This is a genomic window from Glaciibacter kafniensis (assembly GCF_039538945.1).
Classification (GTDB): Bacteria; Actinomycetota; Actinomycetes; order Actinomycetales; family Microbacteriaceae; genus Cryobacterium; species Cryobacterium kafniensis.
Map to the genome: position 1 here is coordinate 230686 of NZ_BAABCN010000003.1, position 105964 is coordinate 336649.

Annotated in this window: 79 protein-coding genes, 2 tRNA genes and 1 pseudogene; 15 read left to right on the plus strand and 67 right to left on the minus strand. The window is 65.1% G+C overall.

Translation table 11 applies throughout. From position 1 onward, the window contains the following. Positions 1-16: 16 nt before the first annotated feature. From dacB to topA, 7 genes are all read right to left on the minus strand, one after another. Complete coding sequence (gene dacB / locus ABD791_RS08960) at positions 17-1681, minus strand: D-alanyl-D-alanine carboxypeptidase/D-alanyl-D-alanine endopeptidase (RefSeq protein WP_345065093.1); 1665 nt, start codon at positions 1679-1681, stop codon at positions 17-19. A 207-nt stretch (positions 1682-1888) separates the two neighbouring features. After that, entirely contained in the window at positions 1889-2872 is a 984-nt protein-coding gene (locus tag ABD791_RS08965) for a Gfo/Idh/MocA family protein (protein WP_345065096.1), read from the minus strand. A gap of 147 nt (positions 2873-3019) precedes the next feature. Next, positions 3020-3092 (minus strand) — tRNA-Thr (locus ABD791_RS08970). Between the two features lie 88 nt (positions 3093-3180). Beyond that, a complete protein-coding gene (locus ABD791_RS08975) occupies positions 3181-4713 on the minus strand; it encodes an alpha/beta hydrolase (protein ID WP_345065099.1) in 1533 nt (510 codons plus the stop codon). Between the two features lie 34 nt (positions 4714-4747). Continuing rightward, complete coding sequence (locus ABD791_RS08980; RefSeq protein ID WP_345065102.1) at positions 4748-5923, minus strand: DNA polymerase III subunit delta'; 1176 nt, start codon at positions 5921-5923, stop codon at positions 4748-4750. A 248-nt stretch (positions 5924-6171) separates the two neighbouring features. Further along, positions 6172-6795, minus strand: coding sequence for a dTMP kinase (tmk, locus tag ABD791_RS08985; RefSeq protein ID WP_345065105.1), 624 nt, complete (start codon positions 6793-6795; stop codon positions 6172-6174). Further along, entirely contained in the window at positions 6792-9812 is a 3021-nt protein-coding gene (topA, locus tag ABD791_RS08990; protein WP_345065108.1) for a type I DNA topoisomerase, read from the minus strand. Before topA ends, tmk begins: the two co-directional genes overlap by 4 nt. A 118-nt stretch (positions 9813-9930) precedes the next feature. Here topA and ABD791_RS08995 point away from each other — a divergent pair, with 118 nt between their 5' ends. Beyond that, positions 9931-10170 carry a hypothetical protein gene (locus ABD791_RS08995; RefSeq protein ID WP_345065111.1) on the plus strand — a complete coding sequence of 80 codons (240 nt, stop codon included), beginning with the start codon at positions 9931-9933 and terminating at the stop codon, positions 10168-10170. 8 nt (positions 10171-10178) lie between these two features. On the opposite strand, the gene ABD791_RS09000 is transcribed toward ABD791_RS08995, so the two are convergent. From ABD791_RS09000 to ABD791_RS09025, 6 genes are all read right to left on the minus strand, one after another. After that, complete coding sequence (locus ABD791_RS09000; protein WP_345065113.1) at positions 10179-10649, minus strand: Rv3654c family TadE-like protein; 471 nt, start codon at positions 10647-10649, stop codon at positions 10179-10181. 41 nt (positions 10650-10690) lie between these two features. Further along, complete coding sequence (locus tag ABD791_RS09005; protein ID WP_345065116.1) at positions 10691-11107, minus strand: TadE family type IV pilus minor pilin; 417 nt, start codon at positions 11105-11107, stop codon at positions 10691-10693. Then, positions 11088-11264, minus strand: a complete 177-nt coding sequence (locus tag ABD791_RS09010; protein WP_345065311.1) for a DUF4244 domain-containing protein — start codon at positions 11262-11264, stop codon at positions 11088-11090. The genes ABD791_RS09005 and ABD791_RS09010 overlap by 20 nt, the downstream gene beginning before the upstream one ends. A 298-nt stretch (positions 11265-11562) precedes the next feature. Then, positions 11563-12084: a hypothetical protein gene (locus ABD791_RS09015; protein WP_345065119.1), complete on the minus strand. Its 522-nt coding sequence runs from the start codon at positions 12082-12084 to the stop codon at positions 11563-11565. Between the two features lie 45 nt (positions 12085-12129). Then, positions 12130-13170 carry a type II secretion system F family protein gene (locus ABD791_RS09020; RefSeq protein WP_345065122.1) on the minus strand — a complete coding sequence of 347 codons (1041 nt, stop codon included), beginning with the start codon at positions 13168-13170 and terminating at the stop codon, positions 12130-12132. Continuing rightward, the gene (locus ABD791_RS09025; RefSeq protein ID WP_345065126.1) at positions 13167-14258 is read right to left on the minus strand and encodes a TadA family conjugal transfer-associated ATPase; all 1092 of its coding nucleotides are present in this window, start codon (positions 14256-14258) and stop codon (positions 13167-13169) included. The genes ABD791_RS09020 and ABD791_RS09025 overlap by 4 nt, the downstream gene beginning before the upstream one ends. A 703-nt stretch (positions 14259-14961) precedes the next feature. Here ABD791_RS09025 and acs point away from each other — a divergent pair. Beyond that, positions 14962-16908, plus strand: a complete 1947-nt coding sequence (gene acs, locus ABD791_RS09030; protein ID WP_345065129.1) for an acetate--CoA ligase — start codon at positions 14962-14964, stop codon at positions 16906-16908. A gap of 11 nt (positions 16909-16919) precedes the next feature. Here acs and ABD791_RS09035 read toward each other — a convergent pair whose 3' ends face one another. Further along, complete coding sequence (locus tag ABD791_RS09035) at positions 16920-17537, minus strand: TetR family transcriptional regulator (RefSeq protein WP_345065131.1); 618 nt, start codon at positions 17535-17537, stop codon at positions 16920-16922. Between the two features lie 210 nt (positions 17538-17747). On the opposite strand from ABD791_RS09035, the gene ABD791_RS09040 reads away from it, so the two are divergent. Further along, on the plus strand, positions 17748-19553 hold the full coding sequence (locus tag ABD791_RS09040; RefSeq protein WP_345065134.1) for a hypothetical protein: 1806 nt from the start codon (positions 17748-17750) through the stop codon (positions 19551-19553). A gap of 180 nt (positions 19554-19733) precedes the next feature. On the opposite strand, the gene ABD791_RS09045 is transcribed toward ABD791_RS09040, so the two are convergent. Together ABD791_RS09045 and sp36 are read right to left on the minus strand one after the other, a co-directional pair. Next, on the minus strand, positions 19734-20204 hold the full coding sequence (locus tag ABD791_RS09045) for a RidA family protein (protein ID WP_345065137.1): 471 nt from the start codon (positions 20202-20204) through the stop codon (positions 19734-19736). A gap of 2 nt (positions 20205-20206) precedes the next feature. Beyond that, positions 20207-20383, minus strand: a complete 177-nt coding sequence (sp36, locus tag ABD791_RS09050; RefSeq protein ID WP_345065139.1) for a Sp36 family protein — start codon at positions 20381-20383, stop codon at positions 20207-20209. Positions 20384-20434: 51 nt separating this feature from the next. Between sp36 and ABD791_RS09055 the strand changes: the two genes are divergently transcribed. From ABD791_RS09055 to ABD791_RS09065, 3 genes are all read left to right on the plus strand, one after another. Continuing rightward, a complete protein-coding gene (locus ABD791_RS09055) occupies positions 20435-23044 on the plus strand; it encodes a transglycosylase domain-containing protein (RefSeq protein WP_345065141.1) in 2610 nt (869 codons plus the stop codon). Further along, entirely contained in the window at positions 23044-24030 is a 987-nt protein-coding gene (locus tag ABD791_RS09060) for a metallophosphoesterase (protein ID WP_345065144.1), read from the plus strand. Before ABD791_RS09055 ends, ABD791_RS09060 begins: the two co-directional genes overlap by 1 nt. A gap of 54 nt (positions 24031-24084) precedes the next feature. Beyond that, positions 24085-24161: transfer RNA gene (locus ABD791_RS09065), tRNA-Pro, on the plus strand. 281 nt (positions 24162-24442) lie between these two features. Here ABD791_RS09065 and ABD791_RS09070 read toward each other — a convergent pair. The 4 genes from ABD791_RS09070 to ABD791_RS09085 all read right to left on the minus strand — a co-directional run bounded on the left by ABD791_RS09070 (position 24443) and on the right by ABD791_RS09085 (position 28842). After that, positions 24443-25735: an acyltransferase family protein gene (locus tag ABD791_RS09070; RefSeq protein ID WP_345065147.1), complete on the minus strand. Its 1293-nt coding sequence runs from the start codon at positions 25733-25735 to the stop codon at positions 24443-24445. 6 nt (positions 25736-25741) lie between these two features. Continuing rightward, positions 25742-26479: a DUF459 domain-containing protein gene (locus ABD791_RS09075; protein WP_345065314.1), complete on the minus strand. Its 738-nt coding sequence runs from the start codon at positions 26477-26479 to the stop codon at positions 25742-25744. A 286-nt stretch (positions 26480-26765) separates the two neighbouring features. Beyond that, complete coding sequence (locus tag ABD791_RS09080) at positions 26766-28196, minus strand: GntT/GntP/DsdX family permease (RefSeq protein ID WP_345065317.1); 1431 nt, start codon at positions 28194-28196, stop codon at positions 26766-26768. 70 nt (positions 28197-28266) lie between these two features. Next, positions 28267-28842: a gluconokinase gene (locus tag ABD791_RS09085; protein ID WP_345065149.1), complete on the minus strand. Its 576-nt coding sequence runs from the start codon at positions 28840-28842 to the stop codon at positions 28267-28269. A gap of 410 nt (positions 28843-29252) precedes the next feature. Here ABD791_RS09085 and ABD791_RS09090 point away from each other — a divergent pair, with 410 nt between their 5' ends. After that, positions 29253-29945: a M23 family metallopeptidase gene (locus ABD791_RS09090; protein ID WP_345065152.1), complete on the plus strand. Its 693-nt coding sequence runs from the start codon at positions 29253-29255 to the stop codon at positions 29943-29945. Between the two features lie 9 nt (positions 29946-29954). Here the strand turns inward: ABD791_RS09090 and ABD791_RS09095 are convergent, their stop codons facing one another. From ABD791_RS09095 to ABD791_RS09130, 8 genes are all read right to left on the minus strand, one after another. Continuing rightward, the gene (locus ABD791_RS09095) at positions 29955-31322 is read right to left on the minus strand and encodes an XrtP-associated glycosyltransferase (RefSeq protein ID WP_345065155.1); all 1368 of its coding nucleotides are present in this window, start codon (positions 31320-31322) and stop codon (positions 29955-29957) included. Next, positions 31322-31918: an archaeosortase/exosortase family protein gene (locus ABD791_RS09100; protein ID WP_345065158.1), complete on the minus strand. Its 597-nt coding sequence runs from the start codon at positions 31916-31918 to the stop codon at positions 31322-31324. Before ABD791_RS09100 ends, ABD791_RS09095 begins: the two co-directional genes overlap by 1 nt. Next, positions 31908-32075, minus strand: a complete 168-nt coding sequence (locus ABD791_RS09105) for a hypothetical protein (protein WP_345065161.1) — start codon at positions 32073-32075, stop codon at positions 31908-31910. The genes ABD791_RS09100 and ABD791_RS09105 overlap by 11 nt, the downstream gene beginning before the upstream one ends. 32 nt (positions 32076-32107) lie before the next feature. Then, positions 32108-32773 (minus strand): carbohydrate binding domain-containing protein, encoded by a 666-nt coding sequence (locus tag ABD791_RS09110; RefSeq protein ID WP_345065164.1) that lies wholly within the window; start codon positions 32771-32773, stop codon positions 32108-32110. 256 nt (positions 32774-33029) lie between these two features. After that, complete coding sequence (locus ABD791_RS09115) at positions 33030-33692, minus strand: DUF642 domain-containing protein (protein WP_345065167.1); 663 nt, start codon at positions 33690-33692, stop codon at positions 33030-33032. A gap of 417 nt (positions 33693-34109) precedes the next feature. Next, positions 34110-35426 (minus strand): alpha/beta fold hydrolase, encoded by a 1317-nt coding sequence (locus tag ABD791_RS09120; protein ID WP_345065320.1) that lies wholly within the window; start codon positions 35424-35426, stop codon positions 34110-34112. A gap of 256 nt (positions 35427-35682) precedes the next feature. Continuing rightward, complete coding sequence (locus ABD791_RS09125; protein ID WP_345065169.1) at positions 35683-37731, minus strand: sigma-70 family RNA polymerase sigma factor; 2049 nt, start codon at positions 37729-37731, stop codon at positions 35683-35685. 278 nt (positions 37732-38009) lie between these two features. Next, a complete protein-coding gene (locus tag ABD791_RS09130) occupies positions 38010-38708 on the minus strand; it encodes a carbohydrate binding domain-containing protein (protein WP_345065172.1) in 699 nt (232 codons plus the stop codon). Positions 38709-39065: 357 nt separating this feature from the next. Here ABD791_RS09130 and ABD791_RS09135 point away from each other — a divergent pair, with 357 nt between their 5' ends. Together ABD791_RS09135 and wecB are read left to right on the plus strand one after the other, a co-directional pair. Then, positions 39066-39887 carry a hypothetical protein gene (locus ABD791_RS09135; RefSeq protein WP_345065174.1) on the plus strand — a complete coding sequence of 274 codons (822 nt, stop codon included), beginning with the start codon at positions 39066-39068 and terminating at the stop codon, positions 39885-39887. After that, on the plus strand, positions 39884-41029 hold the full coding sequence (gene wecB, locus ABD791_RS09140; RefSeq protein WP_345065177.1) for a non-hydrolyzing UDP-N-acetylglucosamine 2-epimerase: 1146 nt from the start codon (positions 39884-39886) through the stop codon (positions 41027-41029). The genes ABD791_RS09135 and wecB overlap by 4 nt, the downstream gene beginning before the upstream one ends. Positions 41030-41162: 133 nt before the next feature. On the opposite strand, the gene ABD791_RS09145 is transcribed toward wecB, so the two are convergent. From ABD791_RS09145 to ABD791_RS09185, 9 genes and pseudogenes are all read right to left on the minus strand, one after another. Continuing rightward, positions 41163-42620, minus strand: coding sequence for a leucine-rich repeat domain-containing protein (locus ABD791_RS09145; RefSeq protein ID WP_345065179.1), 1458 nt, complete (start codon positions 42618-42620; stop codon positions 41163-41165). A 361-nt stretch (positions 42621-42981) separates the two neighbouring features. Further along, the gene (locus ABD791_RS09150) at positions 42982-43767 is read right to left on the minus strand and encodes an HAD-IIB family hydrolase (RefSeq protein ID WP_345065182.1); all 786 of its coding nucleotides are present in this window, start codon (positions 43765-43767) and stop codon (positions 42982-42984) included. 140 nt (positions 43768-43907) lie between these two features. Further along, the gene (locus ABD791_RS09155) at positions 43908-45221 is read right to left on the minus strand and encodes a UDP-glucose dehydrogenase family protein (RefSeq protein ID WP_345065185.1); all 1314 of its coding nucleotides are present in this window, start codon (positions 45219-45221) and stop codon (positions 43908-43910) included. Positions 45222-45285: 64 nt separating this feature from the next. Further along, a complete protein-coding gene (locus tag ABD791_RS09160) occupies positions 45286-47571 on the minus strand; it encodes an ATP-binding protein (protein ID WP_345065188.1) in 2286 nt (761 codons plus the stop codon). A gap of 35 nt (positions 47572-47606) precedes the next feature. Continuing rightward, positions 47607-48257, minus strand: a complete 651-nt coding sequence (locus tag ABD791_RS09165) for a response regulator (RefSeq protein ID WP_345065191.1) — start codon at positions 48255-48257, stop codon at positions 47607-47609. A gap of 206 nt (positions 48258-48463) precedes the next feature. After that, a pseudogene (locus tag ABD791_RS09170) lies at positions 48464-49069 on the minus strand (thymidine kinase); the annotation flags it as partial. A gap of 112 nt (positions 49070-49181) precedes the next feature. Beyond that, complete coding sequence (locus ABD791_RS09175; protein ID WP_345065194.1) at positions 49182-50285, minus strand: Rv2578c family radical SAM protein; 1104 nt, start codon at positions 50283-50285, stop codon at positions 49182-49184. A 94-nt stretch (positions 50286-50379) separates the two neighbouring features. Then, positions 50380-51858: a malate:quinone oxidoreductase gene (locus ABD791_RS09180; protein ID WP_345065197.1), complete on the minus strand. Its 1479-nt coding sequence runs from the start codon at positions 51856-51858 to the stop codon at positions 50380-50382. An 86-nt stretch (positions 51859-51944) separates the two neighbouring features. Beyond that, positions 51945-52430 carry a DUF1801 domain-containing protein gene (locus tag ABD791_RS09185; protein WP_345065201.1) on the minus strand — a complete coding sequence of 162 codons (486 nt, stop codon included), beginning with the start codon at positions 52428-52430 and terminating at the stop codon, positions 51945-51947. A 94-nt stretch (positions 52431-52524) separates the two neighbouring features. On the opposite strand from ABD791_RS09185, the gene ABD791_RS09190 reads away from it, so the two are divergent. Beyond that, positions 52525-53421 (plus strand): response regulator transcription factor, encoded by an 897-nt coding sequence (locus ABD791_RS09190; RefSeq protein WP_345065204.1) that lies wholly within the window; start codon positions 52525-52527, stop codon positions 53419-53421. Positions 53422-54051: 630 nt separating this feature from the next. Here the strand turns inward: ABD791_RS09190 and ABD791_RS09195 are convergent. The 13 genes from ABD791_RS09195 to ABD791_RS09255 form a co-directional block, all read right to left on the minus strand. Further along, complete coding sequence (locus tag ABD791_RS09195) at positions 54052-54441, minus strand: hypothetical protein (protein WP_345065207.1); 390 nt, start codon at positions 54439-54441, stop codon at positions 54052-54054. Between the two features lie 73 nt (positions 54442-54514). Further along, on the minus strand, positions 54515-55009 hold the full coding sequence (locus ABD791_RS09200) for a hypothetical protein (RefSeq protein ID WP_345065209.1): 495 nt from the start codon (positions 55007-55009) through the stop codon (positions 54515-54517). A 185-nt stretch (positions 55010-55194) separates the two neighbouring features. Further along, positions 55195-55902 carry a signal peptidase I gene (locus ABD791_RS09205; RefSeq protein ID WP_345065212.1) on the minus strand — a complete coding sequence of 236 codons (708 nt, stop codon included), beginning with the start codon at positions 55900-55902 and terminating at the stop codon, positions 55195-55197. 99 nt (positions 55903-56001) lie between these two features. Then, the gene (locus tag ABD791_RS09210; protein WP_345065215.1) at positions 56002-56640 is read right to left on the minus strand and encodes a SipW-dependent-type signal peptide-containing protein; all 639 of its coding nucleotides are present in this window, start codon (positions 56638-56640) and stop codon (positions 56002-56004) included. Positions 56641-56675: 35 nt separating this feature from the next. After that, entirely contained in the window at positions 56676-57296 is a 621-nt protein-coding gene (locus ABD791_RS09215) for a SipW-dependent-type signal peptide-containing protein (RefSeq protein WP_345065217.1), read from the minus strand. A gap of 261 nt (positions 57297-57557) precedes the next feature. Beyond that, on the minus strand, positions 57558-58718 hold the full coding sequence (locus ABD791_RS09220; RefSeq protein WP_345065219.1) for a GGDEF domain-containing protein: 1161 nt from the start codon (positions 58716-58718) through the stop codon (positions 57558-57560). 40 nt (positions 58719-58758) lie between these two features. Then, entirely contained in the window at positions 58759-60453 is a 1695-nt protein-coding gene (locus ABD791_RS09225) for a sensor histidine kinase (protein WP_345065222.1), read from the minus strand. 49 nt (positions 60454-60502) lie between these two features. Next, complete coding sequence (locus tag ABD791_RS09230) at positions 60503-62917, minus strand: EAL domain-containing protein (protein ID WP_345065225.1); 2415 nt, start codon at positions 62915-62917, stop codon at positions 60503-60505. 121 nt (positions 62918-63038) lie between these two features. Next, complete coding sequence (locus ABD791_RS09235; protein ID WP_345065228.1) at positions 63039-63797, minus strand: SDR family NAD(P)-dependent oxidoreductase; 759 nt, start codon at positions 63795-63797, stop codon at positions 63039-63041. Continuing rightward, positions 63788-65164: an ATP-NAD kinase family protein gene (locus ABD791_RS09240; RefSeq protein WP_345065230.1), complete on the minus strand. Its 1377-nt coding sequence runs from the start codon at positions 65162-65164 to the stop codon at positions 63788-63790. Before ABD791_RS09240 ends, ABD791_RS09235 begins: the two co-directional genes overlap by 10 nt. 190 nt (positions 65165-65354) lie before the next feature. Then, positions 65355-66917, minus strand: coding sequence for an aminomethyl-transferring glycine dehydrogenase subunit GcvPB (gene gcvPB, locus ABD791_RS09245; RefSeq protein WP_345065233.1), 1563 nt, complete (start codon positions 66915-66917; stop codon positions 65355-65357). Continuing rightward, entirely contained in the window at positions 66914-68368 is a 1455-nt protein-coding gene (gene gcvPA, locus ABD791_RS09250) for an aminomethyl-transferring glycine dehydrogenase subunit GcvPA (protein ID WP_345065236.1), read from the minus strand. Before gcvPA ends, gcvPB begins: the two co-directional genes overlap by 4 nt. A 4-nt stretch (positions 68369-68372) precedes the next feature. Further along, on the minus strand, positions 68373-70484 hold the full coding sequence (locus ABD791_RS09255) for a beta-galactosidase (RefSeq protein ID WP_345065239.1): 2112 nt from the start codon (positions 70482-70484) through the stop codon (positions 68373-68375). A 154-nt stretch (positions 70485-70638) separates the two neighbouring features. Here ABD791_RS09255 and ABD791_RS09260 point away from each other — a divergent pair, with 154 nt between their 5' ends. Continuing rightward, the gene (locus tag ABD791_RS09260; protein ID WP_345065242.1) at positions 70639-71295 is read left to right on the plus strand and encodes a GntR family transcriptional regulator; all 657 of its coding nucleotides are present in this window, start codon (positions 70639-70641) and stop codon (positions 71293-71295) included. Between the two features lie 379 nt (positions 71296-71674). Here the strand turns inward: ABD791_RS09260 and ABD791_RS09265 are convergent, their stop codons facing one another. The 13 genes from ABD791_RS09265 to ABD791_RS09325 form a co-directional block, all read right to left on the minus strand. Continuing rightward, complete coding sequence (locus tag ABD791_RS09265; protein WP_345065245.1) at positions 71675-72529, minus strand: carbohydrate ABC transporter permease; 855 nt, start codon at positions 72527-72529, stop codon at positions 71675-71677. Then, the gene (locus ABD791_RS09270) at positions 72526-73449 is read right to left on the minus strand and encodes a carbohydrate ABC transporter permease (protein ID WP_345065248.1); all 924 of its coding nucleotides are present in this window, start codon (positions 73447-73449) and stop codon (positions 72526-72528) included. The genes ABD791_RS09265 and ABD791_RS09270 overlap by 4 nt, the downstream gene beginning before the upstream one ends. Position 73450: 1 nt before the next feature. After that, positions 73451-74764 (minus strand): ABC transporter substrate-binding protein, encoded by a 1314-nt coding sequence (locus ABD791_RS09275; protein ID WP_345065250.1) that lies wholly within the window; start codon positions 74762-74764, stop codon positions 73451-73453. Between the two features lie 380 nt (positions 74765-75144). Next, on the minus strand, positions 75145-76971 hold the full coding sequence (locus ABD791_RS09280) for an amylo-alpha-1,6-glucosidase (protein WP_345065253.1): 1827 nt from the start codon (positions 76969-76971) through the stop codon (positions 75145-75147). Next, entirely contained in the window at positions 76968-77930 is a 963-nt protein-coding gene (locus ABD791_RS09285; RefSeq protein WP_345065256.1) for a carbohydrate ABC transporter permease, read from the minus strand. The genes ABD791_RS09280 and ABD791_RS09285 overlap by 4 nt, the downstream gene beginning before the upstream one ends. Beyond that, the gene (locus ABD791_RS09290) at positions 77927-78889 is read right to left on the minus strand and encodes a carbohydrate ABC transporter permease (protein ID WP_345065259.1); all 963 of its coding nucleotides are present in this window, start codon (positions 78887-78889) and stop codon (positions 77927-77929) included. The genes ABD791_RS09285 and ABD791_RS09290 overlap by 4 nt, the downstream gene beginning before the upstream one ends. An 11-nt stretch (positions 78890-78900) precedes the next feature. Further along, a complete protein-coding gene (locus tag ABD791_RS09295) occupies positions 78901-80190 on the minus strand; it encodes an ABC transporter substrate-binding protein (RefSeq protein WP_345065262.1) in 1290 nt (429 codons plus the stop codon). A gap of 219 nt (positions 80191-80409) precedes the next feature. After that, on the minus strand, positions 80410-81300 hold the full coding sequence (locus ABD791_RS09300) for an ABC transporter substrate-binding protein (RefSeq protein WP_345065265.1): 891 nt from the start codon (positions 81298-81300) through the stop codon (positions 80410-80412). 223 nt (positions 81301-81523) lie between these two features. Continuing rightward, a complete protein-coding gene (locus ABD791_RS09305) occupies positions 81524-82600 on the minus strand; it encodes an aspartate-semialdehyde dehydrogenase (RefSeq protein ID WP_345065268.1) in 1077 nt (358 codons plus the stop codon). 187 nt (positions 82601-82787) lie between these two features. Beyond that, entirely contained in the window at positions 82788-84110 is a 1323-nt protein-coding gene (locus tag ABD791_RS09310) for an aspartate kinase (protein WP_345065271.1), read from the minus strand. Positions 84111-84336: 226 nt separating this feature from the next. Then, positions 84337-85848, minus strand: coding sequence for a leucine-rich repeat domain-containing protein (locus ABD791_RS09315; RefSeq protein WP_345065274.1), 1512 nt, complete (start codon positions 85846-85848; stop codon positions 84337-84339). A 389-nt stretch (positions 85849-86237) separates the two neighbouring features. After that, complete coding sequence (gene recR / locus ABD791_RS09320) at positions 86238-86837, minus strand: recombination mediator RecR (protein ID WP_345065277.1); 600 nt, start codon at positions 86835-86837, stop codon at positions 86238-86240. A gap of 3 nt (positions 86838-86840) precedes the next feature. Further along, a complete protein-coding gene (locus ABD791_RS09325; protein WP_345065280.1) occupies positions 86841-89414 on the minus strand; it encodes a DNA polymerase III subunit gamma and tau in 2574 nt (857 codons plus the stop codon). A gap of 293 nt (positions 89415-89707) precedes the next feature. Between ABD791_RS09325 and ABD791_RS09330 the strand changes: the two genes are divergently transcribed. Then, positions 89708-93421, plus strand: coding sequence for an InlB B-repeat-containing protein (locus tag ABD791_RS09330; RefSeq protein WP_345065283.1), 3714 nt, complete (start codon positions 89708-89710; stop codon positions 93419-93421). A 261-nt stretch (positions 93422-93682) separates the two neighbouring features. Here the strand turns inward: ABD791_RS09330 and ABD791_RS09335 are convergent, their stop codons facing one another. The 4 genes from ABD791_RS09335 to ABD791_RS09350 all read right to left on the minus strand — a co-directional run bounded on the left by ABD791_RS09335 (position 93683) and on the right by ABD791_RS09350 (position 100993). Continuing rightward, on the minus strand, positions 93683-95140 hold the full coding sequence (locus ABD791_RS09335) for a phytoene desaturase family protein (RefSeq protein ID WP_345065287.1): 1458 nt from the start codon (positions 95138-95140) through the stop codon (positions 93683-93685). A gap of 347 nt (positions 95141-95487) precedes the next feature. Continuing rightward, positions 95488-98916, minus strand: a complete 3429-nt coding sequence (locus ABD791_RS09340) for a choice-of-anchor G family protein (RefSeq protein ID WP_345065290.1) — start codon at positions 98914-98916, stop codon at positions 95488-95490. A gap of 197 nt (positions 98917-99113) precedes the next feature. Further along, a complete protein-coding gene (locus ABD791_RS09345) occupies positions 99114-100235 on the minus strand; it encodes an HTTM domain-containing protein (protein WP_345065292.1) in 1122 nt (373 codons plus the stop codon). Beyond that, positions 100232-100993: a DUF5819 family protein gene (locus tag ABD791_RS09350; protein WP_345065294.1), complete on the minus strand. Its 762-nt coding sequence runs from the start codon at positions 100991-100993 to the stop codon at positions 100232-100234. Before ABD791_RS09350 ends, ABD791_RS09345 begins: the two co-directional genes overlap by 4 nt. A 237-nt stretch (positions 100994-101230) precedes the next feature. Here ABD791_RS09350 and ABD791_RS09355 point away from each other — a divergent pair, with 237 nt between their 5' ends. The 3 genes from ABD791_RS09355 (at position 101231) to ABD791_RS09365 (ending at position 105789) form a co-directional block, all read left to right on the plus strand. Continuing rightward, positions 101231-104146 carry a helix-turn-helix transcriptional regulator gene (locus ABD791_RS09355; RefSeq protein ID WP_345065296.1) on the plus strand — a complete coding sequence of 972 codons (2916 nt, stop codon included), beginning with the start codon at positions 101231-101233 and terminating at the stop codon, positions 104144-104146. Between the two features lie 147 nt (positions 104147-104293). Then, positions 104294-104701 (plus strand): hypothetical protein, encoded by a 408-nt coding sequence (locus ABD791_RS09360; protein ID WP_345065298.1) that lies wholly within the window; start codon positions 104294-104296, stop codon positions 104699-104701. Between the two features lie 221 nt (positions 104702-104922). Continuing rightward, positions 104923-105789, plus strand: coding sequence for a type IV toxin-antitoxin system AbiEi family antitoxin domain-containing protein (locus tag ABD791_RS09365; protein WP_345065300.1), 867 nt, complete (start codon positions 104923-104925; stop codon positions 105787-105789). Positions 105790-105964: the final 175 nt, after the last annotated feature.

A 105964-nucleotide genomic window follows, 5' to 3' on the forward strand; every position in this document is an offset into this window, starting at 1 on the left:
TCTCCGATTCAAACACTCAATTGTTCGACAGGTTGTCACCGCAGTTGAAGAATCCAGCGGTAATCGTGTCGATTGCGTCTTTAGCGCTGTCCCCGACGTCACCGAGCGCATAGACGGCGAAGGTGAGCGGGGTGCCGTCGGCCGCGTGGATGACGCCGGCCAGCGTGTAGCCGGTGTCGATCCAACCGGTCTTGGCGAAGACGGCGCCGTCGGCGACGGAGTTGGCGCCGGAGAACCGGTCGCTGTAGCTGAGCGATCCGGTCTCTCCGGCAATGGGGAGGCCGTCGAAGATCACACCCAGGTTGCCCTCGCGCGCGTTGATCTTGAGGAACAGCTGAGTCAGGTACGACGGCGGAACCGCGTTGTTGTCGCTGAGGCCTGAGCCGTCGGCGATGACGATGCCGGTGGTGTCGATGCCGTACGGCGCGAGCCCGGCCACCGTCGACGTGCCCATCGCCGCGAAGGTGTTTCCGGCGCCCGATTCAACGGCGACGAGGCGTCCGAGCATCTCGGCGATCGCGTTGTCCGAAACGATGAGCGTCTGCTGAATGAGCGTGGAGACCGGTGCGGACTGCACCGTGCCGAGAACTGCCGCTCCGGCCGGGGCTGTTCCGCGAGAAATGCTGACCGAGCCGGGAAGCAGCTCCGCGAAGGCTTCACCGGCACGACCGATCGGGTCCTCGCTGCGGGCCGAGGTGTTGCTGTACGGGCTGTCGCGGTCACCGTCGACCTGTAACGCGGTGATCTCAGGCATGTAGCCGTCGGTGAGCTCCTTGCGGTTCCAGCTCGGATCCCAGCCCGGGTCGCCGAAGAACGACGCGTCGAGAACGAGCGAGGTGATGGGCGTACCGGCGTTGGCCGGGTTCGCCTCCCAGGCCGCAATCGCCTGGTCGGCCAGGCTGTCGAGGTGCGCGGCGCCCGGATAGACCGATTCGTCGCCCGTGCTCGTGCGGGAGAGAGTGAGGTCTCCGCCGCCGACGAGCACGATCGAGCCGGGCTCGCTGCCGGCCACCACCGTGGTGGTTGCCCGGTAGTCGGGGCCGAGCACGCTGAGCGCCGCGGCCGAGGTGAGCACCTTGAGCACGCTCGCGGTGCGCGACGGGGTGCTGCCGCCGCGATCGAAGAGAATCTCGCCCGTGTTCGCGTTGAGAACCTGCCCCTGGAAGCTGCCGAGGCGCGAGTCGGTTGCGAGACTGGCGACGCTGCAGGTGCGAAGACGGCTGGCCACGGCGTCGGCGGCGGGAACCGACCGAGGCGGAATCGTCGCCGTTTCCGTCGGGGTTGGTGCCGACGTCGGCGTGCTGGCAGCAACAGGCGACGCCGCAGGCGTTCCGGTCGCCGCTCCGGCCATTACCGCTCCCGTGCCGAGAAGCGCGAAAACTGCGACTCCGGCGACAATGCTGGAGGCAACGCGGTGACGGCCGAGAAAGGCGAGAAATCCTGGTCGCGGCGGCTGTGTTGCCGACGCGGATGCGGCATCCGTCGTCGCTGAGGCGGCCGCTGGGTCGGTTGCCGGTGCGCTCTGAGCCGGCGCTTCAGTCGCGCTCGAATTGCCTAGGTTCGCGTCGCCGATGTTCGCGTCGCCGATGTTCGCGTCGCCGATGTTCGCGTCGCTAGGGGTCGCTTCGGCAGGGGTCTCGGAGTCGGGGCGGCCGGTCAGCTCTGGATCAGGTTCTTGCACCCCCACATTTTAGCCGCCGCGGGTTGGGAGACCGCTCCGAGCGGGCCAAGCCGACCGTGCCGACCGCTCGCACCGCAGAAACCGCAACTGTCAGCGGATGCCGCACGATCTGTGCGGTGTCCGCTGACAGTTGCGCAAAGCTTGCGGTTTCTGCTGCGCCAAGCGGCGCGCGCAGTAGCACGCAGTCGCACGCAGTCGCGCGCCGGGCTACTCGCCTGGGTAGCGCAGCCCGATCTGCTCACGCACGGCATCGAGGGTCTGCATGATCGCCACCGATTCCTCGGCCGACATGATCGTGCTCGTCGTTGCGCCCGCGCGGATCAGCTGCTCGGCCTCGGCCGCCTGGTAGTGCATCCCGCGCCCGTTCACGTCGGCACTGAACGACTCGATCACGACCTCATCGCTGTCGATCACCCGGAACGTCGTCGGCGAATACCAGACCTGATCGATGTCGATCCGGCCCTCGGTGCCGAGAATCGTCGCCGCATTCGGCCCCTTGGTGTCGCTGGCAGACAGGGTCGACGCGATCCGACCGCCGGAGTAGCGGAAGATCGTCGCCACCTGGGCGTCTGCGCCGGTGTCCTTGAACGTCGCCGAGGCCAGAATGCTCTCCGGCTGGCCGAACAGGGCGTGGGCAAACGACAGCGGGTAGATCCCGAGGTCGAGCAACGCTCCGCCGCCGAGCGCCAGCGAATTGATGCGGTTCTCCGGGTCGTCGGACAGCTTCTGGGTGTGATCGGCGATCAGGGTGTGCACGTCGCCGAGCGTGCCGGCCTCGAGAATCTCGCGAATGCGAACCATGTGCGGCAGAAATCGCGTCCACATCGCCTCAAGAACCAGAAGTCCCCTGCTCGCGGCGAGGTCGACGATCTGGCGGGCCTCGGCGGCGTTCAGCGCGATCGGCTTCTCGATCAGCACATGCTTGCCGGCGTTCAGGGCCAGCGCGGCGTTCTCGGCGTGAAACGGATGCGGCGTGGAGATGTAGACGATGTCGACATCCGGATCAGCGACGAGGGCCTCGTAGCTCGCGTGAGCCGTCGGAATGCCGAACTCAGCGGCGAACGCGTCGGCGCCGGCCTGTGACCGTGATCCGACGGCGGTGACCTGAAATCCGTTCAGGACGAGGTCGCGGGCGAAGGAGTGGGCGATGCCACCGGTGGCTAGGATTCCCCAGCGAAGTGCGTCAGTCATTCCGCGAGCATAGCGCCACTCGGAGTGCACGGGGCCCGCGCTGCGCGCCCTCGCGCTCGGCGGAGTACCGCTGCGAAACGTTGGTGGGGAACCTGCGGCAAAATGAAAACTGGCCACCAGCCGGCGAGGGCTGGTGACCAGTTGTCGGGCCGCCTATCAGAATCGAACTGATGACCTATTCATTACGAGTGAATCGCTCTACCGACTGAGCTAAGGCGGCTTGATCCACACGCTCTTCGAGAAGAACGCGGTGACACAAGAAGATAGCTTACCCGATGCGGCGAGGAGTCACGTACACGTGGCGCGCGTCAACACATCGGATCTGAGGCGGGCACCGTTCCGTTGATCAGGTAGTCGTCGACCGCATTGTTCACGCAGGAGTTCGACTTGTTGTAGGCCGTGTGCCCCTCGCCCTGGTAGGTGACGAGGTGGCCGCTGTCGAGCTGCTTGGCCAAACTCACAGCCCATGAGTACGGCGTCGCCGGGTCGTTGGTGGTTCCGACGACCAGAATCGGCGCGGCGCCTAGTGCGTGGATTTCGCCGCGCTCCACGGTGGACTTGGACGGCCAGTTCGCGCAGTCGATATCGCCGTAGCCGAAGTACGGACCGATGACGGGCGCTGCAGCCGCGATCTCTGCCGCCTGCGCGCGCATCGCGGCCGGGTCATCGTTGAAGGAATAGTCGAGGCAGTTGATTGCGGCGAAGGCCTCGGTCGAGTTGTCGGAGTACGTGCCCTCTGCGGTGCGCCCGTAGTAGGAATCCGCGAAGCTGAAGGCCGTGTCGGCGTCTCCGTGCATCACGCTGGTGAACATGTCGCTGAGTGCCGACCAGGCAGTGGGCTGGTAGAGCGGGAAGATGATGGCGGTGGCCAGCGTGTCAGCTCCGAGCTGACGCCCGTCGGTTGCAGTGATCGGACTCGCATCGACCGATTTGAGGATGGAACCGATGGTGGACATCGCGGAGTCGACTGAGCCGTCGAACGGGCAGTCCGATCCGGCGAGGCAGTCTTTCAGGTAGGCGCGCAGGGCGCTTTCGAAGCCCTGCGCTTGGGTGATGGAAACGTCGAAGTAGCTCGCCGAAGGGTCGATCGCTCCATCGAGCACGAGACGCCCGACCTTGTCGGGGTAGAGGTTGGCGAACGTCGCCCCCAGGAACGTTCCGTAGGAGTACCCCAGGTAATGCAGCTGGGTGTCGCCGAGCACGGCGCGCAGCAGGTCGAGATCGCGGGCGGCACTGACCGTGTCAACTTCGCCGAGCAGCGCACCGGTGTTCTTCGCACAGGCATCGCCGAAATCGGTGGCGACCGTCTCCTGCTCAGAGATCCAGGCATCCGTGCCGCGCTGCTCTGTCGACAGCCCGAAGAGGTACTGATCCATCTCGGCGGGGTCGTAGCATTTCACTGCCGTCGAGCGGCCGACACCGCGCGGGTCGAAGCCGACGATGTCGAAGCTCTTCTTCAGTCGGTCATCGACGGCGTAGTCAAGCGAGTCCTTGACGAAGTCATACCCTGACCCGCCGGGGCCGCCCGGGTTCACGAGAAGCGAGCCGATGCGGGAACCGTCGGTCGTGACGTGGCGCACGAGGGCGAGGTCGACGTTCCCCGCGGTCGGATCTGCCCAGTCAAGCGGCGCCTTCGCCGTCGAACACTGCAGGCCATCTCCACAATTCGACCAGGTGAGCACCTGGCTGTAGAAGGGCGCGAGAGCCGGGTCGACCTCTTCGGTGACCGGAACCGAGGTGGTCGGCGCCGGTTTCGGCAGAAACATCGACACGCACCCGCTGAGTCCGATGGTGAGCGCCAGAGCGGCGGCCAACGCCGCAAACGCACGAATTCGAGTCATTGCTGTGTCCTTTGTGTTGCGCCGAGCAGCAGGTTCACCGACGGATCGCGGTCACCAGCATTGCTTCAAGAGCAAGCGCCGGCGCCACGTTCGATTCGATTCTTTGACGCGAAATGGCAATCGCATCGAGGGTGGCGACGCTCTGTGCGGCGGTGCACGAGGTGCTCGCCGTGCGGAGTTCCGGCAGAAGCTCCCGGTTGATCACGGTGCTCTCTCGCCCGAGCTGCACCATCATCACGTCGCGATAGAGCGAGGCCAAGTCAACGAGGATGCGATCGATGCCGTCGCGCAACCCTCGCGTGGCCCGCCGCTTTTGGTCGTCTTCGAGGGCCTTCAGCTGGCCACGAAGCCCGGGTGGAATGTTGCCACCTGGCTCCACACCGAGTGAACGCAGCACGCCGGCGCGCTCCGCGGCATCCTGCTCTTCGGTGAACGCCTTGGCATCATCGCCGGCGATCGCCAGCAGTCGGGCGGCAGTCGTCACCGCTTGCGACACTCCACGGATGCCGAGGGCGGCGCGCAGCGTCTCGTCGCGGCGATCGCGGGCGTCGGCGTTGGTGGCCAGGCGCTGCGCCATTCCGATGTGGCTCTGCGCCTGTCGTGCGGCGCGTTCGGCCGTTTCAGCGTCGACCCCGTTGCGTTTGACGAGCAGCGCTGCCACATCGTCGACACTGGGCACGCGCAGTCGCACCGAACGCACGCGCGAGCGGATCGTCGGTAGCAGGTCTGCTTCGCTCGGCGCGCAGAGAATCCAAACGGTGCGCTCCGGCGGTTCTTCGAGCGCCTTGAGCAACACGTTCGAGGTGCGTTCGACCATCCGGTCGGCGTCTTCGACGACGATGACCCGATAACGCGACATCGATGGAGAGTATTGCGAACGGGCCACGACCTCTTTGACCGTGCCCATCTTGATGATGACGCCCTCGGTGCTGAGAACCGTCAGATCGGGATGCGTGCGGGCGTTGACCTGCCGGTGTGTCGCTTCGTCGCCCTCTGGCGTGCCGGGGCTGAGCAGCGCCGTCGCGAAGGCGAAAGCCAAGTTGGAGCGCCCCGATCCGGGCGGACCGGTGATCAGCCAGGCGTGAGTCATCGACGCGGATTCGGCCGAGGCGCCAGCCGACTCGGGGCTATCGATGCCGGGACGCGCGGCGGCGGCCCGAAAAATGGCAATCGCATCGGCCTGCCCTGTCAGGTCGTCCCATGCTGCCATGGTTCAAGGGTACCTTCTGGTGCTGACAGACTCGTCCCGGTGCGCGTCTGCGCCCTCGGGCGTCAGCCCTGGCCCGCGCTCATCCGCTTTGGCCCGCGCTCGTCCGCGCGCACGCTCATCCGCTCGCGGCACGCGTTTGCGAAGCCGGCACGCTTTCGACCGCGTGCCACCTTCACAACCACGTGCCGCGAGGAGCAGTGTGCCGCGAAGGCACGAAGCGCGAGCAGTGTGCCGCGAAGGCAGCGCGGCTACGCGCCGAGCAGGGCAGCCACGCGAGCGCGCACGATCGCGGCGATTGTCTCGACCGGCGCCGCGGCATCCGTCACGAGAAAACGGGTCTGCTCAGCCTCGGCCAGCTCCAGAAAAGCTGCACGAACCCGAGCGTGAAACTCGTTCTTTTCTGCTTCCAACCGGTCGAAGCGCTTGTTCGCCGCGTCGAGGCGCCCGCGAGCGACCGTCTCGTCGAGATCGAGCAGAATCGTCAGATCGGGCAGCAGCCCCTCGGCCGCCCAGAGCGACAGATCGCGCACCTCGGTCGCACCGAGCACCCGGCCGGCACCCTGATAGGCGACGGATGAATCGAGGTAGCGATCCTGGATCACGATCTCGCCACGGGCCAGCGCGGGTCGCACCTTCGTCGCAATGTGGTGCGCGCGATCTGCGGCGTAGAGCAGCGCCTCGGCCCGCGGAGCGATGTCGCCCCTGTGGTGCAGCACGATCTCGCGGATCTCGATGCCGACCTCTGTGCCGCCCGGCTCGCGGGAGCGGAGCACAGAGTGCCCCTGCTCCTGCAGCCAGTCGGTGAGCAGACGGGCCTGGGTCGATTTGCCCGACCCGTCGCCACCTTCAAATGTGATGAACAGCCCGGTCACGACGTTGCGGTCTCCGCAGCAGCGGCGGCAGCGGCTTTGTTGGCCGCGCGGGTCGCCGCGGCCTTCTGAGCCGAGGCCGAACGGGCGGCGCTGGTCGCGGCCGAAACGGTGGGCAGGCCCGTCTTCTTGACCGAGGCCTTCTTCGCTGCCGGCTTCTTGGCCGCCGGTTTCTTGGCCGCCGGTTTCTTGGCCGCAGCCGTCTTCGCCGGTGCCTTCTTGGCGGGAGCCTTCTTCACGGCCGGGCCCTTGGCGCGCTTATCGGCGAGCAGCTGCACTGCCCGGTCGAAGTCGACGTCCTCAACGGTTTCAGCCTTCGGGATGGTGGCGTTGGTGACGCCGTCGGTCACGTAGGCGCCGAACCGGCCATCCTTGATCTTGATCGCCTTGCCGCTTTCGGGGTCGGGCGCTTCGAACTCTTTCAGGGCACTCGACGCACGGCGGGCGCCGTACTTCGGCTGAGCGTACAGCTCGATCGCACCAGGCAGATCGATGTCGAAGATCTGGTCTTCGCTGGTCAACGACCGGGTGTCGACGCCCTTCTTGAGGTAAGGGCCGAACTTGCCGTTCTGCGCCAGAATCTCGGCGCCGGTTTCGGGGTCAACCCCGACGACGCGGGGCAGGTCGAGCAGACGCAATGCCGTGTCCAGGTCGATCGACGCCAGATCCATCGACTTGAAGATGGATGCCGTGCGCGGCTTGGCTGCCGCGGCAGCCTTCTTGGCCGGTGCCTTCTTCTTCGGCTTGGCCGTGGTCGTTTCAGTGACCTCGCCGGTCTTCGGGTCGACGACGCTTCCGTCGGCCAGCGTGGTGGCGGCATCCGTCGCTGCAGCAGCGGCAGCCGCGGCGGCCTCGGCCGGATCGACGACCGGCTCCGGGTCGACCTCGGTGACGTAGGGGCCGAAGCGGCCGTCTTTCGCCACGACGTTCTTGCCGCTGGCCGGGTTCACGCCGATGACGCGATCGGTGACGACAGGGGCGTTGATGAGTTCACGAGCCTTGGCGGCGGTGAGCTCGTCGGGTGCCAGGTCCGGCGGAATGTTGACGCGGCGCGGGGTGGCCTCCGGGTCGGCACCGGGCTCGATCACTTCGAGGTAGGGGCCGTACTTGCCGATGCGCAGCGTGATGTCATCGGAGATCGTGACCGAGTTGATGACGCGCGGGTCGATCTCGCCGAGGTTGTCAACGACCTGGCGCAGGCCGCGGTGCTTGTCGGAACCGAAGTAGAAGCTGGTCAGCCAGTCGACGCGGTCGGCCTCGCCGTCAGCGATGCGGTCGAGGTCGTTCTCCATTTCGGCGGTGAAGTCATATTCGACCAGGTCGCCGAAGAAGTCCTCGAGCAGGCGCACAACGGAGAAGGCGATCCAGTTGGGAATCAGTGACTGGCCACGCGGGGTGACATAGCCGCGGTCGGTGATCGTCGAGATAATCGACGCGTAGGTCGACGGGCGACCGATGCCGAGCTCTTCGAGCTTCTTGACCAGGCTGGCCTCGGTGTAGCGAGCGGGCGGCGTGGTCTCGTGGCCCTTGGCCTCGACCTCGTCGAGCGTCAGGGCCTGGCCCTCGGCCAACAGAGGCAGCTTCGACTCGGTCGGGTCGGTGGGCGCGTTGCGCTCCTCGTCACGGCCTTCTTCGTAGGCGAGCAGAAAGCCGCGGAAGGTGATGACGGTACCGCTGGCCGAGAACTCGGCGAGGGCGCCGGAGGCCGACGGGTGCTCAGAGGTGCCGGTCGGGCCGGCCTCGATGGTGACGGATGCCGTTGACCCGGTCGCGTCTGACATCTGCGAGGCGACGGTGCGCTTCCAGATCAGCTCGTACAGCTTGAAGTCGTTGCCGCGCAGGCTGCCGGCCAGCGAGGCCGGGGTGCGGAACGTGTCTCCAGACGGACGGATCGCCTCGTGCGCTTCCTGGGCGTTCTTGCTCTTGCCCTTGTAGACGCGCGGCGCATCCGGAATCGTCTCAGCACCATACAACGACGTCGCCTGAGCCCGTGCCGCCGAGATCGCCTGCTTTGAGAGCGACGGCGAGTCGGTACGCATATAGGTGATGTAGCCGTTTTCGTAGAGCGACTGGGCCACGCTCATCGTCTGACGCGCGGTGAAGCGGAGCTTGCGCGCGGCTTCCTGCTGCAGGGTCGAGGTGGTGAACGGCGCAGCGGGGCTGCGGCGGTACGGCTTCGAGGCGACCTTGCTCACGGTCACTGCGACGCCCGGCTGCTTGAGCGCGGCGGTCAGCGCAACGGCGGCCGACTCGTCGAGGGTGACGGCCTTGACCGAAGGCTTGAGTTTTCCGGAATCGTCGAAGTCGCTGCCCGAGGCGATGCGCTCGCCGTTCAGGCGCACGAGCTTGGCCGAGAATCCGGTCTCTGAGGCTGTGGATGCGGGGGTGAGCTGGGCGATCAGGTCCCAGTAGCCGGCGGCGACGAAGGCGAGGCGTTCGCGCTCACGTTCGACCACCAGGCGGGTAGCTGCCGACTGCACGCGGCCGGCCGAGAGGCCGGGGCCGACCTTGCGCCAGAGCACAGGGGAGATCTCGTAGCCGTAGATGCGATCGAGGATGCGTCGGGTTTCCTGCGCGTCGACGAGTGCGGTGTCGAGGTCGCGGGTGTTGTCTTTGGCGGCGAGGATCGCGTCTTTGGTGATCTCGTGAAAGACCATGCGCTTGACCGGAACCTTGGGCTGCAGAACCTGCAGCAGGTGCCAGGCGATGGCTTCACCTTCGCGGTCCTCATCAGTTGCGAGGAGGAGTTCGTCGGCGTTCTTCAGCGCACGTTTGAGCTCGCTGACCGTCTTCTTCTTGGCGTCGGAGACCACGTAGTACGGCTCGAAACCGTTGTCGACGTCGACGGAGAATTTGCCGAGCGGTCCCTTTTTCAGTTCGGGCGGCAAGTTCTTTGGCTCGATCAGGTCGCGGATGTGTCCAACCGAGGACAACACCTCATAGCCGTCGCCCAGATAGCCCGCAATCGACTTCATCTTGGTCGGCGACTCAACAATGACCAGCTTCTTAGTGCCTGGCACCAGACTCCTCTTATAGGTAGGGGCCCTCGTGTGGGCCAAGGCACACCATACACACAGGAAACGGGTACTCGCCGAATTGAGGGCTTGTCACTTCTCTGCCGATGAGGACAATGGAGTCATGGGCACAGCATCGGCGGCGACCTACACGGCCAAGTTAACTGACGGTCCCCTCGAGGGAAAGACGATTACTACCGAGTTCTTGGAGTCGGGTGATCCGCGTCCGCGCCTGGAGATTCCGGCCAGTTCCGGCAAGAGCTACGTCTATGCGCGCGGCTCCGGCCTGGAGTTCGAATCGAACAGCAACCCGCAGCAACCGAGCGCCGTCGACTATCGCTATGTAGAGGCTGTCTTCGAATAATCCCCGCGCTAGCCGTCCGGGCGTGGTGGCCCGGATGGTGAACCGGGTGGTGGCCCGGCCCTCGAACGCGCATCGATCGTGATCCCGACGAAAACGCGGGAGACCGTGACCGACGCGATCAGCCCGTCGATCGTGCACACCACGACGGATGCGCCGTTCACCTCGGCCGTGCGACTCGCGGCCTCGCAGGGCACGCCGGGTAGCGCTCCCGACGCCGTGTCTGCGGCGGCGAGCGCTGCCGCATCCGCGGCCCCCTGCACCTGCGCGCTCACCGACAGCGTGACGAGCACCGGAATGACGGCGGCGGTTGCCGCCATCGTGGCCCCGAGTAGCCCAACGGCCAGCACCGAGCCTGACCCGCGCTCCTGCCCGAGGGTCGTGAGCCGTCTCAGGCGCGTGAGCCCCTCAATGCACGCAAGGCGCGCGAGCCAAGAGAGCGAAGCAATCCAAGCAATCCGCTCCGGAATCCACCGTCGCATCGGCTGCCTCCTTCGAGCCTCCTTCATTCGGACGGGGTTCATCACAGTCCGCCGGCCGGGGCGCAGGAGACCGCCGTCACCGTGAGCCCGACGAGCGCGAAAGGACCGATCCCGCTGGGCGCGCTCAGCGTCGCGCAGACGAATTCGCCGCGTGATTCTGAGCTGAGTGAGACCCCCGGCACCGCTCCGCTCGCAACTGCTACGGCGTGGTCGGTGCTCTCGCCGCGGCCGAGCGCGCGGGCGGCCCCGGCAGCGGCATCCGTCATTCGCACCTGCTGACCCACCACCTGAATCGCGCCGAGGCAGCAGCCGAGCACGAGCACGACGGCAGGAATCACCAGGGCGAATTCGGCGGTGACGCTACCCGCCTCTTGCGCTCCGAAACGGCCTGGTTCACAGCCTGCGTCACCGCCCGCCCGTTCGCCGCGACGGAATCGACTACCCCACGGTGAGCGCATTGCGCACCAGGTCAGTCAGAATGGCCCGCACTTCGTCGCCGCGCAAGATGATGATGAGCAAGCCGGCAAATCCGACGGCCGCCATCGTCGCGACTGCATATTCTGCGGTCGCGGCTCCGGTATCGGAACGAAACCGCCCGGATGCCCGCCGAAACATGCGCCGAAGCTGGCGCGCGCTCCGTGCAGCCTCTCGATTGTGTTCGCTCTGCTCACTGGGGTGGGCCAGCTCGATCCCGGTTTCCCCGCTGCCCTGGTTGTTCTTTTGACTCTGCATGAGTTCCTCTCCCTGTGCGTCACTCGACGCGATCTGGCGGCGACACGAGTGATTCCAGGCTGCTCTTCCGTACGGCCGCCGCATGCGGATCGGTCAAGTCGGTGCACAAAGTCGATCTGAGTCCGCGGTGGAGGACACCACCGTCTCCCGACGGCAGGCCTCGGACGATCAGCCCCGACGTCTAGTGGATGAAGGCCTTGAGCAGGATCATCGCAACACCGAACGAGGCAGTGCCGAGACAACCGAATACCCGAATGTGCCACGGGCTTCCTCGCAGTGCGAACGCGCTGTAGCCGAGGATGCCAAGAATGAAGACTCCGACCCAGAGCGCCGCCCAGAGCGCAAACTGGTCGGGGACGATGCGAAATGCGCCGAGCAGCAGCACGACGCAGGGCGGCACCGCCGAGATGAGAAACCCGATCGAGCGGCGCAGCGAGCGCCGAAACGCGGTGGGGAGAGTCGTTTGATCGCCTTCGATAACTCCATGGCCGGCGACCGCGCCTGCATAGACGTGCGCCGCCCAAAAAACGACGACCGTTCCGACCACGGTCAGAAAAGTCTCCACGAGCGTCGCCTGATGAGAGCCCGATGCGACGATCATTCCGCTGACAAGGATTGTTCCGTAGACCGACTCTTCGGTAATCAGGCTCTCGCGAAAACTGCGCGACCGCGCCGGTGCACTGTGCGCGTGCGGCTCATCCATACGCCCATCCTTTCTTGGCGCACCGACGAACACAACGGAAAACGTTCAGAAGGTGTGAAGGGTGGAGGACAACACCGCCAGCAGAAGCGGAAGAACAGCCACGAGCATGAACGCCGGTAGAACGCAGAGCCCGAGTGGCATCATCAACGTCACGGCCAGGCTCTCGGCCCGGCGCTCCCCCGCGCTGCGTGCGTCTCGACGCAGTTCATCGGCCTCGCTCCGCAGCAGCTCCGCCGCTGGAATCCCAGCCCGGCTCGACAGTTCAAGCACGCGGTCGAGAATCTCGTTGTCGCCTCGGCCATGCAACTCGAAATCGGTCAGCACCGATTGCACGAGCGCCCGGGCACTCTCCAATGATCCGCCGCCCGTCATGGCGATGGCCATCAGATCAAGTTCAAGGCCAGGGGCAGGGTCTCGCGCCCGCGCCGTGCGCATGAGCCGGCCATTCCAAAGGTGTCCGAGCAACATCAGAGCGGCGCCGACAGCCAGACAGATCAGGCCGGGCAGGGTGAAGAACAGGGTGTGCACCGAGTCGAATCCCATCAGAGTGCCGAACAAGATGCCGACCACCGGCAGGGCCATCATCATGCGAGCCGTTGCCGTCGGGCCGGTGAGCGCGACTTCGAGGGTGCGATGCAGCTGACCGACTTCCCGAAAAGTCGTGGCCAACTGTCTCAGGCACGACGCCAGCGGCGCTCCGGCCTGCGTCGCCACCTCCCACGCTCCCGCCAACGCCAACCAGGCGTCGCCGATCTGAGCGTCAAGCTTGTGCGCTTCCCGTGCAATCGCCCCGGAGATGCTCTCTCCCTGACCGCCGGCTTCGGCCGCGGCGGTGACGATCCGCGCTGTGCTCTCGGCGTTCGATGGTCCGGCCTGAGACCGCCCAGCCCCCGGCGATGCAGCCGGTGATGGCCCGGACCGCGGCGAAGCAGCCGCGCCAGAAACGGACGCACCGGATTCCAAATAGCTCCAGGCGAAATGCGGCGACACTCCGGCAGAGAGCAGCACCGCCAGGCGCTGCGCGACGGCGGCAACTGCCTCAATCGGCGATACGGCGCGATCGGGCCGATGCCGGCGCCCCATCATGCGGCGATCACGGCCAATCGGTCGTGGTCATCGAGGGCGAAGCGCCCCACCTCAGCCAACCGGCGCACGCCCTGGTGACGTTCCAGATGCAGGATCAGGCCGATCGCGCTGACCGTCTGCCTGGCCACCGATTCGACACTCATCCCGGCGAGCGCGCCGAGCGCCTCAATGCGCGCCGGCACATCGTGGAGAGAGTTGGCATGCAGGGTGCCCGCCCCGCCGTCGTGGCCAGTGTTCAGCGCGGCCAGGAGCTCTCGAATCTCTGCTCCCCGACATTCGCCGAGCACGAGTCGATCAGGGCGCATCCGCAATGCCTCGCGCAACAGAGCGTCGGCGGCGACGCGTCCGGCGCCCTCGAGGTTGGCCTGTCGTGCCTCGAGCCCGACGACGTGCGGGTGGGAAATGCGCAGTTCTGCCACATCTTCGATCGCAATGATTCGCTCGTTGGCCGGCGCTTCGGCCAGGAGTGCCGCCAGCAGCGTGGTTTTTCCGCTGCCCGCCGCCCCGGTGATGAGCAGGTTCACCCGATCGTGCACCGCCTGGCGCAACCGGCCGACGGTCGCCTCCGCCGCACTTCCGGCCCCGCACAGTCCTGCCGCCGCGAGTGTCTCGAGCGAGAACCGCTTCGCACTCGGGAGACGGATCGAGATCAGGGTGCCCGAACTGGAGACGGGCGGCAGCACCGCGTGAACCCGGATGCCGTCGGCCAGCCTCACATCGACGCACGGGCTGGCTTCGTCGATGTGCCGCCCGCCGAGCGCAATCAACCGCACCGCCAGCTCGCGGAGAGACCGCTCGGGGCAGACCCAGTCTGGCTCGTGGATGAGGCCGTGGCCGGAATCGATCCACAGCCCTGACTCGCCGTTGATGAGCAGATCGGTCACCGCCGCTTGCGCTGCAAATCCGGCGAGTGGGCCGAGCGCCGTCGCGTCGCGGGGAACGTCGGGCGCAACATCCGGCGCAACTTCCGGCGCGAGACGAATAGCCGGCGAACGCGCGAGCTGAGCGGAGACGAGGTCGCCCCCGGCATGTCTCGGAGCGGGAGCGGTGTTCGCATACGAAGGAAACGCGACGAATGGAGTGAGCATGCGCCGACGCTACGCCGCTGCCGCGGAGCAGAACCGGCGGGCCGGGACGAGGTGCATAACTCGGGCTCCCCTGGGCTGTGGAGGGAGACTCGACGGGGCGTCAACTGTGGCGCGCTGGTTCGGCACATCCACCCGCGGAAGTCGCCACGCGGCGCCAAACGTGTCGGCAGAAACCGCACACAACAGCAGAAACCGCATGATCGGTGCGGTTTCTGACGGCAAAGCGCCAATCTGAACTGCTTCTAGGGCGCGACTCGTCTCAACGGGATCGACCGACGAGAGGAAGCAACTGCCCGACTGAAGGGCAACGGGGGTAGGCAGTTTTCCGATTGAAGAAGCAACGGGGGTAGGCAAATCTCCGATTGAAGACTCAACGGGGGTATACAAACTGACGGTTAAAAAAAGGGGGGCGGCACCTATTGGGGGGAACAGGTGCCGCCTCGGCAATGCGCAGATTGGGGGGAACCATACGCATCGCTGGTCAAAACATTACGTTCGGACGAGTCCAAGCATACGCGGGATGGCGAAAATCGCAACATCGAGGTCCCCCTAAATGAGGACACTCTTGGTTTTCTCCCAGCAAGACCCTCAATCTACGGGAATCCCGACGTTGATTTGCGGCCATTCCAAGCAGAGTAGGGTTCTTCTGTGGCTGGCCACACGCTACGGATTTCACGCATCGCGAAGGAGCGAACCAAAAACAATGAGCGTTCAAATCGACCACCTGCTCACTGAATCCCGTCGATTCGCCCCCACCCCCGAGTTCGCCGCCGCGGCAACTGCGCAGCCGCAGCTGTACACGGATGCCGCCGCAGATCGCCTCGGCTTCTGGGCGGATCAGGCCCGCGAGTTGCTGCACTGGCACAAGCCGTTCACCAAGACCCTTGACTGGTCGAACCCGCCTTTCGCGAAATGGTTCGAAGACGGCCAGCTCAACGTCGCCTACAACTGCCTCGACCGTCACGTGCTGGCCGGCAATGGCGACCGTGTTGCCCTGTACTGGGAAGGCGAGCCCGGCGATTCCCGGGCCATCACCTATTCCGAGCTGACCGCCGAGGTCAAGCGTGCGGCCAACGTGCTCACGAAGCTCGGCGTCGAGGCCGGCGACCGCGTCGCGATCTACCTGCCGATGATTCCCGAAGCAGTGATCTCGATGTTGGCCGTGGCCCGCATCGGCGCCGTGCACTCGGTCATTTTCGGCGGATTCAGTGCGGAGAGCCTGCGTTCGCGCATCGATGACGCCAACGCGGCACTCGTGATCACCGCAGACGGCGGCTACCGCAAGGGCAAGGTGTCAGCGCTCAAGCCGGCTGTCGATGCCGCCCTGGCCAGCAACGACTCGTCGGTCACCAATGTGCTCGTGGTCAAGCGCACCGGCCAAGACGTCGAATGGAACGACCGCGACCTGTGGTGGCACGACGAACTCGCCTCGGTTGACGCCGAACACGAAGCACAGCCATTTCCCGCCGAGAACCCGCTCTTCATCCTCTACACGTCTGGCACCACCGGTAAGCCCAAGGGCATCCTGCACACCAGTGGCGGCTACCTCACCCAGAGCGCATTCACCCACAAGAGCGTGTTCGATCTCAAGCCGGAGACCGACGTCTACTGGTGCACCGCGGATGTCGGCTGGATCACCGGTCACAGCTACGTCGTCTACGGCCCGCTCGCCAACGGCGCCACCCAGGTGTTGTTCGAGGGAACTCCCGACTCCCCGCACCCCGGCCGCTGGTGGGAAGTCATCGAGAAGTACAAGGTGTCGATTCTCTACACCGCGCCGACCGCCATCCGCACGTTCATGAAGCTCGGTCGCCAGATTCCGCAGGAGTTCGATCTGACCAGCCTGCGCCTGCTCGGCTCGGTCGGCGAACCGATCAACCCGGAAGCCTGGATGTGGTACCGCGAGGTCATCGGCGGAAACGTCGCCCCGGTCGTCGACACCTGGTGGCAGACCGAGACCGGCGCGATCATGGTCTCCGCACTCCCCGGCGTCACCGTCACGAAGCCGGGCTCGGCCCAGGTGGCGATCCCTGGCATCAACATCGAGATTCTCGACGACGACGGCAACGCGGTCGGCAACGGCGATGGCGGCCTGCTCGTCGTGAGCGAGCCCTGGCCGTCGATGCTCCGCGGCATCTGGGGCGACCCTGAGCGGTTCAAAGAAACCTACTGGGACAAGTTCGGTGACAAGTACTTCGCCGGCGACGGCGCCCGCCTCGATGAAGACGGCGACATCTGGCTGCTCGGCCGCGTCGACGACGTGATGAATGTGTCTGGCCACCGCCTGTCGACCGCCGAGATCGAGTCGTCGCTGGTCGCGCATCCGCTCACCGCCGAAGCGGCAGTGGTCGGAGCCGCCGATGAGACGACCGGTCAGGCCGTCGTCGCCTTCGTCATCATCAAGGCCAGCCAAGAGGATGTCGCCTCTCACGAAGACGTGTCGGCCATACTTCGGGCGCACGTCGCGCAGCAGATCGGGGCGATCGCCCGGCCGCGTCAGATCTTCATCGTGAACGAACTGCCGAAGACCCGCTCTGGCAAGATCATGCGGCGACTGCTGCGCGATGTGGCGGAGGGCCGCGAGATCGGCGACACCACGACGCTGGCCGACACCTCGGTCATGCAGATCATCACCGACAAGCTCAAGTAGTCGCTAGGCGGTCACTCTGCCAGCTTGCTGATGGCGGCCATGCGGCGTCTCGCAGCCTGGAACACCGAGGCGTCGACGGGGAACTCCCCGTCGACTTCTCGGACATGCCGAAGGGCCTCGTCGCCGAGAGCGATCGAGAGCCCCACAGTGAGACGGGCTTCGGTGGCGTGGTCCGCGTCCGCCAGTCGGGCATGCTCTGGGTGCGTGTCGAGCCACGCGGCGATCACGCCGACCAGGCGCTCACGGCTCTCGTTGCTCGCCCATGAGACAGTACTGGCGGTTCCCAAACCTCGCACGAAGAGCGCGAATCTCCGCTGAGTGACGACGTCATCGGCCTGACCTCTGACCGACTCCATCACGATCAGACTCGCTGCGACCACGAGATCACGCGAATGACGCGTGAGGATGTCCTCGGTCAGACCCGGGTCATAGACGAGCGCGGATCCGAAGATTGCTTCGTCGAGCGAGGCGAAGTAGTTGAAGAAGGTGCTGCGAGAGACCATCGCCGCCGCGCACACCCGCTCAACCGTCACGGCACGTGCACCCTCGTCATAGGCGAGCTGGACTGCCGCGCCCTCCATCGCCCGCCTGGCGGCGCGCATCTTGCGCTCTCGAAGCCCCTCAGACATGCCTTCTCCCTTGATCAACCTCTGCACCCAATTCTGAGCGGATTCTTGATTTGTGTCAAAGTTTCGACTCAGTCCATAATTGATTGGATCCCAACGACCGGAAGGCCCTCCATGCATCGCCCGCTCCACCATCGCGACTCCGTCTCTACGCGAGTCCTCAGAACAACACGAATCGGCGGCGCGTTCGCCGTCACGGCGGGCCTGGTCCTGATGTCCCTGCCTCTGGCAGCGCAGGCGGTCGAGGCGACGACGTTCCCCGTCGCCATAACGGCGAGCATCACCACCGGGTCGGATGCCGCGTTGCTCGCGGGCGTGCACGTCACTATTCGCAAGGCGGAAGGTGACGACACCGTCGTAGCGTCGGGGACCACCGGCAACGATGGCACTCTCGATCTCGCGGTCGCGGGCACCCAGACCAGCTATCTGGCGGATGCCGAGTGGCCTGGTGCCGCAGGCGATCTGACGGAGACCGGGGCACGCACGGAATTCCGACTCGGAGGCGATGACCCCGTCGAGATCGCTCTGCGGGGCTCGTTCGGCACCGTCTCCGGCACCATTGCCGCGACGGTCGACGGCAAGCCGCTGGCCGATCTCAGCGGCGCCGCCCTTCTCCTCGAGAGCGCAGGCACGGCAGTGCAGCGAGTGACGATCGCAGCCGACGGCTCGTTCGTGTCCGGCGCACTGCCCACGAGCGCCTCCATGGACTACAGCGTGTCCTTCCTGCCACCGGCCGGGTATGAGCTCGCCGACGCGCAGACCGAGGAGAACCCGCCGTTCGCGCTTCCGTCCGCTGCAACGAGCCCGTCTACGCTGACGATCCAGCGCCGGTTCGCCGTCGTGGCGGACAGCGCGACACCCACGCCCACGCCGACGCCGACCACCGAGCCCACGCCCACCACCGAACCGACACCGGCCCCCACACCCATCACCGACCCGACACCCGCACCGACGCCCGCCCCCACCGTCACCCCGGCACCGACTGCATCCCCGACACCCACCATCACCCCGGCCGCGCCGGAACTCGTCCCTTCAGTATCGTTCGGCGATGCCGCGAGCCTGGGAGCGGCCCTCGGCGGCAGCACCGAGGGTCAGCTGGATGCGCTTCTGGCGGCCGTAAGAGCCGCACCCAGTGGCCAGACTGTCCCGCTCACCAATCAATTGGGCCTGGTGCTCGGCCTGGCTTGGACGCCGGCGGCATCGCAGCAGTCAGGGCTGTCAGCGATGAGCTCTGGCACTCTGCTCGGCGCACCCGGACTCACCGTGAACGAGACCCCCGTGGCCGCGATGGACCTCACGACCGCACTCGCGGCAGTCCAGGCATCCCGCGCATCGTTGCTCAATGCTGCTCTGGCGACGCAGCTCGCCGAGGTGCAGGCACGCAATACGCAGATCGGTTTGTTGAACACTGCTGTGTCCGCTGTGTCCGCGTACGTCTCGTCCCCGTCCGAAGCTTCGTACGCAGCATCCGTCGACGCAGTGAAGGCCGCCGGCATCGACCACACCTTCCTCTCAGCCTCCGCCGAGAACCGCGCGACGGCCGCAACAGATCTGCTCCAGTCGCTGCGCACCACGATCGATGCGACGGTGAACGGCCAGCAGCTGGACATGCTTCGCTTGCAGTCCATGGTCAACTCGCGCAACGACGCCTTCACTCTGATGACGGACTTCATGAAGAAAATGAACGAGGCCCGTTCAAGCGTGATCGGCAACCTGCGATCGACTCCGATCGCGCTGGGCACGGTGCAGTGGGACAGCGGCACGGTGACCGGCAGCTTCGATCTGGCCGCCGTGCAGAATGGTGAGCATCACCTCATCCTGGACTTCGCAGACGCCGGCGTGACACTCGTCTCGAGCGTCACGGTCCAGCGCAACGAACTCGCCGCGACCGGCGCACAGCCGACTCCAGCACTGCTGGTCGGCGCGGGTCTGCTCGCGCTCGGAGGCGCGGCCTTCATCGGTGCACCGCCGCTGCTGCGACGCCGGGGCGCCCTCTTCGCCCAAGCCACTCAAAGCTGAGCGCTTTTCGTCTCGCTGCGCTTCTCACTCAACGACCGGGAATCCACTTCGTCGTTGAGCGAAAAGCGCGGCGACCAGACGAGGTGAATCGCATCCTTGTCACATCCGCTTAACCAGCAACAGGCACCCCAACCGGGGTGCCTGTTGCTCGTTAAGCATCACGACTGCACGTCGTGTTGTTTAGGCGAACGAAACGATCAGTTCGACCTCGACCGGCGAATCGAGCGGGAGCACCGCGACGCCAACGGCTGAGCGCGAGTGAACGCCGATCTCACCGAAGATCTCGCCGAGCACCTCGGAGGCGCCGTTGACGACACCGGGCTGACCGGTGAACGCGGGGTCGGATGCGACGAAGCCGGTCACCTTGACGACCTGCGTGATGCGGTCGAGTGAACCGATCACAGACTTGATTGCAGCGAGCGCGTTCAGGGCAGAGATGCGAGCGTAGTCACGCGCATCCGCTGCGGGGACGAGTCCGTGACCATCGCCCACTTTGCCGGTGGCCGGCAGGGCGCCAGACACCATCGGCAGCTGACCAGATGTGAACACCAGCGAGCCGGAGACGATGGCGGGAATGTAGCTGGCCACGGGCGGAACGACAGTCGGGAGTTCGATTCCCAGTTCGGCGAGACGCGCTTCGATCTGTGACATGCTCAGGCTCCTTCAGTGGTGTCGGCGCCGGCGACGGGGCGCTTGAGGTAGGCGACGAGTCCGCCTTCTGGTCCGTTGACAACCTGCACGAGCTCCCACCCTTCAGAGCCCCAGTTGTTCAAGATTGCGGCGGTGTTGTGAATCATCAACGGCGTTGTGAGGTATTCCCAAGCAGGCATGTCTCTCCTATTCAAGCTGATGTTCAGCTTCGTCCCTATAGTGTCAATCCTATGTCTGTCAAAAAACGAACGGCCAAAGGCGTGCTCGGCGGTGTCCTTGGTTTCGTCGGGATGAGTGCCGTTGCCGGCGTACTCGTCACGGTTGCCGTCACTCCCGCCTTGGCCCTGTCCGGTATGGCTGCGACAAATACGATCGGCGTGTTCGAGAACCTTCCTGAGTTCCTCGCGATCGACCAGCTCTCCCAGAAGAGCAACATCTATGCCACCCAGAGTGATGGCAGCCCCGTACTTCTCGCCTCCTTCTACGACCAGAACCGCGTCGAGGTGGCGTCAGATCAGATCAGCCAGTTTGCAAAGGATGCCGCGGTGGCCGGAGAAGACCCGCGCTTCTTCGAACACGGTGGCATCGACGTCGAGGGCACCGTCAAGGGCGCGGTCCAGACCGTGGCCGGCGGCGCGACCCGTGGTGGCTCGTCGATCAGCCAGCAGTACGTCAAGAACGTTCTGGTGCAGAAGTGCGAGGTCATGACGGTCGAGAAAGATCGCATGTCCTGCTACGACGATGCGACAAAGACCAGCATTGACCGCAAGCTCAAAGAGATGCGCCTCGCCATCGGCGTTGAGAAGAAGTACTCCAAGGACCAGATCCTGCAGAGCTACCTCAACATCACCGGCTTCGGCGGAACCGTCTACGGCATCGAGTCGGCAGCGAACTACTACTACTCGACGACCGCCGCGAACCTGACCCTGCCCCAGGCAGCCAGCCTCGTCGCGATCGTGAACAACCCCTCCAAGTTCCAGCTCGACCTGCCGGACAGCGAGACCAACGGCGCCGCGAACGGCTATGCCGCCAACAAGGTGCGCCGCGACTACATCCTCGGCGAGATGGCCAAGCTCAAGAAGATCACCCAGGAGGAATACGCCGCGGCAATCGCCACCCCGATCGAACCGGCGATCCAGGAGCCGAGCACGGGTTGCCAGACGGCCGGCGACAACGCCTACTTCTGCGACTATGTGACCAAGATCCTGCAGAACGATCCCACCTTCGGCGACAACGAAGACGAGCGTTTCATGAACTTCAAACGCGGCGGCTACGACGTCTATACGACCCTCGACCTTGATGTTCAGGCGACGGCAACCGCCACGCTCCGCGCGCAGGTTCCGACGACCTACGCCGGCTGGGACGAGGCCGGCGTCATCTCGAGTGTGCAGGTGGGAACCGGACGCGTGCTCGCGATGTCGCAGAGCAAGCTCTACAGCCAGGACCCCGCAGTCTTGGAGACAAGCGCCGACTACTCGAGCATCAACTACAACACCGACTCCGAATACGGCGGGTCAAACGGGTTCCAGCCCGGCTCGACATACAAGACCTTCACCCTGGCCGAGTGGCTCAAAGAAGGCCACTCGTTGAACGAGCGCGTCAACTCCGCCCGCAAGTCGGACTGGGGAACCTTCCAGGACAGCTGCCTCGGCTCGCAGACTTTCCCGGGCTTCAACCCGAAGAACGACGCGAACGAAAGCGGAACCAACTACAGCGCTCTCCAGTCGACCATCAACTCGATCAACACAGGCTTCATCGGTATGGCCAAGAAGCTCGACCTCTGTGGCATCCGCAAGACGGCCGAAGCATTCGGCGTGCACCGCGCCGACGGCAACCCGCTGGAGCAGGGGGCCGGTTCGGTTCTCGGCACCAACGAGATCGCGCCACTGACCATGGCCGCAGCGTTCGCCGGCATGGCCAACAACGGCACGACGTGCTCGCCGATCGCCATCGACAAGATCATCGGCCCGGATGACACGGAGCGCGCTGTTCCGGCCTCCACCTGCAGCCAATCCGTTGACCCCACCGTCGCCGCAGGCATGCAGTACGCGATGGGCAAGGTGATGACCGAGGGAAGCGCCACCGCCGCTCTGTACGGCACGTCACCGCGTGTTCCGATGATCGGCAAGACCGGTACCACCGACGGCAACTACGACACGTGGATGAGTGGGGCAAGCACCAAGGTTGCCACGGTCACCGGCGTCGTCTCGCTGCGCGGTGGCCCGAATGGCCTCGCCAACCAGCGCGACATCGATTTTCCTGACGGCACGGCCGCCACGGCTCGGCACCGCATGTGGGGTGCTGTCATGTCGGTCGCCAACGCCAAGTACGGTGGAGACGAGTTCCCCGAGGCATCCTCCTCGGTGCTCTACGCGGTGCAGGTGCCGGTTCCCGACTTGCGCGGAAAGTCGATGGCTGACGCCAAGTCGACCCTCGAATCGGCCGGCTTCACCTTCTCCGACGGCGGCGCTGTCAGTGACAATGCGGCCGCCGGCACCGTCGCTCGCACCGACCCGGCCGGTGGAGGGACCGCCGATCGTGGCGCAACCGTCACCGTCTATTCGAGCGACGGCAAGGCCGTTACGATTCCGGATGTCGTCGGCAAGTCTCAGAAAGACGCCCAGAGCGCGCTCAGCGGGTTCCAGGTCGAAGTCAAGATCGAGCAGACCGACGACCTCACCAAGAACGGCAAAGTCATCTCGGTTGAGCCGGGCGCCGGAACAACCGTCGCACCGGGTTCGAACGTCATGATCGTCGTCGGCAAGACCATCGGCGCCGCGAACGGCAACGGCAACGGGGCTGAGAACGGCAACGGCAATGGCAACGGCGGAAACGGCTGATGAGTCCGCTGAACGCCGGCGGCAGGGTTCTCACCACTGCCGCGGGCCTCGTGGCCGGGGCCGGACTTGCGGCGCTCGCCTGGGGCTCGCTTGTGGAGCGCAAGCGCTACACGCTGCGTCAGGTGCGGGTTCCGGTGTTGCCCGCCGGTTCTGCCCCGCTCCGAGTGCTCCACCTGTCCGACCTGCACATGGCGCCGTGGCAGCGCGACAAGCAGGAGTGGGTGCGCAGCCTCGCCACTCTCAAACCTGATCTTGTCGTCAACACCGGTGACAACCTGGGCCATGTCGACGGGGTTTCGGGTATCGAGTATGCCTTGGAGCCATTCGCCGGCATCCCCGGCGTCTTCGTCAACGGGTCAAATGACTACTTCGGCCCCCAGCTGAAGAACCCGCTCAAATACTTCGGCGGACCGTCGCTCGTGCACAACTACCCGGCACGTCTCGATATCGACAGCCTGCACCGTGTTTTCGCGGGGCTCGGCTGGAAAGATCTCAACAATGCCGCAGACGTTGTGTCAATTGGCGCAACTCGTCTCGAATTCTTCGGTGTCGACGATCCCCACATCGGCCTCGACCGATTGGACTTGATCACCGGCGCCATCGATGAGATGCGAGCCAACGACCCGCTCGCTGAGGAAACCTGGCCGGACCCCGCCCAGCCTGCCGTCGCAGACGGCATTCTGACCATCGGGGTCACACACGCCCCGTATCAGCGGGTTCTCAACTCTTTCGTGAATCACGGTGCCCAGCTGATTCTTGCCGGTCACACGCACGGTGGGCAGGTCTGCGTGCCTAAATTCGGCGCGCTCGTCACCAACTGTGACATTCCTCGCCGTCAGGTGCGTGGTCTGAGTCTGTGGAACCAGGGCCTCCGCACTGCTTTTCTCAATGTCTCGGCCGGCCTCGGAACATCCATCTATGCTCCGGTGCGTTTTGCCTGCCCACCCGAAGCAACCTTGCTCACTTTGACGGCCGTAGACGCCTAACTGTCACCGAGCACCTCTCGGAGCGTCTATACTAATAAAGGCCCACGGGGCCATCGGGGTATGGCGCAGCTTGGTAGCGCGCGTCGTTCGGGACGACGAGGTCGCAGGTTCAAATCCTGTTACCCCGACCAGAAGAGAAGGACATCCACACATCGTGTGGATGTCCTTCTCTCGTTAGCTCGCAGGCTGTCGTGAAACTCTCAGCGACGCGCACACGAGACCCCACGGAGTCGACCACCGCTGTGGCGGCACGCCAACCCTCGCTACGGTATTGAACCCGCGTGGCGGCATCCGCGGTCGGCCCGTTTCGCGTCACGAGGGTCGAAAACCGCGACGCCCCCTGAACTCATCAGGCGCAGCGGTCTTCGACCTTCGCGGCGGTGACGATGGGCCTTCGACAGCTACTGGGTGCCTAGTTCGTGACGATGATGCCGGTCGTCTGCTCGGCAGGAGCGTCAGGCTGGAAGAGCATGGCACTCAGTGCGGTGATGACCACCGCGACGACGAGCGCCCCGAGTATCCATCCGGTTCGACCGGACATGCGCCGGATTGGGCGCTCGATCAGAACGAAGGAACCAGCTGCGAGCACGAAGGATGCGGTAAACGCCACCACGATCTGGGCGACGGGCGCGGCGATGAACGGCGTCGAGGTGAGGAACACCCAGACCGGCCAGTGCCACAGGTAGAGCCCGTAGCTGATCGCGCCAACGACCCCCAAGAGACGCCAGCCGAGCGCTCGCGTGAGCAACGCGCCGCCACGGGCGAGGTGGGAGACGAGCACCGCCGCCGCAAGTCCCGCGGAGGGCAGTTGCCAGGCATAGAACTCGAGTGTGCCTCCGTCTGCGACGACCCACAAGACAGCGAGCACGACGACGGATGCCGCGCCGGCCCACCACCGTGTCACCCACGTCGAGAGATGACTGCCGACGACCAGCGCGGCGAGGGCGCCGAGAAGGAGCGCTCCCGAACGGGTGTCGGTTCCCTGATAGACGCGGTCGGTGTTGGCCGGGTCTGCGAGAACAGCCGCGAGCAGATAGGCGAGGGTGGCACCGACCGCGACGATCGCGACGCGCAGGCGGGTCGGCATCCGTCGCATGAGCACGATGAGCACGAGCGGCCAGATCAGGTAGAACTGCTCCTCGACGGCCAACGACCACAGGTGAGTCAGTGGTGCGAGCGAGCTATCGACCTGCCAGTAGCCGCCGTCGTTGAAGATCTCAAACCAGTTCGAGCCGTAGACGAGGGCAGCCAGGGTCTGTCCGTTCGCCGCCTTCTGCATCGGATAGCCGGCGCCGACGTGCATCCACAGCTGAACGGCGAGGAGCACCGTCACCAGCGCCGGAAGCAGGCGCTTGACGCGGGAGACCCAGAACTGCCCGAGCCTGACACCCCCGGGGTTCGCCCACTGGGCAAGCAGCATCCGCGTGATCACGAAGCCGGAGATGACGAAGAAGAGATCGACGCCGAGAAAACCGCCGCCGAGCGGAAGACCGAAGTGAAAGGCCATGACGCCCAGCACGGCGAGCGCGCGGAGGCCATCGATCGCGGCGATACGGCCGCGCCCACTTCCACTTCCGTTGACGTCGACGTTGATGTTCGGGCCGCGGCGGCGCGACCGATGACGAATGCTCGTTCGGATGCCGCCACCCTCTCCCGCCCACGCCTCTCGCGTCCGTGCCTCTCGCCGAGTGAGCGCCATCGTCATGTTGGCCTACTTGGACCCTTCGGTCAGGCCAGCTTTCATCTGGTTCAGGATGAAGCGGGCCAACCGGTCGCGAGATTCGCCGGCCGGGTGGCCGGTCTCATCAAGCACCTTGATGCCGTTGATCAACCACGGGCAGTCGCCGGTTGAAACGCACATCTGCCCGTACACATCGATGAGCTTCACTGTGAGGCCAGCGTCGGCGTTGCGTGTGACCGCGTCGACCTGGGCTTCGTAGTTCGTGTCGTGGGCCATGTTGTCCATGTACACGGTCGCCCCGGTGGAGGTGAGAATACTGAGCACTTGGTCGACGTTCTGGGCGTAGCGAAGGCGGAACGCGGCGTCTTCGAAGTTCTTCGGCTCGCCAGAGTCATCGATCATCTGCTTCGCTGCGTCCCAGAACGCAGTGGTCAGGTAGACGACGTCGGGCTGGTACTGCTCGAGCAGCGCGGGCCACTCAGTCGGCCACTGGTTGCACTCGGTGGCGTCGGTGAGCACGTTGTTGACCATCTGCTGCGAGGGCAGCATGATTCCGCAGCCGCCGATCGCGGCGTTGACCACGGTGACGTTGCGGTCGGACACCACTTCAGACATCCCCGAGCCGAATGCGCGGGCGAGAGAGTCGCCCACGACGAGCACGGTCATGTCTTTCACGCCAGGGTCGAGGCTCGCGGTCCCGAGCTGAGGAGCCTGAGGAGTGTGAGCGCCTTCAGGAGCGCTGCAGCCCGCAAGTGTGATGCCGAGCATCACGCACAGGGCGATCGCTGAAATCAAGGATCGACGGGAACGAGTTCGTGCCAAAATGGTGTGGCCCCCACAGCTATCAGTCCTCACCTCCGACTGAGGCGCAGCTACGACAGGTTAGGGCGCGGAGTGTCAGTCACACGAAGCGATCAAGTAACGCAGTGGCCGAGGCTTCCCGGCCGAGGGTCGCGCGCGGTCGGGGTCGGTGGTTGAGAGTTCCCGGTTCGGTGGCGTGCCGTTCCCGATGTGGTGCGCGGACCACGACGACCGTCCGAGGGGCCCCGCCGGATCACAGGAACAGCGAGAACAGCAGCGTGAACCCGAGGCCCATCACCGAAATGATGGTCTCCATGACCGACCAGGTTTTGATCGTCTGCCCGACCGTCAGTCCGAAGTACTCTTTCACCAGCCAGAATCCGGCATCATTCACGTGTGAGAAGAACAGCGATCCGGCGCCGATCGCAAGTACGACGAGGGAGAGCTGACCCGCGCCAAGACCGGCGGCGAGCGGAGCGACAATTCCGGCCGCGGTGACGGTAGCCACGGTTGCCGAACCGGTGGCCAGTCGAATGAGTACGGCCACGATCCATCCGAGGAAGAGTGCGGAGAGGCTGGCTGCGAGGGCGATCTTGGCGATAGCTGTTCCGGTGCCGCCGTCGATCAGTACCTGCTTGAACCCGCCGCCCGCGCCGACGATGAACACGACGCCAACGATAGGCAGCAGGCTCTGCCCGATCTTCGTTGCCAGAACGGATGCCGAGAAGCCCACGCTGGTTCCAAACGTCACCATGGCCAGCAGTACCGCCAGCAGCAACGCCACAACCGGGTCGCCGATGAAGTCGAGCACCGTGCGCGCCGTGGTGTCCTTCGGGAGCCAGATGTCTGAGGCCGCCTTCAGCAACATGAGCACGAGCGGCAACAGGATGGTGGTCATCGTCCAGGCGAACCTGGGGCTCCTGGTTGCCGTCGGATCCTGAGCGCCGGTCTCCTGGATTCCCTTTTCCTTGTTGGATTCTGCCGTCGTCTCGCTCACGGCCAGCCCCGCGCCAGCGGCGCCGATGGGTACCCACCTGGCGGCGAGGCGCCCAAACAGCGGCCCGGCGACAATCACCGTCGGAATCGCGATGACCAAACCAATCGCCAGGGTGAATCCGACATTCGCGCCCAGGATCCCGATCGCGGCGAGCGGGCCGGGGTGCGGGGGAACAAAGCCGTGGAGCACTGACAGGCCGGCCAGCGCGGGGATGCCGAGCCGCATCGCCGGGGTATTCGTGCGCCGAACGGCAAGCATGACGATGGGAATCAGCAGCACGAGCCCGATCTCAAAGAACATCGGGATGCCGATGATTCCGGCGATCAGGGCCATCTTCCACGGCAGTGTGGCTGGGCGACCCTTCAAAATGGTGCTCACCACGATGTCGGCGCCGCCCGAATCGGCGAGGAGTTTGCCGAGCATGGCGCCGAGCGCAATCAGGATACCGACGTAGCCCAAGACGCCGCCGACACCGAGCTCGTATGACGCGGTCACCTTGTCCAGCGGGATGCCAGAGCCGATTCCCACAAACAGGGCGCCAATCGTCAGTGCTAAGAATGCATGGAACTTCGCCCACACAATGAGTACGACCACGATGGCGATGCCGAGCGCCGCCACGATGAGGACCTGGGTGTCGTGACTGTTCCATGGTTCGTCGACGGGGTTGGTCGCAGCATGCACGCCCATCCAGTTCAGTGCAGAAGTTGCGTGCTCCAGAAGGTTCATCGCGCTCTCCATCCTGTTCAGCCGCACCTGGTCAGTCGCGCGGTTTCAACGCTCGCAGTGCGGACGTCGGCACGTCGGTGAGATGCAGCTCGGTGATGATCGATTTCGCGATCGCCTTCGGCTTTCGTCCGATCGCGACAGAGATCGCCGGTTCATCCGACCCCGGCGCCTCCAGTGTGGCGAATTGGCTGTCGAGGAGCGCCGTCGGCATGAAGTGGCCCTGCCTGGCGGCCATCCGACTCTCGATCAACTCTCGGCTGCCGGCCAAATAGACGAACAGCACCCCGGAATTCCTGCGATTCACGATCTCGCGATACGAGCGTCTCAGTGCGGAGCACGTGATGACGCCGTTCTCGCCCGCATCAAGACGCCCCTCGATCCAGTCGGCGACGAGCGCCAGCCAGGGCATCCGGTCGGCGTCAGTCAGCGGATGTCCGGCCGCCATCTTCTCGATATTGGCAGCGGGGTGCAGGGAATCACCTTCTTCGAACTCCCAGTGCAAGCGACCCGCGAGCATCGCTGCCACCGTCGATTTTCCGCATCCGGACACGCCCATCAGCACGAGGACGAGTGGCCGGTGTGCTGCGATCTTCTCCCAGTCGCTCATGTCTACATCCTTCTCCCGATGCGATCCGATGCGCAAGCAACGACTTGGTCCAATCAGCAACTGGCTCGCCCCGATTCGGCGAGAATCAATGCGCCTGCATACAGGTGAATATGATTCATCTTCCGGGTGTCTCCCAGTCGGGCCACGTACCGTCGTGCAGAGATGCGGCAGACGTGACCGATGGGAATCGGTCTGAACGGTCTGCTCGCGGCCTGAAAGCCTCTGGCGCTTCAGGAGGCACGTCCCCCGCGTGCCCCGGTATTCTCCCCGCGTGCGTGAGGATTCCGACCCTCGACGACGCCACCTCGTGGCGAGATTCGGAACTCTTTCGATGCTCCACACCTCCGTGCGCCCCGCCCGGCCCGCACCAACCGCGCCGCTTGGTTTCTTCTTCAGCAGGAGGGCAGCGAGTGCGTAAGGAGATTCTCGGAGCATCGGCCATCCTCGTCGTCGGACTGATTGCCGTGTCCACATCCACTCCCGCTCTGGCCGTCGAGTCAGCCGCTTCGGGCACAGCACCTGGCGCGTCGCAGGAGTTCGCCGTGGGCAGGGGCGCACAATCGATGGTCGTCAGTGATGCGACAGTGACGGCGGACATCGAGCGCGACGGTTTCTCGGTGACGGCACCGGCACCTGCACCTGCACCTGCGCCGGTCGTGGCTGCCGCAGCGCCCACAGCGGCAGTTCCCGTGGCGAGCGGCTGGGTGCTTCCCGTATCTGGAACCATCAGCGACTCGTTCGGTGCGCGCCCCGACCTCCCTGTCGCCGGCGTCAATTCATTCCATAGCGGTACGGACATTTCAGCCCCTACCGGCACTCAGGTGGTCGCTGCTTCAGCCGGCACCGTCGTCTTTGCCGGTGAAAATGGGACCTACGGCGAATGGGTGCTCATCGACCACGGCAATGGGATCCAGACCGGATACGCCCACAACAGCTCAATTCTTGTGAGCGTCGGCCAGAGCGTGGCGGCAGGCGAGACGATCTCCCTGGTCGGCAGCACCGGCGCAGCAACTGGCCCGCACCTTCACTTCGAAGTGCGCGTGAACGATGAAGCCATCGACGCGATTCCGTTTATGAGCGAACGCGGCATCACGCTGGGCTAAGAGCGGGGCTCAGTGGTCGAGCGCGATCGGGCCGAGTACGCCGACCTCGGAGTTGCGGCGGGTTTTAGACCAGCCGCTTCGACCCAGGAGGATCCGCCCGAAGGCCTTCCAGGTCGTGATGTAGAACCCGTAAACGTAGATGAAATAGGCCAAGCCCCACCCGAATCCCACGAGGAATGACCGCTCCGGGGTGAATCGTTTGCGGTAGATGATTCCCCACAAGGCGAAGACCCCGATACCGAATACCGCGTAGACGATCAGCAAGATCCCGATCCAGCCGTGCAACACCTGGTAGAGCATCCCATCGACGGTCACAAGCGCGTAGCCGAAGAACGCCACCGGCACCGTATAGATCAGGGTTCCGAGCAGGGTGATCCAGGGCTGAAACAAGTAGTAACCCATCTCGAGCGCCCCCAGATTGCTCACATGGGGCGAGCTCCAGAGCTTGGGCAGGTATTTGATGCACTGCATCACGCCCTGCCCCCACCGGGTGCGTTGCACGATGAAGCGACTCGGCGACGGCAGGCCCTCCTGCGCCACGTAGGTCGACGCCGTGTAGGCGTTGCGCCATCCCAGCAGAAGCAGGTGCACGCCGAGTTCGAAATCCTCCAGCAGCGACCCATGCCACGGCCGTCCGAACTGTTCTTGCAGTCCGTCCAACGCAGAGAGCCGCGCGAACTGGCCGTTGCCGCCGAGGCCGACCGTGTTGCTCTTTCGGCGAGACTGCTGCACGGCGGCGATGACGGTGCGAAACTCGATGTCTTGCATGCGCACGAGTTGTTTGCCGACGAACCGTTGAAGTCGATTGCCCGGAGGTGTGTCGTCGCAGTTTTTCATGCGAACCTCGATCTGCACTCCCCCGACATCCGCGCTCCCGAAGAGCCGGGACGAACTCACGATGTCGAGACAGTTTGCGGCGGGCGAGCCGTCGGCATCGACGACGCACACAATCGCACGATCGCGGTCTGCCCCCGGCGCGAGGCCGAGAAATACGTTCAGACTGTCGTAGGCCGCATTGAGCGCGTCGCCTTTTCCGGTGCGTGCCTCCGGCAGCTGCCGCCGCACGAGATGGACGCGGGGGTTGGCACGCGCGAAGTCTGCCGCAATCTCGGCGGTTCGATCATCCGACGCATCGTCGATGATCCAGACATGTGCGTGGGCAAAGGTGCTGGTCAGGTAGTCGAGCGTCGCGGCAATCACCGCTTCCTCGTCGCGGCACGGAACAAAGAAGTGCCAATCGAACTTTTCGGAGGAGCCCGCTTCCTCCGGCTTGCTGCGGAGGAACGGAACAACGATCACCGCGATATACATGAAGAAGGTGACGCTGAGCAAGAGACTGAGCGCTTGCGCAACGCCGAGAACCGCCTGGAGTTGCATCAGCTTGCCCGGTGGCCGACTGCGCTGTGCCGGGGAGTCTGTGTCTGGCCTCTGCTGCGCCGACGACCAGCAGTCAGCGCAATGATGAATGCCGTGAGCGCCAGTGCGACGCCGATCCCGACGACGACGGAGCCGCCCACTGTGTGCGACCACTGGTAGCCATCGGCCACACCCCATTTGGCTGTTGCCCAGGCGATGAGCACTATTCGCGCCTGGTTGGCCAGCACGAGCACTCCCGCCGAGAGCGTGGTCGCGAGGAGGGTGCGTGAGAGGCTGAAGCGCCCGCTGGCGAGGATGAGCCCCGCGAGTATCAGAAGCGGGCCGACCAGAAAGGCGACGGTGCATTCGGGCGTGATACGAAGCCCGTGCATCTCTGGTGTGGCCGACGCCCAAAAGAAGCTGAATGACCCCGGGACGACATACATCGATCCCGGGGTCACCGCGTCAGCCAACGCCGCAGCGAGCACCGTCTCCGTCTGACGCAGCAAAGCGTGATTCAACATGAGCAGCACGCCACCTGCTGCGAGGGCGACTCCGACGAGTGCCCGCACCGTGCGACGCATCCGCTGCCTGCCGACGCCTGCCTTACTGCTCATGAGCAACGCTCCGGTTTTTCATTCCCACAGTGCGAAGAGCGACCAAGCCAGCCAGAATCGCCAGGACGGCAATCATCGCAAGTCCCATCCAGTGAAAACCGGTGACCGCGAGCACGCCGACGGCGCCGGCTGCCACGGGCGGAAAGGGGTTATACAAGGTGACTCCCTAACTGTGCGAATGAAGGCGGATTATGCGGAGGCGCGCTTGTTCTTGCGACCGAGCAGGTGCACGGAACCGGCGGCGAGTGCGGCAACTCCGAGCCCACCGGCGATCGCCGGGATCATGATCGGGCTGTCGTTCTCTGGCACGAGAGTGACCGAGACGGTGTCGAGGCCGATGTAGTTCGTGACGCCGAAGAACGACAGTTCCGTCGAGGTACCGGTTGCCGTGAACACGAATGTCCGCTCGGTGTAGACCGGACTTGTGACGGTCGTGAACGTGTCAACGGTGGCGCCGTCGATCTTCGTCCCACCGGCGACGCCACCCTGCCAGCCGGGTTTAGTGACATCGAAATAGCCGGCCGCTCGGACCGAGTACGCCAGGGCATAGGTCTTTCCGACTTCGGTCTGGATGGTCTGCGCGATCGTGCCCTGCACTCCCGCGTAAGCGCCGTTGGTGTACGGGCCCGCCAGCGCCGCATCCCACCAGACCTGCATGGATCCGCCCGTCCCCCCGCTGCCGACCGTCCAGCCCCCGAACTGCGATCCCGCAAGGTACTGGCCGTTGTTCGTGACCGGTGCATCGAAGCCTCCATTAGCGACCAAATTGTCGGCCGCCATTGCGGGTGCCGCAGCGCCAGCTCCGAACATGAGCGCGCTGGCAACGAGTGCCCCCATCAGGATTCGCTTTTTCATTGTGGTGTTCCCCATGGTGGTGTTTCCCCTAATAGCTGTCAGTCCTCACCTCCCGATGAGGTGACGGCTTCGACAGGCTAAAACGCGGAGCCCCGATCGAACGAAGCCCTCGAGCAACTCGGTGGCCGAGGCTTCCCGACAGCGGGTCTCGTGCGGTCAGCTTCGGTGGTTGACGATTCCCGGTTCGGTGGTTGCCCGTTCCCGAAAGAGGCGCGCCCCGGGACGACAGGCATCGATCCCGGGGCACGACGGCAATCTATGCGGAGGCGCGCTTGTTCTTGCGACCGAGCAGGTGCACGGAACCGGCGGCGAGTGCGGCCACTCCGAGCCCACCGGCGATCGCCGGGATCATGATCGGGCTGTCGTCGACAGGGACCTCGGTCACGGAGATGCTGTCGAGTCCGACCGCCATGTAGGGGTTGGAAAAGCTGATCTTGGTCGTCGTTCCCGACGCGGTGAACGAGAACGTGGTGCCCACGGCACCAGTTGCCGGAGAGTTGACGTTCTGCACCGCATCGACCTGCGTGCCATTTGTCACACGCACCGTAAGCGGGACATTGCCGAGCGGCAGGGGATCCTGCTGTGACTTCCCTGGGAACAACGAATACAAGACGGTGTAGGTCTTCCCGACCTCGGTCGGGAATGACTGCGAAATCGCACCCATGACGTTCCCTGACTGCTCCCCGCCGGGCGCACGCTCGATATAGAGCCCGGACTGAACTTGGTAGCCGTTCGCGGTATCAACACTCCACCCGGAAATCGACGTGCCGGCGTTGTAAAGCGTCGAAACGGCGAGGGTGGGGCTGGAGAAAGATCCGTTGGTGATGAGGTTGGTTGCGGCCATGGCCGGCGCCGCGGTACCCGCTCCGAACATGAGCGCGCCGGCGATGAGCGCCCCAAACATAAGCTTCTTTTTCATAGTTGTTTCTCCCCAAGTCAGTCCTCACCTCCCCATGAGGTGACGGCTTCGACAGGCTAAAACGCGGAGCCCCGATCGAACGAAGCCCTCGAGCAACTCGGTGGTCGAGGCTTCCCGACCGCGGGTCTCGTGCGGTCAGCTTCGGTGGTTGACCCTTCGCGACCGGGGGTTTCGTTCGGTCAGCTTCGGTGGTTGACGATTCCCAGTTCGGTGGTTGGCCGTTCCCGAAGAGGGTGTGCACTCGACCCTCGCGGCGGTTGTGAACCCTCGCGGCGGCATCCGTTGTCAGCTCGTTCGTCATGACGAGGGTCGAAAACCGCAACGCCCACTGAACTCAGTGGGCGTTGCGGTTCTCGACCCTCGCTGCGCCACCGCTTCGCTGAAGCGGTGGCCCGGGGCTCGGTGCTTGCTCTCCGACTATTCGGCGGGAGCCGGAGTGGCCGTCGCCTCGGCCGGGATCGGTGACGGCGTCGGGATCGGAGTCGGTGCCGTCTGCGTGCTACCCACCGGCGCACACGTGGTCGGGGCATCGTCGCCGGCGAAGCGGTCGGCGAACCATGACATGTACTCGCCGGACGCATCCTGGGGGATGGTCTGGTGAGTGGCGCCGGAGTAGAGGGTGTACTGCACCGGCTCACCGAACCCGCAGACACGCTCGATGTACTGCGTTGTGGCGTTCGGGTTCACGACCGTGTCAGATGTGCCCTGCATGACCAAAATCGGTGCGAGCGGCGCTGTGTAGCCGGCCGTGTTTTCATCGAGTCTCTTCTGCCAGTCAGCCGGTGTGGTCGGCTGCATGAGGGTCTGGTACGGCTCAGCTACGTTCGAATTGATGACATAGGCGAGGTGGTTGACACACTGGTTCGCGGCGCCGACGAGAGCTTTCTCACCCTCTGCCGTCACCATCCCGGAGGCTTCCAATTCGGGGTAGGCGGCCATGAGACCGTTGATGACGTTCAGCTGGAGTGCGACCCCGTGCGCCGGGGACGTGGCGTTTGCCGGGCCCGGCTCCACCTGGTGGGCGAACTGAGGGCCGTTGTTCGCTGCTGGTGCGAGCCCCGCTGCGCCCACCAGATTGAGCGGTGCACCGTATGCGGTGTTCTGCGCCATCCAGGCCGCGGCCCCGCCGCCCTGCGACCAGCCGAGCACGGCCATATCGTTACCGGCCTGAGTTTCCTTGATCTGCTGAGCCGCCTTGACCGAGTCCCAGACGTTGTTCGTCTCGGTACCCATCACGGTGTACTCATGGACCCCCGGGGTGCCGAGGCCTTGGTAGTCGGTCGCGACAACTGCGTAGCCGGCGTCGAGCATCTTGCTCAAGGACGGCACACCTGGATCCTGCTGTACGGCGCTGTTGTAGTCGAAGTAGTCGACGAGTTCCATCGCGGGCTGGGTCACCAGCGACGGTGCACAGTTGCGGCCACCTCCTTCGGTGCCGTGCGCCCAGGCGATCACCTTGCGATCGCCCTCGGGCGCCTTGCCATCGGGCACCACCACAAACCCGGAAACGGCAACCGGGGTTCCATCGCCCAGTTCCGAGAGATAGAGAATGCGCCACGCACGCGCTCCGTCGGGAGCCGGAGCTTCTTCTGACCGAATCAGGTCGCCGTGGGTGCCGCTCGGTAGCGGCGACGGCGGCTCATAGAAAGCGGGAATCTCGTATTGCCCATCAGACGAGACCACCGAGGCCGGCTCGTCTGGCTGGCTCGCCGCTGCCGTGCATCCGGTCAGCATCACAGTGCCACCCAGTAGCAGTGCGAGAGCAGAAAAAGTCGTTTGTGAGCGCCGCCGACGTGTCGGAACGCTTCCCCTGTGGAATCCCATGGTTCGTAAGGCTAGGGCGCGGATGCGTGCGCTCATGAAGTGTTCGAACAATTCGGTGGCCGAGGCTTCCCGACTTTGGTTCTCCCGCGACCCGGTTCGGTGGTTGACGGTTCTCGGTTCGGTGGTAATTAATTCCCGAAGTGGTGCGGCCATGACGAATTTCGCGCTACTGGACGAGCATGACCGATACGTTGTCGAGGCCGATGTAGTTCGTGATGCCGAAGAACGACACCTCGGTCGAGGTGCCTGTTGCCGTGAACAGGACTGTCCGCTCGTCGTAGACCGGATTCGTGCCGGTCGTGAATGTGTCAACTGTGGCACCGTCGATCATCGACCCGCCCGAGACACCACCCTGCCACCCTGTTTTGGTGGTATCGAAATAGCCGGCAGCCCGCACCGAGTACGCCAGGGTATAGGTCTTTCCGACTTCGGTCAGAATGGTCTGCGACATCGCCCCTCTCATCCCCGCATAGGCACCTGTCGTGAACGGGGCCGCTATCGCTTGGCTAGTCCAGATCTGCGTGGAGCCGCTCATCATCCAGCCGTCGAACTGCGTTCCCGTGAGGTATTCGCCATTGTTCGTGATCGCCGAGTCAAAGCCGCCATTCACCACGAGATTGACCGGGTCGGGAGTCGGAGTCGGCGTCGGGGTCGGGGTCGGGGTCGGAGTCGGAGTCGGCGTTGGCGTTGGCGTTGGCGTTGGCGTTGGCGTTGGCGTTGGCGTCGGCGTTGGGGTCGGAGTTGGCGTTGGCGTTGGCGTTGGCGTCGGAGTTGGAGTCGGAGTCGGAGTCGGCGTCGGCGTCGGAGTCGGAGTCGGGTTAGGCGTCGGGGTTGGAGACGGCGTCGGGTTGGGCGTCGGTAGGGGAATGGGAACCGGCGAAGCAGCTGGCATTGGAGCAGCTGGCGTTGGATCAACCTCCGGCGCAGCCGGAGGAGTCAGATCAATCGCTGGAATGTACTGAACGGGAGTCGGCGTCGGAGTCGGAGTGAGCGTCGGAAGCGGCGTCGCAATGGCGTCGGAGTTATTGCGATCAGGAGCTGAAGCGCCCGGTGGGAGGCTGTCTGAGGGATCGGCCTGGGACGAGATCCCCGGTGCCGACTCTGCGCTCGCGTTCACACCGATCACGACCGCTACGGCGAGAGCAATGGGTAGTGCCACTACCGCGACGGCCCCGCCAGAGGAGGACACACCGATGCTGCCCAATGCACGGCGTACCCAATTTGCTCCACTTGCCGAAGCGGAGAGAGCCGTCGACGCAGAGAGAGCGGGCGACGCCGCACGAGCGACGGCGGCCGCCGAAACTGTCGCCACCGTTGCCACCACGGGCACCGCCGCCGCAGAGACCGACGCAATCGTGGTCGCTGCCGACGTAGAAGTAGTCGCCGACGCTGACGAGGCTGTGGCGGCCGTGGCCGTGGTTCCCCCGTCTCCGAAAGCGACGAGTGCCGAGGATCCGCCCAGCACGAACGGGGCGATGATGAGAAGCAGCCCGCGATTGACGTCTTTCACTTCGGATGCCATGGCCGTGCAGTCGGCGCAGCCAGCCAGGTGAACGCTCATCTTCGCGCGGTCGCGCGCCGCAATCTTGTTGCGTGCGAAGTCGCCCAGTCTGGGTGCGACATCGGCACAGGCGCTGCCCACCGCGACGGTGCTGAGGTGCGCTTGAAGATAGGCGGCCCGCAAGCCCTCGCTGGCACGCGCACGGAGCACCGACACGCCATGAGCGCTCAGCCCCAGCAGGGGGGCAACGGCCGCCGGCTTCATCCCTTCGATCTCGGAGTACCAGAGCACGGACTGCCACCGCTCGGGAATCGATTCGAACGCAGCCCGTACCGCCTGAACTTCGAAGCGCGTCACCGCAGGGTCGACGTGCTCAGCCCGGTTGGCCCGCTCGACCTCTTCGAAGTCGTCCACCGTAATGCTGTGCGAATCTCGAATGCTCGCGGCCATGACGACATTCCGCAGCACCGTGTAGAGGTAGGCCCGGAACGAATCCTCCGGCCCCTTCCCACTCTGCAGGGCCTTCAAAGTGTTTGCAAAAGCCTCGGCCACGGCGTCGTCCGCGCTCGTGCGGGTTCCAAAGGTCAGCTTCGACGCAAACCGAGAGACCGCGGCATGGTGCCGCTCATAGAGAGTGCCGAAGGCCCTCGAATCTCCCGCACGCACCTGCTGCACGAGGGCAGCATCGCCGATCTCGTCTGCCTGGGCAGTCATCTCAGACACACATTCCTCTATCAGCTCGTTGCGTCGACGGGAACGACACTGAGGGCAAAATTCGAAGAGTTGCGGTTGAGGGCACTCGTCCGGGTGGCACCTATTCGTCATTGAAATGTGACGAAACGGGGTAGTGCCACTCTCAGTCTATGACGAGGTGTAGATATGGACTTAATCCAAGATCGGGTGACGGGGCACTGTTCCCGAAATGGGCGTGACCCCCGAGACGATCGACATCGATCCCGGGGGCACGCAGCGAACTACGCGGAGACGCGGAACTACGCGGAAGCGCGCTTGTTCTTGCGCCCGATCAGAGCCGCACCGGCCCCGAGCGCCGCCACGCCCAACCCGCCGGCAATCGCCGGGAGCATGATCGGGCTGTCGTTCTCTGGCACAAGGGTGACTGAGACGTTATCGAGACCGACCGCCGCGTTGTTGACCAGATTGAAGGACAGCTCGGTCGTCGTGCTGCTCGCCGTGAAAACAAAAATATGCGCGGAAGAAACCGGATCCTTGACCGTCGTGAACGTGTCTGCGGTGACGCCGTTGATCGACACCGCACCCGGGTTCCCACCCTTCCAGCCGGGAGTAGTGGCGGCCGCTACCCTGCCCGACGCCCGGGTGTCGTACGTCACGCTGTATGACTTTCCGACCACGGTCGGGAAGCTCTGTGCGATCGTTCCCGTTATTCCCACCCACGGTCCGTTTATGAACGGAGCGGCCTGGGCAGGGCCAACGCCCTCCATCTCGGGATACCAGACCTGCAGGGTTCCCTCTGAGTTTACGAGCTTGGTCTTCATCTGCCACCCGCCGAAATTTTGCCCGACAAGATACAAGCCGTTGTTCGTGGTGTAGCCCGCCCCGTCAAAGGTGCCATTGGTCACCAGGTTGTCAGCGGCCATGGCCGGTGCTGCCGCGCCCGCGCCCAGCAGGAAAGCACTGGCAACGAGCGCCCCGACTACTATCTGTTTCTTCATATCGATCCCCATTGTTGTCAGTCCTCACCTCCCGATGAGGCGCAGGTGACAACAGGCTAGAACGCGGCGCGACGACAGCACGGGGATGCCGAAGAGTTCAGTGGCCGAGGCTTCCCGACCGAGGGTCTTTCGCGGTCGGCTTCGGTGGTTGACGATTCCCGGTTCGGTAGTGTGCGAGTCCCGACGCGGCGCGCCCCTCACAGGGATGAGGGCAAAATTCGAGAAGTTTCACTCGAGTTCACCCGTGCGGGTGACAACAATTTCGTGTTTACTGCGTGACGAAACTGGGCATTGCCACTCTCTGTGTATGACGAGGTTCGGATATGGACTTCGCCCAGAGAGAGTGAGGAGCCTGCAATGACGTTGTTATCCGCAGCGCGCATGGAAAACTCGGAGGCACACCTCGAAGAGAGGTTTGCACGGTCACTCGTTGAGCCGCACGAACTCAGCCGCCAACTCGTGGCACTCCACGGTGCACGGATAGTCAGCAAACTTGCCGGACACAATGATCCGAAGATCGCCTACCGTTGGTCTCGACCGAATGGCCCCGTGCCCGGTGACGAAGCGCTGCGGCGGCTTTACTCCGCCCATCGGATCTGGCTCGAGGTTCGCGGACCACGCACCCACGATCAGGCGGTCGCCTGGTTTGTGGCCCCGCATCCGCAGCTCAGCGATCAGCAACCGCTCCAACTCATGGTCGAGGACCGCTTCAGCGAGGTCGCGGCGGCGGTCGCCATTGTGCCCCAGCTCCCGCTGCGTCGCTCTGGCTCTCACTCCTCAGCACGTGTCGCGGTCGGTCCGATCACTGCGCGATGGCACGAATCCTCTCTCGTGCCGATACGTGAGGTCGCCACAGCGCTCACCAACCGCTTCGGCGCTCGCACAACGGCCGCCATCGCAGCCGAAGACAATCCCAAGATCGCCTACCGATGGGTTCGAAACGAAGGACGGCCGCCGAGCGGCGAGGCCGCCCGCCGGCTCTATGCGATGTACCGAGTCATTGGCGCGTTGGAGGAGTTCGTGACAGAACCCGTCGCCCGTGCCTGGTTTCTGGCGGCCAACCCGTCGCTCAGCGAGCGTTCCCCTCTCGACGCAGCCCGCGAGGGCCACTTTCAGTCAATAGCACGCGCTGCAGATCAGTTTCTGCTGGCGCTCTACCGGGCAAGGAGCCCCCGATGATCCCCATTATGTGTGTGTACGGAACTCGACCCGAAGCGATCAAGATGATCCCTGTGGTGCAGGCGCTTCAGGCATCCGCCGTCTTCAGACCCGTCGTCGCCGTGACCGGCCAGCACCGAGGCATCCTCGATCAGGTCAACAAGCTCTTCGGCATCCAGCCAGACCACGACCTCAACCTGATCGCGCCGGGGCAGCCGCTCACACAGATCGCGGCGCGCGTTCTGAGCGGCCTTGAATCCGTGCTCGCCCTGGAACGCCCGGCCGCACTGTTGGTTCAGGGCGACACCTCCTCTGCCGTCGCCGCGGCGGTCGCCGGGGCGTATCACCAGATTCCGGTGGTGCACATCGAGGCGGGTCTCAGGTCTGGCGACATCAGCTCCCCATTTCCGGAGGAGCTCAATCGCAAGATGCTCAGCCAGGTCGCAAGCCTGCACCTGGCGCCCACGCAAGCCAACCGTGACAATCTTCTGCGCGACGGCGTCTCGCCCGAGCAGATCGCCGTGACCGGAAACACGGTCATCGACGCGCTTCTGGCCGTCTCTGCCCAGCGCACGCCCTTCGAAGACGAGCGTCTGTCTGCACTCGTGGAGAACGACATCCCGATCATTCTCGCGACAGTTCACCGGCGCGAGAGCCTCGGCGACGGCATGAGGTCGATCGCCCGAGCGCTCTCCCGAATCGCTCGGACGCTTCGCAGTCATACCGTGGTGCTGCCGCTGCATCCGAACCCCGCCGTTCGTGAGGTGTTCACCCGCGAGCTTGCTGGGGTCGAGAATGTGCTTCTGATCAACCCCCTCGACTACGCACAGTTCACGCATCTGTTGGCGGTCGCCACGATCGTTCTCACCGATTCTGGTGGGGTGCAGGAGGAAGCGCCCAGCCTGGGAAAGCCGGTGTTGGTGCTGCGGGACACCACCGAAAGGCCGGAGGCCGTTGACGCCGGCACCTCGCGCGTCATCGGCACCGACGAGAATGTCATCGTCGACGAGACGCTTCGCTTGCTTCTCAACCCCACTCACTACCAAGAGATGGCGAATGCCGTGAGCCCGTATGGCGATGGACAAGCCGCGATGAGAACGGTTGCCGCCATCGAAGAGCTTCTCGGGGTTGGAACGCGGATGCCTGACTACGTCACAGCCTGATCTCACGCCACGAAGTCAGGCACGGCCGGCCTCGTGGCGTGAGCTGAGAACGACTTTCCATGCGACACAAGACAGGGCGGGTGCTCGGCCTCTCGGCCGGGCACCCGCCCTGTCTTGGTGTCGCGGGGTGCTATCAGGCGCGCTTGCGCGTGAAGGCCATCCCCGCTCCGGCGATGAGCAGCAACAGGGCTGCCACAATCGGCCAGACGGTGAGATCCACGCCGGTCGATGCGAGCGCAGTAGCGGTCGCTGCCGGCACTGTTGCGGCGGCGGGCGTTGTCACGACTGTGGGCGTTGTCACGACAGCGGGGGGCGTCACGGCTGCCGGCGGCGTCTCGGTTTCAGGGTCATCGTCCCCGGGCGGCGTCACCACCGGCGGCGTCACCACGGGCGGCGTCACCACGGGCGGCGTCACCACAGGAGGCGTCACCACGGGCGGCGTCACCACGGGCGGCACAACGGGAGTCGCAACAGTGAACGTGATCGTGCCGTTGAAGCTGCCAAGCTCCTCGTCTTCGGGGAATTCTTGCCAACCCAAACCGAATACGCCGGTGGCCGCGAACGTGATCGTACTGGCATCCGCGCTGAGCGTTGCACCCGCCGCAGCCAGCGATGCCGACGACGGCACGACAAATCCGCCGCCGTATCCGCGCAGCGGGTTCGGGATTGCGACCTTCGGGGCAACGGGTCCGAAGCTGGCCTTCTGGCCTTCCAGGTAACTCTCCATAGTGGTCGGGTTGGGCAGCGGGGAGATGTCGTAGACGGCAGCGTTAGCGCCGTCGACATCGCCGAGATCTGCCATCCCCCGCAGAGCCTCGATGCTGGACACTGTCGTATCCGAAAAGCCCACAGAATGCAGCCCGGTGAGGCCGGCGATGGGGCTCAGATTGTGCACGCTCGTGCCGCTGACGTCCAGCGACGAGAGGCTCGTCATCGATTTGAGCGGCGACAAATCGCTCAGCGGATCTTTCGTGGGGCTCTCAAACGAACTGGCGATAGTGAGGTCCTCGAGCGTACTGATCGAGGTGAGCGGAGTGAGGTTGGTCACCAGCGAACCCTTGATGGTCAGGCTCCGCAGGTTGTCTAGGTCGCTCAGCGGGGAGAGGTCGCTGATCTTCGTCTTGCCGAGTTCGATCAAGTAGAGGTCGGGCATGTTGGCCAGGACGGCCAACGATGTCGTCGGTGCGCCGCCGAGCTCCAGACTGCGCAGCCCCGTTGCGCCGGCGAGGGGGGTGAGGTCGGAGACAGTTGTGTCCGAGCCGGTGGACAGGAAGGATTCAAGCAACGTCGAATCGGACAGCGGCTCCAGCGAGCTGAAGCTGGAGCTATACATGGAAAATCTCTCGAGCTTGGTCGCGCCCTCAAGGCCGGTGAGGTCAGCGACCCCCGTGCAGGACACGCTCCTGAGCGCTTTGACCTCCTCCACCGTGAACGGTTTCGGGTCAAAGAGGCCAGCACGGGTGCGCTTTAAGCAGTCGGAAAGTTTCGCGTCAGGAATATAGGCGGCAGTGTCGGCGGAAGCGGGCGCCACGACTCCCGCAAAAGTCATGGTGGCGGCGAGTGCCAGGCCAACCGCCCCAATGGTCGTCATTCGTCTTCTGCTCACCGTGGTGCGCTCCTTGCTGCGACCTCATCTGGCCGCTGGTCAATGTTTGTGCGCGCGCAAAACCATGGCTTTGCGCCCCGCACCTCGAGTCAAGTGCCCGGGGGCGGATCGAGACATAGACCTAAGTCGCTACTTTGTGCACCGGAGTGGGTTCGCGGATGCCTGCCCCAGCCGAGAAGGCGCCGCCGCGCTGGTCGGGCGCCGCTACGCTAGCCGGCCCCAACGCGCGCCGCGGCGCCGGACCCGCGCGACGGCATCCGTGGTCTGTTCAGCGGATCTCGACCGGTTGTTGACCCTGTCGAGACACGATCAACGGATCTCGACGAGCTCGATCAGCGAAGGAGATTTAAGCGGATGCCGCAGACGCTGCGGCCCGCAGCTCGGGGATCAGTTTTGTCAGAAAGGCGGCAGTGTCTTCCCAACCTTCAACCGCGACACACTCCACGCCGAGCACCTTGACCGGATAGTCGTTGCCGTTCTCGTCGAGTCGGTCGCCCACGAACAGCATGTCGTCGAGCGGGATGCCGGCCAGCGCGGCCAGCTTCGTCATGCCGTAGGCCTTGTCGATGCCTTTGCGGGTGATGTCGACAGAGGTCGACCCGCCTGAGCGCACTTCGAGGTCGGGAACAAGCGCCTGCACGGCTTCGCGCAGGGTGTTCTTTTTGTCACCTGACGGGTCCCAGGCCATCTTCGCGGCGACCGGTGCGGCCTGCCCGAGTGCCGAGAAGGTGATCTGTGAGTCGCGGTCTTCCAGAATCGGGCCCCAGGTGTCGCTCTCCCAGTAGCCGAGCTCCCGCGCGGCGCCTTCGACGGCGGCGAGTGCGCGTGCCTTTTCGTCGTCGGTCAAGCGTTCGTTGTAGATCTGCGCCCAGTCGCCGTCGACGTGACGGTAGTACTGCGTGCCGCAGGTGGGCATGAGATGCAGACGCGCGAGGGCCGCGTCGTTGGCCGTCGTGAGGTTGTCAAGCAGCTGCATCCGGAACTGGGCGATCTGTCCGCCGGAGATAACGCACACCTCCACCTCGTCGAGCAGCTCGGCCAGCAGGCCGGCCATCCGAGGGTCGAGTGCTGATTTCGACGCGGCAAGCGTGTCGTCCAGGTCGAAAGCCACCAGGCGAGGGGTTGTCGTCACGAAAAAGTTCCTGTCTGGGAGAGGAGCTGGTCACCATCTCGGCAATCCGGCCAGCTCGCACACGCCCCTTTCGACAGTAGGCGACGCTGTCGCACTCGTCCAATCAACGGGTGGTGGTGCCTTCGCCTGCCGGCACGGGACTACGGGCGACCGAGACCGTAGTAGGTCCAGCCGGCCGCACGCCACGCCACGGCATCGAGTGCGTTGCGACCATCGACGATGATCGGGGTGCGCACCAGGTTTGCTGCCCAGATCGGGTCGATGGTGCGAAACTCGGGCCATTCGGTGACGAGCACCACGGCGTCGGCGCCCCGCAAGGTCTCTTCCACGCTGACTTCGTAGTTGAGCTGCGGATGCCGCGCCCGTGCGTTCGCGATGCCCTCCGGGTCGGTCGCCACGACGCCGGCGCCGAGTCCGTGCAGCTGCACAGCGACATCCAGGGCCGGCGAATCACGCACGTCATCGGAGTTGGGCTTGAAGCTCAACCCGAGAATTGCGACTTTCGACGTGTGGACCGGGCGAGCGAGCGCCTCGACGGTGAGGTCGACGACCCGCTGGCGACGGCGCAGGTTGATCGCGTCGACCTCTTTGAGGAACGCCACCGATTCACCGCGCCCGAGCTCTTCGGCCCGTGCGGTGAACGCCCGAATGTCTTTGGGGAGGCAGCCGCCGCCGAACCCGACGCCGGCGTTCAAGAACTTGCGCCCAATGCGCGCGTCGAAGCCGATGGCGTCGGCGAGTTGTGTGACGTCGGCCCCTGACACCTCGGCGATCTCGGCCATGGCATTGATGAAGCTGATTTTCGTCGCGAGGAAGGCGTTGGCCGACACCTTGACGAGTTCGGCCGTGGCGTAGTCGGTGACGACGAGCGGGGTCGAGGCGGCGAGCGCCACAGCGTAGACCTCGTTCAGGAGTGCGGTGGCTCGTTCGCCGGCTTCTCCGGTCGGAACGCCATAGACGAGGCGGTCGGGCGAGACAGTGTCGGCAACGGCGAAACCTTCGCGCAGAAACTCAGGGTTCCAGGCGAGGTGGGCGCCGGTGCCTGAGGCGGTGATGACGTCGGCGAGCCGGGCTGCGGTGCCCACCGGTACGGTGCTCTTGCCGACAACGAGGTTGCCGGGCGCCAGGTGGGGCAGGAGGGCATCGACTGCGGCATCGACGAAACGCATGTCGGCGGCGTGGCTGCCCGGCTTCTGCGGGGTGCCCACCGCGATGAAGTGCACGTCAGAGCCGGCCGCGTCGGCGATATCGGTGCTGAACCGGAGTCGGCCGGAGGCCATCGCCGAGGTCAGAATCTCGGGAAGCCCCGGCTCGAAGAAGGGCGGTGTGCAGTTCGTCAGAAGCGCAATTTTCGAGGGATCGACGTCAATTCCGACGACATCGTGTCCAAGCTCAGCCATTGCTGAAGCGTGAACTGCCCCGAGATAGCCACAACCGATGACTGACATTTTCATGCGTTACAACCCATGCTGCAATCGTAACGGTGAAGCAGATGCCATTCGGTCAACCGCGGCCAGGTCAGAGTTCCCGCACCACGCCGTTCGCTGCGATGATCAACATCCGCTGTTCTCCGGACTCCACCACGATGGTGGCAATGTCGGGGCGGCCCGACGGAAGGATGCGCGCGGTCAGACGACCGTGCTGCATCCGGTCGAGCTCGTGAGCGACGGCGTTTCCGACTGCGGTCCTCCCGACCTCACGTTGACGAACGCTGTCTTCGCAGTGAAGTGCACCATCATCGCCGTCATCGATCAACGACACATCGATTCCGCGTACACGCGCCAAGTGGGCCGCGGTGATCACCGGTTCAACGCTCAACGACCGGCCTCGTATGGAATCTCGGAGCGACGCTTCAACGAGCAGGCACTCTGCGCGGAGTGAGACGTCGACCGGGTCGCAGTCGTCGTGGCGCGCCTGCAGGCGCTCGCTCCCACGCAGTCCGGCGAGGCGATCGAGCAAGTCTCGTGCCCCGGAATTGACGCGGGAGAGTTCCGCGGCGCGCTCCTGCAGACTGGCCACCGAGGTCGCATCCTCGATTGTTCTGGCCGTGCGTTGCCGATTGAGCGTCTCCAGCGTCGCGCTCGACCGGCGCAGCCCCAACACGAAGAGCGAGCCGGCGAGCAAGGTTCCGGCTTGACGAATCACCAGGTCAACCCCGTCGCCCAGCGCCAACCCATTGGCCACGGCCCAGCCGATCGTCGCTGCGAAAAGTACTGCGTACCCGGTCCACGCCCAGCCGACACGCCCCTGAGCCACTAGAACCAACAACACCAAGGTGATCGCCCCGAGGTGCCACTGCACGAATGGCAGGCTTCCACCCGGCGTGATTTGGAAGAGCTGCAGCGTCGCGGTGACGGCACAGAGCACCAGCACGCGCACCGTCGTTGAATGTGGCAGCGGATACACCGCCGGTCGGGAGACGAGCACGGCGGCACCGACAACCGCGAGCACCGAGACGATCTCCCCGACAATCGGGCCGCGCGGGTCACGGTCGCCGAAGGCGAGCAGCGCGTGAACGACCGCGAACAGAAGCAACGCGGCAGAGATCGCGCGACGGCTGAGCCGCTGCATCCCACCCAAGGAGTACTCGGCGCTCGTTGCAGGGGCCTCGGCCCGCTCTTCGGATGGCGACCACGACAGGGAGACCCGGGTGCCGCGGCCGGGCGCCGAGCTGAGCCGTGCCGAGCCGCCATTGACCCGCTGCATCCGCCCGAGAATACTGTGCGAGATGCCGAGGCGAGCGGCCGGAACTCTCGCGGGATCGAATCCCACTCCGTCGTCGCTCACAAGCACTTGGATGCCATGCTGGTTGCCGTCGAGCCTGACACGTGGCTCGATCGGGCGTGCCGGTGTGGTGCCGGCGTGCAACACGGAGTTGCGCAGTGCCTCTGCGACAGCGTCAACGATCGCCGCAGCCGCGTCAGCGGGAATCGGTGGAGCGGCATCGGTGGCACGCATCTCAACGACGATGTGCGGCTGCAGTTTCACGGCCGTCTGACGAAGACGCATCGCCAGCTCGCCGATCGTGACCGGGCCCGATGATTCGCGCTCCGCCAGCGAATCGAGCAGGGCTGTCGTCTTCTGCGCATGGCGGGCGACGGCCTCGGCCGACGTGCGGCCGAGGCCGGCCATCAGCAGCGTCGACAGCACGCTGTCGTGCACGAGAGCGTTGATCAGCAGGCGCTCACGTCTGCGCGCCAGTCGGCGAGCGTGGTCGACTTCTTCGCGCCGCGCTGCGCCGACCGAGTCGTCGAGCTGCTCGGCGCTCTGTTTGATCGCGAGCACCAGTCCGACGAAAACGCTGACGAGTAGAAGTGAGTACAGGCCGTCTTGCAAGCCGATGAGCACCGGATGCTCATAGTTGGTCGTCAGCCCTCTCAGCAGCCCGCCGAGCGCACTGACCGCGATGGCATAGGCCCAGGCCAGGCGGCTGCTCGCGGCTGCGGCAACCGCCACCGCTGGAACGGCGGTGAACGTGATCGCCCAGGGTACGTTTGCGTCCGCCGGCAGCTGACCATCGGCCAGAACCAGCCAGAGAATAAGGTCGCCGAGCTGCACTGCCCCTGCTACCAGCGCGACGACACGCAGCACTCGGTGCGATGCCCAGAGCGCCAGGACACCGAGAATAACCAACATCCCGACCAGCAGCGCCCAAAACGCCGTGGACAGCCACGGCAGCGGTGGGTAGATCTGCAGCCGCATCGACTCGTACGACAGCGCGCCGAAGACGGCCCCGGTGATTCCGATTGCCAGATAGAGCATGCGATTGACGGTGCGGCTTGCCGCGACAGCAGACGTGCTCATCTCCCCCCTGCCCTGACTCTCCCCCACAGTCGAGCTCAGAGGCCGGGGATCGGCAGGATGCCGTCTTCCAACGCCCGCTTATACAGGTCGACTTTGGTGTTGGCCGGTCGGCCGACGCGCTCATACTTCGAGCGCACGCGTCGAATGTAGTCGATCACGGTCGACTCGGCGATTCCCGCGCGAGACGCGACAAGCGGTGCCTTCGCACCCGCCGCATAGAGCGACAACACCTGACGCTCGCGCGGACTCAACCCGGCATCAGCCAGATCGGGGTCACCGTCAAGCGCCGCAGCCCATTCCGTTGATGCCACGGGCTCGCCGGCCGCCGCACGGGTGACGGCGTCGAGGAGAACAGCCGTCGATTCGGACTTTCGCACGACACCAAGCACTCCGCTGCGGGCGGCGAAGCGCATCAGCTGCGCGTCATCACCTCCGGTGAACGCCAGCACATCGATGCCACGTTCACGCAGCGAGTCGACGTTGCCGGCAACCGTCGAACCATCGGCAAGGCGCAGATCGAGAATGGCCAGGTCGAGGTGGTCTCCGGGAGCGAGAGAATCGAGCAGCGCCGAGACGCTGCCGACTGTCGCGACAACTTCGATGCCGGGAATCGTCGAGAACAGATCGGCGAATCCACGAGCGACGATCTCGTGATCGTCAATCAGAGCAACGCGGTAACCGGACATACGAGTCTCCTTGTCAACCACTGCCCCCCATTCTGGGGCCGGTGGAAGTTGCGGCTTGAACGAAAATGCGTGGGTACCTACTGTGTGATGGGGGAACTACTGGGGGGACCAGTGGGGGCGCCCCCGTGCACGTCGGCATCTCGACGGTCGCCAGCAGGGCGCCTCTTCTCCCCCGCCAGACCGTGACTGTCGCGACTGCGGCTGCGATTGTTCAGCACGCCATCGCTTTCCTCGAGGTAGCACGACCCGCAGAGCGACTCGTAGGTCACCTCCACACCGTCGATGGCCACCTGGTCGCCGTCGAACACGAAGATTCCGTCGACCTTGCGACCGTTGAAGACTGCCTTCTTGCCGCAGCGACAAATGGTCTTCAGCTCTTCGAGGCTGTGGGCAATCTCAAGAAGTCGACGACTCCCCGGAAAGGCGACGGTCTGAAAATCGGTGCGGATTCCGTAGGCGAGCACCGGAACCCCTTCGAGAATGGCGATCCGCAGCAGGTCGTCGACCTGCGTCTCAGAGAGAAACTGCGCCTCGTCGAGCAGCAGCGCACTCACGTCGCGGCCCGTCGTCTGACGCGTGAGCGCGCGCCGTTCCTGAAACAGCGCGTAGACATCCGTCTGGGGCGCAATCAGAAAGTCGACGGCACGCGTCACACCGAGGCGAGACAGGATGCCGACATCGCCGCGGGTGTCGATGGCCGGCTTGGCGAGCAACACGTGGTGCCCGCGCTCCTCGTAGTTGTAGGCAGCCTGCAGCATCGAGGTGCTCTTGCCACTGTTCATGGCCCCATAACGAAAATACAACTTGGCCATGACTGGGCGGATCCGATCTCGGTGTGTGGTCGCTATTACCGTATTGAGCGTACCGCCCAGTCCTGCGCGGACCGGGTCAGAACCGCTATCGGCCCGAGATCCGCTGTCGACATCAGAACAGAGTGGGGGCAAGCTCCGGCGGCAGTTCCTCTGCGATGAGCGAACGAGGCGGTCGATCGCCGTCGGCCTGACGCCGTTGCCCCAACGCCCCCTCGCGTACGCCAGACGTGATTCCGGACGTGATTCCAGACGCGCCTGACGCCCCCGCAACCCGCTCCAGCCCGTGCGAGCGAATGAGCGGCTTGATCCGTTCCGCCAACCAGCGCCGATACTCCTTCGGCGCATAGGCGCCGTGATAGAGAGCGCGGTAACGCGGAAGCAGATTGGGATAGTCGCGGGCCAGCCAGCCGAGATACCACTCCTTCACGCCGGGCCGAAGATGCAGAGCGGTGTACAGCACGCTCGTCGCACCGGCGGCCCGTGCGCGACGCAGGGCCTCATCGAGATGCGCGGTTGTGTCGGTCAGAAAGGGAAGGATCGGCATCAAAAAGACCGCACAGTCGAGGCCGTGCTCACGCACCGCGGTCACCGTCGCCAGACGCGCCGCCGTCGAGGGAGTGCCAGGCTCGACGGCCTGCTGCAACTCATCGTCATAGATGGCGATCGACAGGGCGAGCTCCACTGGAACATGCTCGGACGCCTCAGCGAGAAGCGCGAGATCGCGGCGCAGCAGGGTGCCCTTGGTCAGGATCGACAACGGGGTTCCGTTCGCGGCGAGCTCGGCGATGATGCCCGGCATCAGGCGATAGCGCCCCTCAGCCCGCTGATACGGGTCGGTGTTGCTGCCGAGGGCGACAAGCTCCCTCCCCCACGTCGGCTTGGCCAGTTCTTTGTGCAGCACCTCGGCCACGTTGACCTTCACGATGATCTCGTTATCGAAGTCTTTTCCCGCGTCGAGATCGAGATAGTTGTGGGTCGGTCGAGCGAAGCAGTAGGTGCAGGCATGGCTGCAGCCGCGGTACGGGTTGATGGTCCAGCCGAACGGCATCGCGCTCTGGCCGGGCACGCGGTTGAGCGCCGATTTCGCCAGCACTTCGTGGAAGGTGATCCCGGCGAACTCTGGAGTCTGCACGCTGCGAACGAGATTGTTCAGCCGGGCCAACCCCGGCAGGGTTCCCGTCTGCTCTGTTTGTAGTTCCTGCCCGCTCCACCGCATGCTTCTAGTCGAACACATGTTCGATGATTATGCAACGGGCGCGCCAAATCTCTCGTCGTTTCGACGAGATGATTCAAGATGCGAAGCGCCCGGCCTAGGCAGGCAGGTGCAGTGCTGCGGCGGTCGCGGCAAGCGAGGCGGCGGCGTTCTGTGGGTCATCCGAGAGCTTGGTGCCGAGGCTCGGGATCATCTCACGCAGTTTCGACTCCCAGCCCGGGTACTCCGTGGGGAAGCAGCGCGCGAGCAGGTCGACCATGATCGGGGCCGCGGTCGAGGCTCCGGGCGAGGCACCGAGCAGGCCGGCGATGCTGCCGTCTGCTGAGGTGATGACCTCGGTGCCGAACTGCAGAACCCCGCCCTTTTTCTCGTCTTTCTTCATGACCTGCACGCGCTGGCCGGCGGTGATGAGTTCCCAGTCTTCAGATTTCGCGGTCGGCATGAACTCCTGCAGCGCCTTCATCTTCTTGCCGCGCGAGGCGAGCAGTTCGCCCACCAGGTACTTGACCAGGTCGAAATTGCTCATGCCGACGGCGAGCATCGGCACGATGTTGTGCGCGCGGATCGAGAACGGCAGGTCGAACCAGGTGCTGCTCTTCAAAAACTTGGGGGTGAAGCCGGCGTACGGGCCGAAGAGCAGCGAGGTTTCGCCGTCGACAACGCGGGTGTCGAGGTGCGGAACCGACATCGGCGGTGCTCCGACTGCTGCCTTGCCGTAAACCTTGGCCTGGTGCTGGGCGACGATTTTCGGGTTGCTGGTCTTCAAGAACTGACCGCTGATCGGAAACCCGCCGAAACCCTTGGCCTCTGGAATACCACTGTGCTGCAACAACGCGAGAGCGCCGCCGCCGGCACCGACGAACACGAATCGGGCGTTGACGTCACTGCGGGTCTGACCGACCAGACGCAGCAGCTTGACGTTCCACGTGCCATCCGCTTGCTTGGTCAGATTGGTGACCTGGGTGTTCAGGTGCACTCCGGCGCCCTGCTTGACCAGGTCGTCGAAGTAGAACTTGGTGAGCGCGCCGAAGTCGACATCGGTACCCATGGTGCTGCGGGTCGCGGCGATCTTCTGACGCGGGTTGCGCTTCTTGGTGATGAGCGGGGTCCACTCGCCGATGACGGCGGGGTCGTCGCTGAACTCCATGCCGGCGAACAGCGGCTGGTCTTTCAATACCGCGAAACGCTTCTTGAGGTACTCGACGTTGGCCTTGCCGTGCACGAATGTCATGTGCGGCGTCGGGTTGATGAACTTCTCAGGCTCCGGCAGCACGCCGGTGCTCACGAGGTGCGCCCAGAGCTGACGGCTGATCTGGAACTGCTCGTTGATGCTCACTGCCTTGTCGGCGGTGACGGTTCCGTCGACCGCTGCCGGCATGTAGTTGAGCTCGCAGAGTGCGGCGTGACCGGTGCCGGCGTTGTTCCACGGGTTCGAGCTCTCTTCGGCGACGTCGCCCAGTCGCTCGTAGACCTGGATGCTCCAGTCGGGTTGTAGCTGCTTGATCAAAGTGCCGAGAGTTGCACTCATGATCCCGCCACCAATGAGTACGACGTCGATGGGAGCCTCAGAATTCACACCTTCGAGTCTAACCTGGCGAATCGGGCGCTCCGTTCGCCCCGTGCAGGGTGCCCCTCATCGAGGGGAACGGGCTCTGACCGGTCTCAATTCGTGGTCGAACGAGGCGCCGGGCGGAGCGCGCTGGTCGGTTGGATGCGCTCGTAGGTCTGCAGAAATCGCTCGACAGGAAGAGCAGCAACCGCTCGAGCGATGATGTCGAGGTCGACATCCTCGAGCTTCGTGAACCTCAGGCAGCTCTTGCCCATGTTCAGCGTGCGCCCGGTCGCGGCCCATTCCGTGCGGAACGCCGCGTCGAGATCTGGGTTGCTGTAGAGCCCGTTCAGGTAGAGCGAGTTGTACTGCTTCTGAGCGGCAAGGCTGGCGTAGGCGAGGGGCTGCTTGTTGTACGTGTCTGGGTAGGTTGACAGCGGAATCACCCAACCCGGCATGCCCCATCCCATCACGAGCTCGTAGCCGTCTGGCATAGCCTCGCGCACAACGTTGAAAACCGGGAGGATCACGTCGCGGCGCTTCTCGTCGAGCGAAGCGAAATATTCTTCGACTTCTCGGGGCACGGGTGGCAGGCTCATGCCGCAAGGGTAGCGAATGCTGTTCGGTGCGACACGTGAATTCGCTGGCCCGCCCGAGAACGCGCCGGGCCGCCCCGTTGATACGATGAGGCCGATGGAGACCTTGGCGGAACGGCGCGTCGCCGTAATTATCGAAGATGACACTGACATCCGTCATCTGCTCGAAACGGTGCTCGAACAGGCCGGATTCGAAGTGGTGGCGACCTCAAACGGCCTCGACGGCATCGCCGCTGTGCGCGAGCACAAACCCCTTGTCACCACCCTCGACGTGAGTATGCCTGGCATTGACGGTTTCGAGGTGGCGAAACGCATCCGCGTCTTCAGCCCGACCTATCTGGTGATGCTCACCGCTCGCAACGAAGAGATCGATCTGCTGCAGGGACTCGATTCCGGCGCCGATGATTACGTGACGAAGCCGTTTCGTCCCCGCGAGTTGCGGGCGCGGATCGAAGCGATGTTGCGACGTCCGCGTGCGCACGGAGCCGTTGCGCCCGAGGCAGCCGCGGTCCACGCTGCGGTCTCCCCCGTCGCCGAGGCGCATGGCGCGGGCGATCCCGGCGCGCTTGGTGCTCATCGTGCGCTCGGCGCGCATGTCGACGGTGGCCGGGCGATCGAGGCGGGCGGCGCATCCGTGGCCGACTCAGCGAACGCGACGGATGCCGAATGGTTGCGACACAACGGACTCCAGCTGAATTTCTCCAGCCGCATTGTGACTCTCGAGGAGGTCGAGGTCGACCTCACCCGCAGCGAGTTCGAGCTGCTCGCTGCGCTGCTGGAGTCGGGGCGGCGGGTGCGCAACAAGCAGGATCTCGCGCTCCTGCTGCGCGGCGAGGCTTACCTGACCAGCGGTTTCGTGAGCGAAACCGACAAGCGTGCGGTCGAGGTGCACCTGACGAACCTGCGGCGCAAGCTCGGCGACAGCGCCCAGTCGCCGCGATTCATTGAGACGGTGCGCGGGGTCGGCTACCGATTGAGCGCCGCGCGGGCCTAGCGGCGGCGTGGGCGCGGGCGTTGCGGTAGCGCGGACGTAGCGCTCATCCGGCCCCTGTCGCTCGGTCGAAATCACTCGGTCGAAATCACTCGGTCGAAATCACTCGGTCGAAATCACTCGGTCGAAATCACTCGGTCGAAATCACTCGGTCGAAATCACTCGGTCGAAATCGCGTCGCGCGGGTCGAATGCCGCTGCGCCGGTTGGCGCCAACCGGCGTAGCGGCATCCGACCCGCGCAGCGTGATTTTGTGCGATTCTGTCCAGCTCTCCGACCCGCGTCGCGGCGCTGAACCCGCGCAGCGTCATTCTGTGCGATTCTGTCCAGCTCTCCGACCCGCGGCGCGGCGCTGAACCCGCGCAGCGTCATTCTGTGCGATTCTGTCCTGCTCTCCGACCCGCGGCGCGGCGCTGGACCCGCGTCGCGGCGCTGAACCCGCGCAGCTCCGGCTTCAGGGGCGAAGGCGCGAATCCCCTCTCGACGCGTTCCATCCCATTCGACGGAGATTCGGCCCAAAAACGCGACTTTCGGCGTGAGAACAGCCAAAATCACGAAAATCTCCGTCGAATGGTGAACACGGGTGGGTCGGATCACGGTGGATTGGGTGAGAGCCCGGGCGGATGTTGCGGCGTCAGCTCGAGAGACGCGCGAGCACGGCGACGAGCGCCCGGCAACTGCCCTGACCGTCGCTGAGCAGACCGCTGATCGACGGCTCACATGCGCCGATGCCCGACCGGTGAAGCTCATCGAGCATCGCAGTGGCCGACGCCTCGAGCACAACCGCGCCGATCATGTGCGCCGACGAGCGGATGCTGAGCAAGACGACATGCGCCTCGTCGACCAACTGTGCGGCAAGAGCATCCGTCAGTCTCTGGGCTCGGGTATCCCAGAGGCTGACGAAATCAGTGACGAAACTGGTGAGACTGCAGGTGTCGCCATCGAGCTCGTCGAGCAGTGCGCTCAGCACGCTGCCGTCGAGATACTCTGACGCCGGCCAGACCGGGGCTCGTTCTGCCGTCATCAGCATGAGCTGTGGCTGGCTAAGCCGTGGGGAGACAGAACGGCGACGCTCGAACTGCAGTGCAGGGAACAGCTCATGAGCAGTTTTTCCAGCCCTTCCCGTTCGACCTGGTCACATTGATCGAGTCGGTCGTTGCCGAAAGCCAACTCGGTGCCGAGGTCGCGATCGCCGTCACCGTGACGAGGTAGTCACTGTTGTCGGGCACGGAGTCATCGTTCGCAGCGAACACCTTTGACAAGCCGGTGCCGACGTCAATCGAAAAATTGGTGTTCTCCCAGGTGTCGGTGAAACTGATGCGGTATCCGGTGCGTTGAATCGTCGCCTGACTGGGTGCCGTCCAGGTGAGAGTCAGTTTCGCGTTCGACCCGGTGCCGGAAAGCGAACATTGCAGCGAGGTGACGGTGCCGAGCGAGCCGGCCGTGATCGAGGGGGTGGCCGCGGTCGTCTCGGCGTCGGTGAACGACGCCAGGGTGGAGTTGACCGGAACGACGAGAGCACCGAGCACGATGGCGAGTGCGGCGAGAACGACGCCCAGGGAGAGGCGCAGACGCCGCGCTCTCAAGTGCACCGCTCGGGTCGACGGCGGGACCACTCGGGTCGGCACCGGTACCGCTCGGGTAGGCACCGGGACCGCTCGAGTCGACACCGCTGGCGACACCGCCGCCGCTGCCGACGCCGCCGCTGCTGCCGACGCCGACGCCGACGCCGCGACGCTGTGCTGCGCTGCGCTCTGACGCACCGAACCGCGGCGCATCAGACTGCCACTTTGGAGTGACGGGGGCTCTGGTGCCGCCGAGAACTGCCCCGGTGCCGCCGAGAACTGATCGTGCGGACTGCCGATGTCCCACTGGCGGCTGGTGCAGATGCAGCCGCGGATGCAACGGAAGATGCAGTTACCGAGGCACCGACAAAGTCGGCTGCGATTGCGGGGCCGGCCGTCGCCTCATCCGCTTCGCCCTCGACCCGACGCGGCCAGAACGCCCACATGACGAGCGCTGCTGCGCTGAGGGTGATCGAACCGAGCACCAGCGGATTGCTGAACCACACGACAACGTTGGCGAGGCCGGGGGCCGACCAGAGCACGAGGCGCACAGTGGACACGGTGTACGGCGCCGGATCTTCCAGCTCGTTCGCGTCGCCCTTGAGGGTGATCGAGCGAGTGCCGTCGGCAGCGGCTGCCGACGCCGTCGTGACGCGGTGGGTGACCGGCAGCTTGCCCTCGCGGTCGACAGTGACCACGTCACCGACATTGATCTCAGACGCCGAGATCTCCCGCACGAGCGACAGAGAGCCGGTCGGGATGGTGGGGCTCATCGAACCGGTCTTGAACATGATCAGCGAGATATTGAAGAAGAACGCGAGAGCGACGAGGGTGAGTGCAACGAGACCGCCGAGTGCGGCGAGGTTCAGCCCGATTTCAGCGAGGCTGTGGCGGATACGCCGGGTGCGGGTGGCGGTCATCGTGTCTCTCCTTCTGTCGTCTCAGTGTGCACAGCAGTGGGTAATGCTGAGGGTGAAGATGTCTGGTGCGGATGTCGCGTGGCGAGTGGTGCGGGTCGGCTAACCGGAGACTGCGGTGAATGTCCAGATCGGCGCGGAGGTTTTGCCCTGCGCCGCGTTGTCGACGGTGGCCGGCATTGTCACGGCGAAGCAGTAGTTGACCTGGTTGGCGCCATTGGGGGTCACCAGGAAGGAGGAGCCGACGGCCTGACCAGTGGTCAGCGCCGAGCCCGGCGCGACAACTGTCGCCCCTGCGGCGAACGCGGCTGCGGTGCAGCCGCCGGCTGCGCCGTTCGCAATGCTCTTCACGCCATAGGTGAGGTACTCGCCGAGGCCGGTTCCGCTGGTGTTGTTCGTTGCAGCCGCAGCCAGTGTCACCGTTCCGGCCATGCTCGGGTTCGCGGTCTTCACCGAGAACAGGGCATAGCTGGTCATGCCCGGCCCCAATCCCGTCACCGGTACAGCAAAGTTGAGTGCTGCGCCGCTGCTGGAGGGGTGCTGACCGAACGCTCCGCCGTCGATGCTTCCGACGACGTCGAAGCGTCCGGCTGTGAAGGTGGCTGCCGCCGTCTCGCTGTCGTTCCACGAGGCCAGGGTGACGCTGGCTCCCACACCGAGAACCAGTGCGCCGGCCAGGATCGCGCGGAGCCGGGTGAACCGGCCGACTGCGCGAACCCGGGGGTGTGAATGACGAGACATGACAGCTGCCGCTTTCTACTGAGAGTGCCGGGTTTCTAGGAAGCGGGTGTGGCGAGTGCAGCGTTGGAGACTCCGCCGAACTCCCAGGTGACGGTGCTCGCGCTGCTCTGCGCCAGGGTGGCGTCGGCGGTCACGGCGATGCACAGGTAGGCGGTCGTCGCTGCGTCGTTGAGCGCGAAGGCGTTAGCCAGCGTGCTGGCGCTGACGGCGGTGCTCACCGGTGCGATGAGAGTGCCGGTCGTCGCTGCATCGCAGCCCCAGGCCGCTGTCTTCAGGATCTTGTAGGTGAGGTGGCTGCTGGCGTCGACGCCGGGAGCGACCGGAGCGGTCGAGGTGGACTTGATCGTCACGTCGGCCACGTTGGTGGTGCCCGTCGCCAGCTTCACGGCGAACGGAGCGTACACAGTGGTGTTCGGCGAGAGGGTGCCGGGGCCGACCTTGAACGTCAGTGCAGCAGGGCTGGACGACGTGGCGTCGGTCCAGGTCGTGCCGTTGGCGCTGCTCTGGATGTTGAACTTGCCGCCGGTGAACGCGCCGAACGCGAACTCCGAGTCGTTCCAGGATGCGAGAGTGACGGTCGCTCCAACGCCGAGCACGAGGCTTCCGGCGAGAATGGCGCGAGCCTTGACTCCGAATGAGCGAGTTGATTTCTTCACTGGTACCCCTTAGTGCGACTGAATGAGAGTTGTCGAGACTGTCGGCATCCGGTGCCCCGTCTCATAAACAGGATCACGCGTGAAGTGCAGGGTTCTGCCAGCGAAGGCACTCGGGTGCCCCAGGCTTTACGCAGTTTTTGCGCAGGATTGCCGCGGACGCGCTCACGATGGCGTCAGCGCACGGTCATCGCGAGGGTCAGCGCAGGGTCAGCGCAGGGCAGCGCGAGGCAGCGCACCTGGTCGGCGCGGGTGAAGAAATGGTCAGCGCGCTGCTGCTGCAACCTGGATGTCGTTGCCGCCTGCGCTCTTCACTGCCTCGACGGCGCGGGAAACGGCGGCCGTGAGCGCGTCGAGATCATGACCGTGGTCACCGGTGTGCGCGACGCTGAAACTGGCGGTGAACCGAATCTGCTCGCCCTCCTCCAGCGGGGTGTCGACCAGTGCGATCTGCAGTCGGGCGGCGATCGCGCGCGCATCGAGTGCACTCGCTGCCTCGACCAGAATCAAGAAACGCCCCGCCGCCGGGTGCCCGATCAGCGCCATCACCGGCGCCGTACCCCGGAGCGTCGCGGCGAACCGCGCGATCGCCTGGTCGCCGGCGGCACGGCCGAAGGCGATGTTGAACTCGGGAAGGTTGTCGATGTCGGCGCCGATCAGTGCCAACGGCACCGCGGCGTGCTCGGCCCGGTCGAGATGATCGGCGGCCGCTTGGGTGAAGGACGACGCCGACAGCACTCCCGCCGCAGAGTGGATGCCATCGGTGAAGTCCCCGACCGCACCGCCCGCGCGCTCAGCCCGCAGGGTCGAAAGCGCGATGGAGAGTGTGACCATCAGCAGCATGTTGACGAAGGTAACGGTGGCGGAGCCGAACTTGTCTATGAAGAACGCGCCGTCATGGCCGTCGATCACGAGCACCAGCGACCGTGCGGCATAGAAGCCGCCGACGAGCCAGTAGACCACCGATGCGATCCGGCCGTTCACATTGCGTTTGAGGCGACGGCTGGACATTTCAACGGCTGCGCAGAGGGCGAACGCGGACACACCGAGGTTGAATTCGACGGCACCGGCCCAGCCACCGGCATCCGGACCCCGCACGATGACCGCAAGAGCGACGAGCGCCGCGACACCTCCGACAACAGCGAATCGGGCAGATTTTCCGTTGAACAGGCGAGCACCCGACCACATCGAGCCGAGGGCGATGGGCAGTGCGGCGTTGCCGATAATCAAGGCGATCCAGGTCGAGGGGCTCATCGCGTAGACGGTCAGACCGAACGCACCGAGAATCGCGGCGATGAATCCGACGCTCCACATGCGGCCGATAGCGTCATTGCGGCTGAAGGCCGTGTTCAGAATGAACGACAGACCGCACAGCACTGCGATGACCCCGCTGACGGCGAGCAGTGTCAGCGTGTCGAGTGGCATCGAACCTCCAGGCGCGAGTCGTGGGCGAAGTCGGCGTTCCTCACAGGTGCTCCAGTTTTCTGAGCTCATGTTCGACGGAGGCGTACGGCGCCAGCGACAGCGTCGCCACCGCGGTCGTGCCCACGCCGGGTTCCGAACTCAGCCGTAGCTCGCCACCGTGCTGACGCATGATGTCGCGACTGAGACTCAACCCGAGACCGGTGCCGTGCACGGCCGAGCCGCGCACGGAATCGGCACGATAGAACCGTTCGAAAAGTCGCGTCTGCTCGGCCGCGCTCATGCCCTGACCCGTGTCTTCGATGCGGAGTTCGGCCACCGAGTGGCCGGCGCTCACGACGACCGAGATCCGTCCGGAATGTACGTTGTACTTCACCGCGTTCGAGAGCAGATTGTCGACGACCTGACGCAGACGAAAGGCATCCGCTTGAATCCAGACCGGTTCAGTGGCCGGCTGCTCAATCACGATTGCGCGTTCTTGTGCGAGGGGACGGATTGCTTCAACGGCGTCAGTGACAATTTCTGAGAGCTCACATCTCTCGAGCGCGAGCATGAGCGAGTTGTTCACCTCGCTCGCCGCGGTGAGAAGGTCGGAGACCAGGGTGAGAAGGCGCTCTGCGTTCTTCTCAGCCACGGTGAGCATGTGCCGAGTCGACGGTTCGACGCGCTCGTCATCGAGGGCGAGCTCCAGGTAGCCGAGCACCGACGTCAACGGAGTGCGCAACTCGTGCGAGACGGATGCCACCAGGTCGTCACGTGCCTGGATCGCGCGCAACTCGGCCGTCACGTCACGCAGCACGAGAACGCTGCCGTCGAACTCGCCGGCACGGTCGCGCAATGGACGCGTCGAGACCAGGAACGCAGCCCGGTCGCCGCCCGCTTCACCCATCCACACGGTAACCCGGTCGATGGTCTCACCGCGGAGCGCACGGCGGTACGGCCGGTCGTCCTCCTCATAGGGCGTCACCCGATCCTCGCGATAGATCACCCGCGGCACCGCGAGATCGCTGCGCTCTCCGAACCGTTCGAGAATTTCACGGTGCGCCCGGTTCACGAGGTGGGCATGTCCGGTGCGATCGAAGCTGATCACACCGAAATCGACAGCGTTCAAAATTTCATCAAGCGTCTGTTCCTGCCTGCGCGACCCACGCAGCGCGACCTCAAACAGGCCTGCCTGCTGGGTGAGCAGCACCCGCTGGGCGGCCCCGCGCCGTGCGGTGCCGTAGGTGCTCACTGCGACGAATGACAGGACGATTGGCACGATGGCCAGGCGCGGAATCTCCGCCTCGTCGACCAGGGAGCCACGAAACAGCACGGTTCCCCAGATCATCACGGAGGCGAACGCGACGCTACCGATGGCACCCCACATCCCAAAGTGACCCGCAAGCCAGATAACCGGAAAAACCAGGAGGAAGACCGCGCCGAGGAATGGCTGCGCCTCGCGCATCATGACAATTGCAACGATATCCACGACCGGGAGAATGGTGATCCACACCGGAGGAAAACGTCCCCAGGGGACGGCGGCGGCGAGGGCCGTAGTTGTGAAAATGAGTACCGTAGCGGAGAAGAACAGTGGGCCGCCCAGCGTCTCCGGCACCGCGACGGCTGAGATTCCGATGAGCAGCAAGGTCGATGCTGAAAGAAGCAGCTGGGAGACGAGAGCGGATCGCCCGAGCAGTGAAACCTCGGAGTTCGGCACGCCGGAGTTCGACACTCTGTGGCGCTCCGTTTCCCCCATTCGTTGAGCCTAGCAACGGTTCAGTCGTCCCTCGTTCGCGGGACGACAATCAGGCGATTCGAACGGCTCCGAGTGCACGAGGCGCGATTGCTGCCGCGCCGAATTGCTCCAACCGATCCACGGTGTGATTCAGGCTCTCGGGAACCCCGTAGTAGTAGCCCTGCGCGCTGCGCACGCCGATGACGCCCAGGTGATCGGCCATCGCCTGGTTCTCGACACCCTCGACGATCATTGAGTACTCGAGGTTGTCGCCGAAGCTCTGCAGAGCCATCAGAACCTCACGTTGACGGATGTCGTCGAGGTCGTCGACGAGACTGCGGTCGATCTTCAAAATGTCCATCGGCATCCGCACCAGGGCGTCGACGGAGGAGTCCTGCGAACCGTAGTCGTCGAGGGCGATCAGGATGCCCAGGTCGCGCAGCCGCTCGGCTTCGGCACGCACCTCGGGGGAAACCCGGGCGACCGAGCGCTCATTGAGTTCGAGGCAGAGGGAGATTCCGGGGTACTGGGCAGCCAAATTGACGAGAAACGTGCCCATCCGCTCGGGCAGAAGCTGGGGCGCCTCGATGTTGATGGCCATGCAGACGATTCTCGGCTCGACGAGCCGGAATGCCGCAGCCGCGGCCATCGCTTTGGTCGCGACCTGGCGGGTGAGGGCATCCATGCGCCCAAGCGCCTTCGCCGTCTCGACAAGCGACGAGGGCGGTACGGCGCCGACCTCGTCGTCGGAGTACCTCACGAGCGCTTCGAACGCCCAGATCTGACTGTTGATCAGGCTGACGATCGGTTGGAATGCGACGTCGAGGCGGTCGTCATCGATCGCACGCACGACCACATCGTTGAGGTGCGAGGAGCGGTGACGTGAGACATAGATGCTGCTCTTCTTCGCCGGCCCCACCGCGCGGCGAGCCTTCTTGGTGACGAGCATGCCCTGGTCGGCGTCCTGCACCAGGTCGTCGATGTCGCTCTCGCGGTGGGCCGAATAAGCCAGACCGATGCTGAGCACCGGGGTGAAGGTGTGGACACCGATGGTGACCGACCGGCTGGCGTCCGCTGCGATGCGCTCGGCGATGGCTTTGGCCTCCTGCAGGGAGGAGAGATGGGTGAGGATGACGACGAATTCGTCGCCGCCGACCCGGGCAACGAAGTCTTGCGGGCGAACCGCTGCCCCGAGACGATGGCCAATGGTGCGCAGCATCTCGTCGCCGACCGAGTGACCGTGACGGTCGTTGAGCTTTTTGAAGTCGTCAAGGTCGATGAAGAGCACGGCGAGGGCCTCTGAGTACTCGCGATGGTCGTTGATATCGGTGAGCGCATCGTGGAAGGCGCCATAGTTCGGCAATCCGGTCAGCGGATCGGAATTGGCCCGCATCGTCAGGCCACCGATATTGAACCGGGACCTCATCACTTCGCTGGCCGTGAGGGCGAGCGCGACCAGGGCGCTGCGGTCGTCGGTGGTGAACGCGCTGTCGCGGCCGTCACGCCGTGCCACAACGTATTCGGTGTGCCCCCGGTGCAGCGACACCGCGGCTCCGATTTCTCCCCGGCCTGGCGCCTCGCCGCGCACAATCACCGACTCGGCACCGATCGTATCGCCGACGGCTGTGCGGAGGAGCTCAGCCACCTCGTTCGCGGCATCCTCGTCAGTCAACGCCCCTGAACCACGCACATCCGCGGTGACAGAGCTGAGCGCTTCGCTGGTCGACAACACCCGCACTCCGGCGATCAACCCGACCAGGCGATGGCGCATCGTCACGTTGAGGTTGCTGACGTTGACCCCGGTGGCGATGACGACGAGCAGCAGGAGCACGATGAGCGTGTTGAGTTGCTCTGTGCCGGCGCTCATCAGGGGAAGCCCGAATTGGCTCCAGCGTCCGGCGAGGAGGGCGATCACCATTGTGGCGGCCATGGCTGCCACGGTGCGAAGCGGCGAGAAGGGCAGCCGACGCCGAGTGTCGCTGAGGGAGAAGACCCTGACTCGCAGTGATTCGACGGCGATGACGTAGACGATGTAGAGGCCGCAGGCGACGGCAAGCGCGCCATTGGCGACCAGGCCGGCGGCGGTGAGCAGTTCGGCGATGATAATTGCGACAAGTGCTCCGGTGCCCGCGAGCGCCGCGCTGTAGAGCGCGACGAGCCGACGCCCCTGGTGCATGTTCGCGACGAGAAAGACGCCCAGGGTGATGAGGCCAGCAGTGGCCAGCGCCGGAAGTTCAGGCACCAGGGCGGGAAGGGTGATCACCGGAACGCTGACCGTCATGCTGCGATGAGGCACGTGGCCCAGCCGGATCCGGCACGCCTCGACTGCTCCAGCGCAGAAGACGCTGGCGAGCGCGAGCGGCCACCTCGTGACCTCGCCGAGGACCAGCACCACCAGGGCGTTGAGCACCAATGCCCCAACGACGAGGACCATCAGAATGACGATCGCTCGCCTGATGTTGGGCAGCCCCCGAAATTCGTTCACGCAGTCAGAGTAGTGGAGCCATCGCGCGTTTCATTGTTGACAGGCACGAGGCAGACAGTCTCAGCTCCTCACTGCTTCATCGAGGCGGGGGTCGTTGCGGCACAGCGGATGCCGCGGGTGGTTACGCGATGCCGCCACCGTCGACGACGAGCGCTGAACCCGTGACGTAGGAGGAGTCGTCGCTGGCCAGCCAGACGACGGCCGCGGCGATTTCGCTCGGCTGGCCCATGCGTCCGAGCGGGCGGTCGGCCGACTCGGCGAGGAACGCGTTGGCGTCCTGCGAGAGCTGACGGGCCTCTTCGAGCAGCATGCCGGTGTTCACATCACCCGGGTTGACCGAGTTGACGCGAATTCCCTGCGGGCCGTGGTCGATCGCCAGTGCGCGGGTCATGTTGACGACGGCGCCCTTCGAAGCGCAGTAGGAGATGGCCTGGCCGCCGCCCTTGAGTCCCCAGCCGGAACCGGTGTTGACGATCGAGCCGCCGCCGTTCGCGGCCATGATCGGCACGACGTGCTTGCTCATCAAGAAGATCGACTTGACGTTGACGCCGAAGACGCGGTCCCACTCCTCGGCCGTGGTCTCGACGGCGGTGGTGCGACGGATGATGCCGGCGTTGTTGAAGACGACGTTCACGCCGCCGAACTCCTCGACCGTGGTGGCGATGATGCGCTGGATGTCATCTTCGTTCGAGACATCGGCTGCGATCGCAACGGCCGTGCCGCCTGCCGCGCGGATCTCTTCGACGACTGCCTCAGCGGCATCCGCTCGCAGGTCGACGACGGCGACCTTGGCGCCCTCGGCAGCGAACGCCAGCGCGGTGGCGCGGCCGATTCCGCCGGCGCCGCCGGTGACGATTGCATTCTTGTTTTCTAGACGCATGACTGCGCTCCTTCATCTTTCGTGAGTGAAACTACTGGTGCTGAAATCTGTGGTGAAGCCTGTGCTGACACCGGTGCCGAAACCGGTTCCGTGACTTCGGGCGCAGTGACAGGGTAAACGCCGGCGCTGCCGACCCCCGTGATCACCCGGATGTAGCCCGCCAGACTGCGGTCGACCACAGGGTTGCCCGTGTCGACGAGCAGCGGCTGCCCGAGCAGCAGGGCCAGCTTCTGTTCGGTGGCGACGACGAGCAGCGGATTCTCACCGAGCGCTGCGACAACCGAGGCAGAAATCTGCTGGTTGCCGCGCCCGAGCAGAAACCCTTGCCCCCCGATGACGGTGACGACGGCTTGCGTGCGGGCGACACCTGTTGCGCGAGCGACGCCATCCGTGACCGCGCGTGCGCTCACATCGTCGCCTCCAGCGGTGAGCACGCGACGATTTGAGCGCACGCGCGAGGAATCTGACGCGGGCAATGGCTCAGCGGCGAGCAACGCGCGACCGGCGATCAGGTCGAGGAGTTGTTGCTCGGACGCATCGGCGAGCACGAGCTCACCCTTCCTCGCCGCATCTACCCGCACTACGTCGACGCCGAGCGGCGTCTTCTCGATTCCGAGCTGGCGGGCGATCTCCCTGGTGGTCCCGCCCGGGCCGAGCAAATAGTGGGTGCCGCTGTTCATCGCCGCGACGGCTCCGCGCGCGGCAGCCTGCACGGCAGCGGCCTCCGAGACCGGTGTCGCGCTCTTGCGCGACTGGGTGCGCCCGAGAACGAATGGCACCTGCACGAGAGCGAACAGTTTCGGGTCGACCCTGCCGTGACGAATCTGCTCCTCGTCGACGTCGAGCACCTCGCGCTCAGTGAGCGGAATCTGCTCGTCCCCGAGCCAGTGGGCGGCCAGCGCACCGGCCGCCGTCGGGCTCACGGCGAAGCATCCCGAATACATTTTGACGCCCGCCGGCACGCCGAGCATTGGCTGCCACGGGCGGAGAGCGGATGCGACGTCGCGCGCGGTTCCGTCGCCTCCGACGAAGAGAATCAGGTCGGCGCCCGCCTCCTCGATGGCGAGGGCGGCGGCCGTCGTGTCGGCCCCGGTCGAGGGCGAGTCGGCCTGGTAGACGACGCGAGCCGCCAGCCCGGCTTGACGCACGGCATCCGCGCCCATCGCACCGTCGGCCGTGATGATCTCGGCGTGCGGGTGCGCGGCCGCGACCACGGTGAGCGCGGCGACGGCGCGCTCACCGGAACGCGCCTGTGCGCCGCGGGCCAGCGCCGCAGCCTGAACGTCTGGCCCGTCGCTGCCCTTGAGTCCGGCCGGCCCACCCACCCCGGCAACGGGGTTGATGAGCAGGCCGATGGTGCGAATCATACGTGGGGCTCCCGCTTCTGGTTGTTCGTAACTCGTGTCTCGACAGTCCCGACCGACTCGACACCCGATCGAAATCGGCGGCCGGTCCTCCTCCCATTCGACGGAGATTTTCACCGCTGAGGCCGTTTTCAGCCGAAATCGGCCGAATTTGCGATGAATCTCCGTCGAATGGGAGAAGCACGTCAGCGTTCTAGCTGAAGTACTTGCGCTGGTACATGCGCCAGGTGATGGCCCAACGCTCCGGGTCGTCGAGGTCATCGTGGTGCGTGTGGTGAACCGTCTGGTTGTGCGGCGCCGTGCGCACGACATCCGGCGTCTCACGAGCTTCACGGGCGACCTCGGCCAGCACGCCGGCATACTCGTCGAGCTCGGCCATCGTGTACGACTCGGTGGGCTCGAGGGTGAAGGGCTGCGGCACCACGTAGGGGTGGTGGCTGGTCCAGTAGTGCATGCCGAAGTCGCTGGCGCGCACACCGATCTCTTCAGAGCTGATGCCGGTCTCTTCGAACAGCTCCTGCCAGGAGTAGCGCACCTGCTCGATGCGACGACGGCCCGTTGCGTAGGGGGCGGATGCGCCGGGAATCTCGAGGATGCGCTTCATCAGGTAGTTGTTGTTCAGCACGGCGATCTCGGCGACGGCGCGGAGGCCCTCTGCACCGAGGGCCATGATCCACGAGTACGCGCGCACCAGGTTCGGAACGACACCGTAGAACGGCGCGACCTTGCCGATGGACTGCGGACGGTCGGCGTTGAGGGTGTAGCGGTCGCCCACCTTTTCAACGATCGGGCCCGGCAAGAACGGGGCGAGGGCCTCGGAGACGGCGTTGGCGCCGGCACCCGGTCCGCCACAGGCGTGCGGGGTCGAGAACGTCTTGTGCAGGTTGAAGTGGCAGACGTCGAAGCCGGCGTCGCGGGCACGGGTGATGCCGAGGATGCCATTCGCGTTGGCCTGGTCGTACGACGCGAGGGCGCCGACTGAGTGAGCCAGGTCGACCCATTCCTTGACACGCGGGTTGAAGATACCGGTGTCTTCCGGGTTGGTGATCATGATCGCGGCGGTCTGCGGGCCGATCACGGCGCGGAGAGCGTCGGCGTCGGGGTAGCCCTCTGCATCGGGATACAGGGTGATCACCTTGTAGCCGGCAGCCTTGGCCGTTGCCGCATTCGACGGGTGGCTGAAGATCGTGGTGATGACCTCGTCGCGCTGGTCTCCTTCACCGTTCGACTCGTGGAAGGCACGGATCATGGCAATGTTGGTCCAGATCGCGGTCGAGCCACCACTGGTGTGCAGCGACACGCTGTGCATTCCGGAAATCTCGGCAATCATCCGCTCGAGGTCGTAGATCAGGCCGAGCACGCCCTGCGCGTCGGCTTCGTCCTGCAGCGGGTGCATGTCGACGAGCTTGGTGGTGCGGATCAGCGCGTCGTTGACCTTCGGCGAGTACTTCATGGTGCAGGTGCCCTGGCCCACGTCGACGTTGAGGTCGGCGCTCAGGTTCTCCTGACTCAGGCGCAGGTAGTGACGCAGCACACGCATCTGACCCATTTCGGGCAGTGCGGCCGACTTCTCACGGCGGAGGCCCACCGGCAGGTCGGCAACGACATCGCCGACGGCCGCGGTGACGGCAGCTTCGGGGCGCGAGACGAGAACGCCGCGCTCTCCGGGCGTCGTCAGCTCGAAGATGATCTTTTCGTCCCAGCTCGCCTGGTGAAAACGACGCAGGGCTGGCTTGGGTGCAATGGGGAGGCTCATGCGCTCTTCTCCTCGGTGTTTACTGACGTGTTGGCTGACCTGTTGGCTGACGTGTGGGCTGACGTGTTTGCAGCGGCGGTGTTCAGAACGGCGGCGACGGAGGCGACGAGACGGTCGATGTCGGCCTGGGTGGTGACCTCGGTCACGCAGACGAGCAGCTCGTACTCGCCGACGACGACGCCGGGCTCGATGCCCTCTGCACGCAGAGTGCTGACGACCCGATGGGCGGTGACGGATGCGCCGCTGAAATCCACGACGAACTCACGCAGGTGCAGCGCGTCATCGGTCAGCGTCACGCCGGCCAGGCCGGCGAGCTGCTGCTGGGCGTAGCGGGTGCGAGCCAGCAGGGTTTCGCCGAGGTCGGCCATTCCCTGCGGTCCCATCAGAGCGAGGTAGACGCCGGCGGCGATCCCCCAGAGTGCGGCGGCCGTGCCGACCCACTCTTTGCCGTCTTCACGCATCGCGAAGGAGGTGCGGTCGTAGGCGACGTCACCGAAGCCGTACTCGCCGGGGACATCCGTCGAGGCCAGGCCGAACAGACGCGACGGCATCTCGAGAACGAATTTGGGGTCGTCGTGCACGGCGATGAAGCCACCGTGTGCGCCGCCGAACCACTGGTGCAGGCCGAAGGACTGAATGTCGCCACAGACGATGTCCGCGCCCTGATCGGCAGGCGGAGTGATGACACCGTAACCGACCGGGTCGGTTCCGACGACGAGGATGGCGCCGACAGAGTGGGCGGCGTCGGCAAGCTGACGGATGGCGGTTTCCACCGCGCCGCTGTAGCTGGGGGTTTCGACCCAGATGGCGGCGATCTCGTCGCCACGTGACTCGACGAGTGCGACGGCTGCTGCGACATCCGCCGTGCCGTTGACCGTGGGAACGAAGCTGAGGTCGAGGTTCGGGCGCACGAAGTCACTCACGCGGGACAGCTTGTCGGGCAGCACGTCGCTGACGACGACGACGCCGCGTCGACCGCTCATACGACCGGCCATCGACAGCGACGTGGCGGTGGCCTGATAGCCGTCGTAGGTCGGAACGTTGACGACGTCCATGTTCAGCAGCTCGGCCATGAGCGACTGGTAGGTGAACAGCGCCTGAAAACGACCGTGGTCTTCGTAGGGCTCACCGGCGTAGGCGGTGAGGAACTCGCTGCGGTTGATGACCTCGTCGACGACGGCGGGAACGAAGTGGTTGTAGGTACCGGCGCCGAGAAAACTCAGCTTCTCCTTGGTCGAGCGGTTCTTGTTCAGCACGCCTTCGACGTGACGCACGAGATCCTGCTCGGCCACGAGCGCGGCCGGCAGGTCGAGCGGGCGGTCCATGCGGAGGTCGGAGGGGACATCCACGTAGAACTCTTCGATCGACTCCGCACCGACGGCGGCAAGCATCGCTGCTTTGACGTCAGGTGCCGAGTTCGGCAGGTAGGGGTGCACGAATGGTTGTGTCATCTGACTAGATCTCTGTCTTCTCGGTCGGGTGGGATATTTCGGTGGAATCGGTGGTCGGGCTTGTCGAGACCGCGCCGGTCGTCGAGACGGTCGCGGGACCCGCCGGGTGCGCGAGCACCGCGACGCCGGCGGGGGCCAACGTCAGGGTGCCGGTCACGTCGGCACCGGTGATCAGGTCGTGCGCGCCGGCCGGCACGGCGACGGATGCGTCGGTGTGGCCGTGGTTGAGCACGAACGTGAAGTCGGTGTCACCGTCGGTGCGGGTGACGACCTCCAGGTCGCGGGTAGCGACGCGGTTCGACAGGCCGGCGGCGGTCAGGGCACGCGCCAGAACCTGCTCGAGTCCGGCAGGGGCGAGCACAGCGCTGAGGTACCAGGCGGAGCCGGCGCCGACCGTGTTGCGCACGATGGCGGCGCGCCCCGCCAGCACTCCGGCTGAGTACGACGCGACGATCTCGGCATCCGGTGCAGCGTCGATCCACTCGCTCCAGATCTCGGTGGTGAGCTGCTCGCCGTCGAGGCTGAGCTGGCCGGTCTCCCCCTCGGAGAGCGGCCACCACTCGTCGACCTCGACACCGAGCAGCGCGCGGAGCGGGCCGGGAGCGCCGCCCTCGTGCACCTTTTCGGTGGGGTCGACGACGCCGCTGAACGGGCCGACGACCAGCTGGCCGCCGCGCTCGACGAAGGCGGTCATCGCTTTGGCCTGCTCGTCGGTGGCGATGTAGAGGTTCGGCACGACGACGACGTCATAGGCATCGAAGGAGCCGGTAGCGCGCACGACGTCGACCGTGTGGCCGAGTGCGAAGAGGGCACCGTGCCAGGCGCGAGCCTGCTCGATCCACTTCAGGCGCTGCGAGGGCAGCGAGTCGGGCGCTGCACTCCCCCACCAGGAATCCCAGTCGGCGACGAGGGCGACGGATGCCCGTACGCGGGTTCCGCGCACGGCCTCGATCTGCTTGAGCTCGGCGCCCAAGGCGGCCGTCTCCTGAAAGGTGCGGCTGTTCTCGCCGCGGTGGCCGAGCATGGCCGAGTGGTACTTCTCCGGGCCGAACTTGGCCTGGCGCCACTGAAAGAACATGGCGCCGTCTGAACCGTGTGCGATGGCCTGAAAGCTGTCGAGACGCATGCGACCCGGAGCCTTGGGCACGTTGACGTCACGCCAGCTCACCGCGCTCGGCGCTTGTTCGAGCAGCAGCCACGGCTGGCCCCCTTTCAGCGAACGCATGAGGCCGTAGTTGAGAGCCGCCGGCACGTGAGCCTGGGGGTCAGCGGGGTCGGGATACGCGTCATCCGTCACCAGGTCTTCGACGGCGGCGAAGTCCCAGTAGTCGAGCTCCTTGAAGAGGCTCATGAAGTTAGTCGTCACGGCGATCTCGGGCGTGACCCGGCGCAGCACGTCGATCTCACTCTGGAACAGTTCGAGCAGGGCGTCACTGGAGAAGCGCTCGAAGTCGAGGTTCTGCGAGGGGTTGATCGGACCCATCGACGTGCGCGGCGGCTCGATGTGCTCGAAGGTGTTGTAGTTCTGGCCCCAGCAGGTGGTGCCCCAGGCCTCGTTCAGACCGTCGATGCTGCCGTAGCGGGCCTCGAGCCAGCGACGGAAGTGACGGGCCGATTCGTCGCACCAGCAGCGCGGCACGTGATCGCCGTACTCGTTGGAGATGTGCCAGAGGGCGAGAGCCGGGTGGTTGCCGTAGCGCGTGGCCATGGCTTCTGTGAGGCGCAGGGCGTGCTCACGAAAGATCGGCGAGCTCGGGCAGTAGGCCTGGCGCGAGCCGAACTCGAGACGCTGGCCGTGGATGTTGGAGGGCAGCACCTCCGGAAACTCACGGATGAGCCAGGCCGGCGGGGTGGCAGTGGCCGTGGCCAGGTCGACCTTGATGCCATGCTCCCAGAGCAGGTCGATCACGCGGTCGAGCCAGCCGAAGTCGTAGACACCAGGCGTGCGTTCAATCTGCGGCCAGGAGAAGACGGGAAGAGAGACCAGGTTGACGCCGGCCTTCTGCATGAGGCGGGCATCCTCGATCCAGGTCTCTTCAGACCACTGGTCAGGGTTGTAGTCGCCGCCATAGGCGAGTGCATCAAGCCTGATCGGCCGTGCAGGAGTCGAGGTCATGCCCGCTCCCCTTTCAAGATTTCTCGTGCAGTGTGAGACCGAACCATTTACACCGCGATGTGAAGATTGTATTCTGTATACAGCAACCGTATGACGAATATTGTATGGAGTCAACCCATAAACTGGGCGTCTCAGAGGTGAGCCTGGAGGGCGCATGGCAATCGAACGGAAGACACTTCGCGCGCAGGTGCGAGATGAGTTGCTCGCACGAATGCGATCGGGCGATGCGCAACCCGGCGAGGGCATCAACGAGGTGCACCTGGCCGCCGAATTGGGCGTGAGCCGCACCCCGCTGCGCGAAGCATTGATCGGCCTCGAAAGCGAAGGCCAGATCACGAGCGAGAACGGCAAGGGCTTTCGCTTCGTCGAGTTGAGCGCCAACGAGTTCGAGGAACTCGGTCCGGTCATCGCCACCCTCGAAGGCCTGGCCATCGAGCTCACTCCACTCGACGACCTGAAGTCGATCGGCCATCGGCTCGCGAAGCTCTCTGAAGAGTTCCATCAGGATGTCGCGGCGCACGCCGAGGTCGCCCACCGCGACGACGAGTGGCACGGCATCATGCTCAGCGCCTGCCCCAATTCACGTCTGCTCGAGATCATCGGCGGCGTGCGCGGACTCTTCCACCGCTACGAATCACTTCTTGTCTCGAATGAGGCAATGATCCAGCGTGTCGCTGCTGAGCACGCGACGATCGCGAACCTCTTGATCGAGGGCGATGTCGATGGCGCTAAGCAGGCCCTCAAGGCGAACTGGCTGAACGGTGTGCAGCGCATTCTCGCGAACTCAAAGCTGAGGTCGGCGCTGGCGTAGCTCCGCACCGTTTTTCACTGCCGCATCGCCGGTCGAGCGTCTTCGGGCTCGTTGAGCTTGCTGACCCTTTTCGCTGTCGCGCGGGTCCGGCGCCACTGCGCCGGTCGGCCCCAACGCGCGCGGCGGCATCCGACCCGCGCTCACGCCCGCAGCGGCATCCGACCCGCGCTCACGCGCGCGGCGGCATCCGACCCGCGCTCACGCGCGCGGCGGCATCCGCTGGCCAGCGGCAGCCGGCTTCCGTGAGCACGACGTCGTCCTAGCGGCCCGCTCGCGCTCCGCTCAAGATCACCTGCGCCGAGCTTGACCGTTCCGGTCGAGATTCCCCGGCATACCGGGGAACCTCGACCGCAGGTGTCAAACTCGGCGAAAGAGCCAGCTAGCCCTTGACCGCACCACCCAAGAGGCCAGAGATGAACTGCCGCTGGAAGATTAAGAACAAGATCAGCAGCGGCAAGGTCGCCAGCAGCGAACCGAGCATGAGGCCCGAGTAGTCGACCCGCGACAGGCCGATCATCGTGTTCAGCGCGACCGGAATCGTGTAGTTATCCTCGGTGTTCAGCATCAGCAACGGCCAGATGAAGGCGTTCCACTGTGTCATGAACGTGTAAATGATCAGCGCGGCGATCTGCGGCCGGGCCACCGGCAGCACGATCCGGTAGAAGGTGCGGAACTCGTTCGCGCCGTCGATCCGCGATGACTCGATCAGCGAGTCCGGGAAGTCGAGAAACGACTGCCGCATCAAGAAGATTCCAAAGGCGCTGGCCACGAACGGCAGGATGACGGCCTGGTAGGTGTCGATCCAGCCGAGGCTGGCCATCATCTGGAACAGCGGCACGAGCAGCACCTGCATCGGGATCATCATCGTGACGAGAATGAGCCCGAGCGCGATCCCACGCCCGCGGAATTTGAACTTCGCGAGCCCGTAGCCGGCCATGATGCTGACGACCGAGCTGAACGCGGTGTAGACAATCGCGAGCAGCAGGCTGTTCACCATGACGCGACCGAAGTTCACGTCTGTCTGCAAGCGCGCCAGGTTGGTCAGCAGCTCGCCACCCGGAAGCACCGGCAGCGGCGTGCCGAACAAGTCTGACGTCTGATGCGTCGAGGCGATGATCATCCAGAGAAACGGGATGAGGCTGATGACCCCGCCGACCAGCAGCACGAGATAGATCGGGGCGTGACGGATGGCCGAACTGAGTCTGGCCGCGGCCGCCGGTGTGGCGCGGGTCACGATTTCTCCCTCGTGAGACGGAACTGAATGAGAGCAATCACCGCGGTGATCGCGACGATCATCCAACCGATGGCGGAGGCGTAGCCGAAGTCGAATTGACGAAAGCCGACCTTGTAGAGGTAGAGCACCGGCGTGAGCGTGGCATCGCTCGGCCCTCCCCCGGTGAGAATGAAGTTCTCGTCAAAGAGCTGCAGGGCGCCGATCGTCGACGTGATTCCGGTGAAGAGCAACACGGGTCGCAGCTGCGGAATCACAATCTTCGAGAAGATCGCCCAACGGCCGGCGCCATCCATTCGCGCCGCCTCATAGAGCTCGCCGGGGATCGCTTGGAGCCCGGCCAGGATGATGACCATGTTGTAGCCGGTCCAACGCCAGGTGATGGAGGCGATCAGGGCGACGCGCGCCCAGACCTCGTTGTTCAACCAGTCGACCGGGGCAATGCCGATCAGGCCGATCATCTGGTTGACGGCGCCGCCGTCGGTCGCGAGCATGACGCGGAAGACGACCGAGTAGGCAACCAGCGTGGTGACGGCCGGCAGAAAGTGCAGCACACGGAAGCCGCCCTTGAACTTCAGCCAGTTCTGGTTGAGCAGGTAGGCCAACCCCACGGCGAAGCACATCATCAGCGGAACCTGGATGACGAGCAGAATGCCCGCGTTGAACAGGCTCTTGCCGACCAAGGGGTCGGAGAACAGGCGAGCGTACTGCTCGAGGCCGACGAACACCGTCTGACCGCCGACGGACTTCGTCATGCTCTGGTAGAGCGACGAGCCGAGCGGGTAGGCGAAGAACAGCGCGAAAAGCACGAGGGCGGGGGCGGTGAAGTACAACCCCGGACGCTGGAGCTTGCGCCCCAGCGTGCGGGGAGTAGTCAGCCAGCCCTGGGCGCGGGTGCGCGCCCGAGTGGACGAGACGGTCATGTTAGCCGGCGATCGTGCGACCAGTCGCGTTGGCGATCTGGTTGGCGACGTCGTCGAGTGTCTTCTTCGGGTCTGCGCCGTTGATGACGGATGCGACGACGGCGTTGGCGACCATGTCCTGCGCCTTGGCATTGTCACTGGTGTAGTTGATCGACGGAATGTTCGCCGTCTCTTCACCGAACAGCGAGTAGACCTTCTGACCGGAGAAGTAGGCGTCTTTCTGCTGGAAGAAGTCGTCCTTAAGCGCTGGCAGGTACGACGGGAACAGACCCTCGTTCTTCATCATCGACACTTGGTTGGCCGTGTCGGCCAGGGTCCAGGCGACGAAGGATGCGGCGAGAGCGGGGTTCTTGGCCTGCGCCGGAACCGCGAGGCCGGAGCCGCCGCTGTTCGAGGTGCGCACGCCATCGGCGGTGAAGCCGGGGAGCGGCGCGACGGCGAACTTGCCCGACAGCTCCGGCATTTCACCGGTGAGGGTTCCGGTCCACCAGACAGCTTCGGGGTGCACGGCGGAGTCGCCGTCCTTGGTCGCGGTGACGCGGCCATCCCAGCCCTTGACGTTCTTGATCAGGCCCTTGTCGTTCATCTCTTTGAGCACGGTGAGTGCCGTGACGGCCTCGGGCGAGTTGACGGTGATGTTGCCCTTCGCGTCGAACAGGCCCTGGCCCTGCTGCTGCAGCATCATGGTGAACGTGGCACCGGTCGAGACGTCGAGCGACATGAGGGTGTGGCCGGTCTGGGCCTTGATCTTCTCGCCGGCGGTGATCAGGTCGTCCCAGGTGGTGAGGGATGCCGGATCGACGTTCGCCTCGGCGAGGTAGTCGGAGCGGTAGAACAGGCCGACGGTTCCCGAGTCCCAGGGGGCGACGAGAATCTGGCCGTCGGCACCGGAAGCGGCAGACCATTTCGACGGGTCGAAGTCGGCCTCCTGGTCGCCGATGATCGGGCCGAGGTCGGCGAGACCGGTCGGGAACTCGGTGATGTAGCCGGGCGCCCTGTCGGTTTCGATCGTCACGACGTCGGGCAGACCGCTGCCGGCTTTGAAGCCGACCGAGAGCTTGTCGTAGGCGTTGTCGTAGCCGACGTCGACGACCTTGATAGTGGTGCCGGGGTGGCTCGCTTCGTATTCGGAGCCGAGGCGCTTGAGCGCGGTTGCCGCGACATCCCACGACCACACGGTGATTTCGCCCGAGACCTTGGCCTTCGGGTCAAGGGCCGCGGCGGGCTTGCCGCTCGAGCCTCCCGTCGCACAGCCGGCGAGCAGTGCCACAGCGGCGAGAGCGGTAACCGGAACGAGATATTTGCTGATCTTCATGATGACTTCCTTGTCCAGAGCAGAATACTGTATACAGTACACGGATGCCGGGGGTCGGTCAACGAGTTTTGCGGGGGTCGAAAAATGGCATGAGATCCCGGCCGCATCACTCCCATTCGACGGAGATTTTGAGCACAATCGTCGAAATCAGCCTCAAAAACGGCGAAATCCCGAGAATCTCCGTCGAATGGGGGCGCCCGTGGAGGGGCTAGTTGCCGATGGTCGAGGGGCGAGGAGCGACGTGCGACGAGCGACGAGCGAGGTGCGACGTGCGAGGAGCGACGAGCGAGGTGCGAGGAGCGACGAGCGAGGTGCGAGGTGCGACGTGCGAGGAGCGACGAGCGAGGAGCGACGAGCGACGAGCGACGAGCGACGAGCGCTTACGCGGAGAGCCGCACCGCGAGATCGACGTAGAGCGCCGCCGACCAGCCGAAGGAGGTCGTCGCCGTGCGCGCCTTCTGTCCCGTGATCGGGTTGAAGTACTCGTTCGGCCCGCCACCGTGGATGACGAGCGCAACAGTCTGCTCGGCCAGACGCCTGGCCTCCTCTGGGTAGCCGGAAGCCTCGAGCCCGTCGACGATCAACGCGTTGATGTTGATCCAGACCGGGCCACGCCACATCCGCTCGTTGGAGAAATCTGGATCGCCGACCGCCACCGTCGGGATACCCCAGGGCGTGCCGAACTGGGCCGGATCACTGAGCGCCGCAACCAGCGTCGCGGCATAGTCGGCCGGCAGTTCGCCGGTCAGCAGCGGCAGCAGGCTGACCGCGGTGTAGGAGGCCACAACCTCATCGCCGGCGTGGGAGAGGAAGCGGCCGGTCTCTGCGTCCCACATCTCCAGCAACAAAGCCAGGGTGGCGTCGGCGCGCTGGGCGCAGGCTGCGGCACGCTCAGCATCGCCGGAGGCGGTGAAGCGCGCGGCGAGCAGCCGGTCCTGCAGCACGAGGTAGGCGCCGAGATCGGGCGAAGCCAGCGGGAACGGCCCGTCGAAGATCGGGCTGTCGTCGAGACCAGAGGAGTAGGGGTGGCCGTACTCGGGCATCCCGTCGCGGTCGAGGTCTGACCCGGCGAACCACCAGTCCTGCGAGCGGGCGATGGTCTGCCAGCTGGCGTCGGCCCAGGCGGCGAGCGAGTCGGCGTCGACGTCGGTCGACTTCGCGAGAATCTTGCCGAGCGCCCAGGCGGCCAGCGGCGGCTTGGTCAGCGGAACCGGGATGCTCGGGTCGGCCACACTCGAGCCGTGTGCGCGCAGCGTCTCACGGTCGGCCGGCGGCAGATCGTCGCTCGACGCCAACACGCCTTCATCGTGCACGACATCGGGCAGCTGACCGGCCGCGGTCGGAAACCGAAAGGCGAGGTCGAGTTGCTCGCGAGCAAGTTGTGGATCGCCGTGGCGGAGGCCGACGGCGATGAAGTAGGCGTCCCACTGCCAAAGACCGACGTAGCCGATCTTCGAGGGCACGACGGCCCGCGCACTCCCCTGGCCGGGCAGCTCGACGATGTTCGCGCCGAGCACCCACCAGCAGAACGCGGTCATGGCCTGCAGATCGGGCCGCACGCGCGGGCAGCGGTCGAGCCAGTCGCGCCAGATCGTCTCGGTCGCGCCGAGGTGAGCGGCGTGGGCAGCGGTGTTGCCGGGGTCTGCGATCGACGTGGTGACCACGCGCTCCTCACCGACGGTGAGCGAAACGGATGCCGCGGCGTCGCCCCCCAGGACGATGGCCGACGTGCGACCACCCGGCAGTTCGAGCCGTAGCTCGGCAGTCGCGCCGTCGAAACCGCCATCAACGCCGATGCTCAGCGCGTGTGGGCCGGCAAAGGTCAGTGTGACGAGCCCGCCACCGAACTCGATGCGCTGCGGCAGCACGGCCGTGACGGCGAGCAGCTCGCCGTCGGCGCCGGCGACCGAGAGCCGGTCGTAGACGACGCAGTCAGACAGCCGACGCTCATACTCGGCGCGGCAGACGCGCACCGATGTGAGCGGTGCGGCGTGCGATGAGCCGTGCGCGGCATCCGTCGGCGTCGCCTCACCAATCGCTGCAGCACGCGTCGCCGTGTGGTCGCCGTGAGCGAGCACGAGAATGCGCGAGCGCGGCAGCGTGAACGGTGCGGCGACGAGGTCGAGGAACGTGCCAACTTCGGCGAGTAGGTCGTCAGTCGCAACGCCGGTCGCGTCGGCGCCGAGCGCGGGAGTCGTGGCGCTCATCGTCCGCCCAGCCCCGAGGCGGCCATGCTGGCAATGATCTTGCGCTGGCCGATCACGAAGGCGACGAGCATCGGGATGGTCGCCACGGCGGAAGCCGCCATCACCAGGCCGTAGTTGACCGCACCGAACTGGCCGCGGAACGAAGACAGCAGCAGCGGAACCGTGAACAGGTCTGGATTGTTCAGCAGTACCAACGGAAAGAGGAAGGAGTTGAACACGTCGAGCGCCACGATGATGCTCAGTGCGCCGATGCCAGGGCCGAGGTTCGGCAGCACGACGCTCCAGAAGGTGCGCCAGCGACCAGCGCCGTCCATGAGCGCGGCCTCTTCGAGCTCACGCGGCAGCGACATCACGAATTGGCGCATCAGGAAGACGGCGAACGGGTTGACCATCATGGCCGGAACGATCAGCGAGAGGTGCGAGTCGACCCAGCCGAGGTTGCTCATGATCAGGTAGAACGGGATCAGCGTCACCTGCTTGGGGATCATCTGCGTCGCCAAGAAGATGATGAAGATGATCTTGCTGCCGCGAAACTTGATGCGCGCGAACGCGTAACCGGCCATCGATGCGGTGAGCAGAGTTCCGACCACGGCGAGCACCGTGATGTAGATGCTGTTCAGATAGGCCTGCGCGAACGGAGCAGCGTTCCACGCGTCGGCGTAGTTGCTGAATGTCCACGGGTCTGGCCAGAAGCTCAGCGGGTCCTGCAGCAGCTGGGGCAGCGTTTTGAACGACGTCAGCAGCATCCAGAGAAAGGGAAACACCATGGCGATTCCGACGACAGTCAGAATCAGGTGAAGCAGCCCCTTGCGGGTGAGCGAGATGCGCTCGCCCGGCTTGGCCGGGGCACGCAGCTTGCCGCCCTTCTGCGCCTTGCCGGCACCGGCCGCGGTGCGGTCAGCCTCGGCGGCGACGATCTGTTCGGCGTCATCGACGACGCCTGTCTCGACCGGGGTCACTCTGCACCATCCTCGTAGTGAACGAACTTCTTTTGTGCACCGAACTGAATGGCCGTGATCACCAGGGTGATGGCCAGCAGGATGATGGCTGCCGCGCTCGAGGGCCCGAACTCGAACCGGCCGAAGCCGAGATCGTAGATGTGGTACACGATCGTGCGGGTGGCGTTGTCCGGCCCGCCCTTGGCGGTGAGCACGAAGACCACGTCGAAGGTCTGCAGGGAGCTGATGAAGGCGATCACCGACGAGAAGAAGATTATCGGCGAGAGCAGCGGCATCCGGATGCGCCAGAACAGGGTGAAGGCGCCGGCGCCATCGATGCGGGCTGCCTCGATGACCGACGCCGAGATGTTCGACAGGCCGGCCAGAAAGATGATGACGTTCAGACCCATCGAGGCCCAGATCGACACGATGCAGACTGAGATCAAAGCGAGGGTGGGGTCGCCCAGCCAGTCGGGCGGGGATACCCCGAACGTCTTCGAGATGACGTCGCTGAGCACACCGTCGGCGCGGAGCATCTGCTGCCAGATCATCGCGACGGCGACGGTGCTGGTGACGACGGGGGCAAAGAACAGCACCAGGTAGAGGGTGCGGGTCTTCAGCTTCTCCAACGCGACGGCGATGATGACAGAGAAGGCGAGGCCGATCGGCACGGTGATGAGTGCGATCAGCAGGGTGTTGATGATGCTGCGGATGAGCAGCGGGTCACCCAACTGTGACACGAAGTTGTCAAATCCGACCCAGGTGAGTTCCGTCAGACCGTCCCAGGATGCGAAGGCGAGAATGAAGCTTCCGGCGAACGGCAACAGCACGAACAGTGCCATCCCGATGACCTGAGGTGCGACGAACAGGTAGCCCCAACGCCGGTCCCGGCGCCGCCAGGCGGACTCCTTGCGGAGCCCGCCTGCCGCCGGTGAGGCGTTGTGCGTTTGCTCGGTACGCGAGCTCGACACGACGGTCATGATTGATAGCCCTACTTGCCGGTCTTGCTGGTGATCAGTTTCTCGACGTCGTCGAGCGTGCCTTGCGCGTCGCCCTTGCCCTGGTAGAACGCGAGCATCATGTCGCTGACGTCGGTCGAGAGTCCGGGAACGCCGGCCTCGGTCGCCGGACCGGCAAAGCCGATGTCCCGCATGTCGAGGAAGGTCTGGGCGTGCGCCGGGTAGCCGTCCTTGAGCACGACGTCGTCTGCCCCCTTGATCGATGGCACCGCGTTTCCGCCACCGGCGAGACGGAAGGTCTGGCCTTCTGCACTCAGAAACTCGGTCCAGAACGTGAACGCGGCGTCCTTCGCCTTCGTGCCTGCGTTGATCGCGAGGTAGGAGGCGGCGACGCCGGTCGGTGCCGGGGTTCCGTCGGGGGTCGGCCACGCGACGATGTCGTAATCGTCCTGCACGCCGGCCGACTCAACGGTGCCGATCGTGTAGCGACCCTGCGAGAAGAAGCCGGCCTTGTGGGTGACGAAGACGCTGTCGGCGCCGGCGCCGGCTGGCAATGTGTCGGCAACGACGAAGGTGCCGTCGTTGAAGTTCTTGCCGAGTTCGGCAACCGCGGCGACCGACGTCTTGTCGGTGTTCGCGACAAATTTGCCTGCCTTGTCGAATGCGGTGCCGCCCTGCGAGGAGATCCAGCTGTAGTGGGTGGCCCAGTAGTTCCAGAACAGCGAGCCGGTCAGGCCGGCGGCCTTGAGCTTCTCGTTCATGTCGAGGTATTTCTCGGTGGTCCATTCGCCGGCTGCCGCGAGGGTGGCCGGGTCTTCGGTGACGCCGGCGTTCTTGAGGGCGACCTTGTCGTACCAGAGCACGTCGGGGTTCGAGTCATTCGGAGCCGCGAAGATTTCTTTGTCAGTCTTGGCTGCACCGAACAGGCCGGGGAAGAAATCGTCTGGTTTGGTCTCGCTCGCCGGCGATTCCATCAGGTCGGTCAGCGGCATCAGACGCTTGGATGCGACGAACTGGCCGATTTTGTCGTCTCCGACGTAGAACACATCAGGAGCGGTGTTCGAGGTCAGCTGCGCGAGAAGTTTGGAGTGGTAATCGCTATATGACGCGACCGGCTGAAGCTTGACGGTGATGTCAGGGTGGCGCTTCATGAACTCGGTATTGAACTCGTAGAAGCGAGTGAGCTCTTCAGGGGTACCCCAGGTCGACCAAACGATGGAGTTCGGGTCTGACCTGGCCGATGTTCCGCTACACGCGGCCATTGAGAGCGCAATCGCCGCGGCAGCGCCAATCGCAATAAGTCGTCTCGACTTTGAGAACATACAGGTACCTCTTTCAGGTGACAGTTGTTCCTGTATTCTGTATACAGGAAGCGCGCTTGTCAAAACGACACGGGTTGCGCGTGTCATCTCCCGAGGTTTTCTCAGCCGTCGGAGTCCGCCTCCGCTGCGCGGCACAACGAAGGCGGGCGAGCAAGGGAGACGGCTGTGCCGCTCCCCCGCCCGCCCGCCCGCCTTCGCGGGGTACGGTGCTGGTGTCGCTTAGCCGTTGGCCGCCGCGTCGATCGTGATGCTGTTCAAGCCGCCGTCAGCGACGCCCCAGGAGTCAAGAATCGTGTCGTAACTGCCGTCGTCGATCATCGACTGGAGGGCAGCCTGTACGGCTTCGGCCATGCCCGTGCCCTTGGCCGTTGCGATTCCGTAGGGTGCTTCATCGAACGTCTTGCCCGCCGGGATGAGCTTGCCCTTGGTTTGCGCGATGGCGTAGAGCGCAACCGGCGAGTCAGCGGTCCAGGCGTCGGCCTGGCCGAGCACGACGGCGTTCACCGCGGCATCCTGAGTGTCGAAACGCACCTTCTCGATCGCCGCCTGCCCGGCGGCGACGCAGGCGTCACTCTTAGCAGGGATCTCCTCGGTGTCCTGCACCGTGTTCGACTGCACAGCAACCTTCAGACCGCAGGCGTTGTTCGGGTCGACATCAGTGCCATCTTGCGAAGCCCATTGGATTCCGGCCGTGTAGTGGTTGACGAAGGAGACGACCTTCTCACGCTCGACGGTGTCGGTGAACGAGGACATGCCCATGTCGAGTTGGCCTCCGACAATGCTGGGGATGATGCTGTCGAAGAGTGCAACTTTGTATTCGGTGGTCAGACCGAGCTTGCCGGCGATGCCCTCTGCGAGCTCGATGCCCCACCCGGTTGGATTGCCGTCGGCGTCCTTGTACTCGTTCGGGGCCGACTGCGCGTCGGTGCCGATGCGCAGAACGCCGGCCTTGGCGATCGAAGCAGGAAGCAGCGCGACGGCTGCCGAGTCCACCTCGGTGGCCGCGGAGTTGGTGCCGCTTTCGGCGGCCGGTGCGGAGTTGTCAACGCATCCGGTCAAGACAAGGGCCGCCGTGGCTGCCAGTACCGGAAGCATGAGTCGAACGCGCATAGTCATTCCTCTTTCGCTGTGTGTATCGCGCGCCGCTGCCAGAGCGGTCGCGGGCCGATTGTTCACTCGTGCCACATCGGCCTTGCATCGTTGCATTCTGCACACTGTATAGGTACAGAGGCTCCCGCCCGAAATGACCGGCGGCACGCGAAGACGGCACCCGCGAATCGCGGGTGCCGTCGTGCACAGGCGGGCCGGTGCGGTGTTTGTGCAGGAGCGCTGGTCAGCCCGCGAGCGCCTGGGCTGCGAGCACATCGGCAGCCACCAGTTCGGCGATCTGCACGGCATTCAGGGCCGCGCCCTTGCGCAGGTTGTCGTTGCTGATGAACAAGGCGATACCCCGGCCATCCGGTGCGCCCTCGTCCTGACGGATGCGACCGACAAAGCTGTCGTCCTGGCCGGCGGCTTCGAGCGGGGTCGGGATGTCGGTGAGCGTGACGCCCGGCGCATCCGTCAACAGTTCGGTGGCGCGTGCCGCGGAAAGCGGACGCGCGAATTCGGCGTTGATCGACAGCGAGTGACCGGTGAAGACCGGAACGCGCACGCAGGTGCCGCTGACGCGCAGTTCGGGGAGTTCGAGGATCTTGCGCGACTCGTTGCGCAGCTTCTTCTCTTCGTCGGTCTCGTTGGAGCCGTCGTCGACGATGGAGCCGGCCATCGGGATCACGTCGAACGCGATCGGGCGCGCGTAGATGGTGGGGGTCGGCAGAGTGACGGCCGTGCCGCTGTGCACGAGCTGTAGCAGGTTCTCGTCTTCAACAGCGACGCGCACCTGGGTGGCGAGTTCCTGGGCGCCGACGAGGCCGCTCCCGGAGACAGCCTGGTAGGTGCTCACGGTGAGGCGTTCGAGGCCTGCCTCATCGTGCAGCACCTTGAGCACGGGCATGGCGGCCATCGTGGTGCAGTTCGGGTTCGCGATGATTCCCTTGACGGCCTGCTTGATAGCCTCTGGGTTGACCTCGCTGACGACCAGGGGAACCTCGGGGTCCATCCGCCAGCCCGACGAATTGTCGATCACCGTGACGCCGGCCGCGGCGAACCGGGGCGCCTGCGCCTTGGAGAGTGTGGCGCCGGCGGAGAAGATGGCGATGTCGAGCCCGATCGGGTCGGCCGTCGCGGAATCCTCGACGACGATCTGCTCGCTCTTCCAGGGCAGAACCTTGCCGGCCGAGCGAGCCGAGGCGAAGTAACGGATGCGGGCAACCGGAAAGTCGCGCTCTTCGAGCAGACGGCGCACGACGGCTCCGACCTGTCCGGTGGCTCCGACGACGCCGATGTTGATTCCTGCGGTGCTGGTCACTGTGCTTCCTTACGTGTCATTCGTCAGTCGTTTGCGGTGACTCTCGTCGCATCCGCGTTGGTAACTCCGGTAATTCTCGCAAATACACCCGGATTAGACCTGAATCAGGCACTTCGGAGCGAGATTACCGGAGTTAGCCACACACCCTGAGGAGGAGGAGGGGCGCTCTCTGGTGCGAGGGGCCGGCCTAGCGGCCGGTGCCGCCGTGCACCTCTGCGGCGGTGTCGGCGTCGAGGCCGAACGCCGTGTGCACGATGCGCAGCGCCGTGTTGACGCTGTCGGCACGGGTGACGACCGAGATGCGGATCTCGCTCGTGGAGATCATCTCAATGTTGATCCCGGCATCGGAGAGCGCTTCGAAGAGCTTCGCCGAGACACCCGAGTTGGTGCGCATTCCGGCGCCGACGAGCGCGAGCTTGCCGATCTGGTCGTCGTACTGCAGCGACTCGAAACCGGCCTGGTCCTTCTCGGCCTCAAGTGCCTGCATGACGCGGTGGCCGTCGTTCATCGGAACGGTGAAGGAGATATCGGTTCGACCCGTCACTGCCGACGACACGTTCTGCACGATCATGTCGACGTTGGCGTTCGTCTTGGCGACGATCTTGAAAATCTGAGCGGCCTTGCCCGGAATGTCGGGCACGCCCACAATCGTGATCTTGGCTTCGCTGAGGTCGGCTGCAACACCGGCAATCATCGGGTTTTCCACGACAGTCTCTTTTCTCTCTGACACGGTCTCATCGGTGCCGCCCGCGATCCCCGGGCGACCGGTGGCGCTATCGGGGTTGTAGACGATGGTGCCTTCGTTGTTGTTGAACGACGAACGAACGTGAAGCACCACGTTGTGGCGTCTGGCATATTCCACGGCGCGAATATATAGAACCTTGGCTCCGTTGGCCGCGAGCTCGAGCATCTCTTCGCTCGTGATCCGGTCAATTTTGCGGGCCAAGGGAACGACGCGGGGGTCCGAGGTGTACACGCCGTCGACATCCGTGTAGATCTCGCAGATGTCGGCGTTCAGCGCGGCAGCGAGGGCGACGGCCGTGGTGTCTGAGCCACCGCGGCCGAGGGTGGTGATGTCCTTGGTGTCACGGTTGAAGCCCTGGAAGCCGGCGACAATGACGATGGCGCCCTCGTCGAGAGCCTCGCGCAGGCGCACCGGCGTGACGTCGACGATGCGGGCTGAGCCGTGCTGTGCATCGGTGATCATGCCGGCCTGGCTGCCGGTGAATGAGCGGGCGTCGTGGCCCATGCTCTTGATCGCCATAGCGAGAAGCGCCATCGAGATGCGCTCTCCGGCGGTGAGCAGCATGTCGAGCTCACGCGGAGCAGGAATCGGCGTGACCTCGTGGGCGAGGTCAAGCAACTCGTCTGTCGTGTCGCCCATGGCGCTCACGGCGACGACCACATCGTGGCCGGCCTTTCGGGTCTCGACGATCCGCTTGGCGACGCGTCGGATGCCCTCGGCATCGGAGACGGACGACCCGCCGAACTTTTGCACGATCAAACTCACGTGGCACTCCTGAGGTTGGGATGTCCGAGCAGGGCTCGGACTTCAATCCTATGTGCTGGCATATTCCTTGAAAGCCATGTGACGAACGCCACGCGACGTCCAGAGGACGGAGGTTGCAGCAGGCCTTGCGAAGCCAGGTGCCGGCGGGGCGAACGCGAGAAAACGGGCGGGTGCCCGGCCTTGATCGGCCGGGCACCCGCCCGTTCAATTTGCGGGGAGCGTGTGGCTACGCGCGCCGCCGAACGCGGATCAGCAGAGCACCGCCGCCGAGCACGAGCAGCGCGGCCGGGATCAGCCAGCCGGCGAGATCAAAGCCGGTCTCGGCGAGCACTGCCGCCGGCTGCGCGGCAGGAGGTGCTGGCGGTGCCGGTGGCGCAGGCGGTTCGGGCGCAACCGGCGGAGCGGTCGGTGGTGTGGGCGGTTCGACCGGCGGCTTGGGCGGATCAGTCGGCGGCTTCGGCGGAGTGGTGGGCGGGTCAGTCGGCGGCTTCGGCGGATTGGTCGGCGGCTTCGGAGCCGCGACGGAGAACTCGATCGTTCCGGAGAAGACCTGATAGAACTCGCCTCCGTGCCCATACGGCTCACTCAACCAGCTCAGCGTGTAGGTTCCGGGCGTCGAAAAAACGAGTTCGCGAGAGTCGGAGCTGAGCGTGGCATGAGCCGCGGCGAGCGACTCCGCGCTCGGCGCGAGGATTTCACCGCCGAAGCCTCGGAGCGGGTTCACAACGGTCTCGCCAACGGTCACTGACCCGTACGTCACCCGCTGCTCATCCAGCGTCACATAGGCCGATTCATCGATCGACGAAATATCGCTGAGCGCAGCACCGGTGCCGGTGACCCATTCCAGCCTCAGGGCGCTGAGTCCATCCACGCTGGAGACCGGCGTTGACTCAAAACTCAGGTGGAGGAGCCCAGTGATACCGGCGAGCGGCTGCACATCGTGTACGTCGGTGTTGTCAAAGCTCAGCTCGGTGATGGCAGTCAGCGCCGCGAGCGGCGAGAGGTCGCTAACCTCGGTATCGTCAAACGACAGCCGCGTGAGGCCTGTCATCGCTGCAAGCGGCCCGAGATCGCTCACCCGGGTTCCATCGAGATTCAGATCCGTCATGTTGCTCAGGAGCGCAAGAGGTGAGAGATCGCTCACCTGCGTGCCATCGAGATTCAGTTCCGACAAGCTGCTCAGGAGTTTAAGAGGCGAGAGGTCGCTCACCTGCGTGCCTTCGAGGTCCAGCACGGAGAGGGCACTCAACGAGGCGAGAGGTGAAATGTCACTCAGCGGCGCATCGTTGACCATGAGCGTTGTGAGGTGCGAAAGCGTGCCAAACGGAGCGATATCGGTGACGAGCGCTCCGTCGAGGTAGAGAGTCGTCAGCGCCGGATGGGCGTTCAAGGGGGTGAAATCAACGATCTGGGAGCCGCGGAGTATGAGGGTATCGAGATGGGGCATGGCGGCCACATCGGGCAGAGCCGTCGTGGGAGCGTTGCCGATGTTCAGCCGGGTGAGGTTCGACAGACCATTGAGCGGGGTGAGATCGGTGATCGCCGGAAGTGGCGGGGACCAGTAAAGGTTGCGATAGATGTCCACCGTGGTCAGCGCGGTGAGTGTGGCCAACGGTGCGAGAGAGGTGATCTCGCCCTCAGATACGTTAAGCAACGTCAAGCTCGTCGCATGTTCAAGTCCGGTGAGATCCTTGACGCCGGAGCAGAAGATGCTCGTGACCGTTCCGATTTCTTCCACCGTGAGTGGGGACGTTCGCGGCCGAAACCAGTCCACCTGCGCGTTCAGACATGAGGCGAGAACCGCGTCGGGCACAGCCGCCGGAGTATCGACTGCGAATGCCGGGGTCGCGATACCCGCAACACCCAGCATTGTGGCGAGTGCAACTCCGAGCGCCCCAATCGTGGCTTGTCTTCTCGTGCGCACCGTGTTCCCCCTGCCGCAACCCCGGTTGCTGTTGATGTCAGTGTGCAGGCGAGCCGAGACTGATTCGACGCCGTGCACATACCGGGTCCAGTGAATCAGGCACGCCCGTGCGAAAAATAGGTACCTAGGTCGCTAGTTTTCTGGTCAGGAAGTCGCGCGTGCTCCTGGCTGTCGACACTCGCGGTCGCACGGAGGACGACGTACTACGCTCCGACGACCCGACGCCCCTCGAACGCACGGCCCAGGGTGACCTCGTCGGCATACTCAAGGTCTCCGCCGACGGGCAGGCCGGAAGCCAGGCGCGTGACCCGGATCTCCAGCGTGTTGAGCAGTCGCGACAGATAGGTCGCCGTCGCCTCGCCCTCCAAGTTGGGGTCGGTCGCGATGATGACCTCTTGAACCGTGCTGTCGGCCAGCCGCTGCATGAGCTGACGGATGCTGAGATCGTCGGGTCCGATGCCGTCGATGGGGCTGATCGCCCCGCCGAGCACGTGGTAGAGACCCCTGAACTCGCGGGTGCGCTCGATCGCCACGACGTCTTTGGCCTCTTCGACGACGCAGATCAGGGCCGGGTCACGGCGCGGGTCACGGCAGATGCTGCAGGTCTGCTGTTCTGACACGTTGCCGCAAATGTCGCAGAAGCGCACCTTTTCACGCACCTCGAGCAGCACGTTGGCCAGGCGCGTCACATCGAAGGTCTGCGTCTGCAGAATGTGGAACGCGATGCGCTGCGCTGACTTCGGACCGATGCCGGGCAGTCGGCCCAATTCGTCGATCAGTTCTTGAACAATGCCTTCGTACATGCGTTAGTCGCCTCGCGGTCGGGGTGCCGAGTTGTGCGGCTGTTCTTCAAGGAAGGTGGCGCCGAGAACTTCGCGCACCACTGATTCGCCGTAGCGCTGCTTCTCACCGAAGGCCGGTGCGGTGCTCGGTGCGGATGCGGCGGGGCGCTTGATCGGGACCGATGCGGTGACCGGAGGGCGCGGCGCCGAGTCGACAGCGGCGGCGACCGGAGCGGAAGCAACCGGAGCGACCTGCGGTCGGGCAATCGGCGGGATCGAAACCGGAGGAATCGAGGCAGACGTCGTCGAAGCCGGCCGCGACTCCGGCATGCTCGCCTCATCGGGTGCGACGAATCGGTCGGTCGGCGGCTCGGTCTCGGGCGGAACGTCGTCGTCGAAAGGCGGCGGCTCTTCATCGAAGGGCGGCTCGTCACTCGACGGTGCCGCCGCGGGGGCAGCCGCCTGAACGGTCGAAGCAGCCGACGCGGCTGGCACGGGCGCCACTGGTGCTGGCTGCCCCGGTGCCGACTCTTCCGGTGCCGACGATACTGACGCTACCGCGCTGTCCGATCCGGGAATCGCAACCGTCGCCCATCCCGTTGCCGACGACGCGGTGCTCGTCACCGGAGCCGGTGTCGCACGGGAGTCCGGAGTGCTCGCGGCAGAGGCACGAGGGACAGACGCGCTTGAGGTGGAAGTGGTCGGCACAGACCCAACCGGTGCGGCCGGAGGAGTCGCGCGAGTTGCGGCATCCGTTGCCGCAGCACCCGTCGGCGCAGCATTTGTCGGCGCTGCAGTTGTCGGCGCTGCACTCGGCGTTGCGGCCGACCCGCTGCTGCGCGTGGGCGGAGTGGCCCCCGCGGCGGTGTCGGCGCGCGCGATGAACTTCACCCGGAGCCCGAGCACCTCGATGATCGCGGCACGCAGGTAGTCGCTCACCCCGGTGTTCGTCGGCTGCTGCTGCTTGAAACTTGTGACGTCGCCCTCGCTCGGGAACGACAGCACCAGGATGTCGTCGCCGCGCAATTCGAGCACGGTCGCGGTGAGAATGATCAGCCACGCGCTCAGCTTGGCGGTCTTGACCTCGTCGAGAATCTCAGGCCAGGAATCTTTGATCTGCGCCACCGTGACGGGGCCGACCGGAAGAACACGCGCCTTGGCCGCGGGAGTGGGAGCGGCTTCGGCCGGAGCCGATTGCACTGCTGCGACCGGTGCCGCCGTCTTCGCGGCAGCCGGGTTAGAGGTCGGGGCTGGAGTCGTGACCGGCGCAGCAACGGGGGCCGCTGGTGCAGCAGCCGCCGGCGTTGCAGCTGGTGGCGCCGACGCAGCCGGAACCGACGCAACGGGAACCGCAGCGGAAGCCGGCGCGGAAGCGACCGGCGTCGCAGCACCCGCTGCAGAAGAAACAGCAGGCACAGCGCCGTCTCCGCCATCGACACCGATCCGTCGTTCGAGCCGCTCGACCCTGGCCAACGCGCCGCGGTTCGAATCGTCGCTCGCCGGAATCAGCGCGCGCGCGATCATCAGCTCAAGGTGCAGGCGCGGCGAAGTGGCCCCGCTCATCTCACTGAGTGCTGCGTTCAGGATATCGGCGGTGCGCGAGAGCTCGGCCGGGCCGAACTTCGACGCCTGCACAGCCATCCGGTCAAGCTCGTCTTGCGGAACTCCGCGCAGCACAGCCGCAGCAGCGGTCGCCGAGGTGGCGGCGACGATGATGAGGTCGCGCATCCGTTCAAGGAGGTCTTCAACAAAACGGCGCGGGTCTTGGCCGGTCTGAATCACCCGGTCGACGGCGTCGAACGCGGCCGACGAGTCGCGGGCGCCGATCGCGTCGACGGCGTCGTCAAGCAGCGACGCGTGGGTGTAGCCGAGCAGGGAGACCGCGCGCTCGTACTCGACCGAGTTGTCGTCGGAGCCGGCCATCAGCTGGTCGAGCAGCGACAGCGTGTCACGCGGTGAACCGCCGCCGGCCCGCACGACGAGGGGAAGCACGCCGGGGGCGACCTTCATTCCCTCGCTGTCGCAGAGCCCCTGCACGTATTCGAGCATCGGCGCCGGCGGCACCAGCCGGAACGGATAATGGTGGGTGCGCGAACGGATGGTGCCGATCACTTTGTCGGGCTCGGTCGTCGCGAAGATGAACTTCACGTGCTCCGGCGGCTCTTCAACGATCTTGAGCAGAGCGTTGAAGCCCTGCGGGGTGACCATGTGTGCCTCATCGAGGATGAAAATCTTGTAGCGGTCGCGGGCCGGTGCAAAAATCGCACGCTCTCGGATGTCGCGGGCGTCGTCGACACCGTTGTGGCTCGCCGCGTCGATCTCGACGACGTCGAGCGATCCGCTGCCGTCACGAGACAGCTCGACACAGCTCGGACACACGCCGCACGGAGTGTCGGTGGGACCCTCGGCACAATTCAGGCAGCGAGCCAGAATGCGGGCGGATGTCGTCTTGCCACAGCCGCGCGGGCCGCTGAACAGATAGGCATGATTCACCCGGTTCGTGCGCAGGGCCGTCATCAGCGGATCGGTCACCTGCGACTGTCCGATCATCTCGGAAAATGTCTCTGGCCGGTAACGGCGATACAGGGCTGTAACCACGAATCAATCGTAGTCGGAGCCGCTGACAAAGAACCCGGGAGCGGCCCCGACTCCAATTCGCTCGAGGCAACGGCGCCTTGATCCGATCCCCAGGAGACGCGTGAACGCGGATTCGCCCCGAACAGGTGTCAATAGAGGGGCGATTCACCCCCGGATTGGGGGATCAAAACGCCCTTCTACCGGGCTTTTGTGTCAGTGCTGAGGGGGACAGTTCCCTATCGTTAAAAGCTGATTCCCTTTCCACGTGATCGAACACGTCGCTTCCGGGGGCTTCGATACTAGGGGGAACTTTCGTGACCAACGCTCGTCCGCGCTCGCGCACTATGCCATTTGGCGCTCTCGCCACGGCCACACTTCTGGCTGCGGGGCTCGCGATTGTTCCTGCCCTCCCTGCGACGGCTGCTCCCCTTGCCGCATCCGTGGGCGATGCCACGCAACTGAACGCAGCCCTCCTCGCATCCGCGGACAACCCGACAGACATCACCCTGACCGCGAATATCACCACCGGCGGCATTGCGGTCCCCCCGACGGGCACCGTGACGCTGCGGCTCAACGGCAACACACTGACCGCCACCGGCGCCCAGGATCGCGCGGGCATTGCCGTTCCAGTCGGGGCACATCTGACCGTGGCTGGACCCACTGGCTCGTCGATCATCGCCACCGGCGGTTCGTACGGGGCCGGAATCGGCGGATCGAACGGCGAGAGCTCGGGCACGATCAATATTGAGAGCGGAACAGTGACCGCCACCGGCGGTCTCCGTGGTGCCGGTATCGGCGGGGGCCAGAACGGCGCCGGTGGATCGACAGCTATCAGCGGCGGCTCCATCAAGGCCGTGAGCACGAGCGTTGGCGCGGGAATCGGTGGCGGTCTCTATGGAGCCGCGGGCGCCATCGTCATCAGCGGAGGCACCGTCACCGCATCAGGTGCTCCCCTTAATGGGTCGGGAGTTCCCACCAACGATGGTGGCGCGGGGATCGGCACCGGCTTCACCGGACTCTCCTTTCCGAAGCAGTTTCTTACCGGCGGAAGCGTCACGATCACCGGCGGCGATATCAACGCCGCCGGAGGCTGGTACGGAGCAGGCATTGGCGGCGGCACCGGACTCACGCCGCTGACGATCGACATCACCGGCGGAACGGTCAGAGCCACCGGTTCCATGTATGCGGCGGCACTCGGCGGAAACAGCATGGACCCCGGGGCCACCACGACGATCGGCGCCGGGGCCGAGGTGTACGCAACGAGCCACGCACTCGGAACGGCAATCGGTGCAGGGAAGGATGCGCTGAACCAGGCGCCTCTTGCGACCCCGCTCGCGTTCGGGTCGTTGTCAAATGCCGGAACCCTGCGAATCCCCACCGACTCCTTGGCTATTCCGGCGGGAGTGCTTGTCACCAACACGGGCATTCTGCAAGGCGCCGGCACCATCTTGAACAGAGGCGTGCTCGTGACAAGCGGCACGATGCGGGGTGGCGGAGCAACCGGCAACCTGGGAATCATCCTGAATACCGGTAGCTACGAGCGCCCAGCCTCTCTGTCGCCTCTTCCCTCACTCACGTTCAATCGCAACGACGGTTCGACACCCGCCTCAATCATGCAGGTCTTCGCGTCAAGCCTTGACGTAGCGACTACTGATCCTCAGTCCGGACCGATCCTGAACGGGGTCATCCAGGCGCCGACGCGCACCGGCTACACCTTCAACGGATGGTTCACCGCCGCATCCGGCGGAACCCAGTGGGACCCGGCCACGGCCCTCGCAGGAACCACCACCGTCTATGCACAGTGGACGATTAACAACTACGCCGTGACGTTCGACCACCACAACGGCGCCCCCGACACCAGCACCACCGCCGACCACGGCACGACACTCAGTGCACCGCCGGTCCCGACGCGCGCCGACTACACCTTCAACGGCTGGTTCACCGCAGCCACCGACGGCACCAAGTGGAACTTCGCCACCGACACCATCACCGGCGCCACCACCCTGCACGCACAGTGGACCATCAACACCTACACCGTGACCTTCAACAGCCACGACGGCTCCCCCATCACCGACGGAACAGCAACCCACAACGGACTCGTCATCGAGCCGACCACTCCCCCGACCCGCACGGGCTACACCTTCGACGGCTGGTTCACCGCAGCCACCGACGGCACCAAGTGGAACTTCACCACCGACACCATCACCGGCGCCACCACCCTCCACGCACAGTGGACCATCAACACCTACACCGTGACCTTCAACAGCCACGACGGCTCCCCCATCAGCGACGGAACAGCAACCCACAACGGACTCGTCATCGAGCCGACCACTGCCCCCACCCGCACCGGCTACACCTTCAACGGCTGGTTCACCCAGGCCACCGACGGAACCGCGTGGAACTTCGCCACCGACACCATCACCGGCGCCACCACCCTGCACGCACAGTGGACCATCAACACCTACACCGTGACCTTCAACAGTCAGGGCGGTTCCCCCGTCGCCGACGGAACAGCCACCCACAACGGGCTCGTCCTCCAGCCGACCACTGCCCCCACCCGCACCGGCTACACCTTCAACGGCTGGTTCACCCAGGCCACCGACGGAACCGCGTGGAACTTCGCCACCGACACCATCACCGGCGCCACCACCCTCCACGCACAGTGGACCATCAACACCTACACCGTGACCTTCAACAGCCAAAAGGGCACCGCTGTTGCCAACGGAACAGCCACCTACAACGGGCTCGTCGGAGAGCCGGCCGCTGCGCCCACCCGCACCGGTTACACCTTCAACGGCTGGACCACCACCGCCGACGGCGGAACCCCCTGGGTCTTCGACACCAACCGCGTCACCGGTCCAACCACCATCTACGCCACGTGGACGGCCAAACCCGTCGTTCCGGTCACCGTCACGATGACCTTCGACGCCAAGGGCGGCAGCGCGGTGAAGCCGATCACGGCACCGAAGGGCACGCCGTTCACCGCGCCGAAGGCTCCGACCCGCACCGGATACACCTTTAAGGGCTGGTTCACCGATGCCGCCACCACGAAGGCCTGGGCCTGGAAGACTCCCGCGACCGCCAACCTCAAGGTCGACGCCAAATGGACGAGGAACGCGGCGACCGCCCCGACCGTGCAGCGCGTCGCCGGTGAAGACCGCTACGCGACGTCAATCGCAGTCTCCCAGCTCGGTTACCCGAAGACGGCGCCCGTCGTCTATGTGGCGACTGGCTTGAGTTTTCCCGACGCGCTGGCTGCGGCCCCCGCGGCCGCCAAGCTGGGCGGACCCCTGTTGCTCACGAGCATCGACAACGTGCCGGAGACCGTCAAAGCCGAGATCAAGCGTCTGAAGCCCGCGCGCATCGTTGTTGTCGGTGGCACGGCAGTCATCAGCGACGCCGTGCTGAAGGAACTCACGGCATTGCAGAAGAACACGGTGCGACTCTGGGGTGCCGACCGCTTCCAGACGGCGAACGCGATCATCGCGGATGCCTTCCCCGGCACGGTTTCCGAGAGCTGGCTCGTCACCGGGACGAACTTCCCTGACGCGCTCTCCGCGGCCGCCGTCGCAGGCAGCCGCAAGGTGCCCGTCATGCTGATCGACGGGGCGCAGACCAGCGTCGACAAGGCCACGAAGAACCTGTTCAGCAAGCTCAAGCCCGCGAAGATCACGATCGCCGGCGGCCCTGCCGCGGTGAGCCCCGGCATCGAGACGTCGTTGAAGTCTGGCCACACGGTCTCCCGCTTGGCCGGGGCCGATCGCTACTCCACGAGCCTGGCCATCAACGCGAACAGCTTCACCAACCCGAAGACCGTCTACCTGGCCACCGGCAGCGGCTTCGCAGACGCTCTCGCCGGCGCCGCGGTTGCCGGGGCGACGAATGGTCCGCTCTACGTGATTCCGAACACGTGCGTTCCCAGCGAGATCCTCGCCAAGATCACCGCATGGGGAAGCACCAAGGTCGTCGTCATCGGTGGCACCGCTGCGCTGACCAGCGGCGTCGAAAACCTGGTGCCCTGCGCGTAACGCATTAGCGGCGTGACACCCGCATCAGACAACCGCAGAGAAGGGGGCGGATGCCGGCACACCGGCATCCGCCCCCTTCTCTATCCCCGCGTGCCCTCCCACGCCCGTCGCCGTGACGTAAGGGAGGAGTTTTCGCAACACACCGAGCAAACCAGACGGTTTCACACGGCGTGTCGCAGATTCTCCTCCTTTGCGTGCCGGCGGAGGCGGGTGCGGATGCGCGCGTGGATGCGACTGCGCGAACGGATGCGACGAGCCGCGCTATGAAACGGATTGGGGCGAGTTCGGCGCGAGCGACGGCACCGGCAGCCCGAACACCTCATGCAATGCGAGCCGTGCCGCGTGATATCCGCCCATGCCGTGCACGCCGGGCCCGGGCGGGGTCGCGGCCGAGCAGAGATACAGCCCAGGAGCCGCTCGCCACGGCCGGCTCGACAGCACCGGGCGCGCCAGCAACTGCCTGAAATCTGCGGAACCGGTCGCAATATCACCACCGATGAAGTTCGCATCCGCTTGCTCCAGCTCGGTCGCCGGCGTCGCGCGGGAGGCCAGGATGACGTCGCGAAAGCCCGGCGCGAACCGCTCGATCTGCGCCGTGATCGGCTCGGTCATGTCGCGGTCCGACCCCGCCGGAACGTGCGCGTATGCCCACAGGGTGTGCATTCCGGCCGGCGCGCGCGTCACATCGAACAGGCTCGGCTGCGACACGAGCACGTAGGGCGACCGTGCATATTTGCCCTGCGCCACAGCCGCCTCAGCCGCCGCCACCTCGGCATACCGCCCGCCGACGTGCACGGTTGGGGCCCGGCGCAGATCAGCGCTCGCCCACGGCACCGGCGCCGACAGCGCAAAATCAACTTTCGAGGCTGCGTTGCCCATGCGAAACCGCCCGAGCGCCCGCCGGTACGACGGCGTGAGTCGCTCCCCCGCCAACAGCGCGAGCTGCCGGGCCGAGGTGTCGAAGAACACCGCGCGTGCGGCGGGCAACTCGGCGAGCGAGCCGATGCGGTGGCCGGTCTCGATCACACCCCCGTGGGCCTCGATGTCGGACACCATCGCATCCGTGATCACCTGCGACCCGCCCACCGGAATCGGCCAGCCGACGCTGTGCGCGAGCGTGGCCAACATGAGGCCGGCCGCGGCCGTGCCGAGCGACGGCAGCCGCCCGATCGAGTGCGCGTAGACACCCGCGAGCATGGCCGGCGCCACGTCGCCGCGAAAGCGCAGGCCGGCCAGTGGCGAACCCTGCTCGAGGGCGCGCAGGCCGAAGCCGAGTGCGGTGAGCGGATGCCGCGGCACCGGCAACATCGGCGACGTCACGAACTCAGCGACCCGCTGACCGTTGTCGACGAGAGGTTTCAGCAGGCGCGACCAGGCGGCGCCGTCGCGGCCGAGCCCGTCACTGGTGCGACCCAGGTCGCGCCAGGCGATTCCGGCCCGGCCGTTGTCGAGAGCGTGCCCATAGGAGATCTCCGGTGTGACGAACGCAGTGCGCTCGGTGATTGCGAAGTGTTGGAAGAAGGGCGAGGCGAACGCCATGGCGTGCACGGCCGAGCCCCAGTCATGCCGAAACCCTGGCTCGGTCAGCTCGAGCGTTCGGACGCCTCCACCAATGGTGTCTTCGGCCTCATAGACGCGCACTGAGAGTCCGGCGCGGGCAAGCACAACGGCGGCGGCAAGGCCGTTCGGGCCGCTGCCGACAATGTTTGCGTCGATCACGGAGCCACCTTCGTCTCGTTGCGTTCGGCTCATCTGCACAGCCATACCGTCAGCTTAGGGTGAGCGGTCTCGCAGCGGTCTCGCCGCGCACGAGTTCTGCGCGCGCCGGCCATCCGGCGATTGAGCTTGTCGAAAACACGTGACCCGATCTCGAGACCGGCCCACCGAGTTTCAAGCTCAACCTCCTCCTTTACGTCACACCCGAGACAGATTTTGGGCGCTGCTACGTGGTCGGGCAGGCGGCGGAAGGCCCGCAGCAATGCACATGAGGGGCGGATGCCGGTGGTGCCGGCATCCGCCCCCCTTCTGGTGCGGTTCTCTTATGCGGGCGTCACTCCGCTACTGGGTTACTCGCAGGGCGTCAACTTTTCAACAGCGCTGGTCAGCGCGGCGGTACCGCCGACGACGATGACCTTCGTGGTTTCCCAGGCGGTGATCTTTGTGAGGATTTTGCTGGGCACGCAGTTGTTCGGAATCACGTAGAGCGGGCTGCTCGTCGCCCCGGCAACCGCGGCACCGGCGAGGGCGTCGGCGAAGACAGCGCCGGTGGCGAGGTAGACGGTCTTCGGATTGCTGAAGCTGTTCGCGTTGATCGCCAAGCTCGTGCCGTAGCGGTCGGGTCCGCCGAGGCGGGCGAGCGTGTAGCCAGACTTCAACGAGGCCTCGATGCCGGGGCTCACCGCGGCCGGGCCGCCGGCGATCGTGATCTTCGAAGGCTTGAGCTTGCCCAGCAGGTTCTTCGTTGCCGTGTCGACGCTGCTCTGTGCCCCGTCGACCAGCACGACGGGCACCTTGCGGCTGCCCGCGACGGCGGCGGCCGAGAGTGCGTCAGGGAAGTTTGTCCCGGTGACAAGCCAAGCCTCCGAAACCGTGCCGGGGAAGGCATCCGTGACGATCATTTTTGCCGTCTCGTACCGGTCGGCACCTCCCAATCGCACTGTGTTCAGCTGCAATGCCTTGAGCTGCTTGAGCACGGCATCGCTGATGACGGCTGTGCCGCCAACCACGACGATGCGCGAAGGCTTCAAACGCTTGATCTCAGCTGTGACGTTCGCCGGCAGTGCGTCGATGGTCGTCAGCAACAGGGGCCCGCCGAGCTTGGCGGCTGCCGGAGCGGCAGCCAGCGCGTCGGGAAAGTTCGCGCCGGTCGCCACGTAGACGATGGGCGCCGTCTTCGGGTAACTGGCCTTGGAGAGGGCGACCGCAGTGGCATAGCGGTCATCACCGGAGATGCGCTTCACGGTCGGGGCAGTCGCCGCGTTCTTCGTCCAGCCGGCGTAGAGCTTCACGTTGCCGTTGGCCGGAGTCGACCACACCCACTTCTTCGACGCATCGGAATTGGTGAACCAGCCCTTAAACGCGTACCCGGTGCGGGTCGGATCTTTCGGAGCGGTGAACTTCTTACCCTTCTGCGCGGTGATCGCCTTGACGGCGCTGCCGCCCTGAGCGTTGAAGGTCACGGTGTAGGTGGAGGGAACGTCGGGGTTGGTGGTCGTACCCGCCGTCGTCGTACCCGGAGTCGTCGTACCCGGAGTCGTCGTACCCGGAGTCGTCGTACCCGCCGTCGTCGTACCCGGAGTCGTCGTACCCGGCGTCGTCGTACCCGCAGTCGTCGTACCCGGCGTCGTCGTACCCGCAGTCGTCGTACCCGCCGTCGTCGTACCCGCCGTCGTCGTACCCGCAGTCGTCGTACCCGGAGTCGTCGTACCCGGCGTCGTCGTACCCGCAGTCGTCGTACCCGCAGTCGTCGTACCCGGCGTCGTCGTACCCGCAGTCGTCGTACCCGCAGTCGTCGTACCCGGCGTCGTCGTACCCGCAGTCGTCGTACCCGCCGTCGTCGTACCCGGAGTCGTCGTACCCGGCGTCGTCGTACCCGGCGTCGTCGTACCCGCAGTCGTCGTACCCGGCGTCGTGGTACCCGGCGTCGTCGTACCCGCCGTCGTCGTACCCGGCGTCGTGGTACCCGCAACCGCAACTGTGAAGTTCACCGAAGCCGTCGTCACCTTGAGGCCCGCCGTCTGGGTGACCGTGGCCGTGTAGCTGCCCACCGGAAGTGCGGTGAAGGTCACCGTCCAGGTTCCGTCAGCGGCAGCCGTTGCGGTCTGCGTCTGGCCGCCGGCCACCACCGAGATCGTGGCTCCGGCTTCACCGGTTCCCGTCACTGTGACCGGGGTCGTGCCCGCAGCATCCGCCACAGTGAAGCTGGCATTGTTCGCCGGGCTCGTGATCGCGACCGCTGTGGCAGCTGCGCGAACCGTCGCCGAGGCGAGGTTCACCTGAGCGAGCGGTGTGCCCAGAACCGGCAGGAGTGAGACAACGAGTGCTCGCTCGGTGAATGAACCAGCAGAGACTGCACCGGCCTTCGTGAAGGTTCCGTCAGTCTCCTGCACGTTGGCCTTCAGCGACACCACTCCGTTGACCGCATCGAGCAGCGGTTCGAGGGCAGTGGTCGCGATGAGCACGGAAGGCTGGAACAGTCCATCGCCGACACCCACGCCGGTGATCGCGTTCTTCAACGGAGTCACGATGGCGGGCAGGAGGGTGCCTGTAACCGTGCCGAGAATAGGCGCTACAAGTGCGCCAACGGGAATTCCCAGCAGCGCTGCCTTGACGTCAATCCCTGATCCCGGAACCGTGCCGGCGATGAATTGGCCGACGGTGCCGTTGATCGTCACATCGACATCTGCGACATCGAGAACAATTGCCCTGACCTTGGCGGTCAGCTTGACTGTCAACGTCGCGTTGTTGATCGTGTTGTTGACCGTGGTCACCAGCAGCGCGGGAATCTGGTTCAGCACGCTGTTGATGGAGCTGTTCAAGGCGGTGCGGACAACCACTCCCGAGAGCAGTTCGGTGTTCGGATCGAGATCATTCAGCGTGTGGTCGGCATGGCCGTGAAGTGCGGCGAGATCGATCGTGATCTCACCGGTGGCGAGGTTGATCGTCGTGATTCCGTCGGTACTGACCAAAGGCGCCTGAGTGATTGCGCTCAACGCGGTGCTTAAGTCCACCGTCAGTCCGGCGGTCAAGCCAACATTGTTCACGGTCAGAAGTCCGAGCCCAGCCGTGTTGACGGCGGTTGTGAGCGGCCCAACCACATCGGTGGAAATACCGCTCAGCGTCGAACCGAGAGCCCCAGTGGGCCCTGCCAGGGCATTCACAGTGGTCGACAGCGTGCCTAGCGTGGTGTCCAGGCCGGCTGTGAGTGCAGCAAGCGTGGGGCTCTTGAGAACGACCTTGCCGCCCGCAATCTGATAGTCGCCGGTTGCGAGAGCACCCGGGGTCTGGCTTGCAGTTGCCGAGATCGCGCCGAGCTCGACACGCAGCTCAGAGATGAGTTGCGCAGTGAGCGGGTCGAGGCCCGCGACCGAAAGCAACTGGGTTGCATCCACGAACATGGTGTCGGTCGATCCGCTCGGGCCCGCGGCTATCGCACCGTCAGAACCGATGGCGCCGGATGAGGCGAAGCTCGCGCCATTCGCATCGACCGACGACGCATACTGACCGAGGGCACCGACCCCGATCACAGGGTTGGCGCCGAACAGCTTGATGCCGCTGCCGAGATCTACGTTGAGCGCGCTCAATACGGCCAGCGACAGCGGGCTCGTCGACGCCGCCGGTGAGGAAGGGTTGCCCGAGTATGCGGGTGCCAGCGAGGCCACGCCATCGAGATTGATGACTCCGCCGCCGCTGAGGATTCGCCCCTCGGCCTCAGATTTGTCTCCTGGCGCGGCGAAGGCCGGCGCAGAGAGTCCGGCGAAAGCCAGACTTCCCACGACAGCGAGCGTCACCCCCGTCATCAATAGTGGTCGTTTCCGTGGTCGCATCATCAGCAGGCCTTCCCCAAAGTGAATGCCCCGCGAATCGCAGAGTATGAGCAAAGAGACTCTGCTCGACGCGCGGCGGGCCACCCGAATGGCCCACTTCGACGCTATTGGCGCGGACTGCTGGAGATCGTGCTGGGAGCTACCCCTTAACTACTGATGTATTCAGTGGGAGCCGTCTGGGTACTACTGGTGCGCGGACTCGCGCCGGGCATCCGCCGCACCCACGGCATCCGCGGAAGTACTCTGCTCGACACAAAATGTTCGATCTTCGCGTAGGTCGTGTCGCGCACGAAGATTCCGTCGGCCGCCATCATCGAGAGCGAGAACAGCGGAATCCCCATCAGGATGCCGATGCCGGCATGCATCCCGACGATCACGATCAGAGCGATCGCCCTGGTCCACCGCTGAAGAAGCATGAAGGCGAAGAAGATCTGGATGAAGACCGCCACGTAGGTCACGATGTTCACGGCCAGACTGTTCGTCACGACCAGGTCGCTGAGCGCCGGCCACGGCGAAAGCGACTCAAGCTGCAGCGGGTAATACACCGCAGTGCCGTCTTGCCACCACGAGCCCGGCACCTTTGACAGCCCGGCAACGCCGTAGATGATGAAGATCTGCAGCGCGACGGCAACAATCGCCAGGTTATGCACGACGTTCGAGTACACCGGCGAGATCAGCGGGCGCCAGCCGGGCGCACGCGGGCGACGGATGCCTCTGTGCACGCGGCGAGCGCGCCGACGGGCATCCATCGACCAGTGCGCCGACAGATCGGTCAAGCAGAAATAGAGCAACAGGATGCGGAACGCGTTGTCCGTCTGGTCGGCGGCGACCGGGTTCGTCGAGACGAGGGAGATCATCAGAAAGAGCACGGTGATGGCGGCGATGCGCGCATGCCAGCCCACCAGGAGCGCCAGCCCGGCGAGACCGAGCAGAAGAAACTTGAGAGTGAACAGCCAGGCCGGGTCTGCGGTGCTGTAGAACACGAACGGAAAAGCCCAGGTGGTCTGGTGGCTGATCGGTTGCGTCCAGCTCGAGCCGGGTCCCCAGAGAAACCCGCTCACGCCCAGATTTGCACCGACGAAGACAACGACAACGATGCCGTAGATGATGCGCGCCAGCGATGCCCCATACGTCGCGCGTTTGGCATCCATCAGCCAGGACTCACCGCTCTGCAGCAGTCTGACGCCCCGCTGCCACGCCGCGTGCAGCGGGTTCTTGGCCGGGGTGTTCAGGGGGCTCGCCACCGGAGTGTTCACTGGGGCGCTCACGAGACGACTGCCTTGCCATACATCGACACGATGACGCTCTCATCGAGCCCTGGCACCTCAAGGGGAGACCGCCACCCCTCGATGAAATAGGCCGGTTGCGTGGTTGCCGTCGGGTCGTGACGCTGGGCAAAGGGAATTACTGGTGTTGTCACCACTTTGACCTGCACGCCGGTGATCTCGTTTCCCCAGCGCGCCCGGGCGATGGCGGTCGCAAGCCCTGTGACGGTCTGCTCGTATTCGACGTATTGCGTGACGTTGACGTCAGAATCCACCTTCATGCCGCTCAGCAGGGCGATCTTGACCCGGTCCAGCCATCCGTCACCATAAAAGTCGCCCCCGACCAGCTCTCGAACGTCAGGGTTGAGCTGGAGGAACGCGGCGTGAAAGCGGTCACCCAGGATGTAGTTACTCAAGTACATGCGCGACGGCACCGGGTTGTGCAGGATTGCCGCGGCATTGTCATGCGCGGTAATGCTGAACCACTCAGACTCTGTGTCCTCTCCACCGTCAACGCCGGGCAGCAGACCGCGCACCTCCAGGCTCACATTGGATGCGGCCGGGTTGGGGGCAAAGACCGCCCACCCCTGGATGAACACCGGCGTCATATACGCCGTCAGCACGTTCTGTCCGATCAGCGCGCGAATCGCATTCGGCGCCGAGTTCCAGGCAAAAGTCATCACAAAGTGTCCGCCGAGCACCAGCACCAGTGCACAGGCGAAAACCCTTGATGCCACCGTGCGTTGCGTGTTCGTGCTCATCGGCATCCTCCTGTCCATCCGCGCCTGACGACCCACAAGAACGCCCGAGATGATCAGCCCATTCTGGAATTCCCTGCACTAACCGAGCGACGACGTGCCGCGCGCCGGCCGAACTTCAGTAGTACTACTGAATTCCGCGCGCGGAGATGACAAATCAGTAGTCGTCCGGCGTCATTCGTCGCACCTTGCTCGCGGGCCCTCTGACAACACGCCATGATTGAGCAAAAGAAGGACAAAATGATCGATGAGTCGCACCAGTATCGGGAGCATCTGATGAGGGCCGTCGCGCGCCACGAAAGCAGAGGGTCCGCTCGGCGCAGAGAGATCGCGCAGATCGAGACCTTCCTGGCCGCCGGCACGGGCGTCGTTCTGGCCGCCCTCCCCGGTCTTGGCAAGAATTTCGTCGCAGAGCGCATCGCCGGCTCTCTGAGCGCGCTCGGTCACGACGTCACAATCGCACAATGCAACAGGCCGCCTGATCTGCGCATCCTGCGTGAGCCATCACCTCCGCACAGTGAGCGCCGCGCTGTATTGATCGTGGAGGATGCCCACCTCCTCGGCCTCGAAGATCTACAGGCGCTGGTCGAGGTGGCCACTGACCCAGCCCGCATTGTTCTCGTCACCCTCGACACGCATCCGGGCGACTGCGCCAGGGATAACACTCTTCAGACTCAACGACTTCTGACTTTGCTCTGGACTGACTACGGCCTCGAACGCATCGATCTCTCGGGCGTCGGGTTCGAAGAGTCGAAGGCGATCATCCACGAGGTCAGTGGCACACCCGGTCTCGACGTCGCACTGCGTGCGCGCATCGTGGATGACGCAGCCGGCAACCCGCTTCTGCTGCGCGAGCTGACGCGCGAGGTGATGAATCCGTCGAGCCGGTACGGTCGCGAACGCACCATCCCGGCACTTGGCCCGACCTCCATCTCTCCCCGCATCCTCGATCTCACCCGGCCCCAACTGGCCGATCTCAGCGCAGCGGAGGAGTACGCGCTGATCACAGTCGCCAAACTCGGCACTCTGCCCTACGTGCGGGCCGCCCGACTCGTCGGCCAGGCGCCACTTCGCACGCTGATTCGCCGTGGACTCGTGGCGCAGGACGCGCATGCGCCCGAAGCCATTTCGGCCAGCATCTTTTATGCCACGGCCGCAATGGGCGGCCAGACAACCGAAAACCCGTTCGAGACCGCACACACCGCAGAACTGCTAATACTGGCCGACTATCGGCAGGGCCACCGAATGACCGCGGCCGAATGCGTGCTTGTCGCGGCGTTCTGGGCCGCGAACCCTCAGATCGACCCGCTCGTCGAGCTCGAGGCCTCGGCCGCCGCATGTCTCCTCGCCCGTGCCGCGCGGTTGGCCAATATTTGGGACCTGCCGACCTACGCGAGGGTCTTCGCGGAGCACTCCCGAACCCTGGCTCCGAATGTGCTCGCCATGCTGCAGATCTCACGTTCACTGGCCGCGCAGGGCCGCAGGGACGACGCGCTGCAGGTCTTGGAGAACGATCAGCTGCCGCATACCGATGCGCAGGAAGACGAAGACGTGCTCGCCTGGTGGATGACGCTCCTCGCCTGGTGCAGCCCTCCCAACGACGTTGCGCTGGAGCGGGTTTTCGCGCAGGCAAGACGATGGGGGACCATCGACTCGGTGCTCGACGACTGGCGCCTTCTCCAACGGTCCGCTGCCCGGCTGAGCTCCTGTGACGCCGAACTGCGTGTCACCGCCTTGAAACGACTGGCAGCCAACCAGAAATCATCGCCGGCGACCCGGCTGCGGGCGGTCACGCAACTCCTTCCGATCTACGCCTACGCCGGTCGAGCCACAGAATTGACGCAAGCCATTCATAACGGACGGGCCTTGATGGTTGCCCTCTCACGCCCCAGGTCGGGGCAAAGAAAGCAGCATGGACACGATGCATGCGCCAGCTTCATCGCACTAGCCGGAATCTCCCGGGCACAGATTGGAATCGACCGGAGCCTCCTGGCCGCTGACCTAGATGCCTATGCGCTGCGGGCCGTCTGCTCCGGAAACGCGACAGAACTCGCCTTCGTGAATCTCGTCTCCGGATATCTCGCGCTCGACTCAAACGAACCCGCCCGCGCACTCGCCAACTTCGACCGCGCTGCAGAGCGGCTCTATCGGATGGCCCCGCCGATCTGGACGACCTGGGCTCGTCTGCTCCGAAGCCATGCGCTTGCCGCAGAGGGGCGTGTTCACGAGGCAGTAGCGCAAGCCGGCCAAGTCTCCCCCGCAGAAATCTCGATGTCGCCCCTGTTGAACTTCTGCTTCGCCCAATTCAACATTTGGATCAAGTTCTTTTGCGGCGACGCGGCCGCGGCGCGCGCGGATTCCCTCAGCCTCGCGGCCTCCGATCATGAACGCTCGCGTCTTCTCACTCTGCGGGTGCTCCACGGCGCTCTGGCGGTCGGTGAGTCGGCGCACCGGGTCGTGATGCTGCTCAACTCTCTCCCCGTGACCCACCCGGACGAGCACACCGACCTTCTCGCGACCCTCGAAGAACACCTGCGGGCTGAGGCCGCTGGCGACGGGTTCCGCCTGGACGCGGTGGGATTCAGCTTTCGCAAACTCGCGCTGGTCTGGGAGGCGTCTTTCGCATTCCGCGGAGCCCAAGCCGCCCACCTCGCACGCGGGCGCCCGCTCGAGGCCGCGGCGAGCACGGCACAAGCCGACGCCATCGACGCGGCCGCGATCGTCTCTGGCGCCATCTGGAACCCGCGCTCGTCGGCCGGCGAGAGGTCGACTGCCACGACGGCAGCCGGTGCGGCGGGCGATGCCCGTATCGCTCATGCTGCCGGCGGCGCCGGTACTGATGCCGGTGCTGCTGCCGGTGGCGCCGGTGGCACCGGTGGCGATTCGCACAGCGTGCTCGACAAGCGGATGCTCCTCACGCGGCGCGAACGCGAAGTCGCCCAGCTCGCCGGTAAGGGAATGAGCAATAGTGAAATCGCTGGGCGGCTGTTCATCAGTGTGCGCACCGTCGAATCGCATGTGCTTCAGGCGCGGGTGAAATTGGGTGCCGTCCGCCGAAGCGACCTGGGAATTCACCTTGCTGACAGTCAGTCGAGTAGTGGTGTGATAGCCAATTCACGCTCCGAAACCGATTCTCTCTTGCGGGAAATCGCCTAAGGCGTTGGCGTCCTTGGTGCCGGGCGAGCCGGTGCGCTGGCAGGTCGGCATCTCGGCGGCTCCCGAACCGGGAAACGTGACCCTCAGTGTCTCGGCCACGGGGAGCGACGCTCGAGACCTCGATCGAGGTCTCTGGCGAACGCTGGGATGCGGATTTCTGCGCTCCCGGCGGAATCACTCCAGCGGGTTAAGGCGGTCGCCCTCGGCGAGCCCGGCGCATCCATTCGCGGTGGTGCCGCCGACCAGGAGCGCTGGCTTGCGATTGTGCCCGGCCTCGGCGGAGATCCGGGTTCCGGTTCCGGTTCGGCCTCCGGTTCGAGTCGCGGGGCCGGCCACGACGCATCCGTCGCCCTGACCGGTGTCACCCTGGCCCTCCCGTTACTCGCCGCGGGCGGCTCGGTGCTCGCATCGTGGACCGACAGCGAACACGCACACAGTGACTTCACTGCGCTCACCGTTGAACAGCCGCAAAGTACCGCGGCGTGCGCGTTGAGCCCCGGGCTGCTCGGAGCGATGAGAGCCAACCCTATCTGCGCGGTCTCGTCTCTCGACTGAACGCGCGCGGGTCGCTGTACGCAAAGGAGGAAAATCGGCGACACTCCGCCTCAAACCGGCAGAAAGGCTCGGCGTGTCGCAGAATCTCCTCCTTTACGTCTTGACGTCGAGCAACCCAGGGTCGGGTTGGGCCGCGAACCCCCACACCCTCGCAGCGAAAGTTCTCCACCGAGACGGATGCTTGGCGACGGCATGCACCCGGCCAGAGGCAGGATGCTGCCATGCGGCCCATCCCGGAACCTCTCATTTGCTCACTTGGTCACGTTGCGACGACCGCTGAGTTCGCCCGGCGTGGGTATGAGGCCCGCGACATCCGCTTGGCGATACAGGCCGGAGTCATCCGACGTGCCTCGCGCGGCGTCTATCTCTGCCGTCATGCCGACGCCGATCAGCTCACGGCTGCCGCGGCCCACGCCCGCATCACCTGTTTGAGTGCTCTGCGCAGGGCGGGGGTGTGGGCTGGGCTCGACCAATCGCTCCATCTGCAGCTTCCCCCGAACTCGCACAGCGCGCGTCGCCCGGTTCGTGACAGAGACGACCGGTCCATCCACTATCACTGGGCGCCGGTGAAATTCGATCGTGCCCCGAGGAAGTCCTGGCTGGTCGACCCGATCGAAGCGGTCTGGCAGGCGATCCATTGCCTCGACGAGGAGCACGCGGTCGCGTGCCTCGAATCGGCGGTCCACGAAAAGTTTCTGACCGAACAGGAGGTGCGCCGCATCGGCGCGAATGCTCCCCGCCATCTGCAGCGCGGCATCCGGGAGATGGAATTCACCTCAGATTCCGGGCAAGAGACAATTGCGCGCCGCAGACTTCGACGGATCGGATTTCACGTCGTGGCCCAGGAGAAGATCTCGGGACTGCCCTACAGCGAAGACCTCGTCGTCGACGACTGCGTCGCCCTCGAGACCGACGGTAAGAAATGGCACGGACCGGAGCGCTTTGAGCCCGACCGCCAGCGAGACGTGGTTCTGGCGGGGTTCGGCCGGGTGTCTCTCCGGCTCACTCAGCGGATGATCCTGCACGAATGGCCTTCGACGCTTGCCGCGATTGAGCGCGCGGTCAGAGACGCGAAGCGAACGCGGTGACCATTTTCGCGCCCCGGTCTCGACGTCGTGACCCCGCGACATCCGCTGCCCACCCGCCACCTGCACGTAAAGGAGGAGAAATTGCAACACGCCATCTCAAACCGGCTGGGCCGACCCAGGGATTCCGGTCAGTGTCCTGTGGATGATTTTCTATGCTGCCATAGGTCGAAGCTCG

Bases quoted from the DNA above. Each gene is read 5' to 3' on its own strand.
- ABD791_RS08965 (WP_345065096.1), bottom strand. From the start codon at position 2,872: ATGACTGACGCACTTCGCTGGGGAATCCTAGCCACCGGTGGCATCGCC.
- ABD791_RS08975 (WP_345065099.1), bottom strand. From the start codon at position 4,713: ATGACTCGAATTCGTGCGTTTGCGGCGTTGGCCGCCGCTCTGGCGCTC.
- ABD791_RS08980 (WP_345065102.1), bottom strand. From the start codon at position 5,923: ATGGCAGCATGGGACGACCTGACAGGGCAGGCCGATGCGATTGCCATT.
- ABD791_RS08995 (WP_345065111.1), top strand. From the start codon at position 9,931: ATGGGCACAGCATCGGCGGCGACCTACACGGCCAAGTTAACTGACGGT.
- ABD791_RS09000 (WP_345065113.1), bottom strand. From the start codon at position 10,649: ATGCGACGGTGGATTCCGGAGCGGATTGCTTGGATTGCTTCGCTCTCT.
- ABD791_RS09005 (WP_345065116.1), bottom strand. From the start codon at position 11,107: ATGCGCTCACCGTGGGGTAGTCGATTCCGTCGCGGCGAACGGGCGGGC.
- ABD791_RS09010 (WP_345065311.1), bottom strand. From the start codon at position 11,264: ATGTTTCGGCGGGCATCCGGGCGGTTTCGTTCCGATACCGGAGCCGCG.
- ABD791_RS09015 (WP_345065119.1), bottom strand. From the start codon at position 12,084: ATGGATGAGCCGCACGCGCACAGTGCACCGGCGCGGTCGCGCAGTTTT.
- ABD791_RS09020 (WP_345065122.1), bottom strand. From the start codon at position 13,170: ATGATGGGGCGCCGGCATCGGCCCGATCGCGCCGTATCGCCGATTGAG.
- ABD791_RS09025 (WP_345065126.1), bottom strand. From the start codon at position 14,258: ATGCTCACTCCATTCGTCGCGTTTCCTTCGTATGCGAACACCGCTCCC.
- acs (WP_345065129.1), top strand. From the start codon at position 14,962: ATGAGCGTTCAAATCGACCACCTGCTCACTGAATCCCGTCGATTCGCC.
- ABD791_RS09035 (WP_345065131.1), bottom strand. From the start codon at position 17,537: ATGTCTGAGGGGCTTCGAGAGCGCAAGATGCGCGCCGCCAGGCGGGCG.
- ABD791_RS09040 (WP_345065134.1), top strand. From the start codon at position 17,748: ATGTCCCTGCCTCTGGCAGCGCAGGCGGTCGAGGCGACGACGTTCCCC.
- ABD791_RS09045 (WP_345065137.1), bottom strand. From the start codon at position 20,204: ATGTCACAGATCGAAGCGCGTCTCGCCGAACTGGGAATCGAACTCCCG.
- sp36 (WP_345065139.1), bottom strand. From the start codon at position 20,383: ATGCCTGCTTGGGAATACCTCACAACGCCGTTGATGATTCACAACACC.
- ABD791_RS09055 (WP_345065141.1), top strand. From the start codon at position 20,435: ATGTCTGTCAAAAAACGAACGGCCAAAGGCGTGCTCGGCGGTGTCCTT.
- ABD791_RS09060 (WP_345065144.1), top strand. From the start codon at position 23,044: ATGAGTCCGCTGAACGCCGGCGGCAGGGTTCTCACCACTGCCGCGGGC.
- ABD791_RS09070 (WP_345065147.1), bottom strand. From the start codon at position 25,735: ATGACGATGGCGCTCACTCGGCGAGAGGCACGGACGCGAGAGGCGTGG.
- ABD791_RS09075 (WP_345065314.1), bottom strand. From the start codon at position 26,479: ATGCTCGGCATCACACTTGCGGGCTGCAGCGCTCCTGAAGGCGCTCAC.
- ABD791_RS09080 (WP_345065317.1), bottom strand. From the start codon at position 28,196: ATGGGCGTGCATGCTGCGACCAACCCCGTCGACGAACCATGGAACAGT.
- ABD791_RS09085 (WP_345065149.1), bottom strand. From the start codon at position 28,842: ATGAGCGACTGGGAGAAGATCGCAGCACACCGGCCACTCGTCCTCGTG.
- ABD791_RS09095 (WP_345065155.1), bottom strand. From the start codon at position 31,322: ATGCAACTCCAGGCGGTTCTCGGCGTTGCGCAAGCGCTCAGTCTCTTG.
- ABD791_RS09100 (WP_345065158.1), bottom strand. From the start codon at position 31,918: ATGAGCAGTAAGGCAGGCGTCGGCAGGCAGCGGATGCGTCGCACGGTG.
- ABD791_RS09110 (WP_345065164.1), bottom strand. From the start codon at position 32,773: ATGAAAAAGCGAATCCTGATGGGGGCACTCGTTGCCAGCGCGCTCATG.
- ABD791_RS09115 (WP_345065167.1), bottom strand. From the start codon at position 33,692: ATGAAAAAGAAGCTTATGTTTGGGGCGCTCATCGCCGGCGCGCTCATG.
- ABD791_RS09120 (WP_345065320.1), bottom strand. From the start codon at position 35,426: ATGCTGACCGGATGCACGGCAGCGGCGAGCCAGCCAGACGAGCCGGCC.
- ABD791_RS09125 (WP_345065169.1), bottom strand. From the start codon at position 37,731: ATGACTGCCCAGGCAGACGAGATCGGCGATGCTGCCCTCGTGCAGCAG.
- ABD791_RS09130 (WP_345065172.1), bottom strand. From the start codon at position 38,708: ATGAAGAAACAGATAGTAGTCGGGGCGCTCGTTGCCAGTGCTTTCCTG.
- ABD791_RS09135 (WP_345065174.1), top strand. From the start codon at position 39,066: ATGACGTTGTTATCCGCAGCGCGCATGGAAAACTCGGAGGCACACCTC.
- wecB (WP_345065177.1), top strand. From the start codon at position 39,884: ATGATCCCCATTATGTGTGTGTACGGAACTCGACCCGAAGCGATCAAG.
- ABD791_RS09145 (WP_345065179.1), bottom strand. From the start codon at position 42,620: ATGACGACCATTGGGGCGGTTGGCCTGGCACTCGCCGCCACCATGACT.
- ABD791_RS09155 (WP_345065185.1), bottom strand. From the start codon at position 45,221: ATGAAAATGTCAGTCATCGGTTGTGGCTATCTCGGGGCAGTTCACGCT.
- ABD791_RS09160 (WP_345065188.1), bottom strand. From the start codon at position 47,571: ATGAGCACGTCTGCTGTCGCGGCAAGCCGCACCGTCAATCGCATGCTC.
- ABD791_RS09165 (WP_345065191.1), bottom strand. From the start codon at position 48,257: ATGTCCGGTTACCGCGTTGCTCTGATTGACGATCACGAGATCGTCGCT.
- ABD791_RS09175 (WP_345065194.1), bottom strand. From the start codon at position 50,285: ATGCGGTGGAGCGGGCAGGAACTACAAACAGAGCAGACGGGAACCCTG.
- ABD791_RS09185 (WP_345065201.1), bottom strand. From the start codon at position 52,430: ATGAGCCTGCCACCCGTGCCCCGAGAAGTCGAAGAATATTTCGCTTCG.
- ABD791_RS09190 (WP_345065204.1), top strand. From the start codon at position 52,525: ATGGAGACCTTGGCGGAACGGCGCGTCGCCGTAATTATCGAAGATGAC.
- ABD791_RS09195 (WP_345065207.1), bottom strand. From the start codon at position 54,441: ATGACGGCAGAACGAGCCCCGGTCTGGCCGGCGTCAGAGTATCTCGAC.
- ABD791_RS09205 (WP_345065212.1), bottom strand. From the start codon at position 55,902: ATGACCGCCACCCGCACCCGGCGTATCCGCCACAGCCTCGCTGAAATC.
- ABD791_RS09210 (WP_345065215.1), bottom strand. From the start codon at position 56,640: ATGTCTCGTCATTCACACCCCCGGGTTCGCGCAGTCGGCCGGTTCACC.
- ABD791_RS09220 (WP_345065219.1), bottom strand. From the start codon at position 58,718: ATGCCACTCGACACGCTGACACTGCTCGCCGTCAGCGGGGTCATCGCA.
- ABD791_RS09225 (WP_345065222.1), bottom strand. From the start codon at position 60,453: ATGGGGGAAACGGAGCGCCACAGAGTGTCGAACTCCGGCGTGCCGAAC.
- ABD791_RS09235 (WP_345065228.1), bottom strand. From the start codon at position 63,797: ATGCGTCTAGAAAACAAGAATGCAATCGTCACCGGCGGCGCCGGCGGA.
- ABD791_RS09240 (WP_345065230.1), bottom strand. From the start codon at position 65,164: ATGATTCGCACCATCGGCCTGCTCATCAACCCCGTTGCCGGGGTGGGT.
- gcvPB (WP_345065233.1), bottom strand. From the start codon at position 66,917: ATGAGCCTCCCCATTGCACCCAAGCCAGCCCTGCGTCGTTTTCACCAG.
- gcvPA (WP_345065236.1), bottom strand. From the start codon at position 68,368: ATGACACAACCATTCGTGCACCCCTACCTGCCGAACTCGGCACCTGAC.
- ABD791_RS09255 (WP_345065239.1), bottom strand. From the start codon at position 70,484: ATGACCTCGACTCCTGCACGGCCGATCAGGCTTGATGCACTCGCCTAT.
- ABD791_RS09260 (WP_345065242.1), top strand. From the start codon at position 70,639: ATGGCAATCGAACGGAAGACACTTCGCGCGCAGGTGCGAGATGAGTTG.
- ABD791_RS09270 (WP_345065248.1), bottom strand. From the start codon at position 73,449: ATGACCGTCTCGTCCACTCGGGCGCGCACCCGCGCCCAGGGCTGGCTG.
- ABD791_RS09275 (WP_345065250.1), bottom strand. From the start codon at position 74,764: ATGAAGATCAGCAAATATCTCGTTCCGGTTACCGCTCTCGCCGCTGTG.
- ABD791_RS09280 (WP_345065253.1), bottom strand. From the start codon at position 76,971: ATGAGCGCCACGACTCCCGCGCTCGGCGCCGACGCGACCGGCGTTGCG.
- ABD791_RS09290 (WP_345065259.1), bottom strand. From the start codon at position 78,889: ATGACCGTCGTGTCGAGCTCGCGTACCGAGCAAACGCACAACGCCTCA.
- ABD791_RS09295 (WP_345065262.1), bottom strand. From the start codon at position 80,190: ATGTTCTCAAAGTCGAGACGACTTATTGCGATTGGCGCTGCCGCGGCG.
- ABD791_RS09300 (WP_345065265.1), bottom strand. From the start codon at position 81,300: ATGCGCGTTCGACTCATGCTTCCGGTACTGGCAGCCACGGCGGCCCTT.
- recR (WP_345065277.1), bottom strand. From the start codon at position 86,837: ATGTACGAAGGCATTGTTCAAGAACTGATCGACGAATTGGGCCGACTG.
- ABD791_RS09350 (WP_345065294.1), bottom strand. From the start codon at position 100,993: ATGAGCACGAACACGCAACGCACGGTGGCATCAAGGGTTTTCGCCTGT.
- ABD791_RS09355 (WP_345065296.1), top strand. From the start codon at position 101,231: ATGATCGATGAGTCGCACCAGTATCGGGAGCATCTGATGAGGGCCGTC.
- ABD791_RS09360 (WP_345065298.1), top strand. From the start codon at position 104,294: ATGCGGATTTCTGCGCTCCCGGCGGAATCACTCCAGCGGGTTAAGGCG.
- ABD791_RS09365 (WP_345065300.1), top strand. From the start codon at position 104,923: ATGCGGCCCATCCCGGAACCTCTCATTTGCTCACTTGGTCACGTTGCG.